Raw genomic sequence first — 115,343 nt, forward strand, 5'->3', positions numbered from 1 at the left:
AGATTTTAGATTTTAGATTTTCTAATAAAAAAACCGAAAATCAAAAATTTGATTTTCGGTTTTTTTTAATCTTTGTCCCTTTGAACCTCTGCTCCTTTGAACCTTTGTTCCTCTGAACCTTTGCACCTTAAAAACTAAGATCCTCTCTGTCTCCTTCCTCCTTTTTTGCTTTCAGCAAAATTTCCAATTTTATAAGCTAAAGAAAACATCACATATCGTTTTAAAACTGTATTCTCTTCATCTCGAATAGAAGTTGGCGAAATGGTTCTTGTTGCACTTTGGTTTTGATTTAAAACATCGTACACTTTCACTTTAGCATAAAGTTTTTTATCTAAAAATCCGTAAGACAAACTTGTATTCCAAAGGAAGAAATCCTTTTTAAAATCGTCTGAAATATTCGAATTATAAGTATATCCAAAGTCATTCCCAAAAATTAAATTAGCAGGCCAATACGATGTTGTCTGCATATTAATTCTGTGAATTACGTTTGAAGTCGCGTCTCTTGAAAAATTTTCATATCGCGTTTCGTTGTATGATAAACTGTAAGATGGCGCAATAGAAAGCACTTCGCCATAATCATAAGAAGCATAAACACTTGGCGTAACTACAACCGATTTTGCGTAATATAAAACCGCATTTGTAAATCCTTTATCAAAATTATAATTACCGCTTAAACGCAACCCGTATCTTAAAGTGTGTGCATCTTTTTTAATCTGCTGATTCCAGTTTCCTCCAACCGAAGCCGAGTAAGTTCCTGAAATATTTACGTAAGTTGTATTTCTTTTTCCGCTATCATCATAAATCGAAGTAGAAACAATATCATTATTATAATAATCTCCTTTAAGAAATAAACTATAGCCAGAACGCGTTCTAAAGTCAAAATTCTTAAAATCGATACCCGCAGTACTTTTTTCAATCGGATTAAGATTTGGGTTTCCGATTACGCTGTTTAACGGATTATTTAAATCTGCAACTGGCATTAATTGTGTTGCCGACGGAAGTGCATTAGAGTAATCATATTTGAAAGTTAAGTTTTTAGAACGGTTAAATTTGTATCGAAGCTGGGCTGTTCCGTACGGAAGCATATATCTTTTATTCAGATCTGTAGCCTGATTTAAATAAAAGGAATGATTATCAAACTCCACAATTGATGTTCTCGAATTTACATTCAGCGTAAATTTACTTTTTTGCCAAGTAATCCCCACTTTTGGCGTAATCGAATTTTGTTTTGATGTGGTATAATTGGTCAGTGATAAATTTAAATCTGAATATTCTTGCGAAGCATCATCAAAATTAAATGTCTTTTGATCGTTCATAGAACTCTGCCAATCAAAATCGGTTCCGAAACGCAATCTCAGCGAATCTGTCACAGGCTCTGTGTATTCTAAGTCAAGCGAATACGCATCGCTTTTTGATGTATTTTTTGCATTCTGATTTCTTTCATCATTTGGTTTATTATCTTGATAAAAAATAGTCTCAGAAATATTGATTCCGTTCGAATCATTTTTAGTGTTATTGTTATTAAAAACCACACTTAAATTTCGCGATTGCTTCTTAAAAGTTTTATTGAAGTTAATACTGTTAGCAAAACTTGTATTAGAACTTTCGGTATGCGATGTGGCTGTACTTTCGTTTAATGCATCGCCATTTTCATTTTGTGAGAAAGTTGAAGATTCAGCATTATTATTAGATTCTGATAAATTCAATTTAGGAGCAAAAACAATCTGCATAGTTGGATTGATTTTGTATTCTAACTCGAAATTGACTTTGTTTCCTGTATTTTCATTTCTGGTTTTAGAATCTGCTTCGGTTAAAATATTCCCTGTTGGCAACAGACTAAGCTGATTCGATTTGCTATCATTTTTAGTCACGGCATTTGTAAAATTATAACTGCTCATAAACTCCAAATCTTTGGTCCAATCATCAGAATAATTAATTCCGGCCAAAGTAGATTGCGTAATTCCTTTTCCTCCACTGCTAGCGCCTTGACTTCCGCCTTTAGCATTTCGTCCGCCTCCCATATTATCAAAAACCTCATCCATAGAGAATCCGGTTGAGTTGATATTGTTTGAAGAAGCCAATACGCTTATTTTTTGTTTATTTTTAAAAAAGTTCATCATTAAACTGCTTTCATAGCGTTCGTCTGAACCATATCCTCCAAGCACTTTACCGAAATAGCCTTTATTTTTCTTTTCGTCAATGGTAATGTTTATACTCGAATAATCTGAAGTCGATTCTTGTTTGGCCAGTTCTTCTTTTTTGGTTTTAAAATCAGAAACCTGAACTTTTTTAATAATATCAGCCGGGAGGTTTTTAATGGCAATAGCTCCATCTTTATCAAAAAATGCTTTTCCGTTGACTAAAACCTGATTGACTTCTCGCCCATTTACCGTAATTTTTCCGGTATTATCAACATCAAATCCTGGCAACTGTTTCAGTAATGTTTCCACATTTGCATCAGGACGCACTTTATAAGAGCCTGCATTAAATTCTAAAGTGTCTTTTTTAATGGTAATTGGCGGTGCTTCGCTTTTAATTACCACCTCATTTAAAACATTGGCGTTTTCAAGCATATACAGTTTTCCGAAATCTTTACTTTCTGTAAGCCCTTTTTGCTCTTCAAAATAGGCTTGGTATCCTGTATAATTTACTTTTAAGAAAACTGGCTTATCAAACTTTTTGGTATTGATAATAAAATTTCCGTTTTTATCGGTTGTAGCATATTCAATAATGGTTGAATCTTTTACTGCTGTGAAGTAAACCGTGGCGAGTTCAAGCGGAAGCTGCGAGTTAATATCGACTACGGTCCCTTTAATAACGATATTATTTTGGGCGTTTGCCGAATAAACAAAAGCTAAAAACAATAGAAATGAATAAATTCTGGTCATAAAATTAGGTTAGTTAGATCGGTAAGACTAAAAAAAACAGAAAAGGTTTAATTGTGTTTTTTACATTTAACCAAATATGATGCCAATACAAAAAGCGATCTTTTAATAATCAAGACACCAAACATAAAAAAATCCCCTATTCAAGGGGATTTTTTTTTTATTTTTCTCTGATGTAAATATCGATCGGAACTCCTGCAAAATCCCATTTCTCACGAATTTTATTTTCCAAGTATCGTTTATAAGGCTCTTTAACATATTGCGGTAAATTGGCAAAAAACACAAATTGCGGCGTTTGAGTTGGTAACTGCATGCAATATTTAATTTTTACATACTTCCCTTTCATTGCTGGTGGCGGATAAGATTCAATCACCTTCAGCATGTATTCGTTGAATTTTGAAGTCGGAATTCTTTGTTTTCTATTTTCGTAAACTTGAACCGTTGCTTCAAGCGCTTTCAATAAACGCTGTTTTGTTAAAGCCGAAACGAATAAGATTGGCACATCTGTAAATGGCATCAATTCTTTTTTGATTTTCTCTTCGTAATCACGAGTTGACATGGTATCTTTTTCGACCAAATCCCATTTGTTTACCAGGATTACAACACCTTTACGGTTTTTCTCTGCTAGCCAGAAAATACTTTGATCCTGACCTTCAAATCCGCGTGTAGCGTCGATTACCAAAATACAAATATCAGCATGTTCAATTGCTCTAACAGAACGCATTACAGAGTAAAACTCTAAATCTTCTTTTACTTTTGCTTTACGGCGAATTCCTGCAGTATCCACCAAATTAAATTCAAAACCAAAACGGTCAAATTTAGTATCAATAGCGTCACGAGTTGTTCCAGCAATATCGGTCACAATATAACGATCTTTACCAATCAAAGCATTGATAAAACTAGATTTTCCAGCATTCGGACGACCTACAACTGCAAAACGCGGCAATTCAACTTCTGGTGTAACTGGCTCTGGTTTTTCTGGGAAAGCTTCAATTAAGGCATCCAATAAATCTCCTGTTCCACTTCCAGAAATACTTGCAAAAGTATAATAATCGCCCAAACCAAGGTTATAAAACTCAACTGCGTCTTTCTCACGCATCGCGTTGTCAACCTTATTTACAGCCAATAAAACTGGTTTTGTAACTTTACGAAGCAATTTTGCAACGGTTTCATCCATTGGCGTAATCCCTTCTTCAACATCCACCACAAAAATAATAACATCGGCTTCGTCGATAGCAAGCTCTACCTGTTTACGGATTTCACCTTCGAAAATATCATCAGATCCTCGAACATATCCACCTGTATCAATGACAGAAAACTCTTTTCCGTTCCACTCGCTTTTACCATAGTTTCTATCACGGGTAACCCCAGATACTGAATCTACAATAGCTTCTCTTCTTTGTATCAGCCTATTAAAAAGGGTCGATTTCCCTACATTAGGTCTTCCTACTATCGCAACAATGTTATTACTCATTTTATTGAATTTTAGATTTTAGACTTTAGATTTCAGATTCTTAGCTTCCTAAAAACCTAATCACTTATAATCCAAAATGCTTTATTTAAATTTTTTGCAAAGGTAATCTTTTTTAGTTTGCAGTCACAGTTTTAAGTATTCAGTCAAAAAAACTGATCAAAATGGGACTCTAAACTAAAGCATACTACTTTTTTAGCAACTATTTTTTTGATATATTTTAGTTTACAATTCAGTTACAGTTTTCAGACTGAGACTGTAAACCGAGACTGAAAACTCTTTTTACTGGTTATAACCAAATCGTTTCAGCATATTTGCGTTGCTTCTCCAATTTTTGTTCACTTTTACGTAAAGCTCAATGTGAATTTGTTTTCCGAAGAATTTCTCTAAATCAGCACGGGCATCGGTTCCAACTTTTTTCAAAGCTGCGCCTTTATGTCCGATAATGATTCCTTTTTGTGTATCGCGCTCCACCATAATTACCGAACGGATTCTAATAATATTGTCTGTTTCATGAAATTCTTCTGTTACAATTTCAACTGCGTATGGAATTTCTTTAGCGTAGTTCAATAAGATTTTCTCACGGATAGTTTCATTTACGAAGAAACGTTCTGGTTTGTCCGTTAATTGATCTTTCGGGTAATAAGGTGGTGATTCTGGCAATAATTCGATAATTCTTCCAAAGACTTCTGGAACGTTGAAATTCTGCAAAGCCGAAATTGGGAAAATTTCTGCGTTTGGCACTTTTTCTTTCCAAAAAGCCACTTGCTGTTCTAATTGTTCTTGGTTTGAATTATCAATTTTATTTAAAAGCAATAAAACCGGAATCTTAGCATGAATGATTTTCTTGAAGAAGTCTTCGTCTTTCAAGTCCTGCTCCCCTATTTCGACCATGTAGATTAAAATGTCAGCATCTTCAAAAGCCGATTTTACAAAGTTCATCATCGATTCCTGCATTTCGTATGCTGGTTTGATGATTCCAGGCGTATCAGATAGAACCAATTGAAAGTCTTCTCCGTTTACGATTCCTAGAATTCTATGACGTGTAGTTTGTGCTTTTGATGTAATGATCGACAATCGTTCTCCAACGAAAGCGTTCATCAATGTTGATTTTCCAACATTTGGATTTCCGATAATATTTACGAAACCTGCTTTATGTGACATTTGCATGATATTTTAAGATGCAAAGGTAGTCATATCAACTCAATACAGAAAATAAAACATTTTTTAAAGTTTTCGTTGGATTTTTAAAAAATCGGCGTATCTTTGCACCCGAAACATCGCGGGATAGAGCAGTAGGCAGCTCGTCGGGCTCATAACCCGAAGGTCACAGGTTCGAGTCCTGTTCCCGCTACACAGACAAAAGCTTCAGAGAAATCTGAAGCTTTTTTGTTTTCTACCAAAAACGCATCCATGGCTTCTCCCGATTTAACAAAAAAAAGCTTATTTACAAAAGTGTTTTGATTTTAGAAATTAAATGCTAAATTAGCTATCTATCATCCTCTTATTTAAATATTTGCCTATTTATTCTCATTAGAAAATCCAAATATAATCTCGTTGTGTTTAATGGCAATAGACAAACAAAATAACACCTCGTTAATTACCTTTATAGATACCGAAATCGAATCGGCTAAAGGTAAAATCCTTGATATAGGTGCAATTAAAGAAGATGGTAATCGCTTTCATAGTGTTTCCCTAGGAAATTTTACCCAGTTTCTGAAAGGAAGCGAGTATATCTGTGGTCACAATATCTTAAATCATGATATTAAATTTATTGACCAAACTATCAATGAAGCTGGTGTTCCTCCTAGAAACATAATTGATACCTTACATTTATCTCCCCTACTATTTCCAACAAAACCTTACCATGCTTTATTAAAAGATGATAAACTTCAGACAGAAGAACTTAATAATCCATTAAACGATTCCATTAAGGCTCGTGATTTATTTAATGGTGAAGTTGCCGCTTTTTCACAAATTGATGAAGTACTTAAAGAAATTTTTTATTCTCTTTTACATCCCACAAAAGAATTTGGTGCTTTTTTTCGTTTTATAAATTATAAGAGTACTAGATCCAATTTGGAAGCGCAGATTAGATTAAAATTCCAAGGTGAAATTTGCGAACACTCAAATATTAGCAAAATAAAGGCTGAACATCCCATTGAATTGGCTTACTGCCTATCGCTTATTAATTCATTTATAGTTCACAGAAACGTTTACTCCATTACGCCTCCCTGGGTTCTAAAGAACTATCCTGAGGTAGAAAGCATAATGTTATTATTACGAAGCAAACCTTGCATAACTGGATGCAATTATTGCAATAATGCTCTGAACATCCACAAAGGGTTAAAAAAATTTTTTGGTTTTGATTCTTATCGCACTTATGGAGGCGAACCTCTTCAAGAAAAAGCTGTTAATGCAGCTGTAAATAATAAGTCGGTTCTGGCTGTTTTTCCAACTGGCGGAGGAAAATCAATTACTTTTCAAGTTCCAGCACTTATGAGTGCCGAAAACTCAAAAGGACTAACTATTATAATTTCTCCACTCCAGTCTTTAATGAAAGATCAAGTTGACAACCTTGAAAAAAATGGAATAACGCAAGCGGTAACTATTAATGGACTATTAGACCCAATTGAAAGAGCAAAATCATTTGAAAGAATTGAAGATGGCTCTGCTTCTATTCTATACATTTCACCTGAATCTCTTCGCTCAAAGACTATCGAGAAGTTAATTTTAGGAAGAAAAATAGCCCGTTTTGTAATTGATGAAGCTCATTGTTTTTCATCATGGGGACAAGATTTCAGGGTTGATTATCTATATATTGGCGATTTTATAAAATTAATTCAAGAAAAGAAAAATCTAGACGAAGGTATACCAGTATCCTGCTTTACCGCAACAGCCAAACAAAAGGTAATTGAAGACATAAGAGACTATTTTAGAGAAAAATTATCAATCGAACTTGAATTATTTACATCAAAAGCATCAAGAACTAATCTTCAGTATAGAGTTTTTGAAAAGCAAAATGAAGAAGAAAAATATTTGGCTACGAGAGACTTAATTGAAGAGAAAAACTGTCCAACAATTATTTATGTATCCAGAACACTTAAAGCCAATAAGTTAGCTGACCAGCTATTAAAAGATGGCTTTAATGCTAAACCATACCATGGGAAAATGGACAAAAAGGAGAAGAATGAAAACCAGAATTCCTTTTTAAATGGCGAAACTCAAATTATGGTAGCCACTTCTGCATTTGGTATGGGAGTAGACAAAAAAGATATAGGGTTAGTCATTCATTATGAAATCTCCGATTCGCTCGAAAATTATGTTCAAGAAGCTGGACGTGCAGGCAGGGATGAAAATATATCAGGCGATTGTTTTGTATTGTTTAATGAGGAAGACCTCAGCAAACATTTTATTCTTCTTAACCAAACCAAACTTTCTATAAAAGAAATCCAGCAGGTCTGGAAAGCAATAAAGGATATTACTAGATTTCGATCTAAGGTATCTAATTCTGCATTAGAAATTGCCCGAAAAGCAGGTTGGGATGATAATGTTGCAGAAATTGAAACACGTGTAACTACAGCAATAGCAGCCTTGGAAGATGCAGGTTATTTAAAGCGTGGACAGAACATGCCAAGGGTGTTTGCAAGCAGCATTTTATCTAAAAATGCACAGGAAGCTATTAACAAAATAGAAGCTTCGAAAAAATTTGAAGAAAAGCAAAAGGAACAAGGTGTACGCATTATGAAAAAACTCTTTTCTAGTAAAAGCAGAAAAGAAACTAACAGCGAAACTCCAGAATCGAGAGTAGACTATATTAGTGATCATTTAGGCATTGTACGAGAAGAAGTCATCAATATTATAAGCTTATTGCGAGAAGAAAATATTCTGGCCGATGCCAAAGATTTGACTGCATTTATAAAAAATACAGACAATAAAAATCGGTCTTTAGCCATTGTAGAGTCATACAGCAAAATTGAAAAGTTTTTATTGTCGATATTAAAAGAAGATGAGAGTATTTTTCATTTGAAAGAATTAAATGAGTTTGCTGAAAAAGAGGGCTGTGAAGGTGTAAACACCAATAAAATAAAAACGATAATTAACTTTTGGTCTATTAAAAACTGGATTAAAAGAAAAAACTTAGATCATTTTAAGAACCATATTGCAATACTCTGCCTTCAAAGCAAGAAGCAATTAACTGATAAACTTGAAATACGATACGAACTTGCAAAGTTTATTGTTGACTTCTTTTTTAACAAAACCAGTTCCGAAACTGCAAAAAATCAGACAGATAAAGATGAAATTTTGGTCGAGTTTTCAGTACACGAACTAAAAGTTGCTTATGATAACAGCTCCAATCTTTTCAAAAAAGAAATAACTATTTATGACATTGAAGATACATTATTCTATCTTTCGCGAATCGAAGCAATAAAGATCGAAGGCGGTTTTCTTGTAGTTTATAATGCTTTAACAATCGAGCGAACTGAACAGGATAATAAAAAACGATATACTAAAGACGATTATCAAAAACTCAATCAATTTTATGAAAGCAAAGTCCAGCAAATTCACATAGTGGGCGAATATGCTCAAAGAATGATTAATGATTACAAAAATGCACTTCAGTTTGTAGAAGATTATTTTCAGCTCAACTACAGTTCCTTTTTAAATAAATATTTTAAAGGAAGCGAAAGACAGAACGAGATTAAAAGAAATATTACTCCAGCAAAATTTAGACAGCTATTTGGAGAACTTTCTCCCGCACAATTAAAAATTATAAAAGACAATGAAACACAACATATCGTTGTTGCTGCGGGTCCAGGCAGTGGCAAAACGAAGGTATTGGTCCATAAATTGGCTTCGCTATTGTTAATGGAAGATGTAAAACATGAACAATTGCTCATGTTGACGTTCTCAAGAGCTGCCGTTATCGAATTTAAAAAGCGTTTATTAAAGCTTATAGGTAATGCAGCCAATTTTATCGAAATTAAGACATTTCATTCTTATTGTTTTGATCTTTTAGGCAAGGTTGGCACTTTAGAAAAATCTACCGATATTTTAAACACTACAGTCGAAAAAATTAAAAACGGTGATGTTGAAACTAATAAAATAACTAAAACTGTTTTGGTCATCGACGAAGCCCAAGATATGAATTCTGATGAGTTTGCACTAATAAACGCTTTGCTTGAGCAGAATGAGGATATGAGAGTTATTGCAGTTGGAGATGATGATCAAAATATTTATGAATTTAGAGGCGCGAGTTCTAAATATCTTGAACAGTTCATCTATCAAAATAAAGCAATAAAACATGAATTGGTCGAAAATTATCGCAGCAAAAACAATTTGGTTATGTTTACAAATCAATTTGTTCAACAAATCCAGCACCGTCTAAAAGAAACACAAATTATTGCAAATCAAATTGATAATGGAAAAATCAAGATTGTTACGCACCAAAATGGCAATTTGATAACACCTTTGGTACACGACGTATGCAACGCAGATCTTTCTGGAACTACTTGTGTAATTACGAAAACTAACGAAGAAGCTATAAAAGTTGCAGGATTGCTTTTAAAAAATGGCATAATGGCAAAATTAATACAATCTAATGATGGTTTTAATTTGTCCAATCTTGTTGAAGTTAGATTTTTATTGAATGAAATAGATTCAGAATCGGGTGTTTACACCATTAGTGATGAAATTTGGGATAAGGCAAAAATTGAGTTAAATAACACTTTCCGCAAAAGCAACAAACTGGAGATTTGTCAGAATATCATAAAAGATTTTGAAACTACTAATCCTAATAGAAAATACAAATCTGATTTGGAAGTTTTAATTAGGGAATCTAAATTGGAGGATTTTTATAGTGAAAATGGCGAAACAATTTTTGTATCAACCATTCATAAAGCTAAAGGAAAAGAGTTTGACAATGTATATCTCTTACTTGAAAACTTTAATGCAATTACAGATGAAGCTAAACGTCAATTGTACGTAGCCATGACTCGAGCCAAACGCAATCTAAATATCCATTTAAATGGAGATTATCTCAATTTTTTAACTGCTGAAAATCTTGAACATAAAAATGATCTTGAAATTTATATGCCTCCTGATAAAATTGCTGTTCATGCAACCTTAAAAGATATTTGGCTTGACTTCTTTATAGAAAGACAAACTTTAGTTTCCCAACTCACGTGTGGAGAAATACTTTTTGTTGAAAGTAACGAATGCTTAAACTCAAGTGGTCAATCTGTGTTGAAATTCTCAAAACATTTCATTGAGAAAATCGAAATAATGAAATCAAAACAGTACGAATTAAAAAGCGCGAAGATAAATTTCATATTGCATTGGTTTAAAGAAGAAACTGCACAGGATATCAAAGTTATATTACCTGAGCTTTATTTTGAAATTAATAGACATCATTAAAAATGAGATATTCCTTATTACAAGCCAACTAAAAATAAAAACAGCTTCAGTTTTTTTCTAGAGCTGCTTTATTGCAAAATACTAAATCTATTTGTTAACATTTCATCTATCAAAAGCAATCTTTCTAGTTTTAGGCGAATTATAAACACAGGCCAAAATAACGAAAAACAAGCTGCATAAGGAAGATAGCGATCTTATGTTATTCCAAAAATTCCAACGGTCTTCGAAGATATTTCTCATTTGTCTCGCACTTGTACTTGAAACATTTGAAAGTTCAAACAACTCCAGCTTATTATTTAGAGGAACGTTTACAAACGCCGTTACAGCAAACACACCAATTGAATAAAACAGTGTAGCTATAAAGAGCAACAGAAACGATTTCTTTTTGTAATGCAGAAAACTAGTAATTGGAAGCAAAAGTAAAGTGCCAAAAAAACAAATGAAAAATGGCATATTTTGAATCTCTCGATTAATATTCTGCATGGCATTTAGAAACTCCTTATCGTTTAGTTTTCCCAATCCTAAGCTCACCGAAATCGAGTACGAAAAGAAAAGCCCAGCCATTAATGCTGTTGTCGTTGCCGTAACAATTAGTAGAATATTTGATGCTCTCATTTTAATTGGAAATGCTAACGGTTCTTTTTAAATATTCATTGGTATTTAGTTGACGTATCATAAAATCTGCAACTTCTTTACGGGCAATTTTCAGATTGAGTTTTTTATAACTTCCGTCAAAACCTATGCGATACGTATTGGTAATTTGGCCATCCGTAAAGGCACTAGGTCGAACAATTGTATAATCCAAACTGCTGTCCAAAATATATTTCTCTTGCAACTTATGGTCTTTAAATGCTTTTTTTAGCAACATTCCGAACATAACGTGTTTCCAGATAAAATTAAGATTTCCATAGCTTTCGCCCAAGCCGAGCGTCGTTTGGCAAATCAGCCTATTTAATCCTTTTTTTCTCATGGCTTCAATAATGTTTTTTGTTCCTTCTGCACGTATTTTACCTTTTCTACCATCGCCTAAGGCACAAAAAACAGCTTCGTGATTCTGTAGCGCGTTCTCAACATCATTCAAACTCAAAACATCACCTACATGAATATGAAGGTTAGGATGAGAAATGCTTTGTAGTTTTTGAGGATCACGAACAAAAGCTGTTACTTCATCACCATTTTTTAATGCTTGTTTTACGATTTCAATGCCAACTGTACCTGTGGCTCCAAAGATTATAACTTTCATTGTATCAATATTTAAGATTAGTGATACAAAATTGCAATAGATAAATGTCCTAAAATAGAATAAAAGCGACAGTGATAATTATTTCTCAAATGATTTTGGAGTTTTACCAGTAAAAGCTTTAAAAACTTTTATAAAATGAGATTGATCTGAAAACCCATTCTGATATACAATGTCGGTATGTTTTTCATAATCTTTAACTGTCAATTGATCTAATGAGGCTTGAAATTGGATAATCTTGGCAAATTGCTTGGGAGTAAGCCCTGTTTCAGTTAGAAATCTTCGCTCAAAGGTGCGAATATTGAACTTTAATTTACCAGCAATCGAGCGGATACTTTCTTGACCTTTTGTTTGAAAAATGTATTCTATACCTTGCCGTATTTCAAAATCAAGGTTTTCTTTTTTCTTTTCAAAATACCGTAAAAGCAATTTTGATATAATTTCAATTTTATCTTTTACGCTTTCGCTCAATTCTAGTTGTTTTTTAAGCCAGCTTATATCTTCTTCAGTATCATCAAAGTAGTAACAATTGTCATTTATGCTCTGGGGCTGTATATCAAAAAATGTCTTCAAAACGTAGGGATACAACTGAAAAACGATAATAAGAAATGCGCCCGAAATCTCAAGCTCAATTGGCAAAATGGTTTGGCCATAAAGAAAAACTTCCGGCATCTTTTTATCGTGAGGTTTTACGATCAATCCGTGATCGGTTTGCTGAAACATTAAACCTGGACAACCATCTGCAAAAAAAGGCAATGTTGTATGTATATTTTTATCTTCATTTTCAAACACCCATATATTTTTCACAAAAAGAGAAATAGAGTCTTCGGGAACAATATTTTGATAGTTCATATTATTGTGATTACCGATTTTATATCTATCAAATATCTGAAAATTTTCCAAAACGCAAATTTCGAGACATTTATGAAGCTTTTCAACTGTCAACAACAGTAACACTAAAGCAATCTGATTATTCAGAACTAGCTATTTTGCAATAAACTAAAAAACACAGTCTTCAAAAATATTTTTTTTCTATCTTCCCAAAATAAAATCATATAAAATGAGCCAACTGTTTTCAATAAAAAAATCATTTTTATTCAGCTTCATTGTACTAACCAGCTATTTCTTGGTTTCTTTCCATATAAAAAATACAGAACAGAGCACTTCTTATAAAACCAAAAAAGTGCTGATTTTTTCTAAAACCAATGGCTTCAGACATGAAAGCATTCCCTCCGGAATTGCAGCGATAAAAAAACTGGGACAAGAAAATCATTTTATTGTAGACGCTACTGAAGACTCTCTGGCAATTAATTCAAAAAACTTGAAACAATATCAAGCCGTTATATTTTTAAGTGCCTCAGGTAATGTTTTAGGCGAAAATCAAAAATTGGCTTTACAAAAATTCATAGAAAACGGAAATGGTTTTGTCGGCATTCATTCGGCTACAAACTGCGAACCAAATTGGTCTTGGTATACGCAAATGATCGGCGGAATTTTTGAAGGACATCCTGAGCCGCAAAATGCCAAACTTATGATTGTAGATCACGAACATCCGTCTACAAAACATCTTCCTGCAATCTGGGAAAGAAAAGACGAATGGTACAATTTTAAATATTTAAACCCAAACGTAAACGTGCTTATAAAAATTGATGAATCTTCGTATAAAGGTGGTAAACATGGCGATAATCATCCTCTGGCATGGTATCATGAATATGATGGTGGCAGAGTATTTTACACTGCCTTAGGACACAGCTCTGAAAGTTATAGCGATCCTCTTTTTGTACAGCATTTACTCGGAGGAATTACCTATGCTTTAGGGAAATAGTTTATACAAAATTATACATCAAAAAAGATGAAATAATCAAATTTGTGTAAGGCATAATTTTCTAAACTAATAAAGAAAGCTTCAGACTTCTCTGAAGCTTTCTTTACTTGAATAAATACTGTCCAATTGTATGCAAGCATTTAGTTTATTAGAAAATTTTACAAAGATCTTTTACATGCATTTAATCGTCCCGCCATCTACCCTAATGGTAGCTCCACTAATGTAATTAGCATAAGTACTACAGAGATATGCAACTGTACCAGCAATTTCTTCAGGCTCTCCAAATCGTCCAGTATCATTTGGAATTAACTGTTCTACAGCCTTAGATTTTATTTCTTCTAAATTTGTCCCCCAATTAAACTTAGTTGCAGAATTTACAAGCCAATCTTCAACCATAGGATTTATAATTGCTCCAGGAGAAACAATATTTGAGGTTATTCCAGTTTCTTTCAATGATCTCGCAAGTGAAATAGAAAGATTATGTCTTGCAGCAAGGGTCGCATTATAATGTGGCTGCTCCTTAATAGGCTGTATGCCTAGCCCTCCACCGATATGAATAACTCGTCCCCAACCTAATGTTTTCATCTGCGGCACTATACGCTGAATCATTCTTACATATGAAACGACATTATTGTTATAAATTTCAGCCCAATCATCTGCTGTTGCTTCGCCCCAAGATTTATGGGATGTTGCCCCTGCGTTGTTAATTAAAATATCAATTTGACCATTTTTAAGAGCTGCAGAAGCAACCTCATCAGCTCCACTATCGGTACTAATATCTCCTAAAGCTATTTCAGCACTTCCTCCATTGCTAATAATTTCCTGACACACAACATTAGCACGATCTTTATTTCTACCATGAACTATAACAGTCGCTCCTTCATTTGCCAACATTTTAACTATTGATTCGCCAAGTCCCGAACTCGAACCCGTTACAAGCGCTCTTTTTCCTTTTAATTTTAAATCCATTTTATCTATAATTAATTATTCTTATTTTTTTGTAAAGGAGATATACCAAATTCTTTTTTGTATGCGTAAGAGAAATGAGACATATTAACAAAACCTATTTCTAAGTAAATGTCACTTGGGCTATGCTTGCAATTTTCTATTAAGTATCTTGCTTCAGAAAGCCGTTTTTTAGTAAGCCATCTGCTGGGAGTAATCTTAAACAATTTCGCAAAATCTCTTTTAAAGCCTGACAAACTGCGCCCAGTTAGAAAGGCAAATTTTTCCAATGGAACATTATATCTATAGTGGCCATTCATAAAACCTTCTAAATCCAGTTTTCCGGGCTCATTAAATTCAAACAGCATTTGCTTAATTTCAGGATCAATGTCAGCAAGTATTAAAACCAGTTCTTTAATTTTAATTCGTAAAGTTTCACTGTCAACCTCTTTTCTTTGGGTATATTCAATGAATAGAGCTACAGATTTTTTCAACATGCTATCTGCCCTGATAATCTTCACTCCTTCACCATGAAATCTTTCTGATTTAAAACCGATTTCTTTCGAAATTTCTTTAAGAGTATTTTGGTCAAAATGAATAGCTATTGAGTTGAAACCGTCAGCCTCTGTATGCTTAATCGATTTTGTTAATTGATTTCTTCTAAAGAAGCGGTAATCACCAGCCGTAAAAGTATATTTCTTATGTCCTATCCATACATCGTGTCTGCCACTTATGATATAACTAAAGATGTGATCGGACACAAAAGCTTCACTTTCGACATTATCTCCCAAATAGAAGTTATGCATAACCTTTGGCTCTGAAAGAGTTTGATCCTTTTTTGATTCCATTTTCTCCTCATTTTTATCTGATACAAATTTCTTAAATATATTAATCTGCTACTTTGTTCAAACGTCCAAATAATTTGTAGTGGCCAAAAAATATTTTCCCTAAATGATGCATAACAAGTAGGTTATATATTTGAGTTTCCTGCTACTAAATCAAAAAGCTTCAAATTTCTCTGAGGCTTTTTTATAAACATACTTTATCGAAATAAAACCCGTTATTGCTTTACAATAATTTAATATCACGTTTTCTCAAGAACTGATTTTAAATTATTAAATGTTTTATTAAATTTGCAATTCCGTAATGAAACCATTTTTTTTCATTCTAAAATTATGATTTTCATAGAAATACCACAAAAAGAAACTTTATAATCTCTAAAAAACAATTTACACTATAATTACAATTCAACACAATGCTTAAAAAACACAACCCCAAATTTTTATTTTTTACTCTTTTAACTTTATTTTTTTCTGTCACTGCATTTTCTCAAAAAAGTGTTTATGCTGGAATCGAAATTGGTCGTAGAGCCATAAAAGTTTCTATTATTGATGTAAACAACATCAGAAAAGCCGATTATAAAATCCTTTCTTTCTGGACTGAGAGAATTCCATTTGCCGATCATATTACTGCTAATGGCGAACTTACTCAAGAAGACATCACTAAGACTACCGTAACGGTTACCAACCAATTGCAAAAAATTAGAGCTGAAAATAAACTTCTTGAAGAAAACATTTTTATTGTAGCGGCTCCTGTTTTTGCATCTGCTCGTAATTTAGATGTGCTAAAAAACAAAATTGCTCTTTTAACTGGAAAACAATTAGAGGTTTTAGATGTTAATGAAGAAGCAAAAACGCTTGTTAAAGGTGCAATCCCACCTGTTGATTTCGCCAATGCTTTCCTTCTTGATATTGGTGCTCAAACTACCAAAGGCGGTTACATTGACGAACTAAAAGACAATAAATTAGAGTTTATTCCGCTAGAGCTAAATTTCGGAACCATGACCCTTACTGATGCTGTCGAAAAAACAGTGGTAAACAAAAGTCAGGTAAACGATATGTCTACATATCAGGAAAAGTCTTTTGATTATAATGTCATTCTACGTAAAAAGACTAAAGAATTATTTGATGCCAACCCTCCTTTAGCTAAAAAGGATAAATTATACTTATCTGGTGGAGCTGTTTGGGCGTTTTCAACTCTTTTTTATGACGAAAATGTTAATAAAGATCATTACGTTGCTTTAACGCTTCAAGATGTTATAGATTATGACGCTATTCTTAAAAACAACTTTAGTAAGTTTACCAACCTTGCAAAAACAAACAAAGAAGCCGCAAGAGTTTTAAGCACTTATGACCAAAAATATTTGATTTCTGCAAATAACATCCTTGTAACTTGTCTTGAAAGTATTCCAGACTACGCAACAAAGAAAATTTACTTTGTAAAAGAAGGGCAAGTAATCTGGTTGATTTCTTATATAGCTGATCGTTCGAAAAAAATAAATACTAACTTCTAGAAGTATTTTTTAAAATCTTATAAAGCCTCGGAGAAATCTGAGGCTTTTTTATTCCCTTCCATTTTAGTGCAATTTATTTCAAAATGGTTGCAACTTATAATTTGCAACCAGTTTTGCCATCCAAAGAGGCGGAGTTTTTCTTTTAAACTCTAATTTTAAAATCAAAGAAAATCTTACGTGAAATAAAACCACCGATTATGAAAAATTTAACCGCTTTTTTTATTATTGCACTTTTAGCATTAACGGCTTGCAAAAAAGAAAAATCAAAAAGTGATTCTGAAGCATTAAAAGATTCGACTGCTGTAAAAACAGATTCTTCAGCTCAGAAAAATAGCGTTGCTGTAACAGCAGCAAATTTTAACCGTGCAGAAACCGATCTTTACTTTACAACTTCGGTTAAACAAGCTGGAGGCGTTGGGAGTCTTTTTCATTATAGAACTTTAATGCCTATTGAACATCAAAGCGTAATTCGTGCCAATCGTGATGTTTTGTATTCTTCTGGAGTTTTTGATTTAGATGCTGGCCCCGTAACTGTTACTCTTCCAAATCCTGGAAAACGTTTTATGTCTATGCAGACAATCGACGAAGATCAATATTCTGAAACCTATTATGCCCCAGGCACTTTTACTTTCACAAAGGAAAAAATCGGTACTCGTTATTTAATGTTAGGAATAAGAACTTTTATTGATCCTAACAATCCTAAAGATCTTCCAATTGTAACCGCTTTACAAGATGCTATCAAAGTTAGTCAAAAGGATAAAGGCACTTTTAGTGTTCCAAATTGGAATCAAGCTAGTCAAAAGAAAGTTCGCGATTCTTTAATTGAAGTTTCTAAAAAATTGTCTGACACCAAAGGAATGTTTGGCCCAAGGGGAAAAGTCGACGAAACCCGTCATTTGCTTGGAAGCGCTACCGGTTGGGGCGGAAATCCTGAAAAAGATGCGCTGTATCTTTCTGTAAATCCGAAAAAAAATGACGGAAAAACAGTTTATAAACTTAAAATAAAAAATGTTCCTGTCGATGGTTTTTGGTCTGTGAGTGTATACAATAAAGCGGGATATTTTGAGAAAAACGATCTGAATATGTATACTTTAAACAATATTACGGCAAAAAAAGATGCTGACGGATCGATCACTATTCAATTTGGAGGCTGTGACGGAAAAACACCAAACTGTATTCCAGTTACTGATGGCTGGAATTATTGGGTGAGATTATATCGTCCGCATAAAGAAATACTTAACGGTACTTGGAAATTCCCTGAGGCTGTTGAGGTTAAATAAAAATAATATTATAAAAGGTGAAAGCTCTAGAGAAATCTGGAGCTTTCACTTATTATTTCACCTCATCGCAAAGTTCTTTAGTCCGCATTTCATTTATAATATCCAAAAGCTCCATTTCATCAGTTGGAAATAATTGAAGTGCTTGTTCTAAAAGCAATCCAACATCTATTAAAGGTTTTTTATAATTATCATTTTCTAATGCCAAAATACACAGCTTTAGCATGTTTGTTATCACACAGCCTAATTCGGAGTAATTTAAAACATTGATTTCTGCATTGTAACCTTTCTCAGCCGATTTTAAAATATTTAAATATTGAGCTGATTGTTTTTTTAGATAATTTACTTTCTCTATTTCTGCCGTTTCCATTCTTTCAATTTTATATCATTTTTCAACAATTCAAATATCAGAATATACCTTCAATAAAAGGTTATCTTATATGATAACAATTGTTAATATTCCGCTAGGAATATCTCGTCGGTAGAAAAAAAATATTGCATCACATTGTGTCCTGTAGGGACATCTGATTTGCGAAACATTTTAACCAATCAAACCTACGGAACCTGTATTCGGAATTCAAATTTCGTTTCTACCGACGAGAGATTCCTACGGAATGAATAGATGCAAAATCTCGTGTATATTATCAAATATAAAAACCCAAAATGCGTAAACCCAAAAGGACTTACGCATTTTTTTGATGAAACATTATAAAAAAACGCCGTTTACCAACCTAAGAATGAAACTCCAATATTGAGTGCAAAATAGGATGTTGGACAGGGAATTTCTCCCGATTCAAAACAGTAATAATATTTACCAGCAGCGGTTAAAGCTACTTTGGAATCTATTTTATATTCCAAACCAATTTCAGGTTGCAAAGCAAAATTCCAAGATTCTTCTTCTAGAGTATAAATATACATATCTGTATTTCTTCGGTTGTAAACCATACCAATTCCCATTCCTGCGTACGAATTTATTTTATCGCTTTTTTTGAAATAATAATTTGCATTGGCCAAAATCGGAATCGCATTATTGGTTCTCCACTGTTTTCCCGAAAGAGAAGAAGTTCCTTCTGTATAAGTATCATAAGCAAGACTGCTATGAAAAACATTCCAGCCCGTGCTGAAACCAACTGTTAGCTCTGGTTTTACAAATCTTGCATAACTTAAAGAAAATCCGCGTGCGCTTACATCACTTATATAATCTGAAAGATCGCCTGTGGAAAATCCTAATGACCATGCCACATTGACTACAGAATTCTGCGCGCTCAAACTAATTGTTCCTAATAACATTAGGCTTGCTATAATCTTTTTCATGGTTAATTAGTTTTAAGATAAGGTGATTGTGTAAAAGCCTGATCGATTCCTTTGGTTACTCTTGAAACATCATAATCCCAAGTTACCAGCCCCGCAGCCGAAGCTACCCAAACCGCTGGACTCACTCCGCCAGGCCCAACACTTGAAGGATCTGATATTGTCATCAATAAATTTCCTGTTGTATAAGAACTTACCGAAACATAGGGCGGATAGTACCAGCCCCAATATGGCGGATAATATCCACCATACCACCAGTCATACCAATATGAGTAGAATACTGTTGTAGATTTCATAAAAGCTGGTGTAAACAATACATCTGGATTGCCGCTAATGTCTACTTTAGTCCAACCTAATGCGGTCATATTTTTATCAATTTGATTAAATATCGGTGTCGCATATTGATCTTCCATATAAACAAAAGTGGTATCGCCTTGAGATATTTTAACATCGACAACAATTTTGTTAGGTCTTGCATAAGTGGCTTGGGCAGCAAAATCATATTCGGAGATATAATCAGTGTAGACCACATCTAAATCCGAATAACTGTCAGGTCCTTCAATCTGGCAGCTAATGAGCGAAATGAATGCTCCAAGACATAAAAATAGATTCTTTTTACTTTTCATTTTCATTAATAATTTAAGTTAGTTTAAACTGTTTGCAAAATCTTTCATTTAACGAGTAAACAATATACTTTTGACATATTCAAAATTGCTTTTAATAAGTGTCTATCTTCTTCTTCCGCCACCTCCGCCGAAGCCTCCGCCACCTCCGAAACTGCCACGAGAACCGCCTCCCATTTGTCCTGCACTTGGTCTTGACGAAGAACCTCCTCCTCTATTAAAATTAGATCCTGAAGAGCCTCCTCTATTAAGGTTTGAAGTTCCTGCGCTTGGCGACGCACTCTGGCGAGTTCTTCCAGATGCAGCAGTATTTCCTGCTGATGGACGCGTGCTTGCTGAAGGACGTGAATTGCCTCGATTGGTATTGTATCTATTATTGGCAGAATTATCGCGTACGGTATTAGAACGCATTTTATTATTGTTGTAATTATTAAAACTGTTTCTGTTATTAATATATACATTGTTTCCGCCATGATAATGTCCACCGTGATAACCATGATGATGGTAATAATGGTTGTGACGATAAATCCCTACAGCCATTACCGTAAAAGCGGCGAAATACGGCGGATAAAATCCGTAGTAATAAGGTGGGTAATATGGCACATAAGCCGGAGAATATACATATTGTACAATTGGCACCGTTTCTACCACAACTGCTGTTACGGCTGGCGAACTTTGCACAGGATCGTCTCCTGCATAGGCTGGATTTGCTGTTTTTGCTGGTGAGGACTTGCTTACTGGTTCAATAACATAATCTTTTCCATATAGCAGTTCATCGCCTACAATCTGCATTTTTACTTTGCCGTTTTTATCTTTGTCAACCAAAATAACTGCAACATCCTGATTCTCATTTTTGTTTACAGCAACTTGAAGAATAAAAGTAAATGAATTGCCATTTTTCTTTGTAATTACTTTTATAAAGTCAACTTTTTTATCCAGATTCAAATCCAGGTTATTGATTCCTGTTTTCTCCAAATTTAAGTTTTTCTCAAATTCCTCAATGGTTTTTGATTTCTGAAACAGGGTCATCACGGCATACAAATCAAGATTATCACCAGGCAGTCCAAGTTCTGGACCATCATTATCCGATTGGCAAAAAATCAACTGGGCAGACATGATTAATGCAACTGTCAAATATTTTGTAAATATCTTTATCATAGTAAGAGTATAAAATATTAATAAGAGGGAGTAGAAAATGATCTTTCTATACTTTCTACTCTGTACGCAGAAATCGTCTAGTGTTTTTTGGTTTTATCCAATTCTCCAATAAAAGGAATAACATCTTGAATTTCTGCTCGTATGGTCACTTGTAGATACTGCTCAAGCTGTACAAATTTTGCTGCATTAATTCCGCCAATAGCTTTTACCAATTTAGAATGTGTTTTGGCAAGGAGTTTTTCAGAGTCTTGATTGTATTTCAAATTTTTTGAAGTTAATTCTGTCGCTTTAGCATCGCTTAAGGTTGCATAATTCTTTCCGTAATCTTCTAAAATCAGAATCTTTTGCTGGCTCAAAGCTTTACGTTCCGTTTCGTATTTGTCATAAATAGGTTTAAATGCTGTAGCTTGCGCATCAGATAAGCTCAAGTATTCTTTGACCACATCGGCTTTTGATTTTCCATAAAGATCTTGGATTAAATTAATCTCATCAACAGAAGTTTGTGCTGTGGCATTCAATGCAAAAGCTAACGACAGTATAAATAGTATTTTTTTCATAATATTAATTTTATAGGGTTTTTAAAGTACAGAATGCTCTTTTGTAAAAGGCATTTACTCTACCAATCCATCAGAAGCGCTCATATCTCTTACGCATACATATTTGCCATCTCTTTTTTCAAAAAAGCTCATGTAGTTTCCTGTATTAATTGGCGTTTTGGTAGAATCTGTTACTTTATAATATCCTACTTCTACAACCATTTTCCCGTCATTAGAAACAAAAACTTCTTTGGTTTCAAATGATATAATATTGGTATTATTGGCCAAATCTGATTTTAAAAATTCATATCTGGCTTCTTTGCCAATAATCGGTGGTCTGTTCTGATAAAAAGTTATCGCATCATCTGCGTAATACCCTATTTCTTTGAGCTGGCCCGCATTGTATGTCGCAGCATATTCATTCTCTTTTGCCTGAATCTGTTTCTTGATTTCTTTTAGATCAACGACAGCATTTTCATCCTTTTTTGTATTGCAGGAAACCAATAAAGCAGAGAGCCCTGCGAGAACCGCTCTTATAACTATTTTATTTTTCATACACATTAAATTTTCAAGTTGATATTACATTATTCCCTTTTACTAATACACACAAAAGCAGCTGTTGCCTTTAGCAATGATTTTATCAGCATCAATAATAATATTAGGATCATAAGTTTAGATTTGCTTAAAAAATAAGATTAATATTCTTCAAATATTCTTTGGAGTTCTGCTAAACTTCTCTGTTTCAGCAATGCTACTGACAATAAGATTCTAGATTTCTGCGGATTCAAAGCGTATGACGCAATTAATCCAAGTTCATCATCATTACATTCTACATTTCGGCTTACAAGTCCAGTTGCAACGCGAGTGCTTCTAACTACGATAATTCCTTTTTTGCTGGCTCTTGCGCAAGCATCTAGAGAAGCTTTATTCATATTTCCATTTCCTACTCCAGCAATTACAATTCCTTTAGCACCGCGTTCTATCGAGGCATCAATCAAATCTGGTTTCATATCCGCATCGGCATAAATAATATCTACTCGTGGAAAAGAGCTAACGCCTTTAATATCAAATTCTGAGTTTTTCCCAAATTTTTGACTAGGGTAATTAAAGAAATCATTAGTTCCGTAGGAAGTAATACCTATAAGTCCACGAAGCGGGGACATAAAAGTCTGGACAGCCGTCGTGCTCACCTTTGTTAGAGATTGAGCTGAATGAATCCAGTCGTTCATCACCAAAAGCACTCCGCGTCCTTTTGCTTTAGGATCGCCAGCTACTGCAATCGCATTATAAAGATTTAAAGGTCCGTCTGCACTAATTGCTGTTGATGGACGCATTGACCCCACAAGCACTATTGGTTTATCTGTTTTGGTAGCTAGATTTAAAAAATAAGCCGTTTCCTCCATCGTATCGGTTCCGTGTGTAATTACAAAGCCGTCTACATCATTGCTATTGGCTAATTCATTAATTCGATTGGCTACTTTCAGCATAATTTCAAAGGACATATCCTGAGATCCGACATTAGCAATTTGCTCCCCTTTTATATCAGCTACTTTCAAAGCATCTGGAATTGCATTTACCATTGCATCAATGGTAACTTGACCCGAAGTATATCCTGACTGTACTCCCGTCTTAGCAGAACCGGCAATCGTTCCGCCTGTTGCCAATATTAGGACTTTAGGTTTTGTTTGTCCGAACATGCTTATGCTTAGTGACAACATCACAAGCAAAAGGATTTTATTGCAAAAGTTGATATTTAATTTCATGTTTTGTTTATTTAAGGTTGAGGTTATTTTTGGCCTGTTAAGGTTGCTGGATCAAGCAGTTTCTTAATTTGATCTTCTGTCAGCAATTTCTTTTCGCGTATAAGTTCTAGAATACCTTTATTGGTTGCCAATGCTTCTTTGGCTAGTTCAGTTGTTTTTTCGTAACCCAAAACAGGATTCAAAGCCGTTACAACGCCAACACTTCTGTCCATATAATGGGCTAAAATGTCTTTGTTTACGGTAATGCCATCAATACAATTTTTTCTAAACAATGGCATGGCTTTAAAAAACAATCCTTGCGATTCCATCATGGCAATGGCTTGAACAGGTTCAAAAGCATTTAACTGCAATAAACCAGATTGAGCGGCAATTGTTACCGTCAAATCATTTCCCATGACTTTAAAACACAATTGATTCATAAGTTCTGGCATAACGGGATTTACTTTCCCTGGCATAATGGAAGATCCTGGCTGAAGTGCAGGCAGATTAATTTCGAAGAAACCAGTACGAGGGCCAGAAGCCAAAATGATCAAATCGCTGCTTATTTTTGCCAATGCAACTGCCATACTCTTAAGCGTAGAAGAGTACATTACAAAACCTTGCTGGCTAGTTGTAGCGGCAATAAGATCTTTACTCATTACGATTGGTTTACCTGTAATTTTTGCAAGATGCGTGGCTACTTTTTCTGCATAACCTGGAGAGGCAGTAATTCCTGTACCTATAGCTGTCGCTCCCATATTTTGTTCGCATAGATAAACTTCAGATTTTTTTAAAGCGTTAATCTCCGCATCAAGCTGATTTCCGAAAGCATGAAACTCCTGTCCAACGGTCATTGGCACAGCATCCTGTCCTTCAGTTCGTCCCATTTTTATGATGTCTTTAAATTCATCTCCTTTTTTATGGAACGCTTTTGCCAAAAGATCGGCTTCTTTCAGCAGTTTATCGTTATGAAGCAATAATGCCACTTTTATTGCTGTTGGGTAGACATCGTTTGTTGATTGCCCCATATTCAGATCATCGTGAGGTTCAATGTATTGGTATTCGCCTTTTTTATGTCCGCTTAATTCCAATGCAATATTGGCCAGAACTTCGTTCACATTCATATTGGCCGAAGTACCAGCGCCACCTTGATACAAATCAACAAGAAATTGATCATGATATTTGCCGTCAATTACAGCTTGACAAGCTTTTTCAATAGCAGCAAGCCTATCTTTTTTGAGTCGGCCCACATCAGCATTCGCACGCGCCGCAGCAAGTTTTACCATTGCAAAAGCCTTAACATACTCAGGATAAAATTGCGTTGTCATCCCGCTTATCTGAAAGTTTTCTAACGCACGAGCTGTCTGCACGCCATAGTAAGCATTTGCAGGAATTTGTTTTTCTCCTAGAAGATCTTTTTCGGTTCGGGTCTGAGCATTAAGAGTGCCTAAAGACAATCCGAACAATAGCAGATATTGTACAGTTTTATACATATTTTTCTTTTTTATTGATTAAAAAACAAAAGGCTTTTACTGATTTCTTTTATAAAATGATTGTGAGAAATTATATCTAAAAGAAAACTGTATTTTATTTATTGAAGTACTCCAGCCATCGTTGAAATTTTCGCGGTTACCCCACTGAAATTCAACTCCGACCATACAATTTTTTACAGGAGTATACAAAAGGTTTCCTAGAACGTACTGCCCCTTTTTAAAAGCATCATCCGTCTGTCCGTCTGAGTTATCGATATCAATCATAGAATACCCTATTGCAGTGCTAAACTTATCGCTCCAGTTATGATCTAAAAAGGCTACAACTCCAACTAGAGGAAGGGCAACTCCTTTTACCGGAGTTACCGGATTGCCAAAATTGTTTTCGATACCTACATCGACAGGAGCATCGTTCATGTAGTTCTGAATTCCTTCGCCATAAACGACCTGCCCTCTAAAAACATCATTTTTACTAAAATTAATGTTGGTGCTTAAATTAAGCCCCCATCCTACAGCATCGCCAGACAAGTCATACTGGTCATTATTTTGGTCTTTCCATTCAATTTTTCGAACTATACCGGCTAACTCAATATATCCCCATTTTGTAGCATGATGGTATTCTGCTGAAAGATCTGGCAACGGAAATCTTGCTTTTACCCCCTGCAGTTCCACACGGTTGGCATAATCACCCTGATCGGCACTTGCTCCAGGTCTCTCTAATGCAATGGTTAAACGGGTATCACCTTGAATGGGCATGTAGCGAATTTGGATGTTTCTAAAGAAAACCATTCCGGTTGGCCCCCAATATTCAAGCGAATTTGGAAACACACCAATATCCATAAAAGGACTCCAAGTTTGTCCTGCTCCGAATTTTCCTAATTCGGCGTAAGCGTGACGCAGACGAAAAGTAGTCTGTCCAGCGTCTACACCCGTACCGAACAATTCAAACTCAAAGTGTGTTTTTAATTCTCCGATTCCAGTATCAAAATAATTTTTAAAACCTAATCTGGTTTGACGAACCGAAGCGTAGTAACTGCCATCTGGTCCATATTCATTTTTAAAAGAAGGCAGTTTAGTCGGCCTTACCACATCATACCAATCTGATTGTATCTGATTGAAATTGTAGCCGATATCGGTCATAATAAATCCGTAGATTTCCATACTTTTATTCCCTTCGTCTTGGGCCTGAGCAAAAGCTGAAATGAGAAAACAAATTATAATGGCCCGATGCTTCATCGTTACCATTTGTAAAAACCTTTTCTTCATAATGATTATAGTTTGTTTGTTGTGGGATACTATTTTTCATCTGCTTTTTACAATTCTGGCATAAAATAAATTACCTTTTATTTAAAAAAATCTGGGGTACTGGGTCTGAGTTCAATAACTAAACAATTCATTTTTTACAGATGTGCTTTTTTTGAAAAAGGGCAAAAAAACATTTTCAGCATAAAAAGTATCCGATTTTTTGTTAAAAAAGCAACAAAAATCATTTTTTATACTGATTATCAAACAAATATAAACAATACTAGCGCGCAATTGAGGTTATTAACCGTTACATTTAACCGTTAAAATATCAGATTAATAATACTAACATGTTAAAAATTTTCATAAATTTATGTCTTTATAAATATCTGGTCTTTAACATTTTATACGCCAAGTGACTTTTTTTACATTAATAATTTTCAAATAATTTATTATGGATATAAAAAAAATCCCCTCGGATAAAATATACGATGAGCTAGAAAATGTTTTAAAGTTTTATTCTTTTAAAAACTCAACGCTATTAACTAATTTTCTTCGTTATATTGTCACAGAAACTATAGACGAAAGACAGCAGTTCATCAAAGAATATTCTATAGCAGTAAATGCTTTAAGCAGACCCTCTCATTTTAACCCTCATGATGATGCGATGGTTCGCATACATGCCGGAAGATTAAGAAAATTACTTAGCGAATATTATTCTACTGACGGAAAAGACAATTCGGTTATTATTCATGTCCCTAAAGGCGGTTACGTTCCCGAATTTATTCATAACAGTAAGATTAGACGGATTGATTCGTTTAGCAACAATACTAAAACAAATCCTGTAATTTCAGTTTTTCCTTTTAAATCAATGGCTCTCAGACCTGATTTAGATGCCTTCTCGCAAATTCTTTCTGAAGAAATCAGTGCCGAACTCTCCCGTTTTCAGGATATATCTGTCATTGGCCATTTTCCTTCTGAAATTATTTCAAAAATTAATGAAAATATCCTTGAGGCTGCTCAACTGGTCGGAGCAGATTTTATCATTACTGGCCATATCCAAATTATCGATAACAAGCTGCAGATCAGGATAAATCTAATCAACTCCTCTTCTGGAAAATTTGTATTGACAAAATTGTTTACACCTGCTACAATAGATGATGGCATTAGAATTCAAAATGAAATTATAAAGGATATTGTGGCTTCTATGGGCGGTTATTATGGTATTATTTTTAAAGAAATAGTAAAAACTGCACCTTCTAAAATAGAAAACAACTCTAGTGTCTTAAAAGCAATCTGCAGTTATAACGAATATCAGTTATCTTATTCTATCGAAAATTATGCTAATGCCCTTTCCAATTTAAATGAGGCCGTAGAATTAGATCCAAACCACGCCATTGCTTGGGCAATGCTCGGCGAAATGCATCTAGCTTCTCTTGCCTTAGGATTAGACAATTGTAAAAAAACAATAGAAAAAAGCAGCCATTGCATTTCAAAAGCCTTAACAATTGATCCTAATTGCCAACAGGCATGGTATGCGCTGACACTTTTAAACTGTTTTAAAAAAGATCAGGATAACTGCCTTGCTGCAGCAGAACAATGCATAAAAATAAATCCCAATTCTTCTGGAATTGCTTCAGGAATTGGCTGTATGCTGATTTTTGTAGAATATTTTGAGAAAGGTTTTAATCTATTAGAAAATGCGATCCGCATGAATCCTTCGCATCCTTGGTGGATCAATATTGGGTATTGCTGCTATTACATTCATAAAAAAGATTATCATAAGTCTTTATATTGGGCCGATAAAATGGACTTTAGTGAAACCATCTGGGATTCTATACTTAAAGCCGTCTCTCTTTCGCTATTGAATGAAGATGCAAAAGCGAAAATCCAATTACACAACCTTCTGGAACTACAGCCTCAAACTGCAACAGAAATTAAAGAAATACTTTCTAGTTTTATACTTTCTGATGAAGTTGTTTTTAAAATGCTAAACAGCTTGAAAAGAATTGGATTAAAGGATGAGGTTTGATCCTTCTAGTGAAAACAAAAACGGCAAAAATTGGCTTTAAGCCACTTTCTTTGCTGTACGCTTTTTCTTTTCCAATAATTTAAGATGATTTTCAGCACATAAGATTTTTTCGGTCGTGCCGTTCTTTTGTATTTCGATGAGATAATGAAAATCTCTTTCTTTTGAAGTTGATTTTATTATAAGCCCCTTTTTAAAATCCATTTTTCTTTCGATAATGGTTCCCTTGTAAGATCTCCCACTCAATGCTGTGTAGGAAACATCTTGTCCTTTTACAAATTTCATTGTTTTAGCCTTTTGTTCCTAATATTTGCTAATACTTCTAAATCTGAAAAACTAATGTTAAGGGGGGAAATCAGTTTTTCTATTTCGGCGAATGTATAAAGTTTTTACAATCTACAAACCCGTATTTATACCTGTTTTTTGAATCTTAAATATAGTAATTTTTTCAATGTAAAAATAACCTTGCAAAAAAAATTGATACAATTTAGAACAGCTTCTTTTACTTCTTTTTTAGCATGAATTCCTAGTTTTGAGAGAATTAATTTTCATTTTCAAAAACAACTAAAAAAAGAGCAAAATGGTACAGGAAAGAGTGATGGAAAAGCTGGCAATTTTAGCAGATGCGGCAAAATATGATGTTTCTTGCTCATCGGGACAAAGCACACGCAAAAATAAAAACAAAGGATTGGGTGACACGGGAGGCGGAATCTGCCATGCCTTTACAGAAGACGGCCGATGTGTGTCTCTACTAAAAATTCTGCTTACCAATCACTGTATTTTTGACTGTGCCTATTGTGTCAGCCGAAAAAGCAATGATATCAAACGTGCCGCATTTACGGTACAAGAAGTGGTTGACTTGACGATTGGTTTTTACCGAAGAAATTACATCGAAGGATTATTTCTGAGTTCTGGAATTTTTGACAATGCCGATTATACAATGGAACGTTTGGTTCGAATTGTAAAGAAATTACGTTTAGAAGAAAATTTTAATGGTTACATTCATCTCAAAGCGATTCCTGGCGCTAGCGAAGAATTACTGAAAGAAGCTGGATTATATGCCGACCGTCTGAGTGTAAATGTCGAGATGCCTACAGAACAAAGCCTTAAACTGCTGGCTCCCGATAAAAATCACAAAGACGTCATAAAACCAATGCAATATCTTAAAAACGAAATCATTGGTTATCAAGAAGAGAAAAAATCCAATTACAAAACACCGCTTTTTGCTCCAGCAGGACAAAGCACGCAAATGGTAATTGGCGCAACAAAAGAAAATGATCTGGAAATTCTCGGGATGGCCAATTATTTTTACGAACAAATGAAAATGCGTCGGGTGTATTATTCTGGTTATGTGCCTATAAGTTATGACAACAGACTTCCCGCTATTGGAACTCCAGTTCCGATGATTCGCGAAAACCGTTTGTATCAGGCCGATTGGCTAATTCGCTATTACGGATTTAATGTAAATGAAATTGTGGGATTTGACCAGCCGAATCTTGACTTAGATATTGATCCAAAATTAGGTTGGGCCTTGCGAAATCTGCATCAGTTTCCAGTTGATATTAATTCAGCCGATTTAGAATTGATTCAGCGCATTCCTGGAATCGGATTTTTGAGCGCAAAAAAAATTGTCGCTGCCAGAAGGTTTAAAAAATTACAACCCGAAGATTTAAAGAAATTAGGAATTGCCTACAGCCGTTCAAAATTCTTTTTGACTTTTTCGTCGCCTTTCTATATGCAGAAAGACCTGACGCCTATTCAAATAAAAAGTCAGATTTTGAATTTACAGAACAGTAAATACAAAAACAATTTTTCGAACCAGCTCGCATTATTTTAATTCTGATGACACAATTGCTTTATGATGGAAGTTATGAAGGCTGGCTTACAGCTGTTTTTGAAATCTACGAATACAAACTCAAAGATGTTGTTTTTGCCAAAGAGGAGATTTCAAATACTTTGCTTTTTTCAGAAACTCATTTTGTGATAACTGATAATATTAAAGCAAACCGAGTTTTAAATGGTTTGGAGCAACGCCTCTCTCATCATAGTTTCAATAACCTATATTTTGCTTTTTTATCTGAGATGGATCAGATTGAAGAAATCTTGTTTCGGTTTGTCGAATATGTTTTTTCAAGCCCAATGAATATCGAAGGAGATTTAAGCCGAAACGAAGTATTGAACGTAAAAAAAGCAGCACATTTAACGGGGAAGGAAAGCCATAGAATGAAAGCTTTTGTCCGTTTTAAACTAACAAAAGACGGATTATATTATGCCATCATAGAACCCGATTGTGATGTTTTACCACTTATCGAACAGCATTTTAAAAACCGCTACGCAGACCAGCGCTGGCTCATTTACGACGCTAAACGCAAATACGGAATTTATTATGATCTTGAAAATGTCTCTACGGTCGAAATGCAGTTTGAGTCAAATCCTTCTTCCAGTTCTTTGGCTGAAATAAATGATGAAAACGAAGAATTTTTCGAGAATTTATGGCGCAATTATTTTAAAAGTGTCAATATCGAATCGAGAAAAAACACCAAACTTCATATCAAACACATGCCAAAACGATATTGGAAAAACCTAACAGAGAAAATTCCAAACCTCAACAAAAGATGATATTATCAAATCCGATAGATTCAAATCAAGAATATGCTTTTAACACATAGAAACATAGATTTTTTTACACTAAAAAAGAAGACAAAAGAAATAAGTTTCAACACATAGATAAGCTATGTGCATTAAAATTAGTGAAACGCTTTTTTTAAAGACTTCAAAAACTATATCTCTATGTGTTAAAATACTTTAGACAAAGAGATATTACTTGCTTTTCTTAAGCGCATCCAGCAATTCAACCATATCAACTACAGCATAAGTTGAGCAATAATCAGATACAGCATAAGGCAGAATTAAACTGTTATTATGAATAATCGCTCCGCAAGAATACACCACATTTGGCACATATCCTTCTCGTTCATCTTCTAATGGAGAAAGCAAAGGTTCTGTCAATCTTCCTATTTCTTTTGAAGGATCGTCGAGATCAAACAATGAGGCACCAATGCAATAGCGTCTCATAGCTCCAACTCCATGCGTAATTACAAGCCATCCTTCTTCTGTCCAAAGCGGAGATCCGCAGTTTCCAATCTGTGTCAGCTCCCATGTATAGCGTGGTTCTTGCAGTAAAATTGGAGTATTCCATTGCGTAACTCGATCAGAATACATAATATAATTGTTTACACCGTCAATTCTGGCTAGCATAGCATATTTGCCTTTTATTTTTCGAGGAAATAAAGCCAGATTTTTATTCTGCGCTCCTTCTCCATGAAGCGGCATAACTCTAAAACTATAAAAATCTTCGGTAGAAATTAATTTCGGCAGAATTGTATGTCCGTTATAAGCCGTATACGTTGCCATAACACGCGAAGAACCATTATCATCTGTAAAACGTACAAAACGAGCATCTTCTATTCCACGACTCTCCGAATCAGAAATCGGAAAAATGACACGTTCTGTAATATCAGAATCATGTTTGAATTGCAGATCGTAAAAAGAATTCGCCAACCACAGTATTTCTTCAAGCGCTACTTTTCTTTCTTCGCGAATTAAAGGATCTTTTAAAGACTCAATCAGCAAATTTTTAAGAACCGCAAATTCAAACTCATCTGGAAGATCCTGCATAATCTGAGCAATATATTTATCTGCTGTGTGCATTTCGTACAGCTTAGTAAGAAATCGCTCTTTATTAAATAAGGTTTTATGTTCGATTTCTGCCTTATCAATATGATTTCCTATTTTCATGATATGCAGATTGTTATCTCGGTCTAAAATGGCTCTTCTAAAAACAATTGACGAAATATGACCTTCGCCAGTAGCTCGAAAAGAAATTATAACGCGTTTTTCTCCTGCTTCCAATCCGGTCTGATCAAAATCTTCTACAATTGACGGATTAAAAATCGCCGCCGATTCTATAGCGTACTCCATCGTACAATAAGAGCCAATAAGCATTTTACGATCTAGAGACATGGCTTCGTAATCAATCTGCATGCCTTCTATTATAGGACGAATTCTTTCACAGTGTCTAAAAAAGACTGCCGAAATATTTCGGTGTCTTCTCGCAAATTCACGAAGAGTCTGCTCTAAAGTCTGCAATACCTGTTTCTCGTCCAGCATCATTATCCGAAGTACCATTTGCTGGGTTCTTTCTTGCCCATTCATAAAATATCGGGCAACAACTCTTTTTGAATCTGGTAATAGTTTTATATTTTTTCGGACAACGGATACTCGCATAACTGGAAAATTTTATAACAATAACATTTAAGGAATCTTTTATTACACAACAAGTTAATAATTTTTGTTAAAGAAAAAAACTTAATTTTTTATTAAAACTTTGAATTGGTCTAATAATCCAAGTCTTTTTTATGCCAGTTTCATCAAAAGTTTTTTCTTAATTTCGTCTCTACATCAGCAGCTTAAAACCAATGAAAAATAAAGTTAAATTTTTGAGAGAAGAACAGAATATGACTCAAAATGAACTTGCCGAAAAATCAGGTCTTTCATTGCGAACCATTCAACGAATCGAAGCGGGAAGCATTCTCAAAGGCTTTACCTTAAAAACCATTGCCGAAGCTCTGGAAACTAATCCCGAAAACCTCATTTTAAAAAATGAAAATATTCAGATAGAAAGAGCCAAACTCATTAATCTTTCTGTTTTATCAGGACTTATTATTCCGTTTGGGAGCATTATTTTTCCTTTAGTGTTAACTTACAAAACGCAAGATCCAAAAAATAAAGAATTAGGAAAACAAATTGTAAGCATTCAAATTATTTTAAGTCTTATCCTTTCGGTTTTAATGATTGCATGTCCGTTCATCCAAAATTCATTTCCTGTAAAATTTCCGCTTTTCATTATTCCTTTAATTGCAATTTTAAGCTTAAAACTCATTATCGTTATTCTAAACGGAATCAGTTTAAATGAAAAACAAGAGCTAGCTATAAAACTGAAAAACAATTTCTTATAACACAAGTCATGAAAATGACGTAAAACTGTCGTATTGTTTTTGCACAAAAATCGGAAACGAAATCCGAATCTTGCAGAAAAAACAGACCATGAAAGTATTTAAGAAAATTGCATTCGTATTTTTAGTTATTATAGTTTTATTCTTCTTAGGAGGATATTTTTATTTTCAAAAGAAATTCACTCCATCAGAAAACTATTTGAAGATTTCAGGAATTGCCGAAAATATTCCGATAAAATGGATTTCTAGCAACGAAAACTCCCATTCAGCTTTGCTTTTGCCTATAGAAATAAAAGGAATCAACCGAACATTCTATATGCAGTTTGACTCAGGTTCTCCTGTAACTGTTTTCTACAAAAAATCATTAGAATCGATTGTTGAAAAATTCCAAAATCAGGTTAAAATTGATAACGAAAACAATACCATTTCTACTGTTTTTAGAATCGGAAAAATGAATGTAACTTCAAATGATTTTGAAATTTTAGATTATGGCGAAAAAATCAGCTTCGATAATCCAGATGCCGAAAATATAATTGGTACAATAGGAACCGATTTATTAGAAAAGCGAATCACCATTTTAGATTTTAAAAACAATCAATGTTCGTTTAATGAAAAAATTAAAGAAGATTCTTTTACCGATTTTGAGTTTAAAAAACGTAAAATTCTTATTCCTTCAGTTATCGAAAATGAGAATCTAAAACTACTGTACGATACCGGAACAAGTGGTTATGAACTCATTACAACAAAAGAAATTTGGCAACAATACCGCAATAAAAACAGTGCGATAAAAACCGAAAAAGGAAATTCATGGGGAAACACTCTGAGCGTTTATTCCGCTTCCGCGAAAAAGAAAATACAATTTAAAAATACAACATTGAATTTATCTGAAGTGACTTACATTGAAGGCACGTCAAGCCTTCAAAAATTCTTAATGAAACGTTCTGGAATGCAAGGAATGATTGGCAACAAACTTTTCCTGAATCATAAAATGATTTTGGATTGCAGAAACGAAAAATTCAAATTGGAGTAAAAAGTAAATTCTATAATACTAAACTGTTTTATGAATTGATTTTGATGATATTTTTGACGTTTTCGATAAAAGTTTCGGTGTCTTTGATTTCTTGTTTAATCAACTGATGATGATCATCTAAAGTGTGCTGTTCCATCATGTCTTTTTTTAAATATTTAATCATCGATTCCAGGCTTCTAGTGTCATTTTGATTTTGTCTTTTTAATTCTCGCTGTTTACTTTCCAGATATTTTAAAGTCTCTTTTAACTTTTGTACGTCTAATTTTCCCAATCCTTCTTTTTTAACATTTATAAAAACAATAGCTGGAAATGTAATACTATTCAATATGCTCCAAAAACCAATACCATTTGAATTTGCCCCATTTCCAGCCATTTTTATTGATACTTACGTACAAATTGACTTTTTGGATTTAAGAAAACTCATAATTTCCCTTTGCGCTTTCACTTTAAAAAACAACTAATTGTTTTACAATATTTTACAGAAAAAAGATACAAAGTGAAGCTAAGGCATCTAGTAAAACATACAACTTTCAGACTCTCAAAACATTAGCTAAAATCATCTAAAATTGTGAATATCTATTTGAAGATTTAACTATTATTTCTGCTGTAAAATTTATCTTTGGCATCCTTAAAATTTTAAAAGAGATGAGCGCAGTTTGGTACGAATGCAAAGTAAAATATAGAAAAACAGATGAAACTGGAGGACAAAAAGTTTTAACCGAGCCTTATTTGGTCGATGCTTTGTCTTATACAGAAGCTGAAAAAAGAATGACTGAGGAAATGGCCACTTATACTAGTGAAGAATTTAAAATCACGGCTATTAAAGTGGCAAATTATGCCGAAATTCATCCTTTTGAAAATGCAGACAGATGGTTTAAATCTAAAATCACTTTAATCGCTTATGATGAAGAAAGCGGTAAAGAAAGAAAAACTAGCATGTATATACTGGTTCAGGCCAATGATGTTCGCGAAGCTTATGACAATACACTTCACATAATGAAAAATACAATGGGCGAATATTCTATTCCGGCTATTTCGGAAACTGCAATTATGGATGTTTTCCCTTATTTCAGCGGTGAAGAAGGCGAAACAGAAATGTTGGAAAGATTTAATGCCCTAAAAGCTTCTAAACCAGAAAAGCCAGAAGCAGAAATAATTGACCACAGGGAATTTGAGACTGTCGACGAATAAATCCATGAAAAATTGGAATAAAAAAAGCAAAATAGAATTCTATTTTGCTTTTTTTATTTTAAACTATTTTAATACAACATTTTTGCCAGTGGTGTTACTGCAGAAGCAGATTTTGGCAATAAAGCGGTAAGTGCATCAAATTGTGTTGGACTGATATTTTTTTTCATTTTAGATATAAAAGACTCTCTAGTAGTCGTCATTTTAGAAGTATAACCTGCCTTGTCGGTGGCCATTGTGGGCAAAATGTTCTTCTTTTTATTTAAAGTTTCATTTACCAAGGAATTTACAATCGGCTTTTGAGCATCGGTTAATTTTAATTTTGGAGATAAAACTCCCATAACCTGATTTGCAATACTAGCAACATCAAAAGCGGGCACAGCCGTTGTTGACGCCTTACTGGCCGCCTTTGTTGCGTCTCCTATACTTTGTGCATTTGCAAATGAAATTGTCCCCAAAAAGACAACTAAAATAAATAATTTCTTTTTCATGGTATTTTCTTTTAAAGTTATTTGCTTGATACTAAAGGTAATAAAAATGTAAATTCAATTGACATTCCAAAACCATAAATATCTAATAATCTGCATTTTACACAGTTCCAACAAGAAACATTCATACTATTCAAAAATCAAAATAAGTTCTATCTTAGCTACAGCATTATGTGTTGACTTGAAACCAATTACAACACAAAAGCCAAAACCTACCTAACCAAAATCTGCATGAACAAAAAAACATTTATTTTAATTGGGTTTATTATTTTAAAATTCATTCTACAATATGTTTTAATTAGTCCAGAATACGATTTGCAGCGTGATGAATATTTGCATCTCGATCAGGCAAATCATTTGGCTTGGGGCTATTTATCGGTTCCGCCTGTCACTTCTTGGTTTTCGTATCTTATTCTGCTGCTTGGAAATTCGGTTTTCTGGGTAAAGTTCTTCCCTGCCCTATTTGGCGCCTTGACGCTTTTGATAGTCTGGAAAACAATAGAACTTTTAAAAGGTAATCTTTATGCGCTAATTCTTGGTGCTTTATGTGTATTGTTTTCGTGTTTGCTTCGTTTAAATACTCTGTATCAGCCAAACTCTTTTGACGTTTTATGCTGGACTGCATTTTATTATGCTTTAATACAATACATTACTGCCGAAAATACAAAATGGCTCTTTATAGGAGGCGTCGTTTTCGCCTTTGGCTTCTTGAACAAGTACAATATTGTGTTTTTATTCCTCGGATTAGTTCCAGCCATTTTACTTTCACAACAGAGAAAAATACTCGCAAAAAAAGAGTTTTATTTTGCCTTGATTTTAGGTTTAATATTAATTCTGCCAAATCTTTATTGGCAGTACAGCAATCATTTTCCGATTGTGCACCACATGAAAGAATTGGCAGAAACCCAATTGGTGAATGTCGATAGAGCCAATTTCCTAAAAGAACAGATTCTCTTTTTTATTGGTGGCTTATTGGTGATTTTAGCTGGGCTTTATGCGGTTTTGTTGTATCAGCCTTTCAAAAAGTACCAATTATTTTTTGCATCGTTTGTTTTCACGCTTTTGATTTTTATTTATTTCAAAGCAAAAGCCTATTACGCAATTGGATTATATCCAATTTACATTGCTTTTGGAGCTGTATTTTTATCTCAAATCTTAAACAACGGATGGAAACGTTTTCTAAAACCTGTTTTTATCTTGATTCCGATATTGTTTTTTATTCCGATGTATGATATTGCCTTTCCAAATAAAAGTCCTGAATATATTGTAGCGCATTCAGAGAAATACAAAAAAATGGGAATGCTTCGTTGGGAAGATGGTAAAGACCATCATTTGCCTCAAGATTTTGCCGATATGCTGGGTTGGAAAGAATTGGCCAGAAAAACAGATTCGCTTTATGCATTATTACCCAACCAAAAAGAAACTATTGTGCTCTGCGACAATTACGGACAAGCTGGAGCGATTAATTATTATACTAAAAAAGGAATAAAAGCTGTTTCTTTCAACGCTGATTATCTCAATTGGTTTAACCTCAGCATTAGATACAAAAACTTGATTCGTGTTAAGGATTTTGAAGAAAACGATAAAGAAATGAAAGAAACAAGTCCGTATTTTGAATCTTCAGTTATTGGTGGTGAAGTTACAAATCAATATGCTAGAGGATACCGCGCTACAATTTTTGTTTTTACGAATGCTAAAATTGACATCAATAAAAGATTAGAGCAGGAAATCAACGAAGAAAAAAATAAGATCATAAATGATTAATTTCAGAGACATATCGTATTTAAAAAGGGGAAATTCAAAACAGCAAGCGGCATTTCATATTTTGACCAAACATCATATTTTGGAAAATCTTGCCGAATTTGATCCTATTTTAGTTGGCACGATTCCGATAAATATTGATGTCAAAAACAGTGATTTGGATATTGTCTGTTATTGGAAAAATAAATCTGATTTTATTGAGAGAATTAAATATCTATTTGAAAAGGAAAAACGCTTTTCGATTCGGGAAATCGTAATTGATAATCAAGAATCAATAGTAGCAAACTTCTTTATTGAGGCTTTTGAAATCGAAATCTTCGGGCAAAATATCCCTACAGAACTTCAAAATGGCTACAGACACATGCTTATTGAAGACCAAATTCTACGTTCTAGAGACGAAAACTTTAGATTAGAGATTATAAAACTGAAAGAAAGCGGCATAAAAACCGAACCTGCATTTGGCTTGCTACTAGGCTTAAACGGAAACGTTTACCAAGAATTATTGGATTATAAAGTCTAAGAAAAGCCATCTCTTTTAGAAATTATAGAAAATAAAGTACAAAAATTATTTGCATAACCGTATTTAGTGTGTATCTTTGCACCCGAAACATCGCGGGATAGAGCAGTAGGCAGCTCGTCGGGCTCATAACCCGAAGGTCACAGGTTCGAGTCCTGTTCCCGCTACTAAGAAAAAAAGCTTCAGATTTCTCTGAAGCTTTTTTTTATTTTTACAAACTTTTATATTCGCTACGTTCACAAGCGTGACGCTCGCAATAGCAACGAAAACATATCAGGTACTATTATTTCTCCAATTCTGTTTCGGTATGCATCACACATGCCCATTGGTTATTTTCTTTCACCCAAGTCGAAGTGCAGACACACTTTATAGGCGCTTTTTGACTTTGATCTGCTATCTCAAAATCGAGACGATATCCTATTACGGCAGTATTTTCGGCAATTAGCTTTTCTTTTACATCATAGATGTTCAGCACTTTTATTTTATTGGTCTGTCCAGAGTCAAACATATTTTTGAACTCAGTCTCGCTGATGCTCTGAACACCATTTTTTCCGGCAACTATGCAAGGAAAAAATGTCAAATTTCTTACCGTTTCATAATCATTAGTCTCAACTCCTTGCCAGTATTTTTTTTCCAATTCTATAATTTGTCCTTCCATATTATCTCGTTGTTAATTAGACATTTCATAAATTTCAGCTTAATATTGAAACAAATCCTTTCTTTTTAACCTAGATTAATTCAACTTTTTAATTTATAAATCAGGCTTTGAACCTTTTGAAATTATAAATCTCATCACTCCAGGAAACCATCTCTGCAACCAGACAGCCAGTTTACCATGACCTGTAAAAATGTAATTTCTCTTTCGTTTCAAAATAGCACTTATCATCACCTTCGCCGCTTTATCTGTCGGCCACATTAAATTTGACGGTCGTGGATCTGACTGTTCTGGATGCCAAATTCCGTCATTGTCAATTCTCGCAATTTCAGAAACCACAAATCCGGGATGCAACGTAGTGCAACTCACACCTGTTCCCATTAATTCAACCTGCAAAGTCAGACCAATAGAATTTACAGCAGCTTTTGAAGCGCCGTACACGCCCACATTAGGATTAGGAAGATAGGCAGCAACACTTCCAACCAAACCAATTCGTCCTTTGTTTTTCTTTAAATGTGGCAATGCATATTTTACCGTTAAGGCTAATCCTGTAACATTGCCTTGCAATTGCCTATTCCAATCTTTGGCTATTAGATTTTCGATACTTCCAGAAATGCCAAAACCAGCATTAGCTACAACCACATCCAAACGCCCCCAATCTTTGATAATTTGTTGGACTGCATTTTCAATAGAAGCTTCTTCCATTATGTCACAAGGAATTACCAATGCTTCTCCACCAGAATCTCTAATTGTGTCGGCAACTTTATCCAACAGCTCTTCACGTCTTGAAGAAAGAACTACTTTATATCCTAATCTTGCGCATTCAAAAGCCATTGATTTTCCAATGCCAGATGAAGCGCCAGTTATCCAAATTACTTCTTCTTGTGCTTTTGTCATTATTACAACTTCAAACCTCTAATTTATTCATTATAAACTAGATAACCAAAACTAAAAATTTATACTCGTATGTTTACGATCGGACTCTTCGCTAGCAAAGGAAATTGATATCTAAAAATAAAAATTGCTCAAAGTCAAATACATTTGCTTTTCAATTGAGCACTTCGAAGAGTCTAGGCAAGCTACTAAACCATTCTCCACTTTCAGTTCAGAGTTTTTTTTACTAACTTATAACTTTCAGGTTCAAACAATATGAAAAATGAGAAAGACTGAAATTCCAGAAAACACAATTACCCCTTCAATTAGAACATAAACCACGAGAAAAACCTATAAAAATATTCTTTCAAATACAAAAATCATCAATATTTCTAAAAATTATTTTTCTCTAACAAATACAATAATTCCTTCACATACACGCAAAACAACCATTTATTAATCAATAAAATACAAGTTCATTAACTAAGTTAACAAGCAAACATTGATGTTCAAAATAATTTTCCGTCAAAAAAAATCAAAAAGTTTTTTCAAAAATGCTTTGGATATCTCAAAAATAATCGCACTTTTGCACCCGCAATAGCAAAGCAGGTCCGTTCGTCTATCGGTTAGGACGCCAGGTTTTCATCCTGGTAAGGGGGGTTCGATTCCCCCACGGACTACTTACTAAGACAAAAGCTTCAGAGAAATCTGGAGCTTTTTTTGTTTATATTTACTCCGTTAAATGTTTTAAAAGAAGACAGTCAAAAAACTCAACCCAAATCTTAAAATGAAACACAAATTAATAGCCCTTTTATTTGTATTCGCCTTTGCAAATATGTCTGGCCAAGCGCCCGCCAGCAAAACTAACTACACAAACAGCAATTTGCCAGCAGAAGAAGCTGTTACCAGCAAATCTTTAAAACCGCTTAAAAAGATTTCTCTAGACGACACTTCCCTTTTAATCTACGATTATGACGGTTCACTTTTTTCATGGGACTTAGAAGTTGAAAGCATTGTCTGGACTGTAAAAGCTTCAGATGCTCATACTGAAATGTGCGCCAATAAAATAACCCTACAGGACGGAGTTGTGTATATTCCGTTTATTAATGGAGAAATTTATGCGGTCGATAATGGGACGGGAACTATTTTCTGGAAATCTAGAATAGGAAACATCACAGACAAGATTGTCCTAAAAGACCAAACTCCAATTATAGCTAACGGAAAACTTTTTATAACAGCTCAAAATCAAAATCAGAGCAGTAATCTATATGCTTTGGACTTAAAAGATGGAAGTTTGGCTTGGAACTACAAATTTGACACTCTAAACAGCGATATTGAGCCATTATTTTTCGACAATAAGATCTTTACCCAAAGCGGAACAAATGTGTACTGTTTTGAAGCTAATACTGGAAAATTGCTTTACCAAAAAAGCTTTGATGAAACCATGACCGGAAAACCTGTCACAGATGGCGAAAGTGTTTTTATTGCTGGCGATAAAAATTGGCTATACGCTTTAAAACCAAATAGCTTAGATGTTTTATGGCAATTTAAAATAGAAGAAAACCAAAACAATGTAAAAGAACGCATCGTTTGCCACGACAAAAAGCTATATTTTGCGGCACAAGGCCCAGAAGTTTCATCTATTTATGCTGTTGATTCTAAAACAGGAACGCAGCTTTGGAAAACAGATTTTAAAGGTGATAATGTCCAATACATCGTTAAAGAAGTTGATAATCTTTGGGGGTATACTCTTAACAAAAAACTTTTTGAATTGGATTTATCAAACGGAGAAATTGCTTTTGAAGAAAAACTAACCACTTTGCCTATTTCAAACATTGAATTTCCTGCCGATGACAACTTGCTTTACTATTATTGCGATGCCGGTTTAATTCAATTTGATTTAAAGGAAAAAGACGAAAACGTATATTATATGCGCACTTCTCTTACAGACAACCCATACAGTGCTTTTATCAAGATAATTAGATAATAGCTTCTCGCTTTTCAAAATAAAAAAAGACCATTTTTTCAAATGGTCTTTTTTATGCTCTTTTGAGAAAAATTTATGCTCTAAACAAAGCATATTTATTGTAGTTGTACAAAACTTTATCATAAGGAACATAAAGCGAAACTATTTTCTCTGATGATTCATTGAACGTAATTCCGTTATGTTTTCTAAACAAATAAATTTCTTTCAGACAATTAGAAAGACTCTGGTGAATTTCACTTGTAAAAGTTGGCAGTTTTTTGTCACCTACCAAAAGATCAATTTGGTAGTTTGAACTACTTTTTGATAAGTTGTTACCAATAATTCTAAGTGTAAAAGTTGTTGGTTTTCCGTATTGTTCTCCCTGATATTGCAATGTCATGATTTCTTCTTATTAAGTGATTAGTAATACCGCTGATTAATCGGTTTTTGGTTCTCTGGATACTTTTATTAAAATTATAAAATTTTGGACAAACTTAAAAAATTCAATTCTAAATTAAATGTTATTTTTTGTGATAAAGTAACCTCTAAAAACCATAAAACCGTAACAAGGTTACGGTTTTGGCAATTAACTAAATATATTTAATCAACTTGTTTAACGAGTGTAAAATTCATTCATAAGCATCGATTAATTTTTGGGTAAACTATTGTAATTTATTTTCTTGGTTTATTTCTAATAAAAACGGATTTCCGTTTTCGTCTATCATGGTCATATTTAAAGCATCTAATAATGCTGTCTTTTTTGAAACTTCGCCTGTAAATTTATTGTACGAAAGATTCAATTCTTGCAACTTGCTAAGCTTTTCAATTTCTTGCGGAATTGTGCCTGTAAAATCATTGTCAAATAAACTAAAATTTTGCAATACATTCCAATTAATAATTTCATTTGTCAAATTTCCTGACAATTTATTATTATTCAGCAGCAATACTTTTAGTCCTGAAATTTTATAAATCGAAACAGGCAGTTTTCCATTAATTTCGTTGTTAAAAACAGCTAAAATTTCCAACTGATTCAACTTTCCAATTTCTGACGGAAGCTCTCCTGAAATATTATTCATAAAAAGCTCTAAATCTTTCAATTTTACCAATTGGCAAATGGAAGACGGAATTACGCCAGATAATCTATTCTCACCAAGATTGAGCAATTCTAATTCCTTCAAATTAAAAATTGACGAAGACAAACTTCCTTCAATTTTATTCTTTTCCAGATTCAGCGATTCTAAATTTGTAAGATCGTAAAGAGCTTCAGGCAATTCTCCCTGCAGATTATTATCTGCCAGATTCAGCGCCACAACTTTTCCGTTTTCTGCTTTAACACCGTACCAGGTAGAAACAGACAGACTTAAGTCCCATTTGTTTTTCCATCGCAAACCATTTGTTGCCTGATACAATTTTATAAGCGCCTCTTTTTCTTTATCCGAAACGGTATCTGCCAAAACGTTTAGCGAAAAAGCAAATAACAAAGAAAGGGTTACTAAAATTTTCATAACAGATTTGGGGATTTGTTATTAGCGTAAAATTATGCAATTCAAAACTATAATACACTAAATATCGACAAACTGTTGAAAAAAATTTTATCCGTAAGACTTATATTACTTTTAATTATTTTCTAAAACCTGCATTTTTTTTGATTACATTTGACTAACTAATTCTAAAAACCTCATATCATGCAAATTAACTTCGTTGCTTTGTTTATAGCAGCCATCGTCACACTCGTAACCGGTTTTATCTGGTACAGCCCAAAAGTATTCGGAACTATCTGGATGAAGGAAAATAATTTTACTCAAGAAGAGCTAAGAAAAGGAAATATGCTTAAAATCTTCGGACTTACGTATATTTTCTCATTAATGATTACCATGACTTTAATGTCGCTTACCATCCATCAGTCTGGCGCAGTCGGAATGGTTGGCGGACCACCGTTGATTGATAGCGCAAAACCTTCATTTGCCGCTTTTATGGCAGATTACGGAATGGCATACAGAACTTTTAAACATGGTGCGCTTCACGGTTTTATGTCAGGGTTATTTTTTGCTTTTCCTTTAATTGGAATCAATGGTTTGTTTGAAAGAAAGTCTTGGAAATATATTTTTATCCACAGCGGCTATTGGATTCTTACCTTAACGCTTATGGGCGGAATCATCTGCGGATTTGCCTAACATCAATTATAAAAAACCCGTTTGAAAAATTCTCAAACGGGTTTTCTTAATAATAACTTAAAGCAGTTTAGTTATTACAAATATTATCTAATTTTGAAGAAATTAGCTCACTCTTTTGAATACAACATATTCTTTCCAGATTTACAAAAGCGCATCATTACTGCCTTTAGAATGGAACTCGCTCGCAGCAAATAATATTTTTTTGACACGAGAATATCTCGAAGTACTCGAAAATTCATGTCCAGTAAATATGACTTGTCATTTTATTGGTCTTTTTGAAGAGAAAAAACTAATCGGAATTGCATTAACACAGTTCTTATTTGCAGAAAAACTCGAATCTTTTGGAGAACGCGACAAATGCTTAAAAACTTCGGTGCGTAATTTTGCTTTAAAGAATTTTGCTTCTCACGTTTTATTCGTTGGCAATAATATGCTTACAGGACAAAATGCCTTTATTTTTGACAAAAGCATCAAGGAATCAAAAGCCATTAAAACACTTCACAAAGCAATTAATCAGCTTAAAAAAGATTTAAAAGAAAGCGGAAAAAAGGTGCACATCACCAGCATAAAAGATTTTACGGCAAAAGAAATTGAACCGCTTCAGACTGAATTCAAAAATAATTATACGTTTTCCACTCAACCTAATATGATTTTTGAAATCAGTAAAAACTGGAAGACAGAACAAGATTATATTGATGCTTTATCCAAAAAATATCGCGATCAATACAAACGAGCACGCAAAAAATCGGAAGGAATTGTAAAACAGCAAATGTCGCTTTCAGATATTAAACAATATGAAGATGTTATTTATGATCTTTATTTTCATGTTGCTAAAAATGCACCTTTCAACACTTTTTTTCTAGCTCGTGACCATTTTAGCTTTTTTAAAGAAATAATGGGCGATAACTTTCTTCTCTATGGCTATTTTTTAGAAGGAAAATTAATAGGCTTCAATACTTTGATCAAAAATGGCGAAGTAATGGATACTTATTTTTTGGGTTATGACGAAAGCATTCAGCGCGAAAAAATGCTGTATTTAAATATGCTTTACGACATGATTGGATATTCTATCAAAAAAGGTTTCCGTGAAATCGTCTTTGCCAGAACTGCTCTTGAAATTAAAAGTTCTGTTGGAGCAAAACCTGTTAAAATGTACGGTTTAATCACACACAGCAATTCTTTGATTAATCACAACATTTCAAGATTTTTCAATTATTTGGAACCCAAAACAGAATGGCAGGAACGCAATCCGTTTAAATAAATCTACGGAACTGCAATTTTCATCTGCTTGTGCAAAATATCAATTTCTAACGAAGTCTGCGCTCCGCAATATTCTCCATCAATTTGAAAATTAACAGGATAATCCGTTTTTATAGTTGCTTTATTGGTTGAAATAATTACAATGTCATCAGAGTCAATCGGCATATTTCCGGTAATTATTTTTCCAATTAAAAGCAGATCAAGACTTTTTAAAATCACCAGTTCAAACTTTCCATCATTCATCGCGCCATTCGGATTAATGATAACTCCTGTTCCGTATTTTTGAGAATTGGCAATTACAATCATTCGCGCTACATGCTCAACGGTTTTATTATTTGCTGAAATTGTTGCCACAAATGGCTCTTCAGATTCTTTAAGCGTAGTAAAAGCTTGGAGCGCGTAACCCCAAAATCCGCGAACATCACTTTGCTCATAATTTTTAACCAGATTGGCATTCAAGCCAAGATCACTCAGATGAATACTTTTTTTTCCGTTGATGCAAATCATATCCATTTCGATATAATGGTGCAAAAAGGCTATTTTAAGGTTTTCCTCTATTCCTGCAGGAAGATTCAAGTCCACCGAAAGTCCGTTTGCAGAACCTGCTGGTAAAATTCCGATTATCACATCATGCTCTTCCACAGCTTCGGCGACCATTTTTATCGTTCCGTCGCCTCCAGCAACAATAATTCGTTCTGGAACAGATTCATCATATAAAGATTGTATTGTTCTTAAATCATTTTTTCCAGTTGTTTCATACACTTCCAAATCAAAATAATTAGTTGCCGCAAACTCTTCAACAGCATCAATCAAATCAGATTTATCCAAATCTCCAGAAATCGGATTTACAACAAACAGAATATTCTTTTTCAAAATTTTAGCTTTAAAATCAATTAAATTAAGTAAATTACAGTTACATAAATATACGTAATTAATGAAACCAATTCTACAATTATATCGCGGTTATGCAAATGAACAAGAGCTAATTGTAATGGGACACGTTTTAAAAAGAGAAAACAAATACAATTTTGAGAAAAGGAAATTAAAAAATGCCACTTCTATTCTCCGATTGTTCCGAATAAAAACCATTAAAAATTTTGATGTTTATCTTCATTACAATAACGAAGTAATTCATACCAAAACATTAGATGATGGTTATTTTAATTTCTGCATTCCGTTAGAAAAAGAAACTCATTTTGGATGGATGTCTTACGAAGTCAGCTTAAAATACAAAAACGAAATTATATCTTGCAAAGGCAGTTTTATACGACCTCATAAAGGAAAACTAGGGATTATATCGGATATTGATGATACATTCTTGATTTCGCACACCAATAATTTCTTTCGAAAACTTTACATTCTATTGTTCAAAAATGTAAATGACCGAAAAGTTTTCAAAGATGTCGTACCGCATTATCAAGCTTTAAGTTCTGCGGGAAGAGACAATGTGGAAGAAGTAAATGCCTTTTTTTACATTTCTAGCAGTGAATGGAATTTATACCGATTTATTGCCAAATTTACACGAATTAACAAATTGCCCAAAGCGGTTTTTCTTCTAAAAGACATCAAAAGAGGAATCACCGATTTCTTCATGAGCGGAAGAGGAAATCACGATCATAAATTTGAAAAAATCAAACATGTTGTAGAATTTTATCCAACCTTAAAATATGTTTTAATGGGCGATGATTCTCAGCACGATCCTATTTTATACGAACGCATTTGCAAAATATTTCCAGTTACTGTGATTGCCGTTTACATAAGACAGACGGGAAAATCTCAAAAAAATGAGGTAAAAAAAATCTTGAAGAATTTAGAAAACCTGAATGTGTCAGTTTGCTATTTTAAAGAAAGCAGTAAAGCCATTGAACATTCTAGATCGATTGGAATTATTAAATAGTTTGTTCCATGTTTCATGTTTTAAGCTGAACTGAATAAATATTTAACCGCAAAGCACGCTAAGTTCTTTGATCTTTGAGGTTTTTAAAAACGCAAAGTTCGCAAAGCTATTATTAATAAAGCTTTGCGAACTTTGTACATTATAAAGTGGAATCTATAAAAAACTTAGCGTGCTTTGCGGTAAAAATTACTCGTCAAGATAAAAACTTGAAACAAAAAAACTAAGCATTAAAACTATCAATCTCTTCCGAAACCACTTCCCAGTCAATTAATAATTGCTCTAAATCTTGTTTCTTTTTATTGTATGCTGTAAAAAACGATGCATCTTCGATATGTTTATCGTAATTGGTTTCCAACATTTTATCGTCGTGCTGGATTTGTTTTTCTAACTGCTGAATCTGGCTTTCAATTTTACTTAATTTGTTCTGAAGTGCTTTTCCTTTCTTCTGATCTTCGTAAGACAATTTACTCGCTTCTTTTTCTTTTGGAGCTGCTGTTGGTTTTACAACATCTTTTTTCTCCACTTCACGCATATTTTCCAAATTGCGTTGCTCTAAGAAAAAGTTGATATCTCCTAAATATTCTTTAATCTTTTGATCTTTAAATTCGTAAACGATGTTCGACATTCCTTGAAGGAAATCCCTGTCGTGTGAAACCAATAATAAAGTTCCGCCGAATTTTTGAAGCGCTGCTTTTAAAACGTTTTTAGATTTAATATCCAAGTGGTTCGTAGGCTCATCCATCAGCAAAACGTTAATTGGCTGCAACAACAATTTACAAAGAGCCAAACGGTTACGTTCTCCTCCAGAAAGCACTTTTACTTTTTTCTCAACATCATCTCCACGGAATAAAAATGAACCTAACATATCACGAACTTTCATTCGGTTTGTGTCGGTCGCAGCATCTTCCATGGTTTGAAGCAAGGTGATTTCTCCGTCTAAATATTCAGCCTGATTTTGAGCAAAATATCCTAACTGCACATTGTGTCCTAATTTGATATTTCCTTCGTATTCAAATTCGTTTACTAATGCTTTTATAAAAGTAGATTTCCCCTGTCCGTTTTGTCCAACAAAGGCAATTTTACTTCCTCTTTCAACCAATAAGCTAATATCTTTTAGAATCGTTTTGTCTCCGTAAGCTTTTGTTACATGTTCTGCCTCAATAACTACTTTTCCTGGCTCTTTAGAAACTGGAAAAGAGATATTCATTACCGAATTATCATCTTCGTCAACTTCGATTCTTTCTACTTTATCTAGTTTTTTAATCAGCGATTGCGCCATTGAAGCTTTTGAAGCTTTTGCACGGAATTTCTCGATTAATTTTTCAGTTTCTTCAATCTTCTTCTGCTGATTTTTTTGCGTCGCCAATTGCTTTTCGCGAATCTCATGACGAAGCTCTAAATACTGAGAATATGGTTTATTGAAATCGTATGCTTTTCCTAACGAAATTTCGATTGTTCTATTCGTCACATTATCCAAAAACATTTTATCGTGCGATACAATTACCACAACTCCAGGATAATTTCGAAGGAAATTCTCCAACCAAATAATACTCTCAATATCTAAGTGGTTGGTTGGCTCATCCAGAAGCAATACATCATTAGACTGCAATAAAAGTTTTGCCAATTCGATACGCATTCTCCATCCTCCAGAAAAAGTCTCGGTTTGGTTATTAAAAACTTCTCTTTTAAAACCTAGACCTAAAAGAATTTTTTCTGTATCTCCGACATAATTATATCCACCAAGAAGATCAAAACGGTGCGTATAGTCAGATAGATCTTCTATAATCTTAGCATACTCTTCGCTTTCATAATCGGTTCTAGTCACCAACTGGTGATTGATTTCTTCTAGTTTTTTCTCAACAACTTTAATTTCTGTAAAAGCTTCATACGCTTCTTCCAAAACGGTTCTTCCTTGTTCAAAATCAATATCCTGACGCAAGAAACCCATTTTAATATCTTTCTCCTGAGAAATTACTCCTGAGTCAGGTTTAAAATCGCCTGCTAGCATTTTTAGCATTGTAGATTTACCTGCTCCGTTTTTACCAACAAGACCTACGCGGTCGCCGGCCCCCAAACGAAAAGTAACTTCTTCAAATAAATAGGTTCCTCCAAAAGAAACAGAAAGATTGTGTATATTAAGCATAATATATTGCTGTAAATGTAAAGGCTAGAAAACCTTTTTATTCATTAAATAAATAGATTGCAAACAAGCGAATTATCCTGTTACAATTTTGAAAGTGCAAAAGTATAACTTTTAATTGAAGTTTATACTGAAAAACAATAGCTTTTAGAAAATTCAAAAACTAAAAGTCTTGTTTAATTCTAGACTTTTCTTCTTTAAATAGTTCGAAAATCATTGAATTGAAAATATATTTTTAAATGAATTTTAGAAAAAAGAAACATCTAATAGTAAACATTATACTCAAATCAAACCAAAATAAGATGTAAGTTTTTATCCTAATTAAATAGCTTAAAGCCTTAAAATACCTTATATTTGCTTTAAATAATTACTCCAAATTCACACTTGTATCCAAATACAATCGAGGTGAATTAAAGACTATAAAAATTTACTTAAAATGTTCAAAAGAGGCTCCAAACTAAACAGCATAATAACAGGAAGTTGTCCAAAATGCCAAAAAGAAAGCATGTATGAAGACAAAAATCCGCTTCATTTAAGTAAAATTCTCAAAATGAATGACCATTGCAGCCACTGCGGATTCAAATACCAAATTGAACCTTCATTTTTTTATGGCGCGATGTATGTCAGTTATGCTTTAAACGTAGCCGTAGGTGTTGCTGCTTTTATAGTTTCTTTTGTATTTTTTAATACCACAATAGAGCAATCATTTTTGGCAATCATTATAACGCTAGTTATATTATTTCCGTTCGTTTTGCGTCTCTCAAGAAACTTATACATCAATATGTTTGTTTCTTACGATCCTAAGGCTGGCCAAAAGTAAGACCTTTCAAATATCTTTTATGAAATCGCTTAATGTCTGCTTCTCTATCTAGCGGAACATTATTTTCTATATGATCGTATAACGCTTTTGCCATTGCAGGACCAAGCATTACACCACGTGTTCCTAATCCGTTAAGAATGTGCAGAGACTTATGTTCTTCATGAGTTCCAAGCAAAGGCCTTCGGTCCGCAACTGTTGGGCGGACTCCAGCAAAGTGCTTTACTATTTCAAAATCGCAGTTAATGATTTCTCTTATACGCTCCAAAAGCTCTTGTTTACCTTCTTCTGTAGGCTCAGCAGTTTTATCATGCCAATTGTAAGTTGCTCCTACTTTGAACAGATTGTCGCCTAGAGGCAAGATAAAAATGCTTGTATTTACAATTATATCAAGATTTAAATCTGGCGCTTTTATAATAAACAATTCACCCTTTGTTCCATCTAATGGGAGATAGTTAAAAAATGGATTTTTATGCATTCCGAAACCTTCAGCAAAAATAATATGACGAGCCTGAATATTTTTATATTGAATTCCTGAGTCTACAAATTCTATAGCACTAAAATCAAAAGATTCTTCTCTTAATAAATCATTCTGAAGTAAATATTTTTGGTAATTATCTAACAACAAAGCTGTGTCAACATATCCTGTATGCAAAACTTCTCCATAATCGTATGGAGAATCAATGCTACTATATTTTTTTGAAATTAATTTAGTAGACAAAAAAGGAGCTAAATTGATTTTATCTGAAGCTGCAAACCAATTGTTTTGTTCTTCAATTGAAAAGAACTTTCTTAAAACTGGCATTTTAAAATTGAACTTCTCTTTTAGTTTTTCTTCAACTTTATCATAAAACTCGTTCATCAATACAAGCTGTTCTTTTGCATTCCAAACTTCGCTAAAGCGCTTTAAGATTACAGGATTATACAAACCGCCAGCAACTCTAGAAGAATTCTGAGATTTGTCATCTAAAAGTAAAATTGATTTGTTATTCTTAAGGGCGACTTCGGCAAAAGAAATTCCGGCCAACCCAGATCCGACAATTAAATAATCAAGCATTGTGAAGTTATATGATAAAATAAAAAAACTCTTACTACAAAGGTAGCGAGAGTTTTTCTTATAACGAGTTTATAAACTTAGTAATTCCACATATCTTCTTCAAAATTACGAATCTTCTCTTTTACTCTTTCCGATTCTAGCAATTGGCTTTGCGCATTGTCTTTAATGTAATCTTTGATTTCGCGATCGCCATACACATTTTCTTCCTTATATATTACAGAATTGAAACGTCTGGAATTCAGAATCTGATCAAAAGAAATTGGCATCGCCGAATTTTTATCATTAAAAGCTTTTCCTTCATGCAATACCTCGCGCGCATTAGGAAAAAAAACCCAAAATAGTTCGATATAATCTTTTTCATCACTATTCATGGTATAAACATCAGGTGTAACTGGACAAATTCCAAGTAGACGATATTTTAAATCACTTTGCCTTTTGTCAAAATACCAAAAACCTTTAATCTTATATTGGCTCACATCGGCAGCCGTAAGATCTTGTTTCAAAATATATTCAGCAGGAACTGTTCTTGTTGGCCCAACAGTTTGATCAACATACGTTACCTTTTTATTCTTCCCCGTCCCTGTAACCACTTTTTTCTTTACAACACGAGTTCTATAATCATCAGGGTATTGATTAATAAGCTCACGGCCTGCATCTGTTGTATCAACGCGAGATAACGCACCTTGAATGTCTTTTAATGTCTTTTTTGTATTAAAATAACTATCTGTATAAACTTCTGTTATTCTGCCACTTCTGATCCCTTTCGTTAAAATATCATAAAGCGACCTTCTATCAGGCCCAATATTAGCAGTATCTACAGGAAAATATAATGGAAAATTGATTTTTTCATTCAAATCAATTATTTCCCAAACCATCTTTCCCATCAAAACATCTCTGTCATCAACATAACCATACGCTAAAGGTTTATCGTTATCCGATATCATTTGAGCAGGCGTCTTAATTCCGATTTGGTCGGCTGTTTTGGCATTAAGTAAATTAGACTGAGCATTAGAAGATAAGCTTCCGAGAACAGCAACAATAGCAACTAATAAATTTCTTACTTTCATCATGATAATTTTTACAGAACATTAAACGAAATTTTATTACAAATATTGTTATTTTTCTTACATAATCAAAAAGAAATCAAATATAAATCTACATCATATCGTTTTTAACTTTTTGACATAAAAAAAACTCTTACTACAAATGTAGTAAGAGTTTTTTAATTATTGTACTATGTATCAACTTAGTAGTTCCACATATCTTGTTCGAAATTGCGAATTTTCTCTTTCACTCTTTCAGATTCCAACAACTGATTTTGAGCGTTGTCTTTCATGTAATCACTAATTGCTCTGTCTCCGTAAAGGTTTTCCTCTTTGTATACAACAGCATTAAAGCGTCTTGAATTTAAAATCTGATCAAATGAGATTGGAAGAGCTGAATTGTTGTCATTGAAAGCTTTTGCTTCATGCAGCGCTTCTCTGGCATTTGGGAAGAATACCCAAAACAATTCTATATAATCCTTTTCATCACTATTCATTGTATAAACGTCTGGAGTTACTGGGCAAATTCCTAGTAAACGATATTTCAATTCACTTTGACGTTTATCAAAATACCAGTATCCTTTAATTTTATACTGACTAACATCAGCGGCAGTAAGATCTTGTTTCAAGATGTATTCAGCAGGAACCGTTCTTGTTGGCCCAACTGTTTCTTCAACGTAAGAAACCGATTTGTTTTTACCTTTACCAGAAACTACTTTTTTCTTCACAACGCGTGATTTGTAGTCATCAGGGTATTGGTTAATTAACTCTCTACCTGCATCAGTTGTATCAATACGAGATAAAGATCCTTCGATGTCCTTCATAGATTTTTTAGTGTTAAAATAACTGTCAGTATAAACCTCAGTAATTTTTCCACCTTTAATAGCTTTAGTTAAAACGTCATAAAGAGAACGTCTGTTAGGACCAATATTAGCTGTATCTACTGGAAAATATAATGGAAAGTTGATTTTTTCATTCAAATCAATGATTTCCCATGTTGTTTTCCCCATCAAGATATCTCTATCATCTACATAACCATAAGCCAAAGGCTTATCATTGTCAGATATCAATTGAGCAGGAGTTTTAAGTCCAATCTGAGCAGGAGTCTTTGCGTTTAGCAAATTAGATTGCGCATTAGAAGCAAAACCTCCAGCGATAGAAACAATAGCTATTAAAAAATTTCTTACTTTCATCGTGGTATCGTTATAAGATATTGAATGTAGTTTACACTACTTTATTATTGTATTTCGTAAATTACAGGAGCAGTTCTTGGCAATAAATAACTACCAGCTCCAACAAGTTTAGTTTTAATTTCAGAAATAGTAACTTGGTCTCCTTTACCTGCTCTTGAAAGTACTTGTTTACATTGTGCATTCATTTTGTTTCCTGTAACAACAACTGTAGGCTGTCCAGCAATTTTCATATTGAATCCAACAACGTCTAAACCAACTTCAAAATCAAAATCAAGAAGTTTAGCTCCAATAGTAGCAATCTCTAAGTTAGATTTAGGACCTTTAACAACTCCCATCTCACCTCTAATTGTTCCTGTTGGACCAGGAATACCTTTAATTCTGAATGTTTTCTTATCAGTTACTTTGTCACCGTTTGGCAAAGTACCAGTTACAGAAATTGTAGTTTCAGTACCTTGACCTGGGCTCATGTTATATTTTCCTGGTTTTCCAGCAGAAGATAAACCTGGAGCACTTGCAACAATTTTGTTAGCATCAACACCAGCGAAAGATACAGAGATTGGGTTAACAACACCTCTATATACTACGTTCATTTTGTCTGCAGAAATTGTAGCTGCGTTTGGTCTTGGAACAACAACATATTTACCAGAGAATTTTAATGGAATATTTTTTCCATCCTCTAAGAAAGTAAATTGTCCATTAATGTCTTGTTCTCCAACTCCACCTGCAGTTAAAGAGATAACAGCTTGTCCGTTAACAATTTGTCCAGGACCTTGGAAAGAAGTTGGTTTAGTGTTTTCGTCATAACGACCTAAAACAACTTTACCTGTAACTTTTTCTCCTTGAAAATAAGCATTTTTATCTAAAACAACGATTGCTTGGTAGTTGCTGTAAGAAGCAGCAGCAACTGCAGCTTTACCTAAAGCACTGTTGTAAACGTCAGTTTCTACTTTTTTAACGTCATTTTGCCAAGCTGAAAGTTTTGCAGCTGTAGCAATTGCAGGGAATCCTTTAAAGTGGTACGCTAGGTATTTCTCTTTAATTCCCTCTTTGTTTTTAACATCAGAAACATCAAATTTCTTTTCAACCTCAGCGATAATTGCTGCGTATTTTTTGTCTGTTCCTAAAGCAGCTTTAATATCAGCTTTATATTTTTCGATTTTAGAAATAATTTCGTTACCTTTTTTAGTGTAACCGTCTCCTGTAAACCAGTCGTCGATATTATCTCCTCTATCCATAGACTCATAAGGCATTTTTCCTGTTTCCTTATCAACTTCGAAACCTTTAACTGCCTGAGCTTTTAGAGTAGCTATATAATCATAAAAATCTTTTGTAATTGTTTCAACTTTGTGAGCTGTAACTGCAGCAATAGCAAATTCTCCTTTTGCCTCAGCAGCTTTTTGATCTAAAGAGCTTAATAAACTAGCATTTGACTCTGTAGAACTAGTGTTTGCACCTTCGAATTTTTCATTCATCAAACCAAAAGCAGAAATAACTTCTTTTGATACGTTCATTGCTAACATTGCGATGAAAACCAGGTACATCAGGTTAATCATCTTCTGTCTAGGGGTTAATTTTCCTCCTGCCATTTTTCTTTAATTAGTTCTTATTAATAAATTTAATATTTAGTTAAAAACTAATTATCCTTTGTTACTCATTGCAGAAAGCATACCACCGTAAACGCTGTTTAAAGAAGCGATGTTTGCAGTCATAGAAGCCATTTGCTCTTTTAATTTAGAAGCATTTTCAGCGATTTCTTTGTTAGCTTCAGCGTTTCTAGAAGCACTTTCTAATTGTACTTTATATAAACTGTTTAATGATTCCATTTGAGCAGCAGCAACAGATAATTCTTCTGAATATTTCTTTTGTCCCGCGATTGAATCTACAGTTGGAGCAATTCCTTTAGCAGCAGATTCGAAGTTTTTGATGCTGTTTCCTAAACTTGACATTAATTCACCGTCAATTTTAGCTTCTTTTAATAATGTGTCTAATTTTTGAGATAATAATCCTTGAGCGTCAGTTGGAGTTTCAGCTTTAGCTTTTTTCTCTCTAGCTTGTCCGTTAGCTAATTCTGGGTAAACTAGAGTCCAATCTAGTTCTTCTTCAACTGGTTCGAAAGCAGAAAGCGCAAAAATTAACGCCTCAGTCACCAATCCTACTGAAAGCATAACTGTACCTGTTAATGGTCCAATTTCAAAGTGAGTAATTTTGAATAAAGCTCCAACGATTACCACTGCCGCTCCCATACCATAAGCGAAATTCATTGCTTTTTTACTTAATAATGCCATAATACTTTTTTTTTAGGTTTAAAATAGATTTGTTGGATATTGAATTAATTTAAATTTACTTTTTTCTGTTTCCTGTAACTTGAGTACCCATGTAATCTTGTACAGTTCTGAATCCGATGTAGCTTCTTGCTGAATCAGCATATTCGTGGTCACGAGTACTTACCTGTAGGAAATAAGCAACGTCTTTCCAAGAACCTCCACGAACCACTTTTCTTTGGTTTTTACCGTCTATAACGTTTGGATTCATTGTTGATACATATTCGTAAGCGTTTGGATTGTATGCAGAGTCTGTCCACTCAGAAACGTTTCCTGCCATGTTGTATAATCCGTAACCGTTTACATCGTATGATTTAGCTTCAACTGTATAAAGCGCTTCGTCAGCAGCATAATCTCCTCTACTTGGTTTGAAGTTTGCTAAGAAACAACCTCTATCACTCTTAGTATAAGGACCTCCCCATGGGTAAGTTGCAGACTCCAGACCTCCTCTAGCTGCATACTCCCATTCTGCTTCAGTAGGTAATCTGAAAGCATTTACTAAGTCACGTCCTTTTTTCTTAGATTTAATGTAGCTGTTTTTGTTTAAAGTTCTCCAAGCACAGAATGCTTTAGCTTGTTTCCAAGTTACACCCACTACTGGATAATCTCCATAAGCCTTGTGCCAGAAGTAATCATTATGCATTGGCTCATTATATGAATAAGCGAAATCTTTAATCCAAACTGCAGTATCAGGGTAAACATTTACCTGCTCAGTTTTTACGAAGTCACTTCTTTTTCCAACTTTTGCTTTTGCAGCAGCTTGAATATCCATCCAAGAATAACGGAATTTCAATTTATTTACGTCAATTGTTCTTAAACCATTGTATGATTCTTCAATTGGCAAATACATAGAATCCATTACTTCAGCGTAATACTCATCTGGATATGCTTTTGTATCTTTAATTAACTTAACTTTTCTGTTTAATTTTCTTCCAGCATATGGATCATCTTTTGTACCAACACTATAATAGTTGTCGTACATGTATTTGTCATAAGCTGTCATTTTTTCTGGATCAGAATCATTAAAAGCGTAGTCAGCAATGCTTCCGCCTTTTTTACCTTTTCCATCAGTAGCTTTTTGCCCGGTTTCGTCAGCTAAAATTGCTAAACGAACTCTCATTGTAGAGTCTTTTACCCACTCCACAAATTGACGATACTCACTATTTGTAATCTCAGTTTCATCCATGTAAAACGAACGAACGGTTACAGTTTTAGTTGGAGCATCTTCTACGTTAGCTAAATCAGCATCTGATTTACCCATAATAAAAGATCCACCCGGAACTAATGTCATTCCATAAGGCTTCTCGGGATGCCATTTCCCTCCTGTAACACCAACTAATTCACCTTTGTCACCAGACTTACCACAGCCGATTACTAGTGTTAACATTGCTGCAAATGCAATAAACTTCTTCATATAAATTTGGGATTATCTATTCATTATTAAAAGTCCGTAAACGTATTTATTATTTATCTAAAAAACAATACTACTTGCGAATTTATTTTACCGTTCAAAAATAATGTTAAATAAAATAAAAAAAAAATATTTTATCGATAAACTGCTTTAAAAAATCGATGTAAAACGTTAATTTTTATGTATTATACATATTTTCTTACTAATTAATTTTAACTTTTTTTTACAAGTTTTAAAAATTTAAGATTTCACTTAAATTTTTGATCTATAAAGCATTTTTTCTTTGCGCTTTCCACCATCTTTCTGGCAATTCTTGATTGCAAGCCGACAAATATTCCTCGTAAGAACAAGGTAATAACGTATTTCTTTTCAATTTATTGCTGCCATTTGATTCATATGGAATTTCGATCCACCAACGGTCTGTTTTATCACTTTTATAGAATATTAATTCTTCATCATCCAACGGAACAATATACTTTAAATAGTTTGCTCTGCTTCCAAATGGATATTCTTTTGATCGATAGTGATAGCCTTCAATAAAATACCATACAATCTGAGCAATAATAACCGATTCAGCAAGTGTACTATTGTGATTAAATACTCCAAAAGCAGAAACTTTATCACTAATTCCTGCATATCTAGACAAAGCACAAATTTCTTTTCCGTTAAATCCGTTTGGCTCAAAAGTCACCATATTTCCTGAGGCAGAAGACTTTACAGAATTTAAATCTATACTTACTAGGTCTGCATCTCTGAAAACCGGCTCAGCCAATGTAATTTTATTTGAAATCTCTCCTAAACGATAAGCATCAAAAAACAGCTTCTCGATCAGATCGATTTCTTCCTGCGAATTATAATAGGTTTGATATCCTATATTACAGTAATTGAAAAGATTATTTGGCTCATCAATAATAATTTTTGTAAGATACGAATTAGCCGAAACTGACTCATTTTCTTTACCAAAATCAAATTTATTATCAACTGCAACCAAATTTACCATCTGCTCTAAGTCATCGTAAGCGCGATATAAAGCATAGGTCAAATCCTGAGAACCTCCTAGAACTATAGGAATGACTTTATTCTTGATTAATGTAGAAGTAACTTTCTTTAATGCAAAATAAGTATCCTCTACAGAATCGCCCGCAAGTATATCTCCCAAGTCTGCAATTGACGCATCCCAATTTCCTGGAAACATACTATAAAACTTTTTACGTACAGCAGAAAGATTAACTTCATTAATCATATTGATGTTTGTACGGTCTTCCAACACACCAATTATAGCAATACTAATCTGCGCAATATCAGGAAACTGATCTTGGGTATGAAAAACAACTTTACTTCCAAGCTCTTGTGAAGACAGTCCTCCGACGAATCTTATAATTCCATCATTAACTGGTTCTAGAAAATCAAATTCCATTTATATACTTATTTCTTTTTAGCAGCTGTTTTTTTAGCTGGAGCTTTTTTAGCCGTTGTTGTTTTAGCTGCAGTTTTCTTTGCAGGTGCTTTTTTAGCAGGCGTTTTAGCCGCAATCATTTCTTGAACTTGTGCCAATGTTAATTTTGTCGCATCAACATCTTTTCCTAATTCAATTTTGATTTTTCCTTTTAGAATTACAGAGCGTCCCCAACGGGCTTTTTCTACTACAATTCCTTCTTCTTCCCAGTTATGAATAACTTTATCGATGTTTTTCTGAAGTTTTTCTTCAATTAACTCCTCAACATCTGCTTGAGAAAGATTATCAAAATTGTATTTTTTGTTTACGTTTACAAAAAGACCGTTCCATTTAATAAATGGTCCAAAACGCCCCACTCCTTTTTGAACAGCTTCTCCTTTATAAACTGCAATTGGCGCATCAGCAAGTGCTTTTTCGTCAATCAATTCTTGAGCTCTTTCTTTCGAAACATTAAGCGGATCTTCACCTTTAGGCAACGAAATAAAAACATTTCCATGACGAACATAAGGTCCGTAACGGCCATTGTTCACTTCAACTTCTTCTCCTTTATATTCTCCTAAACTTTTTGGAAGCAAGAATAAATTTAATGCTTCTTCAAGCGTAATGTTTCCAATATTTTGATCTGCCATCAAGCTAGCAAACTTTTTATCCTCATCATCTGCTTCTCCAATTTGAGCCATTGGTCCAAATTTTCCTAAACGAACAGAAACTTGTCTTCCGTCTGCATCTTTTCCTAAGATTCTTTCACCGCTTTCGCGCTCAGCATTTGCCTCAACTTCTTTTACATTTGGATGAAACTGATTGTAAAAGTCCTGCATCATTTTTGCCCAGTCAATATTCCCTTCGGCAATTTCGTCGAAATCCTGTTCTACTTTTGCAGTGAAATTATAATCTAAAATGTTTCCGAAATTCTTTACCAAGAAATCAGTCACAATGGTTCCGATATCTGTTGGAACCAATTTCCCTTTATCAGAACCTGTATTTTCTTTTAGAACTTTCTCTCCTACTTTATTATTCTGTAAAGTAAGCTGTGTATAATTACGCTCAACACCTTCAAGAGTTCCTTTTTCAACATAATTTCTATTGATAATTGTTGAAATGGTTGGCGCATAAGTAGAAGGACGGCCAATTCCAAGTTCCTCAAGTTTTTTAACCAAAGATGCTTCGGTATAACGTGCAGGCGGTCTTGAATATCGTTCTGTAGCTGTAATATAATTGTTAGCCAGTTTTTCGTTCACTTTTAAAGCTGGAAGCATTCCTTCTTGCTCTTCCTCATCATCATCATGGCCTTCTAAGTACACTTTTAAGAAACCTTCAAAAAGTAATACTTCTCCAGAAGCTGTAAAAACTTCATCATGATTATCAGCTTCAATCTTCACATTTGTTCTTTCAAGCTGTGCATCGCTCATTTGCGAAGCCAAAGTTCTTTTCCAGATCAAATCGTATAAACGAGCTTGGTCACGGTCAATATTTACTGTATGACGAGACATATCTGTTGGACGAATTGCTTCGTGCGCTTCTTGAGCTCCTTTGTTTTTATTGGCAAAAACTCTCGGTTTAGAAAATTCTTTTCCGTAAGATTTGATGATTTCTGCTTGTGCGGCGTCCATTGCTTCCTTAGAAAGATTCACAGAATCGGTTCTCATATAAGTAATAAGCCCCGCTTCGTAAAGACGCTGTGCCAACTGCATGGTAATTCCAACCGGCAAATACAATTTTCTCGCAGCTTCCTGTTGAAGTGTCGAAGTTGTAAAAGGTGCTGTTGGAGATTTTTTGGTAGGTTTAGTTTCTAAATCGGCTACCTTATATTTAGAACCGATGTTTTGATTTAAGAAATCTTCGGCCTCTTTTTTAGTATTAAAGTTTTTTGGAAGTCTTGCTTTGAAAGCTTTTCCTGCTTCGTTTACAAATTCTGCAACAATTGAATAGGTTGCAACTGCATTAAAGCTCTGTATTTCGCGTTCTCTTTCAACAATCAAACGTACAGAAACTGATTGTACACGACCTGCTGAAAGTCCGCCTTTGATTTTTCTCCATAAAACTGGAGATAATTCGTAACCTACTAAACGATCCAAAACACGGCGTGCTTGCTGTGCATTTACTAAGTTATAATCAATTTCTCTAGGATTATCGATTGCTTTAAGAATCGCAGATTTTGTTATCTCATGAAAAACAATACGTTTAGTCTTTTTTGTATCCAACTTTAGTTCTTCCGCCAAGTGCCATGAAATAGCCTCTCCCTCGCGGTCCTCATCGGATGCTAACCAAACCGTTTCGGCATTCTTAGAAAGTGATTTTAGTTTCGTTACCAAGGCTTTTTTATCGGGAGAAACTTCATATTTAGGTTTAAAACCATTTTCTACATCTACTCCTATTTCCTTTGATGGTAAGTCGGCTATGTGACCATAACTTGACTCCACCTGAAAATCACTCCCAAGAAATTTCTCGATCGTTTTCGCCTTTGCAGGTGACTCCACTATTACTAAATTCTTTGCCATTGCTCTATTTTTCTGCAACAAAAGTATTTATTTTTTTTAAATATTAACCTTACGATTGAATTTTTGAAGTATTTTGATATTATGAAACTTAAAATTGCAGATTTATCTGTAATAATCTCGATTATATATATAGGTATAACTTTTAGTGATTTCTGACCGAGAAATTCCTTTATTTAATATTGAAAATTTTAGATTTCAGTTTTTTTCCATAGAAATTAAATTAATAAAACACCTCACAATCTAAATCTAAAATCTGTAATCTAAATTTTTTAAAACATTGTTAATTCTTTATCTGACATCTTGTCACATTCGTTTCAATTACCCTATCTTTGCACTTTGAATTTTTACAATGGAAAAGATTATTGAAGAAAGCAAACAGGGTGAAAGTCTTGTTCTGGAAAATAAACCTGAGAATACTAAAAAACTTTTTATAGAAAGTTACGGCTGTGCGATGAATTTTTCGGACAGCGAAGTCGTAGCTTCCATTTTGTCTGACGGAGGATATAACACAACTTCAGTTCTTGAAGAAGCCGATTTGGTTTTGGTGAACACATGTTCTATTCGTGACAAAGCAGAGCAGACTATTCGTAAGCGTCTTGAAAAATATAATGCCGTAAAACGAACCAATCCGAAAATGAAAGTGGGGGTTTTAGGCTGTATGGCCGAGCGTTTGAAAAGTCAGTTTTTAGAAGAAGAGAAAATAGTTGATCTTGTTGTTGGTCCTGATGCTTACAAAGATCTTCCAAATTTATTGGCAGAAGTTGAAGAAGGACGTGACGCCATAAATGTAATCTTATCAAAAGAAGAAACTTACGGAGATATTTCGCCTGTTCGTTTAATGAGCAACGGAATTACTGCTTTGGTTTCGATTACTCGCGGTTGCGATAATATGTGCACGTTTTGTGTTGTGCCTTTTACGCGCGGTCGCGAACGTAGCCGTGAGCCGCAAAGTATTATGGCTGAAATTCAGGATTTGTGGAACAAAGGCTATAAAGAAGTTACGCTTCTTGGCCAAAACGTTGACAGTTACCTCTGGTACGGCGGCGGATTGAAAAAAGATTTTGTAAATGCTTCTGAAATGCAAAAAGCAACTGCAGTAGATTTTGAGCAATTGCTTGAAATGGTGGCGGCTGGTTTTCCTAAAATGCGTATTCGATTTTCGACTTCAAATCCGCAGGATATGCATGAGAGCATTTTGCATGTTATTGCGAAATATCCGAATATCTGCAAACATATTCACTTGCCAGTTCAGTCTGGAAGTAACAGAATTTTGAAGGAGATGAATCGTCTTCACAGCCGTGAAGAATATATGGCTCTGATTGATAAAATTAGGGCGATTGTTCCTGATGCTTCGATTTCGCAGGACATGATTGCTGGTTTCCCAACAGAGACAGAAGAAGATCATCAAGATACGTTAAGCTTAATGGAATATGTAAAATATAATTTCGGTTATATGTATTCGTATTCTGAGCGCCCTGGAACTTTGGCTGGAAGAAAAATGAAAGATGATGTTGAAGAGGAAACCAAAGCAAGAAGATTGCAAGAAATTGTTGATTTACAACAAAAACACGCTTGGTTTAGAAGCGAGGAATTTGTTGGAAAAACAGTTGAAGTTTTAGTTGAAAAAGTTTCTAAAAAATCTAAAGACGAATTCTCAGGGAGAAACTCTCAGAGCATTACGGTTGTTTTCCCAAAAGAAAATTACAAAATTGGAGATTTCGTAAACGTAAAAATTACAAGCTGTACTTCTGGAACACTGAAAGGTGAAGCTGTAGGATATTCTGAAATGAATTAATTTTTAACTGCAAATTACACAAATTTCCGCAAATTATTTTTTTTATGATTGATGGTAACGAATATTACTACAAGAAAGATCAAAATTATCAAATTGTAGGCATATGCATGGAAGTACATAGATTATTGGGGCCTGGATTACTTGAGATTGTATATAAAGATGCATTAGAAATTGAATTTAAAAATAACAACATTCCGTATCATCGAGAAAAAGAATTTGCAATTGAATATAAGGGAACTATTTTGCCTCATAAATTTTATGCCGATTTTGTTGTTTATGATGACATAATATTAAAATCTGTAAAAGAAATCTGTAATGATCATCTTGCACAGGTTTTAAATTATATGAAACTAGCAGATACCCCTGTTGGAATAATTGCAAATTTTCAAAACAAATCATTAGTGCACAAAAGATTAATAAATTCATAAATAAAATTTGCGCTAATTTGTGTAATTTGTGGTTAATTAGTAATAAAGATTTCTAACGATTTTAAAAAAGATCCGTATTACTCATTTTAATCTGTGGCAAAAGATAAAAAAATTATAGGCCAAAAGTTTAAACGTTAAAGGTCAAATCAAAAACTTGAAACCTGAAACAAAAAAACTTGAAACAAAAAACTATATGGAAACAGTTCAAGCAATAAAACAGCGATTTGAGATTATTGGTAATGATCCAAAATTAAATCGTGCTATCGAAAAAGCCATTCAGGTTGCTCCAACTGATATTTCGGTTATGGTAACTGGGGAAAGTGGTGTTGGTAAAGAAAATATTCCAAGAATTATACATTCGCTTTCACATAGAAAGCATGGTAAATATATTGCCGTAAACTGCGGTGCAATTCCAGAAGGAACTATTGACAGTGAACTTTTTGGACACGAAAAAGGTGCTTTTACGGGTGCAACAAGCACACGTGAAGGTTATTTTGAAGTGGCAGACGGCGGAACAATTTTCCTTGACGAAGTTGGTGAATTACCACTGACTACTCAGGTAAGATTACTTCGTGTTTTAGAAAACGGTGAATTTATAAAAGTAGGTTCATCTCAGGTTCAAAAAACCAATGTCCGCATTGTTGCTGCAACCAATGTGAATTTATTTAATGCTATAGAAAAAGGTAAATTCCGTGAAGATTTGTATTATCGTTTAAGTACAGTCGAAATTACTTTGCCGCCTTTGCGCGAAAGAAATGATGACATTCATTTGTTATTCAGGAAGTTTGTGGCAGATTTTGCTCATAAATATAAAATGCCGCCTTTAAGACTTGACGACGATGCTGTTCAGCTTTTGCAAAAATTCAGATGGAGCGGGAATATTCGTCAGCTTCGAAATGTGGCTGAACAGATTTCTGTTTTAGAAACCAATCGCGATATCAATCTTGCGACTTTACAATCTTATTTGCCAGCTGAAGGAAGCAATTTGCCTTCTGTTATCAGCGACAGCAAAAAAGAAAGCGATTTTAGTACAGAAAGAGACATATTATATAAGGTGCTTTTTGATATGAGAAGCGATCTGAACGATTTGAAAAAACTCACTTTGGAATTGATGAAAAACGGATCTTCTAAAGTGCAAGATATTAATCCAAATCTAATTCAGAAAATATACGGAAATCAGCAGAACGACAGCGAAATTGATTTTGAAGAAGAACCTAGAACTGCTGTTATGACAACACCTACTGTTCGCGAAGATAACTATCAGATACAGGATGATAATTATTTATTTGCTGAAACTATCGAGGAAGAAGAGGTTTTACGTTTGGAACAAAAAGAAATCGAAATGATCAAAAAATCATTAGAGAAAAACAAAGGAAAACGCAAAGCGGCAGCAGATGAATTGGGTATTTCCGAAAGAACTTTATACCGCAAAATCAAGCAATTCGATTTATAAAAATAATTAAATTACAATTTCGAATTCCAAATTCCAATTACCTATATTTGGCTCAATTGGAATTTGGAATTTAAAAATTGGGATTCCCTCTTAAATATTATGAAAAAAATATATTCTCTTTTCGCATTATTAAGCCTTTTTATGTTAAGTGGCTGTTCTGTTTACAACTTTACAGGAACTGGAAAAATCGATGCCAAAACATTTCAAGTCAACTTTTTTCAAAATAATGCCGATTTAATTGAACCTGGAATCGATAGGACTTTCACCTTGGCTTTACAGGATTTGATTATGAACCAAACGAACTTAAACTTGGTTAGCAATGGCGGTGATTTGGTCTATGAAGGAGAAATTACTGATTACAGAATAACGCCCATGACGGCAACTGCTGTAGATGCAAATGGCCAAGCGGGAGCAGCTCAAAACCGTTTATCGATTCGTGTCAATGTAAGATTTATGAATAAAAAGAAAGAAACAGATGATTTTGAAAAGTCTTTTGAATTCTATTATGATTTCCCTGGAAGAGACTTACCGACAGGTTCTGTTTTAACTGAAGCAATTAGAGTTATTTTTGAAAGAATCACACAAGACATCTTTAATGAGTCATTGGCAAAATGGTAGTTTTTACTTGTTTGTTGAATCGTTTAATCGATTAAACAGCTAAAAACAAATCAACGATAAACAATTAACCAATTAAACCAAAAAATAAAGAATGAACGTTAGCGATTATACCTACTTAATGAACAAACCCGATGCTATTACAGAAAAGCAAGCGGATGCATTAGGCAGTGTTTTGAATGAATTTCCGTATTTTCAAAGTGCACGCGCATTGCGATTAAAAGGACTTTACAATCAAAATAGTTTTAAGTATAATTATGCTTTAAAGGTAACTGCTGCATATACTGCAGATCGTTCTGTTTTATTTGATTTTATTACTTCTGAAGCTTTTACTTCTATTCAGAATGATTTCTATGAACAAAAATTGAGAGATCTTCTCGAAATTACCGTTTTTGACAGTGAAATTATTTCGCCTGAGCAAATCCAGAAAGCTATTGAAATAAAGACAGAACTTGAGGAACAGCCTGTTCAAGATACAGTTAAAGAAACTGCAATTTCTTCAATTGAAAACCCTTCGGTTATAAAAATCGAAGAACCAATAAAAACTCAGGAGACAATAAAAGCTGAAGAACCCATAATTACTGAAGAACCTAAAAAAGTTCCTGAAATTGACCCTTCTATTTTCCTTGCCATAAAAGAAGCACATTCGGTTACCTTTGAGAAACCAGTAATAGCAGAAGAGCCTAAAAAACTTCCAGAAATAGATCCGTCTATTTTTCTTGCAATCAAAGAAGCCCATTCGGTTACTTTTGAAAAACCGGTAATCGAAACCGAAAATAAGGTTGATTCTGCAGATTCAATTTCAAATATTGAAAAAGAGGAAGAAGAAACTAAAGCTTTAGTTGAAGAAATAGAAGAAGAAACAATAATAAAGGAAGAACCTAAAATTGATCGTGTTGAAAATTCTATTTTAAGCTCGATAAAAGTTTCTGAAACTCCTTCTGTGACCGAGCCTGAATCTATAATTGCAGTTGAAGAACATAAATTTGATCGTATTGAAAATTCTATTTTAAGTTCGATTAAGGAATCAGAAGCTGCAACTGCTGAACAACAGTCTGCAAAAACCGAGGAAATAAAAGTTGATCGTATTATAGAAGAACCTGTTTTAAATTCGGTCGAAGAAGATGAAGATGACAGCGTTATCGAAGAAATGATCATTCCGGAATTTAAAATGAATACCATTGAACGATCTATACTTTCTTCGATTAAAGAAGCTGAAACAAAAACACCTGAAGAACCAAAAGAAGAAATTCTAGAAGTTCTGCAATCTGAGGATAAAGACGAAGAGGAAATTCAGGAAGAAAATGAGGAACCAATTGAAGAAATAATCGAAGAAGAAGAACCTAATGAACCTGCAAAAACCGCAGCAGAGCATTTAGAAATCGGAAAACCTTTAGATTTTTCTCTTAACGAAAAACATTCATTCCAAGAATGGCTTCAATTATCTCGTACAGAACCAATTGACCGCTCAAACGAAATTTCTCCAGAAGAAAAAGCTAAAATTGAAGCGGCAAAAGAAGAAGAAAGACAGAAAAAGGCTGAAATTATCGATAAATTTATCGAAAACAATCCAAAAATTTCTCCAATAAAACCTGGCAACAGTGCTCCAGCAGTTCAAATTGAGACCAATATAGAGGACAATTCGTATTTAATGACAGAGACTTTGGCTAGAGTTTATCTGGAACAAAAGAAATATACAAAAGCAATTCAGGCATATGAAATATTAATTTTGAAATATCCAGAAAAAATTACTTTCTTTGCAGACCGCATATCGGATATTAAGATTTTACAACAAAATAACAATAACAATAATTAAGTAATGAGCACATTTTCAATTTTTTTAGTTTTAATCACAATAGTTTGTTTTCTATTGATCGTAGTTATCATGGTACAAAACCCTAAAGGAGGCGGATTGTCTTCTACTATCAGCGGAACGCAGATGTTAGGTGGAGTACAAAAAACAACTGACTTTTTAGATAAAAGTACCTGGACTTTGGCTACTGTTTTAATTGTGCTAATTTTACTTTCAAGCTTAAGCTTCTCTGGATCTTTAAGCGATACTGAATCTAAAATCATTGACAAAACTGAAGCTCCTGTAAATGCACCTGCAACTCCAGCACAAGGAACTACTTCTGCTCCTGCAACACCAGCACCTGCAGCGAAATAATTGTAGCTCGATATAAAAATCTAATGCCAGCCTGTCAAAGCTGGCATTTTTTTTAAGAAAAAATGTCAGTTTTTCTAGCGTGGCACAATTTCTGAAAGTTTATAGAACAGAAAAAAAAGTATAACTTATTAATAAATATAAAAATCATGGCTTTAAACATTAAACCGCTTTCAGACCGCGTACTTATTGAGCCTGTTGCAGCTGAAACCAAAACTGCCTCAGGTATTTTTATTCCAGATACTGCCAAAGAAAAACCTCAAAAAGGTACTGTTGTAGCAGTAGGAAACGGAACTAAAGATCATACTATGACTGTAAAAGTTGGAGACACTGTTCTTTATGGTAAATATGCAGGAACAGAGTTAAAACTAGAAGGCACTGATTACCTAATCATGCGTGAGGATGATATTTTAGCGATTATCTAAAAATATTGTATTAAGTACGGAGTATTACAAATTAAGAACTTCATTTAACTTGAAACAAATCAAACTTTAAACAAAAATTAAAATGGCAAAAGACATAAAATTTGATATTGAAGCACGTGACGGTTTAAAACGTGGTGTTGATGCATTAGCAAATGCTGTAAAAGTAACTCTTGGACCAAAAGGTCGTAACGTAATCATCGGAAAATCATTTGGTGGACCGACTGTTACTAAAGATGGTGTTTCTGTTGCAAAAGAAATCGAATTAAAAGACGCATTAGAAAATATGGGTGCGCAAATGGTGAAAGAAGTGGCTTCTAAAACCAATGATTTAGCTGGAGACGGAACTACAACTGCTACAGTTTTAGCTCAAGCGATCGTAAAAGAAGGTCTTAAAAACGTTGCTGCAGGTGCAAATCCAATGGATTTGAAACGCGGTATCGACAAAGCTGTTGAAACTATCGTGGCTGACTTAGCAAAACAAGCTAAAGTGGTTGGAAGCGATTCTGACAAAATTCAGCAAATTGCTTCTATCTCTGCTAACAATGATGAAGTTATTGGTGAATTAATCGCTACAGCTTTCGCTAAAGTTGGAAAAGAAGGTGTTATCACTGTAGAAGAAGCTAAAGGAACTGATACTTTCGTTGACGTTGTTGAAGGTATGCAGTTTGACAGAGGATACCTTTCTCCTTACTTCGTAACAAATCCGGAGAAAATGGAAGTTGAATTAGACTCTCCATACATCTTATTATATGACAAAAAAGTTTCTTCTTTAAAAGAATTACTTCCAGTTTTAGAGCCAGTTGCACAATCAGGAAAACCATTATTGATTATCGCTGAAGATGTTGACGGAGAAGCTCTTTCTACTTTAGTAGTAAACAAATTAAGAGGTGCTCTTAAAATTGCTGCTGTAAAAGCTCCAGGTTTTGGAGACAGAAGAAAAGCAATGTTAGAAGATATCGCAATCTTAACTGGAGGTACTGTTATCTCTGAAGAAAGAGGATATACTCTTGAAAATACAACTATCGAAATGTTAGGAAACGCAAAAAGAGTTTCTATCGATAAAGACAATACAACTATCGTAAGCGGTGCTGGTGAGGCTGATATCATCAAAAATCGTGTAAACCAAATTAAAGGTCAGATGGAAACTACTACATCTGATTACGATAAAGAAAAATTACAAGAGCGTTTGGCTAAATTAGCTGGCGGTGTTGCAGTTCTTTATGTTGGTGCAGCTTCTGAAGTTGAAATGAAAGAGAAAAAAGACAGAGTAGACGACGCTTTACACGCAACTCGTGCTGCTGTAGAAGAAGGAATCGTTGCTGGTGGTGGTGTAGCTTTATTAAGAGCGAAAATTGCTTTGGCTGACTTAAAAGCTGACAACGCTGACGAAGCTACAGGAATTCAAATCGTTTCTCGCGCTGTTGAAGCTCCATTAAGAACTATCGTTGAAAACGCTGGTCTTGAAGGATCTGTTGTTGTAGCAAAAGTTTCTGAAGGAAAAGGTGATTTCGGATACAACGCAAAAACCGACGAATATGTAGATATGCTTACTGCAGGAATTATCGATCCTAAAAAAGTAACTCGTGTGGCTCTTGAAAACGCTGCATCTGTTTCTGGAATGATTTTAACTACAGAATGTGCATTAATTGATATTAAAGAAGAAAATGCTGGAGGCGGAATGCCAATGGGAGGCGGAATGCCAGGAATGATGTAATTCATTCTTTTCTTAAAACTTAAAACGCCAGATGAATGTCTGGCGTTTTTTTTTTGATAGCCACGAATTCACGTATTATTTTTTCTAATCTTTGCATATACTTTTATCTGCCACAGATTACACAGATTAAAAGAATTATAAATCTGTTCTAAACTTACTTTACACAAAGCATTCGTGTAATTAATTACAACTATTTTTTAAACACAAAGATTTGAAGAAATAATTCTTGAATCCGTGGCAAATTTTTTCACACAAAGCATTCCCATAATTAATGATAACTATTTTCAAACGCAAAGATTAGAAAAAAATAATACGTGAATTCGTGGCTATCACCTTTATTTAACATTCTCTTTTTCTTTAAAAAAGCTGTTATCTATACCTTTGCAGTTCTATTTAAAATTGCAAAATGAGAAAATTTACAACTCGCCTTTTATCTTTTACATTTTTACTTCTTACAACTTTTTTACAAGCCCAAAACAGCAAAGACAATTATGTAGTCTTAGTTTCTATGGATGGATTTCGTTGGGATTATGGCAAAATGTATAATCTTCCAAATCTGAAGCAAATTGAAAAAGAGGGTGTTCATGCAAAATCAATGAAACCGTCTTATCCTAGTAAAACTTTCCCAAATCATTATTCTATCGTTACGGGACTTTATCCAGATCATCACGGAATTATCAATAATGTTTTCTACGATTCTTCTCTAAATCAGTCTTTTTCATTATCAAGCAATGCTAAAAACGATTCTCGTTTCTATGGCGGAAATCCGATTTGGAATTTGGCTGAACAGCAAGGTGTAAAAAGTGCTTCTTTCTTTTGGCCAGGTTCTGACATTGACAAAAGGAATCCGAGCTATTTCAAAAATTACGATGGTAAAGTCCCATATGGAGCCAGAATAGATACGGTTATGAAATGGCTACAGCTACCAGAAAAACAGCGCCCACATCTAGTGACTTTGTATTTCGACGAACCAGATCATACAGGTCATAATTTTGGGCCGCTTTCGCCAAAAACTGAAAAAACAGTAATCAAAATGGATTCCATTATTGGAGAAATATCTAAAAAACTAGATCAGTTGCCTATTGGAAAACAAATCAATTTGATTATCGTTTCAGACCACGGAATGGCCACTATCAGCAATGATAAAAAAGTAGCAGTGTTAGATTACCTAAAACCAGAATGGTTGGGTTATAAAGACGTAATTAATCCAATTATGAGTATACAGGCAAAAGCTGGTTATCAAGATTCAATTGCCAATGCTTTGAAAAAAGTTCCTCATATTAAATTCTGGAAATCGACCGAAGTCCCAAAAAGATTACACTACGGAACAAATCCGCGCGTGCACGATTTTGTAATTGAAGCCGATAAAGGCTGGAGTTTAGTAAGCAAAGAAAGCACTCATATAAATGGCGGAACGCATGGCTATGACAATAATGAAAAAGATATGCATGCCATTTTCTATGCAAAAGGTCCTGCTTTTAAAGTCAATAAAAAAATAAAAACGTTTCAGAATGTTTCGGTTTATCCTTTGATTGCTCATATTCTCAGTTTACAAATTGGAGAAATTGATGGAAAATTGAGCGATGTTGAGAGTGCGCTGCGCTAAAATTAGATAATGTGTCAATTTGATAATTAGATAATTAGATAATTTTTGAATTGGAATAATTTAACAAACTGAATTGCCTCCAGCTAAAGCTGGGGGGCAACTCAATTTATCTATTCCATAATCGAATGTAATCCTGAGCGGAGTCGAAAGTCGCTCCAATTAGTATGTAGGCTTCGACTTCGCTTAGCCTGACAAAACTGAATTAATTATAGAAAACCAAACCCGACAGGTTTTAAAACATGTCGGGTTTATTGCAATATTAGAGTTTCCTATTTGGAATTTTCTAATTGTCAATTACCACATTCTCTAATTAAAAAGCTGTTGAAACAGAAACTGATTTCCAGCTTTCCAATTCTGCTTGAACACTTGCTATTTTTTGATTCGCCATATTATAAGCATCTTCGCCCAAAAATAAGTGTAATGGCGGATTCTGGTCGTTACTCACTTTGATTAAAGCTTCCGCTAATTTTACAGGATCGCCCGGCTGATTTTGATTGATGTCTTCTTTGTGCGCACTTTCAGATTGTCTCACTTCTTTGTACTCTGCAATTGGATTTTCAGGCAACAATAATGAACTATCTTTTAAGAAATCGGTTCTAAAATAACCCGGATAAACGATTGTTGCATGAACTCCAAATGGTTTTATTTCTGCCGCTAAAGATTCTGTCAAGCCTGCAACTGCAAATTTTGTAGAACAGTAAATTCCCCAACCCGGAAATTCTCCATAATAACCGCCAACAGAAGAAATATTGAAGATATGCCCCTTTTCATTGGCACGAAAAACTGGCATTGCATTTCTAATTACATTTAATAATCCGAAAACATTTACTTCGTAGTTTTTTCTAGATTCTGCGTCGCTTAATTCTTCTAATGCGCCTAATAAGCCATAACCAGCATTATTGACCAAAACATCAATTGTTTTAAAATGGTTTACTGTTTTGTCAATTGCATTTTTAACGCTTTTTTCGTCTACCAAGTCCATTTCTAAAGGAAGAAAACTTTCCGACAAACCGCCCAATTCTTTAACTAAAGAAGCTTCACTTCTTGATGTTGCCGCTACTTTATAACCTTCTGCTAATAATTTTTTAGCCAATTCCAATCCAAGTCCTTTTGAAGCACCTGTGATAAACCAAACTTTTTTATTGTCCATGATTTTAATTTTTTACTTTATAATTATAGGACAAAGTTACAAGTGAAGTACTTCTCAAATATTGAAGCAATCAAACAAGAAGTTGCAAAAATCAAACAATTTCTGCTAAACGATAGTTTTTTGGCGAAACTCGAACATTTTTCTTGAAAAAATTAATAAAATGAGATAATTCTTCGAAGCCCAAACACCACGCAATTTCATTAATATTCCAATTAGTTTGCTTCAATAAAATCATGGCTTCTTGAACAATTCTCTCTCCAATAATCTGAGAAGTTGTTTTTCCAGTTGTTTCTTTTAAAGCTTTGTTCAAATGGTTTACATGCACATTTAACTGATTTGCATATTCCGAAGGTGAGCGAAAATTAATCTGCTGAGAAATCGATTCAACAGGGAATTGTCGTTCTAACAATTCTAAAAATAAAGAAGAAACACGAATTGTAGCGTTCGATTTACTGTATAATGAAGCAGTTACAGTTTGCGTTTTTAAAGCTAGGTGAATAATCTCAAAAACAAGATTTCTAAGCACATCATATTTAAAAGCATAATCAGAATTGATTTCATCAAACATTTTTAAATAAATCGTTTTTAAAGATTCTGCCAATTCAACAGAAACCGGAACAACAGGATTACCGCCTGGCTGGAACAACGGATATTCTTTTAAATTCCCAAACTGGCTAAAAAAAGCATCAGTAAAAATGCAGAAAAACCCAGTCTGGTTTTCATCGATATGTTCCCAACTATATGGAATTTGGGGATTAGCAAAGAATAAAGCCTGATTTTCTATCGAAACAACTTTATCAGCATAATGCACTTTATTTTTTCCAATAATTAAACTGATTTTATAAAAGTCTTTTCGCGTATAAGGCAAAGGATTACAAGTACTTCCAATGTAATCATCCAGCTTAAAAACATTAAAATGTCCGATCTCTTTTTTTAGATTTTCGGGCATTCCTTTTATTTTTACTGTATAAAAATCCTCTAAAGTTTCTGTTAGTTTCATTTTACAAAGTTACAAAAATCAAACATTATATAATTAGATAATTTGTCAATTAGAAAATACGATAATTCTGGATAATGTTTTAATTGTCACCCTGAGCGATCCCGAGGCTTTGGGAAGGACGCTCCAATTGGCATGTGGGCTTCGACTCCGATCCGCCCGACAAACCTATAAACATAAGAAACCCGACAGGTTTCTAAAATCTGTCGGGTTTGCTTTTTGAGATACTTTGCGTAGAAGCACTGCAGTGCGTCTCTACAGAATATTAGGATGTGTGAATTAATTCACAATTAATAATTTACAATTAACCATTATTAAGACACTACTTTATAAGTAGGATCGTCAATAACATTCACCTTAATAACGGCATCAGCATTTTTTAGCAATTGTCTGCAGTCGGCGCTTAAATGCTCCAACTCTACAGTTTTGTTGAGCTGATTGTATTTCTTAGTAATATTGTTCAAAGCTTCAATCGCCGACATATCTGAAACACGGCTTTCTTTAAAATCGATTATAATATGATTCGGATCATTCTGAATATCAAATTTCTCTAAAAAAGCAGTAGTAGAACCAAAGAATAACGGCCCAAAAATTTCGTAATGCTTTATTCCGTTTTCGTCAATATACTGTCTTGCGCGAATTCTTTTAGCACTTTCCCAAGCAAAAACCAAAGCCGAAATAATCACACCAATTAAAACCGCCAATGCCAAATTATGCAATACAATTGTAATTAAAGCCACTAGAATTCCAACAAAAATATCATGTTTGGGCATTTTATTAACAATCTTGAAACTTGCCCATTCAAAAGTAGTAATCGCCACCATCATCATAACTCCCACTAAAGCTGCCATTGGTAATTTTCCGATTACGGGAGCTCCAAAAAGTATAATCATTAAAATAGTCAAAGCGCCAATAATTCCCGCAAGTCTGGCTCTTGATCCAGCTCCAAGATTTACCAAAGTCTGCGCAATCATTGGGCAGCCGCCCATTCCGTAGAAAAAACCATTTAGAATATTCGAACTTCCCTGCGCTATACATTCTCTGTTGCTATTTCCTCGTGTCCCGGTAATTTCGTCGACTAAATTTAGCGTAAGCAAACCTTCCGTCAAACCAACCGCTGCAACAATTACCGAATACGGAAATATTACTTTTAAAGTTTCGAAAGAAAACGGAATATTCGGAATATGAAACGGAGGAAATCCGCCTTGAACCGAAGCGATATCTTCTACAGTTTTGGTTTCGATATTAAAAATAATTACGATTGCAAAAACGACCATAATGGCCACTAAAGATGCTGGAACTGCTTTTGTAATCTTCGGAAAAACCAAAACAATCGTAATTGTCAAAGCAACCAGACCTAACATAATATATAAAGGAGTTCCCTGAAGCCAAGCAACCTGACCATTAACAACCGTTTTAAACTGCTCCAACTGCGACATAAATATCACAACAGCCAAACCATTTACAAAACCAAACATAACGGGCTGTGGAACTAATCGAATAAATTTTCCTAGTTTAAAAAGTCCGATGCAGATCTGGACAACACCGCCGAGGGCAACGGCGGCAAAAACATATTCTATTCCGTGCGACTTCATCAAGGCAATCAAAACAATTACTGTTGCTCCTGCTCCGCCCGAAATCATTCCTGGTCGTCCTCCAAAAATAGCCGTCACCAATCCGGCAATAAAAGCAGCGTATAAACCAACCAATGGCGGAAATCCAGCCAAAATAGCAAACGACAATGATTCTGGAATCATAGTCATGGCAACAGTCAAACCTGCTAAAATTTCGTTTTTATAATTGACTTTCTGGCTAAAATCGAAGAGTTGGAACGTTTTTTTCATGGGCACAAAATTAGGGAATTGAAGAATTAAAAGAGTCTATTTTAGAGATTAAAAAAGCAAGTAATAATAAATCAGAATCCCATCTAAAATATCAAAAAATTAAACAATTCTTAAAAAATAAACTTCCTACATTATCTCTCTTTAAAAACAAACCAACACAAAACACTAAAAAACAAGTGATTAACAAAAAAACCGTATAATTACGTATTAAACTCTAATTAATTACCTTTAATTTTGTTTAACTCTTTAACTTATTATAGTCTATTTTTTTAAAATTATCAAACCTTAAACATTTACAAACTAAATGAAAAATACAACGATATTAATAATGTATCAAAATCTTATAATGATAATTAACACAATTTGCAAAACGATAATAGTTGCTACATTTTTATTCAATTGTAAAAGTTTGTATTCACAATCAATTCTAAATTTAAGATGCCCATTTTATGAAAGTTTTGAAATTGACACAACATTTAAAGAAGTAAATTCTTGGAGATTTTTACCAATCAAAAAGGACAGCCTATTCCTTTATGAAGAAATAATTATTACAAAATCATCTAAGGATATTACACGTAAAAAATTTGATAAAATAATGAGGAAAAAACAAACAAAATATAATAATGACATGGGAATGTATTTTTATGAGTCATTAAATACAGGAAATTCAAATCACAATATTTTTTTTGACTGCATTTTTTTTTATTCCCTTTCATCACGTATCGACATGATATACAGTCGAAATTTGTACAGCAATATTTGGAAGAAAGAAAATCCTTTTTATTCCATTGAATATCATGTAACAATTCCGCGAAACTCATTTAATAAAAAATGGAATCTTAGTGAAAAACATTTTCTTGAAAAATATAAGGATATAAAATTAATGTCTAACAAATGTACATCCTATTAACTAATTTATTATTAAATATTATAACGAAAAACTTTTCAAACAAAACAAAAACAACTATGGAAAAAACAGAACTAAAGCTTCTTAATAACAAAAAGCTAATTACTGAAATTGAAACAGACATTTCAAAAGGAACGCAAAGCATAAAGACATTTATAATTAACGATTCCGGAGAAGTTGACCCTGATAGCGCAACAATAACTTGCATCTGTAATGGAATGTCAGTAACGAGAATATGTTCAAGAGATGGCTATTGCGATTGCACATCGGGTTCTCCAAGAGTCGTTTGCGTATAGAAAATTGCATCCTTTCAATTATTACAATTAACAAGTTCATCAAAAATATTAATTTAAATTATACAAAATGAAAAATAAAACAGAAGACAGTCCAATTGTAAATTTAGATGAAGTTAATAATGAATCTTCTTCAACAGAAGGAGCACAATGTAGCTTTGCAGGGAGTTGGTATAATGATGGTGAAACTACCTGCATAAATGGCAGGGACCATAGATGTAGAGATGGAAGATGGACTGCTCTAGGAACCAGTGAATATTGCAGGAAAAAAGAAGAAATTTTTGAATTCAGGAACTTCTCTAACGAAGAACTCCTAACCCCTAATAATTGTTCTGGAAATGCTTGTGGAAACTACAGTATACGTCCAAATTATAACCCTGGACAGAATACTATTAGATCTTTAACAATTAGAAACAATAGTAATCGTTCTATTAATTTTTCAATTACCTGGGGAGATTTTCTAGGTAGCTGTGGAGTTTCAAGTTCTGATGTAATCTTTCCAAATGAAACATTTGAAATGTTTGCTCCCCATCAATATATATTGGGATATTGCAACATACGAGCAAATTTTCAATAAATATTATTTAAAATAAACTTTATTTAGCGCAAAACTTCTAAAGATTTTGCGCTTTTTTATATTCTTAAGCTTAGATTTTGTAGATTGTCTTTGATTTAAACTTATTAGAAATCACAAACCGAAGCCTACATGCAATTAAACTTGCAGATATCAACTTCAAAAGACAAAACATTAGAATATTACACAAAATACTTACAAAAATCAGAAATATATTAGCGTATTTACACCTGTTTTTACAAATGCAAAACTATTCCAATCGCACGCAGGCATAACCTAAATCGCATACATGATTCACAATAGTATCATATTGCAAATCAACACCTTCAATTCTTAAAATTTTATCACAATCTTCCAAATCAAAATTAATTTTATAATCTGGAAACTGATTTTTTATAGAGGCTAGGATATAATCTCGATCAGATTCTTTCTGGACATTTGTTTTAAAAATTTCCACAACCCCATCAGTATCTTTTAATTCTTTAAACTGGTACATTTTATTTTTATTAAAAAGATTTATAGAAACTCAGATCAAAAATAATGGAGAAGCCTTTATTTTAACAGCAATTTTATACCAATGGCGTATGATTTATACGAATGGCGTTGGTATAAATTATTCCTGATAAATGCTTACAAACTATACGATTATATTATTTTTGCCGCTATGACAATTGCAAAAATCTACCAAAATTTTTTTCTACGAAACTTAATCGTAAATACACTTGTTTATTTGGTCATTCTGGCCTGCATTTACGACGAAATAAGACTCAACGGACATAGCTGGTCTTATATTCTCAGCAAAATTGCCATGGGATATTTCCCTTGCATTGTCTGGATTACGGTTTTTAACATCTGCATCATCAATCCTTTTTTATTTCACAAAAGATTTAAAATCTTTTTTACGCTTCTTGCGGTCTATTGGACTGGTTTTTACTTTTTTATGAATTGGTTTTTTCCGCTTGTCGGATTAGGAAATTTAAAAGCGCTTCAGATTGTATCATTGATCATAAACGGCTGTTTCTTCTATTTTCTGCATATTGTGATTACCAAAAAAATGAGTCAGGCCGATAAAGACATTATGAATTTCAAATCGGAACTTTCGTTTTTAAAACAGCAATTGAATCCGCATTTTTTATTGAATGCCATGAATAATCTTTACGGAGAAGCATTAGCAGAACCAGAAAAAGTTCCAGACCGAATACTGAATCTTTCAGATTTGCTGCGCTATCAAATCGAAGCTTCTAAGAAAGATTTTGTCTTAATGCAGGAAGAAATTGCGTTTATTAAAAAGTATATTGAATATTATACCTTTAGAAACGAAAGACTGGCTGTAACGCAAAACATTGAAGGCGTGCATGATCAAATCGAGATTCCGCCTTTGTTTTTTCTGCCTTTGGTAGAAAATGCGGTGAAGTTTTCGGCCGAAACTGCAGAGCCCTTTATCAATCTGGATTTGAAAGTAGATTGCCGGAATGTATCTTTCACTTTAAAAAACAACTGTCTGGATACTGAATCAAGGCTTTCGAGCACGGGAATCGGAATTGAAAACCTAAAAAGACGTTTGGAAGTTTATGGTTTAAAACATACTTTAAGCTGCAAAAAAGACAAAAATATGTTTATCGTAAAATTAAATATATGGCACTTACCTACCGCTGTCTAATAGTTGATGACGAATCGCCGGCGCACAAAGCCTTGATTTCGCACATCTCCAAATTTGACGAACTGGAACATTCCGGAAGCGCTTTTAATGGTATGGAAGCCATAAAACTGCTCAACGAAAACCAATACGATATTATTTTTCTTGACATTAATATGCCTGTAATTTCAGGCGTAGAATTGATGGAACTGCAGCCCAAACGCCCAATTACGATTGTAACAACGGCTTATTCTGACTTTGCGCTTTCGGCCTACCAAAATGATGCGATTGATTATTTAATGAAACCCATTTCGTTTGATAAATTCTCAAAAGCTATAGAAAAAGCCAAAACCTACCATTCGGGAAATAATCTTAAAAAAGAAAACAACGACGACGAAAAAGTACTTTCGTACCGCTCTAACGGACAAGTAATTGAAACACCTCTTTCGGATATTTTATATATTGAAAGTTTGGGCAATTATATGAAATTATACAACTGCAAACTAAAATCTCCAATTGTCATTTACGGTTCGCTCGCGAGTATAAGTGCCGAAATTGATTGCGCGCACTTTCTACAAGTGCATCGATCTTATATTGTAAATACCAATAAAATTTCTGCTGTTACGACTAAAAACCTTACGATGTCAAATGGCGATATTATTCCTGTGGGAAGAAAGTATCAAATTTTATTGAACAATCTTCCAATTAGATAATTTGTCAATTTAGATAATTAGATAATTTTTGAAAAGCTCAACTTTTTTTTAGTTGGGCTTTTTTGTTTTTTATGGTTTTTTGTAGAATGCGTAAAAGTACTTGGTGTTGAGTTTTTATTTATTGGTATAATTGTTTGAAAATAAATTTGTTGGATTATGGATTTCCGTAAAACATTGAAATTATAAATTATCACATTTGCCTCAAAATAATTTTAACCAAAGCCTATAAACTAAAAAAAGAATTAACTATGAAAATTACTAAAAAAAGAATTATGAATATAGAAAACAGCATTGCAGTTATACGCAATGATGAAGAATTTCATATAGCTTTTAAAGGATTTAATGATAATCTTGCTAGAATACAAGAAATTGGTTTCTCACAAAATCCACAAATTGGTGAACAAATTTTACCTTTAGGTGTAGGTCCAATTAGTAGATTTAATGCAAATGGCAAGTTTTTAATTAAAAGAAATGAAGAAAAAGAAACTTACTACATTGAACGATTATGGAAATGGAAAGACTTCCAAGGAAATGAATATGAAAAATTCATCTACATTCCAAGACAAAGATACCCTCGCGAATTGATTCCTCCACCAAGTGAAGAATTATTAATTGATAGTTTAGGCGATAGTAATATAATAGTTTCTAGAGCCTTTGTTAAAAGGACTCAAAATTTTGAAATAATAAAACATACTATAAATTTATTTTTAGAATTATTCGGAGAATGCGACTTAATCAGAGAAGACTATCAGCCATTTGTATTTGAAAATATTACAAGGCTAAATTGGAGAATTTTACCACAAGGAAATTATCCGTGGAATGTTGTTAGAGACATTGTGCAAGATCGAATAGAGAGACAGCCTAGAGGCAACAGACCTGTCATTGCAAATCGATTAGAAAAAATCACTTCTCACAATCCTAATTTTGTAGCAGTTGGTCAAGGAGGATTTTCAGATTATATCGTTTTTGGATTTCCAAATAAGAATACTTTTATTTTAGAAAGTATAAGAAGTGGGAATGCTACTTATATTTTTGGAAATGATTGGGTAGAATTATCAAAACTGACCAAAGCCCAAATACTAAATAATCAACTACAAATTGATAGAGTGCTACATAGCCCAGCATGGGAAACTAGGATAAATAATATTCTACAATAACCAAAAATATTTCTTTATGAATGATTTAGAATTTTACAAATATATTTATGACAGAGAATTAAATAGGCGGTCAAAATTAGATGAATCGATTAATGTTGTTATTGGAACTATTTCTCTGTTAATTGGATTAATCTCTTATTTTTTTTCAAATGATAAGTTTAAATTAATTGAATGCGATGTATTCATCTGGGCTATTATTTCAGTTGCTGCTTGCTGTATTGGATTGAGTATAGTATATCTAATAAAATCATACAATAATTATCTAAAAGGGTTTGATTATCCAAATATTTCTTACTTGAAATCGGTTAGAGAATATCAGAAAATCGTAATTCCAAATTTTAATAATACTGTTAGTGACTCCGAGAAAATAAATTTTGAAGATGAGTTAATTGATAGACTAATTAGAATTACGGATGAGAATACCAAAATAAATGACAAGAGAGCATACGATTTATACATTTCAAAAACATTTATCATACTTACATTAATTTTTGCATTTATTATATCAATTATTTTAATAACCAAAAACACTCAATTATGTTAGACGAAGAAGAACCAAGAACCCAGCCAGCAGAAAGACCTTCTTTTCCAGAAGATCGTAGAGAAAAATCAGGTGATGAAACTCCATCTCCAAAAAATTAATTCCAAATTCAAAACAAAAAAGAGACTTTCTAACAAAAGTCTCTTTTCCATTTATATAATATCCTATAAAATCTATTTCTCCTTCAACAATTTCTCCAAATACTCCACTTTCTCCTTCTCTGCCTGAACCAAACGTTCATAAAGTTCTACTACTTTATCTAAAGGATTAAATGAACAAGTATTATTTTGACCAAATGCACCATTACTATTTGCAAAATTAGGTTCGTTAAAAGTATTAAAGTAATTGAATACTCCTTCATCACTAAAATTCTTAATAGTTTCTACAGAAACGCCTAAAGCTTCGGCAATTTTATTTAGTCTTTCGTCGTCAATGGTTTCGCTTCCTTCAAGAGTAGAAACATATTGCTGGCTCATGCCAAGGGCAATCGCTAGCGCTTCTTGTTTCATACCTCTAAACTCTCTAATTCGGCTGATATTTCTGCCAATATGTTTTGGTTTTGTTGCTGTGCTCATAATTCAAAGATATTTAAAATTCTTCAAAGTTTTTTATTTCGATACAATACCTTTCTATCCAACAAAAGTATCATTTTTCGCACAACTAAAAAAGCTTCACCACTTCGTTTTTGCACTAAATTCACTACAACACCAAAATCTCGCAACGCAAGCAATTATTGGGATTTCAAATTTCGGTAATGATTATTTTTATCTGTTTTAAAACCTACAACAATTGCCCTAATTCTTGATTTTGTGAATTATTTTCTTAAAAAAATATCAAACTAAGAAACTTTTCTTACTTAATTCTTTAAATTCGCGCCAACCAAACCACTAAGCTACTTACGAACCAATGAACATTTTTAATTTTTTTAGAAGATCAGATATAAAATGTCCGAGATGTCTTGGAAAAAGATTTGTTGATTGGGATGATATCCGCCGTTTAAACCGACAATTGAAATGGGTTCCTGCGCCATGCGCCTATTGCGATGCAACGGGAAGAGTTCCCAAAGAAATGCTTTCTAAAGTAGCCGTAGATTGCATGTACCTCACAATCGATTTACCAGAATCTGTAATAGAAAAAATAAAAGAAGGCGATCTTGAAACAATCGAAAAAGGAAAACAACGCGAACTTTTTGTAGATCATCTTATACAATACGCAGAGCATCATTACCATACTCAAAATCTCGATGCAGAAAACATTGCTAATTTGTACTTAGAATTCGAGGCAGAAAAAGCTCCTTTTGCTGTAACCAAAGAAGAATTAATAAAATATATTCAGGGTGTAATCGAACTCAAAAAAACGGTATTACAATAATCTTTGCACCACAACTACTCAAAATCTTTGACCGTTTACAAAAACAGGTAAAAATACCTATAGCCACCCTATTATTTTATTCTAATATTGTATCGAATAATTTTTAGTTAGACAGGTTTTCTAATAGAGAGCTTTTTAATTTTTTGTCACTTTTTTTTTGGAACAGAAAGTGGGATTTCAAATCGCTGGTACCGATTGGAAATTTCACTTTTTTTATTTACCTATTCAGCCGTTTATTTTACCGCAAAGTTCGCAAAGGATTACGCAAAGTTCGCTAAGTTTTTCTCTCGCAGATTTAGCAGATCTAAGAGATTTTATTTTATCTGTCTAATCTGCAAAATCTGCAAAATCTGCGCGAAGACTATGATGCCACAAAGCTTTGCGAACTTTGCGGTTTATTAAGTCTCGTATTAAAAATTCTTAGCGCTCTTTGCGGTAAAAAAAATTAACCGCAAAGAGCGCAAAGGGTCGCGCAAAGTTCGCTAAGTTTTTCTCTCGCAGATTTAGCAGATCTAAGAGATTTTGTTTTATCTGCCTAATCTGCAAAATCTGCGGGAAAACTATGCTACCACAAAGCTTTGCGAACTTTGCGGTTTTATTAAGTCTCGCATTAAAAATTCTTAGCGTACTTTGCGGTAAAAAAAATTAACCGCAAAGAGCGCAAAGGGTCACGCAAAGTTCGCTAAGTTTTTCTCTCGCAGATTAGCAGATCTAAGAGATTTTGTTTTACCTGCCTAATCTCCAAATCTGCGGGAAAATTATGCTGCCACAAAGCTTTGCGAACTTTGCGGTTTATTAAGTCTCGCATTAAAAATTCTTAGCGTACTTTGCGTTAAAAAAATTAACCGCAAAGAGCGCAAAGGGTCACGCAAAGTTCGCTAAGTTTTTCTCTCGCAGATTAGCAGATCTAAGAGATTTTGTTTTATCTGCCTAATCTGCAAAATCTGCGGGAAAATTATGCCGCCACAAAGCTTTGCGAACTTTGCGGTTTTTATTAAGTCTCGCATTAAAAATTCTTAGCGCTCTTTACGTTAAAAAAAAATTAACCGCAAAGAGCGCAAAGGGTCACGCAAGTTCGCTAAGTTTTTCTCTCGCAGATTTAGCAGATCTAAGAGATTTTGTTTTATCTGCCTAATCTGCAGAATCTGCGGGAAAACTATGTTGCCACAAAGCTTTGCGAACTTTACGGTTTTATTAAGTCTCGCATTAAAAATTCTTAGCGTACTTTGCGGTAAAAAACATCACTCTTAGAAACCTCTGTTGCTTTGTACCTCTGCACCTTTGCACCTAAGAAAAAAGCCTTATTTTTGCAATCTGTAAAAGCCACGAAATAAGTCCGCATGACTAGAGAACATTATATTCCGTTTAATAAAGAATTTTTACTGGAACAGCAAATTGCTGCTTTTGCTGAAAATCCGCAAAAGGTCGATGATTTTAAGAAGCTGTTCGAAATTATCGAACACTATTATCATTACGAATCTTTTAATCTTAACCGAAATCTAAAACAGCATTATGCACTCTACGATCCAGATTTAAGCGAAAAGGAACGCGAACAGTTCATCAATAAAAGCAGTTTTCCCGTTTTTAAAGAAACCCTCTTAAAAGTTCTCGAACGCGGCAATTACTACAGAATTAATCAGGAAGCTTTAAACGACGCCTTTCATGAATCTGATTTGATCGGACTGAATCTTTCTATCGATTTTAATGCTTTTAAAGATTTCGAACTTTATGCGCGTGGGCATCACAAGGCAAAAGAAAAAGTCAAAAAATACTTTTTCTGGACCAAAGAAGTCGAAATTGAATATTATGACCGAGTGCTGATTTACCTCAATTACAGCGAAGCAGATTATTTCAAGAAAAAGAAGGTCAAATTAGGCAAAATGCCAATCGATCCAGGGTCTATTGCATTGAAAATCTTTAAACGTGTTCCTAAAAATGATCTTGAAACCATTTTCCCGAATGCCATTCCGAAAATGTCTCTTAAGGACAAATTACTGCTTTGGGTTCCAGGTGTTTTTGGTGGACTTTCGTTATTAAGCGCCAAGGTAATTCCTGCTTTGATTAACATGTATGATGCTTATCAGACTGGCGAAACCATCGATTTGTTAAACAGTAAAACCTCTTTAAATCAAGGTTTAATTGCTCTTGGGATTTTAGGAGCCTATTGTTTCCGTCAATACAACAACTTCATAAATAAGAAAATCAGGTATTCTAAAACACTTTCTGACAGTTTGTATTTCAAAAATGTCGGGAACAATAGCGGTGCGTTTTATTCTTTATTAAATTCTTCGGAAGAAGAAGCTTTAAAAGAAACGATTCTGGCTTATACATTTTTACACGAAAGCGAAGATTCTTTAACAGCCGAAGAACTAGACCATCAAATTGAATCTTGGTTTAAAACCAAACTAAATACTGATTTGGATTTTGACGTAAACGACGCTTTATTAAAATTAAAAAGCATCGGTTTAGGAATAGAAAATAATGGAAAATGGAATGTGATTCCGATTAATGAAGCGCTTATTGCAATTGATGAACTTTGGGATAATGTTTTTCAGTACAACCAGAAAGTTGATTCTCAAACAACCTAAAAGAAATTTCATTAGATTTACGCATCTAACCTTAAAACCACAAAAATGAGAACATTAGACCAATGGTTTGCAGAATATGCCGTAAGTCATCAGAACCCAACCAACAAAGCGATACATTACATTTGCGTACCTGCCATTTTCTTTTCTATCGTAGGTTTACTTATGAGTATCCCGAGTACGATTATCGCAAATACTTTACAATTAAATGCGCCAATTATTGAAAACTGGGCTTTTGTGGTTCTGCTTCTTGTTCTGGTTTTCTATATCAGATTATCGATTTCTATGGCGTTAAAAATCGCTGTATTCTCTGGAATCTGTTTGGTTATCAATTATTATATCGGGCAAATTGTTCCGTTGTGGGCATTCTCAATAGGTGTTTTTGTTATTGCTTGGATTGGGCAATTTTACGGACATAATATTGAAGGCAAAAAGCCTTCTTTCTTAAAAGATCTTCAGTTTTTATTAATTGGCCCTGCTTGGGTTGTTGAGAATTTGTTTTCTAGGAAATAGAGATTTTTGGGAACTGACAAATTAGAACTAGGAGCAAACATTAGAAATTTAGATAGAAGGACAAAATAAAATTTGTCCTTCTTTATGAATAAAATATACTTTGAATATTTTTCTATATTAGCTGAATAAACTAAACTGAAAAATGAGAAAATTCTTCATAGTAATTACTTGCGTAATTTTACTTTCTTCATGTAAACAAACAGATAATAAAAGCGTTCAAAACAAAGAGACAACAAAGAAAGACAGCACCAAAGTCGAAAGTTCTACACAAACTGCACAATCAAATTCTGATTTATTAGAGCAATTTTCTAAAAACAAAAATGAAATTGTTCTAAAATTAAAAACATTATCCAATAAAGAAGCTGGAAACGCACTATACGAAAAGTATATTGAAGAAAACAATACTTTGTTGGGACAGATAGCCGAAAAAGAATCTGGAATATTGGATAAATTTTACAATGAAGATGAAGCTGATAAAAAAGCTGTAAAGCTTTTAGGTGAAAAACTTAATAAGCATCAATTAGAGTTTTGGGAAATTGGAGAAGGATATGTCGAAATAGAGCCTGTACATGATTTTTATTATAGAATTTTCAAAGATTACGTAACGAGCGATTACAAAGAGTATCTGTACTTGAAAAGTGAAGAAAACAAAACGCTTTATTCCGCAGATGCTGGACTTGTTATTTCATTTAAAGATCTAGGCGACAGAGTAATTTCTTGGGAAAATTTCACGACCAAATATCCTGATTCAAAATTAATTTCATCTGTAAAAGACGAATACAAAAATTACCAAATGGATTATTTAGTTGGTCAAGACAATACTCCAACTGCCGAAAGAGCGACAGATGAAAAATATATTTATCCAGAAAACATTCAAGAATTTAACCGATTCATGAAAAAATATCCCAAAAGCCCAACTGTACCCCTAATTAATTTATTTATGGAGAACTTTAAGAGCGAGAGTATTTTCGATTTATTAAGAGCTGAACAAGATAAACTATAGATCTGAACCAGAAACACATTTAACAACCAATAATCTAAATATGGAAAATAAAAACCAACCTATTACATTCGTCTTTTGGATAGTAGCCATCATTTTAGGCGTAACTTTATATAAGCAATTTGATTTTAAGAGTTTAAAATTTGAGAATCCAGCAATGGCAGTTATTTACGGTATTGTCTTTCTGTTTTCGGTTTATTATATCATTAGAAATTCTAAAAAAAAGGCTAAGTAATTGTGTGTTTGTGGGAAAACTGCAGGAATATAATAATTTAAAAAGCGCATTCTTTTAATAATCAAAAGAATGCGCTTTTATAGTGACCCCGGAGGGGTTCGAACCCCCAACCCTCAGAGCCGAAATCTGATATTCTATCCAGTTGAACTACGAGGTCATTTTATTTCTGATTTCAGATTATAGATTTTAGATTTTAGATTGCTGATTGGAATCTAAAATCTACAGTCTAAAATCTAAAATTATATTTACGAAAGTAATTTTTTCACAATTGTAGAAATGGTTTTTCCTTCAGCAGTTCCGCCTAATTGAGCAGATGCTAATCCCATTACTTTTCCCATTGAAGCAATTCCAGAAGCTCCTGTTTCAGCAATGATTTTTGCCACTACAGCTTCTACTTCTTCTTCACTTAATTGCGCTGGTAAAAACTTCTCGATTACAGCAACTTGAGCCAATTCTGGTTCAGCTAAATCTGGACGATTTTGCTCTGTAAAGATTCTTGCGCTTTCTTTACGAGTTTTAACCAATCTTTGAAGTAATTTAATCTCTTCATCTTCAGATAAATCTTCTTTAGATCCTGAAGCTGTTGAAGCCAATAATAATTCAGATTTAACAGCTCTTAAAGCTTCTAAAGCTACCGTATCTTTTGCTTTCATGGCCGTTTTGATTTCGTCCATGATTTGTGTTTGTAAACTCATGTTTATATTTTATTAGAATAAGCTAACGCTTATTAATTGATGTATTAATTTGACCCTTCGACTTCGCTCAGGGTGAAAATAAGATTCACTTTAAAAACCTATTTAGGAAGTCAAATTTTGAAATTCTGTGCGAAGATAAAAAAAATAACCCGAAAATTAAATCCAATTTTCGGGTTACCCTATATTATGATTCTAAAAATTAATCTACGTTATCGTGCAAAAATGAATTGTTTGAACGTAATTGCAAATCGTTATTACTGTCTGTTCCAACAGAGATTCTAGAATTTGTATTATTAGACTGAGAATTAGATAAATCTATTCCTAATCTTTTATAAGCAGGCTCTTTTTCCAACTCATCAATTCTAGAAACATTGTTATGGAATTTATAGTTAAATTCTTTTAGTTTCTTTCTTCTTTCTTCTGCTCTTAAACGCAATGTTTCTTCAATAGTCAATTCTAAAGGAGAAACTTCAGAAGTTGTTGTAATATCTGGTTGACTTGCAAAATCTGGTCTTGCTTTCAACGTGATGTTTAATTCCTCTGGAATTGTAGGCTCAACTACTTTTTCAACTGGTTTAGAAGCCAATAAATCATTTTCAACTTCCATATATTCTTCTAGAGAATATTTAATAATTCCGTTGTCTGAAACTTCAGTTACAGGAACAAATTGTACTGGATCGTTTACTTTAATGTCACGAGTTTCATTTGTCAATTCAAACAAAACTCTGTTATCCTCAACAACTGGCTCTCTTTTTACAGGCTCTTGCTTAAACAAAGGAAGATCAAAAGAAAAAGTTGTTTGTTCTTCTCTTTCAAAAACTCTTTGCTGCTGCACTGGCTGTTGTTGTACTTGCTGAACAACTGGCGCTTCTGCAGATGAAATTGTAAAATCGATATCTGTAATTGGAGAAACGATTTCGAAAGTCACATCTAGATTTTTGATAAACTCAGACATTACCACTAACTCTTCCTGATTGATAGCTGGAGCAACAGCCTGTGCAGTTGGAGTAAAAGTTTCATCATCGTCAATTAAATCAAAAACAACTTTATCTTCTACTTTTGCTGTCGGTGTATCAACAGTTAAATCGAAAGATGCAAGCGGTTTATTCGTTAAATTATGAACACTTCTTTGCTCATCTTCTAACGTATGAATGATTTTCTTTGGTTCTGTATTTACAATTTCATTTTGTTGTTCTACATCAAATCCTGTAGCGATAATAGTTACAGCAATGGCTTCACCAAGAGTTTCGTCTTCACCAACTCCCATGATAATATTGGCATTGTAACCCGCTTCAGCTTGAATGTGGTCGTTGATTTCTCCAATTTCGTCAAGAGTAATCTCGTTAGTTCCAGAAACGATAAGCAACAATACGTTTTTGGCACCCGTAATTTTATTGTCATTTAACAACGGAGAATCTAACGCTGAAACAATAGCATCTTTCGCTCTGTTGTCGCCTTCAGCCACAGAAGATCCCATGATCGCAGTACCACTGTTAGCCAAAACAGTTTTCGCGTCACGTAAATCGATATTTTGAGTATAGTGGTGCGTAATTACTTCAGCAATACCTCTAGAGGCTGTTGCCAAAACTTCATCCGCTTTAGAGAATCCTGCTTTAAAACCAAGATTTCCATATACTTCTCTTAATTTATTATTGTTGATTACAATTAAAGAATCTACTTGCTTACGCAATTTCTCAATTCCAATAATTGCCTGCTCCTGACGCACTTTCCCTTCAAACTGAAAAGGAATTGTCACAATACCAACTGTTAATATTTCTCTTTCTTTTGCTAATTGAGCAATCACGGGAGCTGCACCAGTTCCAGTTCCTCCACCCATACCAGCAGTGATAAATACCATCTTAGTATTTTTATCCAACATTTTTTCAATATCCGAAATACTTTCGATAGCCGACTGCTGTCCAACGTCTGGGTTTGCTCCTGCTCCTAACCCTTCAGTCAAATTAACTCCTAACTGAATCTTATTGGGTACTGAACTATTTTGAAGCGCTTGCGAATCGGTATTACAAACGATAAAATCTACGCCTTTAATACCTTGTTTGAACATGTGGTTAATTGCGTTACTTCCGCCCCCACCTACACCTATTACTTTGATTACATTTGATTGATTTTTTGGTAAATCAAATGAAATACTTCCAAATTCTGAGTTGCTCATCATCTTTTTGGTTTTTTGAAATTCTTATTAAGTACATTTTTTACTTCTTGACTTGGGGCAAGAAATAATCCTTCTCTTTTTATTATTCTGCGTTGTCTAAAAATTCTTTGATTTTATCGACATATCGATCAAAAAATGATCTTCTTATTTTGGTTTCAGTAGATTCATTTTTAGGCACCTTTTGACTTACGGTTTCTCTAGGCTCTTCAATGGTTTCTACTTTCTCAACGTAGTTTTCTTCAACTTCGTATCGCTGTACTGGAGGAGCAGTTCTGTAAACAACTTTTGGCTGTTCTTTAACCAGTTCCATTCTAACAGCACTTTGCGAACTGTTTTCTATACTGTTCATTACTAATCCTACTGCCGTTGCAAATAATGGGCTAGAGATTTCTTCACTAGAGTTTCCTGCCAAATGCTCGTTCGGATAACCAATTCTAGTATCCATTCCTGTAATGTATTCTACCAGCTGTTTGATATGCTTTAATTGTGCACCTCCACCTGTTAATACAATTCCAGCGATTAATTTTTTACGAGGATCTTCATGTCCATAAGCTTTAATCTCTGCAAAAACCTGTTCTACAATTTCCACAACTCTTGCATGGATGATTTTAGATAAGTTTTTAAGCGAAATCTCTTTTGGTTCTCTTCCTCTTAAACCTGGGATAGAAACGATCTCATTGTCTTTATTTTCTCCTGGCCAAGCAGATCCGAATTTTATTTTTAAAAGCTCAGCTTGTTTTTCAATAATTGAACAGCCTTCTTTGATATCATCTGTAATTACATTTCCTCCAAAAGGGATTACTGCAGTATGACGAATGATGCCATCTTTGAAAATAGCCAAATCTGTTGTTCCGCCCCCGATATCGATAAGCGCAACACCAGCTTCTTTTTCTTCTTGGCTTAAAACAGCATCAGCTGAAGCTAATGGTTCTAATGTCAATCCAGATAATTCAATTCCTGAACTCTGGATACATCTTCCAACGTTTCTGATTGAAGAAGCCTGACCAACTACAACGTGAAAACTAGATTCTAATCTTCCACCATACATTCCGATTGGTTCTTTTATTTCAGATTGCCCATCGATTTTGAATTCTTGCGGTAAAACGTGAATAATTTCTTCTCCCGGTAACATCGCCAGTTTATTCACCTGATCGATTAGGAGCTGAATATCTTTTTCGCCAATTACTTCTTCTGGATTGTTTCTGCTGATGTAATCGGTATGTTGGATACTTCTGATGTGCTGTCCGGCAATACCCACAACCACATCTTTTATTTTATATCCTGAATTATTTTCTGCTTCGAGAATCGCTTGCTGTATCGATTGTATCGTCTGCGTAATGTTGTTTACTACTCCTCTGGCAACACCCAAGCTTTTGGATTTGCCAATGCCCAAAATCTCCAACTTACCATATTCATTTTTTTTGCCAATCATGGCAACGATTTTGGTTGTTCCAATATCTAGACCTACTGCAATGTTATCTTTTTCCATTTTCTATTATTTAGTGCAAACTACTTGTTCCGTAAACCTAAGGTCAATTTTTTTGTATTTGTATAACGAACTATCTAAAACTGCTTTTTGAAAGAAGGCTTTATAGTTTCTAAATTTCTTATCAACATTCATCGTTCTGCCAAAATCTATGAAGTAATCATAGTTACGATTAAACATTTTTAAGCTTCCATTCGGCATAATCTCTATAGCAATGATGTTTTTTTTCAAAAACGCATCGTCATAAATTGTGCGAAATAAAGCTGCTAAATCTTCGTTATTTTTTTCATTTATTGCCCCTGAAACAAGAGGAACTCGCGCAGTGAAATTGTCCGACAAGGGCATTTTATTACCCTCATAGTCAATATAAAAAGAAGCGCCGCCATCATAAACTCTTGCTATGGGCGTCTTCTGTTTTACTACTGCTTTTAGAACTCCATCAATACTTACAAAAACATTTGACTTCTCAATCATGTCTTGCGTATCGAGGGTTTTCTCTATCTTATTCAAATCTAGTTCATCTTTTCTAATACTGGAAGCGTCTCTTTTATTTTCTATCAACAATTTATTAACCGTTTCTGGCTTCACAAAAAGCGTATTTTCTCCTACAAAAACGACCATCGATTTTTTCAATTTTCTATCGCCATTTCGATGCTGTGCGAAGGAATATAAAAACAAAACCAGTCCGAAAATAAGTACTAATCTTATATTTGTCCAATTAAATATTTTCATTTAAAATCTTTTTAATTGAAGGAACCATTTCTCCCAGATCACCAGCTCCAATTGTTACAATAATAGGTGAATCACTGGCTTTGATTTCACCTAATAAATCTTCTTTTGCAACAATTTTTTTGTTCGAATTTGTCATTTTACACAAAAGCCACTCAGAAGTCACTCCTTCCATCGGAAGCTCTCTAGCAGGGTAAATATCCATCAGAAACACTTCATCAAACTGCGATAAGCTTTCTGCAAATCCGTCAACAAAATCTCTTGTTCTGCTGAATAAATGCGGTTGGAAAATTGCCAAAACTTTGCGTCCTGGATACAATTCTCTAACTGCCTGATGAACAGCATTTATTTCTGTCGGATGATGCGCATAATCATCAATATATACTAAATTTTCGCTCTTAATCTGATACGAAAAACGTCTTCTAATTCCGTTGAATGAAGCAATGGCTTTTGCAATAGAATCGGTCGGGGTGCCGTAAGTTTTAGCCATCGCAATAGCCATCAATCCATTCATTAAATTGTGTTTTCCAGGCAGTCCGAAACGTAAATCCTTCATGATTTCTGACGGCGTTTGCACGTCAAAAACATAAGCCCCATCTTCAATACGAACATTATAAGCCTTATATACAGCATCTTCATTTATAGCACATTGAACACCGTCTAAAGGCAATTCTTTGGTTATAAAGAGATTATTTTTATCTTCAACTTTGGCGGCAAATTCTCTAAACGAAGCCTGAATAGCATCGCTAGTTCCATAGATATCCAAATGATCAGCATCCATAGAAGTAACACAAGCAATATTGGGATGCAAATGCAGGAATGATCTATCAAATTCATCTGCTTCTACAACTGTCACAGTTTTTCCGCTTCCTATTAGATTTGAATTATAGTTTTCTACAATTCCTCCAATAAAAGCTGTTACATCTGCACCGCTTTGAAATAAAATATGCCCAAGAATACTTGATGTTGTTGTTTTTCCGTGTGTTCCCGCAACTGCAAAGCAGAAAGTATCTTTAGTAATGATTCCTAAAACTTCAGCACGTTTTTTAACCTCGTAATTTCTTTCAATAAAATAATTCCACTCAGAATGTGTTTTTGGAACAGCTGGCGTATAAATCACCAATGTGTTCTCTACATAATAATCTTTTGGAATTAAGTTTATATCATCTTCAAAATGAATATCAATACCACTTTCAATCAATTCATTAGTCAGCATAGAAGGTGTTTTATCGTAGCCTGAAACTTTCTTTCCAATAAACTTGAAATAACGAGCCAGGGCACTCATTCCGATACCGCCGATACCAATAAAATAAACGTTTTGTATTTGATTTAAATTCATTTTTATTTGCTTTAAGCATTAAGCTATAGGCTTTAAGCCCTCGCCTATATTTTACTTTTTAATTAACTTCACAATCTCCGCTACAATATCTTGTGTAGCTTTTGGTTTGGCCAGTTTTTTAATATTATCACTTAGCTGTTTTTGTTTTCCGTGATCTTTCAGCAGCGCTTCAAAAACAATGCTAAACTGGCTGTCAAGCTCAGATTCTTTCAACAAAATCGCACCTTTTGCATCTACAATCGCCTGCGCATTTTTAGTTTGGTGATCCTCAGCTACATTAGGTGACGGAATAAAAATCACTGGTTTTCCAACAATGCATAATTCTGACACCGACGAAGCGCCTGCACGTGAAATTATGACATCTGATGCTGCGTAAACGAAATCCATTCTTTCAATAAAATCAACCACTTTTACACTTGGCTGATTGTATTTTTTATATTCTTCAAAATATAATTTCCCGCATTGCCAGATTACCTGTACATCTCGAGAAAGAAAATTTTGCAATTCTTTTTCGATTAACTGATTAATTCTTCTTGCCCCTAAACTTCCACCTAAAACCAGCAATGTTTTCTTATTCGGATCTAAACCATAAAAAGCGATTGCTTCGTCACGTTTGCTTTCGATATCAATTAAATCCTGACGAACTGGATTTCCAGTTAAAACAATTTTCTCTTTTGGGAAAAAACGCTCCAAATTTTGATACGCTACACAAATTGCATTTGCTTTTTTGCTCAACAATTTGTTTGTAATTCCCGGATAAGAATTTTGCTCTTGAACAACCGTTGGTATTCCTGCCGAACCTGCCGCTTGCAATAAAGGTCCGCTGGCGAAACCTCCCGTACCAATTACTACATTTGGCTTGAACTTTTTAATTATTCTTTTTGACTCCAATAAACTGCTTGCCAATTTTAGCGGAAACATTAAGTTTTGTAAAGTCAATTTTCGTTGTAATCCTGCGATCCACAGACCTTTTATTTCGTAACCTGCCTGAGGCACCTTTTGCATTTCCATTTTATCTTTGGCACCTACAAAAAGAAATTCTGCATCAGGAAATTGTAATTTTAATTCATTTGCAATCGCAATTGCAGGATAGATATGCCCTCCTGTTCCTCCTCCGCTAAGTATGAATTTATACTTTGTCATCTTTCTAAAAATTACAACTTTTTAAAAACTTTTTATATTCTAATCTTATTTGTTTAAAACCGCATTCATCGGATTTCTTGAATTATCTTCAATGGAATACAAAGCTTCTTCTTCGTAAATCTCTTCTTTTTCATCAACTGGCAAATCATCTTCTGCCAATTCTTTATCTATTAATCTTTGAAGCGCTTCTTTTCTTCTTGCTTTTTCTTCTTGTTCTTCAGCAATTTCTTCTTCTTTTTTGGTTACGCTAATGATAATTCCGAGAGAGAAACAAGTCATCCAAATTGAACTACCTCCAGAACTTATTAGCGGAAGCGTCTGCCCTGTTACCGGCAATAATTCTACTGCAACCGCCATATTAATCATCGCCTGAAATATCATCGGAAATCCGAGACCGACGACGACTAGTTTTCCAAATAACGTATTGGCTTTATGCGAAGCGATAACAAATCGGAACAACAATAACAAGTAAAGAACCAATATTGCAACTCCGCCAACTAAACCGTATTCTTCTACTACAATTGCATAAATAAAATCTGAAGATGATTGTGGCAAGAAATTTTTCTGAACACTTTTCCCTGGCCCTAATCCGCCTAATCTTCCTGATGCAATTGCAATTTTTGCCTTTTCAATCTGATAATCATCTTCATCTGGCTTATCTGTTGTAAAGTTCATAATACGACTTTCCCACGTTGAAACCCTGCTGAAGAATCTTGAATCTGGAAATGCTTTTGCTACCAAAAGGAAAAAAGCCAACATTGCAATTCCCGATCCGATGATAAAAGCAATATATTTTAAAGGATATTTACCAATGAACGTAAGCATCATTACCATTGAAAATATCAACGCTGTGGTTGAAAAATTGGCTGGTAATATTAATGCCAAAGTGATAAATACAGGAATCCAAAGCTGAATAAACGAGGTTTGGAACGGCTCATTTTCTTCTTTGGTTTTCGACAAATAACGTGCAACGTAAATAAACAATACGCTTGCCGCTAAAGTCGAAGTCTGAAACGTAATTCCAATGAACGGCACCTGAATCCAACGGCTTGCATTTGCTCCCGCAATTACTGTCCCTTTCAACAAAGTGTACAGTAATAATAACCAAACCACTGGAAGCGCAATTTTTGAAATTGCTCTGAAATAATGATACGGCACTTTATGAACCCAATAAATAATCAAGAAACCGATACAAACGTGAGCTAAATGTTTTATCAAATACCCCAATGTATTTCCTGTTCCATGACCTATATAGGCTAAATTACTACTCGCACTAAAAACAGGCATAAACGAAAACAACGCCAATAGGGCCACGAATGACCATATTACTCTATCTCCTTTTAGTTTATTTACCAGTTCCTTCATTGTAGATTTCTGATTTTAGATTTTAGATTATTTTCCAAAATCTTCGATTTTATTTGTTGATTCTTTTATTTACTGTTTTTAAACTGCTGACAAAAATGGCTGTTAATTCATTTGCTTCCTTTAGCATTGTCTCCAATTCTTCTTTTGCAATCCACATTTTTTCTTTAATAATCTCCAACCAAAACAAAGTTTCATCTGCTTCTTCTAAGACTATATTCATTTTAGCAATAAATTCTCTATCGCTTCTGGCTCGACAAACTGCTCTATAATTTGCTCCAACAGATGTCCCACTTCTTACTATTTGATTAGTTATTGATCTAATCACATTTGTACTTGGCATTTTTTCAGCCAATTCAATTATCATTAAAGAGAACTTTTTGGTCCTCATTTTCATTTCATCTGTCGTTATAATCAAAAAGAACTTATTTTAATTCAAAGATTAGGAACAATCTAAAATCTGAACTCTAAAATCTAAAATTATAAATTGTGTACCGCTTGTTTGAATTGTTTTCCACGGTCTTCGTAGTTTTCGAATAAATCGAAACTTGCGCAGGCTGGAGACAATAAAACAACATCGCCTTTTTCTGTTAATCTTTGAGCCGTTTTTACGGCATCGTTCATATTGTTTACTTCAACCATAATATCAACAACGTTTCCAAAAGCATCGATAATTTTGCGGTTATCGATTCCAAGACAAATAATAGCTTTTACTTTTTCACGCACTAATGACATTAATTCGTTGTAGTCATTTCCTTTATCAACACCTCCAACAATCCATACTGTTGGCGCATTCATACTATCCAAAGCAAAGAAAGTAGCATTTACGTTTGTTGCTTTTGAATCGTTGATATATTGAACGTTCTGTATTTTTAATACTTTTTCTAAACGGTGCTCAACACCTTGGAAATTAGATAGACTTTCACGAATCGTTGCATTTCTAATTTGCATCAATTTAGCTACAGAGCTTGCTGCCATGGCGTTTTTCATATTATGTTTTCCTTCTAACGCAATGTGTTCTGTATCCATTGTAAACTCTTCTTGGTTGATCTTTATTTCCATTTTGTTGTTATTTATAGAAGCCCCTTCATCAAATTTTTTCGTCAATGAAAAAGGAATTAATTTTGCTTTTGTTTTGTTCTTTTTTAACCATTCTGTACTTGCTTCATCATCTGCATCGTAAATGAGATAATCGTTTTCAGTCTGGTTCATCGTTATTCGGAACTTCGAATTGATATAATTTTCATATTTATACTCATATCGATCTAAATGGTCTGGACTAATATTGGTTATTATCGCAATATCGGGTCTGTAATTTATTATTCCGTCTAACTGAAAACTGCTTAATTCAAGAACGTATGCGTCATATTTGTTTTCTGCAACCTGCCACGCGAAACTTTTTCCAATATTTCCGCCCAATCCTACATTCAATCCTGCATATTTAAGCAAGTGATGCGTGAGCATTGTGGTGGTCGTTTTACCATTACTTCCCGTAATCCCGATGGTCATTGCTTCTGTGTAAGGTATTGCAAATTCGATTTCCGAAATCACCTTTACTCCCGCTGCAACCAGCTTTTTTACTATCGGAGATTTATCTGGAATTCCTGGGCTTTTCATCACCACATCTGCATTTAGAATTAAATCTTCTGTATGCTGTTCCTCTTCCCAGGCTATTTTATTAATGATAAGAACTTCTTTATAACTCTCTTTTATTTTTCCAAAATCGGATACAAAAACATCATATCCTTGTTTCTTACCGAGGATCGCGGTTCCTACTCCGCTTTCTCCTCCTCCAAGTACTACTAGCCTCATCTATCTTAATTTTAAAGTAATGATTGATAAAATGGCTAACATTACGGCAACAATCCAAAAACGGGTTACGATTTTACTTTCGTGATATCCCTTTTTCTGATAATGATGATGAAGCGGAGACATCAGGAAAATTCTTCGTCCTTCGCCAAAACGCTTCTTCGTATATTTAAAATAAGTTACCTGAATAATTACTGAAGCACTTTCTGCCAAGAAAATTCCACAGAATAAAACAATCAATATTTCTTTACGAACTGCAATTGCCAAGACTGCGATGATTCCCCCAATAGTTAAACTTCCTGTATCTCCCATAAAAACCGATGCTGGGAATGAGTTGTACCAAAGAAATCCAATCAATGCTCCTACAAAGGCCGATATAAAGACTGTCATTTCTCCCGAATTGGGGATATACATAATATTCAGATAATTTGAGAATATGATATTACCTGAGACGAATGTGAATATCCCGAGCGCGAGGACGGAAATTGCCGAGGTCCCTGCGGCGAGTCCATCGATTCCATCTGTTAAATTTGCTCCGTTTGAAACTGCGGTGATAATAAAAATTACCACTGGAATAAATACTAACCAAGCCCATTTCTCATAGCCATCACCCATGAAAGACAATACTTCGGCATAGTCAAATTCGTTATTTTTCACGAAAGGAATTGTAGTTGCTGTAGACTTTTCTTCAACTCCAGCAGGCACAATAACTGTCGAATTTGCTGCAGTTTTAAATACATCTGTACGGCCTGTATCTGTTCTTACTGTAACGGCAGGATTAAAATAAAGAACTGCACCAACAATGATCCCAAGACCAACTTGACCAATAACTTTAAAAATTCCTTTTAAACCTTGCTTATCTTTTTTGAATATTTTGATATAATCATCAACAAAACCAATTGTTCCCATCCACAATGTTGTTACAATCAGCAAAACAATGTAGATGTTGTGCAGTCTTGCAAATAACAAAACAGGAACTAGTGTCGCGAAAATGATAATCAGTCCACCCATTGTTGGAGTACCTGCTTTCTCATTCTGACCTGCAAGACCTAGCTCTCGAACTGTTTCACCTACTTGCTGGCGACGCAAAAAGTTAATTACTCTTTTACCGTAAATGGTAGACAGAAGCAACGAAAGCATAAATGCCAAAGCTGACCTAAATGTGATATACTGGAAAACTCCTGTTCCAGGAAGATCCAATGTTTTATCAAAATATTCAAATAAATAGTACAGCATATTTTCTTATTTTTTTAAATTCCAATCTCGAATTAAATTCCAATTTTTTAAAACCCAAAATCCAAAGTTTATTGGGATTTGGAATTTCCTTTTTCTTATTTATTTAGTTGTTCTAAAATTTCTTTTACCGTTTCCATATCATCAAAATGATGACGAACACCGCTTATTTCCTGATAAGTTTCGTGTCCTTTTCCTGCGATTAGAATGATATCTTTTGCTTGAGCCAATTGACAAGCTGTTTTAATTGCCTGTTTTCTATCTGTAATTCTCAGCATTTTTTTATAGTTGTGTGCCTCAACTCCCTGTTCCATTTCATCCAGAATAACTTCTGGATCTTCATTTCTTGGATTATCCGAAGTCAAAACCGCTTTATCACTCAAATCTGAAGCAATTTTTGCCATAATCGGACGTTTTGTTTTATCGCGATTTCCTCCGCAGCCTACAACAGTAATTAACTGTTCGTTTTTAGTGCGAATATCATTTATCGTTTTCAAAACATTTTCCAATGCATCTGGCGTATGTGCATAATCTACAACAGCCGTAATCCCACCATCTGAAACAATGTATTGAAAACGACCCGAAACACTCTCTAAATCAGACAGTAATCGTAACGCTTCTAAACTATCAATCCCTAACTCTACCGCAGTTCCGTAAATAGCTAAAACATTATATGCGTTGAAAGTACCAATCAGTTTTACCCAAACTTCATTGTCATTAATTTTTAATAATAATCCAGACAATTGGCTTTCTAAAATCTGAGCTCTATAATCTGCATATGATTTTAAAGCATAAGTCAATTTTTTAGCGACGGTATTCTGAAGCATTACCGAACCATTTTTATCATCAATGTTTGACAATACAAATGCTGATTTTGGAAGTGAGTCAAAAAATGATTTTTTAACATCTCTATATTCAGCAAACGTTGGGTGGTAATCTAAATGATCATGCGAAAGATTCGTGAAAATTCCACCTACAAAATGCAACGCTTCTGTACGTTTCTGGTGAATTCCGTGCGAACTTACCTCCATAAAACAATGTGTAACTCCAGCTTCAACCATTTCATTTAAATAATGGTTAATAGTCAGAGAATCTGGCGTTGTATGCGTTGCAGGATATTCAGTTTTATCAACTACAATTTTTACAGTAGACAACAAGCCAACTTTAAAACCCGCTTTCTCAAACAATTGAAATAACAATGACGCAATTGTCGTTTTTCCGTTTGTACCTGTTACGCCAACTAATTTTAGTTTTGCAGAAGGATCTCCAAAATAATTAGCCGCCATAAAAGCCAAAGCCGCATTGGTATCTTTTACCTGAATATACGTTACATCATTAGTCGTATTTGCAGGAAGCGTGTCGCAAATAATTGCTTTTGCTCCAAGCTCAATTGCTTTCTCTATATAATTATGTCCATCAGAAAGCGAACCTCTGATTGCCACAAAAACATCATTTGTTTCAACTTTACGTGAATCAAATTCAATTTTCTGAATAGCCACATCTGTTGACCCTTTTACAGATTCAATAGCTACTTTATATAATATGTCTTTTAATACTTTCACGATAATTCTAATACAATTGTTGTGTTTTTGCTTATACTAGTTCCAGCTTGAATCGATTGATTTTTTACTTTCCCTATTCCATTTACTTTTACTTTCAAACCTAAATTCTCCAGCAAAGCAATCGCGTCCATTCCTGGCATTCCTTTTAAATTCGGAATCTGGTTAAGCTTTTTATTAGCCTCAGCCGTATATTTATCATAACTAGCATCCTGTTTTGGAATTCTAGTATCTAATTTTTTAATCTTATTTGTCGAAGGTGCATCTGTAAAAATCTTTTGAGCGATTCTTTTAAAAACTGGTCCTGCAACGTCAGCTCCATAATAATTATTCTTAGCTGTATTCGGCTTATGAACTACCACAATACAAGAATATTTCGGGTGATCAGCCGGAAAATATCCAACAAAGGAAGAAGCATAATACAAGGCTGATTTTCCTTCTTTCCCTCCATAATTCATTTGAGCTGTTCCTGTCTTTCCTGCCATCGAAAAATCTTTCGAATACAATTTAGAACCTGTACCTTTCTTTACCACATTAAGCAGTACAGCTTTCACTTTTTTTAATGTTTCTGGCGAACAAACTCTCGGATTTATAACTTCAACATCAAATTTCTTGATGGTTTTGTTCCATTCCTTAATTTCAGATACAAACTGCGGTTTTACCATCACACCATCATTTGCAATTGAATTATACAATGCCAAAGTTTGCATTGGTGTAACCGAAACGTTATAACCAAATGCCATCCATGGAAGCGTAGTTCCTGACCAATGTTTGTCTCCTGGCTGAGGAATATATGGCCTTCCTTCTCCTTTAAAATGCAATCCCAATGTCTTGTTTAATCCATAACTGTTTATATGGTTAACAAACTTTGAAGGGTTATTTTTGTAATTATCATAAACCGCTTGAACCATTACAGTGTTTGACGAAAGTTCAAATCCACGCGCTAATGAAACTTTTCCATAACCTCCATTATGCGAGTCACGAACCGATCTTCCATAATATTTGACTACACCGTTATGGCTGTCATAAACCGTACTTGTATCTGCCACTTTATCTTCTAAAATCGCCATTAAGTCAACTAGCTTGAAAGTTGATCCAGGTTCATGAGATTCGGCAATAGCATAATTTGTCGTTTCATAATACGATCCGTCTTCTGCTCTTCCTAAATTTGAAATTGCTTTTACATGACCTGTTTGCGTTTCCATTACTACCACACAACCATGATCTGCTTCGTAATCTTCTAATTGTTTCAACAAAGCATGATGTGCAATATCCTGAATGAAAACATCTATAGTTGAGATCACATCGTAACCATCAATTGGATCTACTTCATTAACATCACGAATTGGTTTCCACTGCCCTTTTGCAATCTTCTGCTTTAGAATTTTGCCGTCTTTTCCGTTCAGATAACTTTTGAAAGCCCACTCAATTCCTTTTCCTACTTCTACTCCAGTCGCAGGATCAATTCGATCATAACCAATCGTTCTTTCAGCAATTTTCCCTATCGGATGCTTTCTAACTGTTTCTTGCTCAACAATAATCCCTCCTTTAAAAGCTCCTAGATTGAATAATGGAAAACTTTTTATTTTTACATATTCGGTATAGCTCAGCTTACGAGCGATCAAATAATAACGGTTTTTATTTTCACGCGCTTTTCGCAGTTCTTTCTGAAAATAACTGCTTGGCTTATCTAAAACTGTTGCCAAAGAATCTGACAATGGTTTTACATACTTTTCGAAAGTTTCTGTTTTTGGCGCTTTGGCATCAAAACGAATTTCATAATTCGGGATCGATGTTGCCAGCAAACTTCCGTCAGCAGAATAGATATTTCCTTTATTGGCAGGAATCACAAAGTTTCTCACCGTACGCTGTTTAGCCAGTTTTCTGTAATAATCTCCTTCAACCCATTGAATATTGGTTAATTTAACAACAATAGCAATTGCCATCAAAAAGATGAAAACTGCTACGAGGTAAATTCTGTAGGATATATGTTTATCGTCTACTGCCATATTCTTTTAAAGAAACTTTTTTCTTCTTCTTTTTTAACTTCTATTTTTACTGGAGGAACCGTCGACGGAAAAATTTGTTTTTCTAACATTTTATCCGAAATGGTTGACTCCATTTTTAACTTCATCAATTCTGAACGTCGATCAACAAATTCAGATCTCAATTCTTTTACTTCATTATTTAATTTTGCGATTTCAAAAACCTTTTGTTCGTAACGCTGTGTATTGGCAATCATCAAAATGGCCAGCAAAATTATAAAGACAATAAATCGCCAATTTTTTACTGCATCTTCATGGATCAGGAATCTTGCTTTTAATATGCTAAATACGCCACTTTTCATTATTTCCTACCTTAATATATATTATAGCTTTTCTGCGACTCTTAATTTGGCACTTCTTGCTCTATTATTAATCTTGATTTCTTCATCATCTGGAACAATCAGTTTTCCGATAGTTTTAAATGGAACTGAAAAGTTTCCGTAAAAATCTCTTTCTGGTTCTCCTTCAAACATTCCGTTTTTAATAAATCTTTTTACCAAACGATCTTCTAAAGAATGATACGAGATTACCGAAAATCTTCCTCCTGGCTTTAAAATCTCCAATGACTGCTCTATAAATTCTTTTAGAACATCCATTTCTTGGTTAACTTCGATTCTGATTGCCTGATAAATCTGAGCCAATACTTTATTTCGAACTTTTTCTGGCAAGAATCTTTTCAAAACTTCTTTCAATTCTTCAGTTGTTTTGATTGGATAATCTTTTCTTGCCTCAACGATTGTTCTTGCTAAAACCGGTGCATTTTTCAACTCCCCATAATCAAAAAAAACACGACGTAAATCCTGTTCTTCATATTCGTTAACCACTCGATAAGCATTTAAATCATTTCTTTGACTCATCCGCATATCTAACTCGGCATCAAATCTTGTTGAAAAACCTCTTTCAGGAACATCAAACTGATGTGATGAAACCCCCAAATCTGCCAAGATTCCGTCTACCGCTTTTACTCCGTGAAAACGCAAAAATCTTTTTATGAATCTAAAATTCTCATTTATCAAAGTAAACCTTTCGTCCGGCAATGCATTTGCAAGCGCGTCTTCGTCTTGATCAAATGCAAACAGCCTTCCGTTTGGCCCCAATCTTCTTAAAATCTCTTTTGAATGACCACCGCCTCCAAACGTAACATCTACATACACACCATCAGGTTTAATATTTAAACCATCTACTGTTGGATGAAGCAAAACCGGATTATGATATTCCATCTTCGTCGTCATTAATATTTCCCATTACTTCTTCGGCTAAATCTGCAAAATCCATATCTTCGCCGCTTATTGATTTTTCGTATAAATCTTTATCCCAAATCTCAACTATATTAACTGCAGATGAAAAAACCACATCTTTAGAAATGCTTGCAAAAGTCACTAAGTCTTTTGGCACAAGTAATCTTCCCAATGCATCAACCTCAACCACTTTAACACCAGCAGTAAACCTTCTAATGAAATCGTTGTTCTTTTTTACAAAGCGATTAAGCTTGTTGATTTTTTTCATCATCGCATCCCATTCTACCATAGGATACAACTCTAAACACGGCTGAAAAACAGAGCGCTTCAAAACAAATCCGTCTTGAAGAGAAGCAGTCAATTGCTTTTTTAAAGGAGCAGGCATCATTAGCCTTCCTTTAGCATCGACTTTACACTCATATGTTCCAACAATTGTGTTCAAAAAAACTAGTTAACATGTTATACAGCAAAAATATAAAAAATATTACCACATTTTACCACTTTATACCACTTTGTTAATAAGTTTAACCACTTTGCTACCACTTTTCATAATCAACAATCAATCAATACCTTAACTATTAATTAACGGATTCTCAAATACGCTAATCATTCAAAAAAATAATGCGCTAATTTTCTTAAAAAATTGATTATAATGCATGTTTCTTAACATTTGAATATTTTGCGAAATATGCATTTAATTACTGATTTTTAACCATTTACAAATTCTACTCAAATTATCTAGTTAAAAAATGGCATCAAAAATTCATTTTTGTTGAATTAACCCTATATTTGTCGAAATTGAAATTGGCATTAGATTAGATGGACAAACACTATAAAAAAGAAGGCAAATACAGCTATTTCGAAGCTGGAGAAGGAACTCCGATCGTTATTCTGCATGGTTTAATGGGAGGTCTTAGTAACTTTGATGGTGTAGCACAATATTTCCCAACGAAAGGATATAAAGTTGTTATCCCAGATTTGCCAATATACACCCAAAGCATTTTAAAAACGAACGTAAAAAGTTTTGCGAAATACGTAAAAGACTTTATCACTTTTAAAGGGTTTGATAAAGTTATTCTTCTAGGAAATTCTCTTGGAGGACACATTGCTTTGTACCATACAAAGCTTTATCCTGAGAAAGTTGCCGGACTTGTAATTACCGGAAGTTCTGGACTTTACGAAAGCGCAATGGGAGACAGTTATCCAAGAAGAGGCGATTACGAATACATCAAAACAAAAGCTGAAGCTGTATTTTATGACCCAAAAATCGCAACTCCTGAATTGATTGATGAAGTTTACGCTACGGCTAACGATCGCATCAAATTAATTAAAACTTTAACCATTGCAAAAAGTGCAATCCGCCATAATATGGCTAAAGATTTGCCAAAAATGGACGTTGAAACTTGCATTATTTGGGGAAGAAATGATTCTGTAACACCTCCAAATGTGGCAGAAGAATTTGACAAATTACTACCCAATTCAACTTTATACTGGATTGACAAATGCGGTCACGCAGCAATGATGGAGCATCCTCAGGAATTTAATGAAATTCTTGAAAAATGGCTTATTGAAAAGAAATTATAGCCGTTAAAATTTATTTTTTAGGAGGTTTTAAAACAAAGGAATATGAAAATTAATACCGCCGAATTTATTGTCAGCAATTCTGACGCATCAAAATGTCCGAAGGATTTTTTGCCAGAATATGCCTTTATAGGAAGATCAAACGTAGGTAAGTCATCTTTAATCAATATGCTTACCAACAATAAAAACTTAGCAAAAACTTCTGCAAGACCAGGAAAAACACAATTAATCAACCACTTCAAAATCAACAACAATTGGTTTTTGGTCGATTTACCAGGTTACGGATACGCTAAGGTTTCAAAAAAAACAAAATCAGTTTTCCAGAAGTTCATTACAGATTATTTCGAAAACAGAGAACAATTAGTATGTGCTTTTGTTTTAATTGACATTCGTCACGAAGCACAGAATATTGACATTGAATTTATGTCTTATATGGGCGAAAGCGAAATTCCATTCTGCATTATTTTTACGAAAGCGGATAAAATTGGCAAGACTAAAATAGATTCGCATATTGCAGCTTACAAAAAACAAATGTTTGCCAACAACTGGGCCGAAATGCCACAATATTTTGTAACCTCATCTGCAGAATCAATCGGTAAAGAAGAGCTTTTATCTTATATTGACCAAGTGAATCAGGAAGTTTTTAAAAACAACTCTGGATTTTAAAATTTAAATTCCAAATTAAAAACAAACTCATAATAAGAAATCCCAAATTCCAAGCTTACAATTGGAATTTGGGATTTCTTATATTTGAAAATTAACTATTTCGTAAGTTCAAGTTTCTCTGCAAAGTAATCGCAGAAATCTTTCATGGTATCAGACATTTTTTCATCATCTGTTGCACGCTTGAAAGTGTCAGACATAGCCACTAAAGTCTGGTGGAAGAAAATTTTCATTTCGTCTACCGGCATATCTTTTGTCCACAAATCGATACGCATGGTTTCTTTTGCTTTGCTATCCCAAATTGACAGCATTATTGCTTTTGCTTCTTCAGCTTGAACTCCACCGTCCTGCGCACTCCATGTTAGTTTTTCTGGAACGCGGTTTTCGTCCAATTCTATATTGAATTTAATCTCTGAGTTTATATTTGCCATCATTTCTTAGGTTTATATTTTGATTTTTCGAAGATTTCTTTTGGCTCAAGCTTAAACAATTCAGCCAAAGAAACATCACTATTATTTTTCATGTAAGAACGTACCATCTGCCAGCCAATCCAAGCTCCCACTCGTCCTGGAGAATCGTTATCTATTTCTAAAAAGAATTTAGAAAAAGGTGCTGGAGCTATAAATCGAGCTCTCAACTTTGGGTCTTCGCTATATAGCATTTCATTTTCTATAAAATAACGCCACATATAAGCTTCGTTTTCTTCGCACCATTTTATCTGCTCTGGAGTATACCCCATTTTTTCAGCATCAGTATATTCAGGAATCAATAAATCTTTAGCGTAAAGCTGTTTTCCTTCAAAAATCATTTGCACTACAAAACTCTTATCTATAGAATTTGGAATATTCCTATAAGAAAAACTAGAAACTACGTCTGGCATAATTTGTCTTTCTTCAAAGTTCTCTTTTAAGTAATTTGGAAACTCATAAAATTTATGGTTTTTCCCTAAATATAATTCCAAAGCTACAACTACGAGACTGTCTGCATAAATTGATTTCGCATTATAATCCATTTCTCCTATAACAGTAATTACCTTCGGAATTCTCGTTTTAGGAAAATAATATTTTACATGTTTAAAAAGCTCATTAAACTCTTGGCGAACAGGTTCAAAATTGCTGTATTTTTTCTGAACTTCTTCGTAAACTTCTCTCCAGATCGGATCATTCATTTTCTGAATCCAAACATTATCGTCATTACCAGGAAAGAAATACGGATATTCTTTTTTTATTTTTGGAAGATCTTGCGGTTTGGTTTCAAAAAACACCTTATCAAATCGTTCTACTTTAATATCAACAGGAATTTCTTCTACTTCTTTTTCAACCTTACTTTTTTGGTTGCAAGACAAAAAAAACAGGCACAGAACCACTGCAAAGCGATAAATTTTCATTTTATTTTAATTAGATTTGTGTTATCAGAATTTTAAGCAGTTGCATACTCAAAATAATTCTGCAAATATACATCCCTGCATCTTAAAACTTAAACTATTATGGCTAAAAAAAGCACAATTCAGACAGAAAAGGTAAATACGCACATTGTAGAGTGGTTAAAAAATTACGCTACTAATGCAAAAGTAAACGGTTTTGTAATTGGAATCTCGGGAGGTGTAGATTCTGCAGTAACTTCAACTTTATGCGCACAGACAGGACTGAAAGTTTTATGCGTCGAAATGCCAATTCATCAGGCAGAAAGTCAAGTTAATAGAGCGAAAGAGCATATTGAACAGCTTAAGAGACGTTTCCCGAATGTTTCTGAGGTTCAAACTGATTTGACAGGAGTTTTTGAATCTTTCAAAAGCGCTGTTCCATCAACAGAAGATACTGCAAAAGTAAATTTAGCTTTAGCCAATACTCGTGCTCGCCTTAGAATGACATCTTTATATTATTTAGCGGGACTTCATGGTTTATTGGTTGCTGGAACCGGAAACAAAGTAGAAGATTTTGGCGTTGGTTTTTACACAAAATATGGAGATGGCGGCGTAGATTTGAGTCCGATTGCTGATTTAATGAAATCTGATGTATACGCTTTAGGAGAATTTTTGCAAATTCCGCAATCAATTTTAACAGCTGCACCTACTGATGGATTATTTGGCGATAATCGTACCGATGAAGACCAATTGGGAGCAAGTTATGATGAACTAGAATGGGCAATGTTGGCCGCGGAGTCAGGAAAGACGGCATCTGACTTTGAAGGGAGAGAAAAATCTGTCTTTGAAATTTATAAACGATTAAACACCAGCAACAAGCATAAAATGGATCCAATTCCAGTTTGTTTGATACCAAAAACGTTAAAATAACACATTTTAACATTCTCTGCGAGTTATTACAGAATTTATTTATTAATTTTACCGTTCCAAAAACATGAACAATTCTAAAAAAGGTAAAAATTATGATTAAAGTATGTCTAGCAGACAATCATCCTGTGACGCACTTTGGCGTTAAGTCTTATTTCAAAGACCACGATCAAATTTCAATTGTTGCCAACGTAGGCAATTTTTCAATGGTTAGAGATATTCTTCAAACGAAGGAAATCGACATTCTAATCTTAGATTTAGAATTAGAAGGTCTTTCAAGTATCTTCGAAATTAAATCAATCCTGAAAAATTTCCCAAAAACAAAAATTGTTATTTTCAGTGATCTTGCTGAGCAAATGTATGCTCCAAATGCAATTAAAGCAGGAGTTTCTGGGTATGTACACAAAACAGAAAAACTTGAAACATTAGGTCATTCTATTATTAAAGTACACGAAGGAAAAATTATCATCAACGAAACAGTACGCAAAAACATGGCACTTATCGCTAAACAAAGTAAAAGCGAGCGTCTGTACAGAAAACTTTCTAACCGAGAAATCGAGGTTTTACGTTACTTAAGTGATGGTAAGAAAAACAATGAAATCTCTAAAATCTTAAATCTGAACGAAAAAACGATCAGTACTTACAAACTAAGATTATTAACAAAATTAAATGTTACTAATTTAGTTGACTTAGTAAACAAAGCTAAGACTTTAGAAATTATTTAATTACAAAATCGATTAGCTTAAAATTTAAACTAATCAAAACTTTATAAAAACTCTATCTTTTTTGATTAATCAGATTAGATAGAGTTTTTCTCTTTTTAGTGATAAGGCACCACTACTCGGCCTAATTTTTTCGAAAAATTATTCAGCAGTTTAGAATAATCGATCACCATACTTAAAATTTCTGAATTATCTTCTTGCGGATTGGTCAAAAGAGAATTCTTTAATTCTGCGATAATTCCAGACACCAAATACCATCTCATAGAAAATATAGTATCAGAAACATTCTGTTCTATGGTTTCGCTTTTATGTTTTGGAAAAATATTCTGCCCTTCCCAATTATGAATGGTCAGCCTTTCATCTTCCATTAAAATATTGGTCACCTCTTGTGCAAATTCAGGCTCAAGATGCATCAAATATTTATCTAAACTAAAAGTCTCATTCTGATTGTAAAAAGCAATAATGTTATTGTAAATATTCTGAAACAAGGTATTCGACAGTTCTACCTCATCTTCTTGAAGACTCAAATATATTTTTTCAAAAACTTTATATTGTCTCTTCTCCGAAACTTCTTTTACATTCCCTTCTTCGTCTGCCTTTAAGTACACATCCTCAAAACTCTCTACAACACTGCCATATAATAGTAAAATCTCAATGATTTTCCTTTCAAAACCATATAAAATATCTACTTTTTGAGTTTGCCCTTGCGGATAATATCCTGGATCTCCTGGATAATCATAACCTTCTGGCGGACCTGTTCTAGGATCTTCTGGATCTCCTCCTGAAAATGTCCCCGCTTGCGGAGGCTGATTTCTAACCACCTCAAAAGGTCTTTGTTCCTGCTTCTGCTTTTTATTGGCGTCAGCTATATCTTTCTGAATCAGCTGTGCTAAAGTACTCGTCAAGACCTGCTCCGAAATATCCATAATTCGGGCACATTCCTGAATATAAACTTCACGCTGAATACGGTCTGGTATTTTTGAAATACTTCCAACCATATCACGAATCAGCTCAGCCTTTTTTATTGGGTCGTTTTTAGCTTCGCCCATCAGAATCGAAGCCTTAAACTGTATAAAATCTTTACTATTGCTTTCTAAGTAGGCAACCAAATCGTCATGCGAATTTTTACGGGCAAAACTGTCTGGGTCTTCTCCGTCAGGAAAAGAACAAACTCGTACGTTCATTCCTTCTTCCAAAATCAAATCGATTCCTCTGATAGAAGCTCTTAAACCAGCTGCATCTCCATCAAAAAGAACTGTAATATTTCGCGTCAGACGATTAATCAAGCGAATCTGATCTGGAGTTAATGCTGTTCCAGAGGATGCCACAACGTTTTCGATTCCAGCCTGATTAAACTGAATTACATCAGTATAACCTTCAACCAAATAACAATTGTTCTGTTTGGCTATAGATTGTTTTGCATGATAAATTCCGTAAAGCACTTTACTCTTATGGTAAATGTCACTTTCTGGCGAATTGAGATATTTTGCTGCTTTCTTATCATTGGTTAAAATACGCCCTCCAAAACCTAGAACACGTCCCGACATACTTTGAATCGGGAACATTACACGCCCTTTAAATCGGTCAAAAGGACGGTCTTCTCTTGGAATGGTTAAACCTGTACTTTCTAAAAATTCTAATTTATAGCCTTTTCCTAACGCTTCTTTGGTAAAAGCATCCCAAGTTTCTGGAGAATATCCCAGATTAAACTTTTTAATAGTCTCGTTGGTAAATCCTCTTTCTTTGAAATACGACAAACCAATGGCTTTTCCTTCTTCAGAATTCAACAAAACATCCTGAAAATACTTTGCCGCAAATTCAGAAACCAAATACATACTTTCTCGAATATCCGTATTGGCTTTTTCTGCTTCTGTCTGTTCGGTTTCTTCAATTTCGATATTGTACTTTTTAGCTAAATAACGAATGGCTTCTGGATAAGTAAAATGAGAATGCTCCATCAAGAAGGCAACAGAATTTCCTCCTTTTCCAGAACTAAAATCTTTCCAAATTCCTTTTGCGGGCGAAACCATGAACGAAGGCGAACGCTCATCTGAGAATGGACTTAAACCTTTAAAATTACTTCCTGCGCGTTTTAAATTGACAAAATCGCCAATAACCTCCTCTACTCGAGCAGTTTCAAAAACAGCGTCAATGGTGCTTTGTGAAATCAAAGTATATTAAAAGTTTAAAAGTTTAGAGCTAGCAAAAATACGCAAATCTTGTTGGAATTTTAGTCATTTTAAATCAAAAAAGCATCTTAAATAAGATGCTTTTTTCACTAACTAAACGACCAGTAATTTTAGTTTAAATCTACACGAAGTCCTAACGAAACGTTATTCTCTTTTACTAGATTATTCTGAAATAATGGGTTTAAATCGTATTTAAAGTACAAACTCAATTCTCGGTAACCGATATACGAGCTCAGACCGTAAATAAAATTATTTACATTATAATCGCCCTTTATAGTAGTTTTGTATTTTAAATCTTCTTCTTCAAATTTTAAAATCTGTTTTGATTTTACATTAATTCCCGCATAACCTCCAATACCGAAACGGAAACTTTTATGAGTTTTAAAATACGTTTTCCCTTCGCGTTCTATTGGTCTTGTAAAATCAAATTCTAAGTGCACAGGAGCAACCAGATACACATTTCTAAAACGAGACTCAGTTAAATGAACTGGATTTTCAACCAGATTTGTCTGTTCGTCATCTACCACAAAACTTTTGTTATTTGTTGGACGTATATTGTTGTACATTAACGAAAGTCCGTATTTAGCATGAAGCAAATTATCATTTTTCATCAGTCTTGAATTATATGTAAATCCCCATTCGTAAAAATGCGATCCCATAAATTTATAATTTGAGTCCTGAAGTTTTCCGTCGACCATCATATTATTTAATCCCATTGCAAATACGAATTGAGATGTTGTTCTCTTTTCACTGCGAATAGAATCTTTATGATGGCTATATGACTTCCAGCGAATCATGTACATCTTTGCGGAATCTTCTTTTATTTTTCCGTCTACTTTTTTCTGAACAAGATCATTTAACTCGTTCTGAGCCAGAGTAATTTTTTCTTCCATAATTACAGCTCTTGCCTCTGCCAATTCTTTTTTACGCTTTTCAGCCTGTTCCTGAGTAATTTTTCCTTCAGATAACTGAACGTTTACTGCTTCAACTTCTTCTTTTAAAGCTTCTTTTTCTTCTTTTGTAATTTTCTCGATTTTATTAGCGATTCTTTTTGTTTCAGATTCAAATGTCTCTTGCCCTACTACTTTACTTACTATTAAAAAGAAGAAAAGTATAAGATAAATGGTAAAATTTCTCATGATTGATTGTTTTAAATTGATTAAATATTTGATTGATGATGATTTTTTAATTATTAATGGTGAATTGTGAATTCTCACTCTTGTTGATTTCTATTAGACAAAGCGACTTTAACTTCTTGAAGATTTTTGTTCACTTTGGTGATTACTTTTTCTCTAAAAGAAAGTTCTAGTTCTCCATCTACTTGATTCAGCAAATCGTTGGCATTTATTTTTACTTTTGCTTTTTTGGTCTGATTTTGAGCTATAACTTTATTTTCGGCTGTTTCTAATAGCTGATCAACATTTTCTTTTTTTGAAGTTTCCGCAATTTGAGTTTGATTGTTAACTGATTGTTTTTCTTGATTGTTTTTGATGATGATTGAAGACTCCCCTACTTGATTTGATGCATTTTTAATGGTTTTATTTGAGATTTGTCCCGAAGCTTTGGGATTAGTTCTTTCTTCTTTATTTACTATTTCTTCTGAAGCTTTTTCAGCAATTACAGTTTCTGTTTTTACTGAATCAGTATTTTTTACAATAGGCTCTGCAATTCGTTCGTTTTTGGATTCCGTTTCTTTTTCTACAATTACTGTTTCTGGCGTTGCAACTGATTTTTTATTTTGATTGAAAAACAAAGTCCCAACCAATAAAAACCCCACAACACTTGCTGCGATATACAGCCATTTCCTGTTTTTCTTTGGCTTTTTCTCTTCTGCTACACTCAACATCGCATCCAATCGATCCCAGGCGTTGTTGCTTGGTTCAATTTCGCGTTGATTTAGTTTTTCACGGAAATCCTTTTCAAATTTATTCGGTTCCATTATCTTGTCTTTTTAAAATAGTAATTTGTGTTTGCAGCATTTTTCTAGCATGCGATAATTGCGATTTTGATGTTCCTTCATTAATTCCTAACATCTTAGCAATTTCATTGTGTTTGTATCCTTCAATTGCATATAAATTGAAAACCATTTTGTACCCATCTGGCAAAGCATCAATTAAATACTGAATCTGTTCTACTGTAAATTGACTATCGATTTCATTAAAGCTTTCTTCAACAAAAAATTCATCTTCAGCAAATTTTACTTTTTTCTGAACTCTTAAATACGAAATGCATTCGTTAACCATAATCCTTCGAATCCAGCCTTCAAAACTTCCTTTGTGCTCAAAGTTTTTCAAATTTGTAAACACTTTCATGAAAGCCGTTATCATTACATCTTCTGCCAATTGAATGTCCTTTATATATTGACGACATACACTTAACATTTTCGAAGAATACTTACCATAAATCTGCTGTTGTGCCTGACGATTATTTTCGACAGCCAACTTTATGATTTTGGTTTCTTCTTGATGTAACGAAATAATTTTCATTAATAAGCTTTTCGGTTTGGTTTTGGTTTTAGAAACAGACTTCTATTAGCATAGACGATTGTCGATTTGAAATGGTTGCATGAGGTCTAAATTTTTTTTAAAAAAATAAATTCCAAATTCCAACCAATAGCATATTTAACTGATTTACAACAAGTAAACCAATTATCTAATTGACATTTTTTTTGATTATCTAATTAAAAAGTTATTTTTTTCTTTCAATAACATAATTTACCATTAAGGTAAGTGCCGCTTTGAACTCAGAATCTGGATAATTTTCTAGAAGAGAAAGTGCTTCCTGTTGGAATTGCACCATTTTGTTTTCGGCATAAGCCAAACCATTATTGTTTTTTACAAAGGCAATAACTTCTTTTACGCGTTTTTTGTCTTTGTTGTGGTTTTTGATGGAGTTTATTAGCCACTTTTTTTCTTGCGGAGTGCAAGTATTCAAAACATGAATTAAAGGCAAAGTCATTTTTTGCTCTTTAATATCGATTCCTGTTGGTTTTCCTATGGCTTCTTCGCTGTAATCAAATAAATCGTCTTTGATTTGAAATGCCATTCCGATCAGCTCACCGAATTTGCGCATGTTTTCAACCTGAATATCATCTTCTATCACGGCTTTCGCACCAAGCGCACAACAAGCTGCAATAAGTGTTGCGGTTTTCTTTCTTATGATTTCGTAGTAAACATCTTCAGTAATATCAAGTCGTCTGGCTTTTTCTATTTGAAGCAATTCTCCTTCGCTCATTTCACGAACGGCAACAGAAATGATTCTCAACAAATCGAAATCGCCATTATCTATAGAAAGCAGTAAACCTTTAGACAATAAATAATCTCCAACCAAAACAGCGATTTTGTTTTTCCAAAGCGCATTGATTGAGAAAAATCCGCGACGGCGATTACTGTCGTCAACCACGTCATCGTGTACTAAAGTCGCTGTGTGAATGAGCTCAATTACCGAAGCACCGCGATAGGTTCTTTCGTTTACAGTACCGCCAGAAACCATTTTTGCAGTAAGAAAAACAAACATCGGACGCATTTGTTTTCCCTTGCGGTTTACGATATAATAAGTGATTCGGTTTAATAATGCCACCTTCGAAGTCATCGATTCATGGAACTTTTTCTCGAAAAGTTCCATCTCGTTAAAAATAGGCTGCTTTATTTGAGACGTAATATTCATTTAGGTTTCAAATATACTATTTTAAATAAAAATACGTTGTGTATTTTAGGTTAGGATTTTAATATTTTACATCATAATCTAAAAACACCCTCCAAAAATAGCTCTAACTAATACTGATTTGAATTCATTAACTAAAAAAGAACCCAAAACTATTTATTTATGAAAACAAAATTTTTATTAATTGGAACATGTATAATTACATTGTCTTTTTTCATTAGTTGTAATTCTGATGAAAAAACAAATGACGGATCATCAGCTGCGATTACAAATGACGAAATTATAGCTAATGCTAAAATTGATGCCTCTGTAGAAGACGTTACGAATATTGCTGAAGATCAATTTAGTGCTCAGCTTAACATAAATTCAAAACCTAGTGGACCAATAAAAAGTTTCCTTCCAAG

Annotated in this window: 105 protein-coding genes and 4 tRNA genes (1 of these 109 running past the window's edge); 46 read left to right on the forward strand and 63 right to left on the reverse strand. The window is 33.9% G+C overall.

Annotated elements, in window-relative coordinates:
- Nucleotides 1-134: 134 nt before the first annotated feature.
- From FF52_RS15660 to era, 3 genes are all read right to left on the reverse strand, one after another.
- Complete coding sequence (locus tag FF52_RS15660) at nucleotides 135-2,888, reverse strand: outer membrane beta-barrel protein (protein WP_008467013.1); 2,754 nt, start codon at nucleotides 2,886-2,888, stop codon at nucleotides 135-137.
- 157 nt (nucleotides 2,889-3,045) lie between these two features.
- Nucleotides 3,046-4,359, reverse strand: a complete 1,314-nt coding sequence (gene der, locus FF52_RS15665; protein WP_008467015.1) for a ribosome biogenesis GTPase Der — start codon at nucleotides 4,357-4,359, stop codon at nucleotides 3,046-3,048.
- A 279-nt stretch (nucleotides 4,360-4,638) separates the two neighbouring features.
- Nucleotides 4,639-5,520, reverse strand: coding sequence for a GTPase Era (era, locus tag FF52_RS15670; protein ID WP_008467016.1), 882 nt, complete (start codon nucleotides 5,518-5,520; stop codon nucleotides 4,639-4,641).
- Nucleotides 5,521-5,637: 117 nt separating this feature from the next.
- Between era and FF52_RS15675 the strand changes: the two genes are divergently transcribed.
- Nucleotides 5,638-5,710, forward strand: a tRNA-Met gene (locus FF52_RS15675).
- A 212-nt stretch (nucleotides 5,711-5,922) separates the two neighbouring features.
- Nucleotides 5,923-10,773: a RecQ family ATP-dependent DNA helicase gene (locus tag FF52_RS15680; protein WP_008467017.1), complete on the forward strand. Its 4,851-nt coding sequence runs from the start codon at nucleotides 5,923-5,925 to the stop codon at nucleotides 10,771-10,773.
- A 102-nt stretch (nucleotides 10,774-10,875) separates the two neighbouring features.
- Here the strand turns inward: FF52_RS15680 and FF52_RS15685 are convergent, their stop codons facing one another.
- From FF52_RS15685 to FF52_RS15695, 3 genes are all read right to left on the reverse strand, one after another.
- The gene (locus FF52_RS15685) at nucleotides 10,876-11,388 is read right to left on the reverse strand and encodes a DUF1772 domain-containing protein (RefSeq protein WP_008467018.1); all 513 of its coding nucleotides are present in this window, start codon (nucleotides 11,386-11,388) and stop codon (nucleotides 10,876-10,878) included.
- 1 nt (nucleotide 11,389) lies between these two features.
- Nucleotides 11,390-12,016 carry an NAD(P)-dependent oxidoreductase gene (locus tag FF52_RS15690; protein ID WP_008467019.1) on the reverse strand — a complete coding sequence of 209 codons (627 nt, stop codon included), beginning with the start codon at nucleotides 12,014-12,016 and terminating at the stop codon, nucleotides 11,390-11,392.
- Between the two features lie 78 nt (nucleotides 12,017-12,094).
- Nucleotides 12,095-12,865 carry a helix-turn-helix domain-containing protein gene (locus tag FF52_RS15695; protein WP_008467020.1) on the reverse strand — a complete coding sequence of 257 codons (771 nt, stop codon included), beginning with the start codon at nucleotides 12,863-12,865 and terminating at the stop codon, nucleotides 12,095-12,097.
- Nucleotides 12,866-13,073: 208 nt separating this feature from the next.
- On the opposite strand from FF52_RS15695, the gene FF52_RS15700 reads away from it, so the two are divergent.
- A complete protein-coding gene (locus FF52_RS15700) occupies nucleotides 13,074-13,838 on the forward strand; it encodes a ThuA domain-containing protein (protein ID WP_008467021.1) in 765 nt (254 codons plus the stop codon).
- 171 nt (nucleotides 13,839-14,009) lie between these two features.
- Here FF52_RS15700 and FF52_RS15705 read toward each other — a convergent pair whose 3' ends face one another.
- On the reverse strand, nucleotides 14,010-14,807 hold the full coding sequence (locus FF52_RS15705; protein WP_008467022.1) for an SDR family NAD(P)-dependent oxidoreductase: 798 nt from the start codon (nucleotides 14,805-14,807) through the stop codon (nucleotides 14,010-14,012).
- Nucleotides 14,808-14,818: 11 nt separating this feature from the next.
- Nucleotides 14,819-15,631 carry an AraC family transcriptional regulator gene (locus FF52_RS15710; RefSeq protein ID WP_008467023.1) on the reverse strand — a complete coding sequence of 271 codons (813 nt, stop codon included), beginning with the start codon at nucleotides 15,629-15,631 and terminating at the stop codon, nucleotides 14,819-14,821.
- 407 nt (nucleotides 15,632-16,038) lie between these two features.
- Here FF52_RS15710 and FF52_RS15715 point away from each other — a divergent pair, with 407 nt between their 5' ends.
- Entirely contained in the window at nucleotides 16,039-17,136 is a 1,098-nt protein-coding gene (locus FF52_RS15715) for an exopolyphosphatase (RefSeq protein ID WP_008467025.1), read from the forward strand.
- 197 nt (nucleotides 17,137-17,333) lie between these two features.
- Complete coding sequence (locus tag FF52_RS15720; RefSeq protein ID WP_008467027.1) at nucleotides 17,334-18,416, forward strand: DUF1214 domain-containing protein; 1,083 nt, start codon at nucleotides 17,334-17,336, stop codon at nucleotides 18,414-18,416.
- A gap of 52 nt (nucleotides 18,417-18,468) precedes the next feature.
- Here FF52_RS15720 and FF52_RS15725 read toward each other — a convergent pair whose 3' ends face one another.
- The 9 genes from FF52_RS15725 to FF52_RS15765 all read right to left on the reverse strand — a co-directional run bounded on the left by FF52_RS15725 (nucleotide 18,469) and on the right by FF52_RS15765 (nucleotide 26,539).
- Nucleotides 18,469-18,783: a hypothetical protein gene (locus FF52_RS15725; protein ID WP_008467028.1), complete on the reverse strand. Its 315-nt coding sequence runs from the start codon at nucleotides 18,781-18,783 to the stop codon at nucleotides 18,469-18,471.
- A 353-nt stretch (nucleotides 18,784-19,136) separates the two neighbouring features.
- Nucleotides 19,137-19,727, reverse strand: coding sequence for an outer membrane beta-barrel protein (locus FF52_RS15730; RefSeq protein ID WP_008467030.1), 591 nt, complete (start codon nucleotides 19,725-19,727; stop codon nucleotides 19,137-19,139).
- 2 nt (nucleotides 19,728-19,729) lie between these two features.
- Entirely contained in the window at nucleotides 19,730-20,350 is a 621-nt protein-coding gene (locus FF52_RS15735; RefSeq protein ID WP_202802109.1) for a DUF4136 domain-containing protein, read from the reverse strand.
- A gap of 102 nt (nucleotides 20,351-20,452) precedes the next feature.
- Nucleotides 20,453-21,505 (reverse strand): hypothetical protein, encoded by a 1,053-nt coding sequence (locus tag FF52_RS15740; protein ID WP_035691725.1) that lies wholly within the window; start codon nucleotides 21,503-21,505, stop codon nucleotides 20,453-20,455.
- Between the two features lie 77 nt (nucleotides 21,506-21,582).
- A complete protein-coding gene (locus tag FF52_RS15745) occupies nucleotides 21,583-22,062 on the reverse strand; it encodes a hypothetical protein (RefSeq protein ID WP_008467033.1) in 480 nt (159 codons plus the stop codon).
- A gap of 54 nt (nucleotides 22,063-22,116) precedes the next feature.
- Complete coding sequence (locus tag FF52_RS15750) at nucleotides 22,117-22,596, reverse strand: YybH family protein (protein ID WP_008467034.1); 480 nt, start codon at nucleotides 22,594-22,596, stop codon at nucleotides 22,117-22,119.
- Between the two features lie 140 nt (nucleotides 22,597-22,736).
- Nucleotides 22,737-23,804, reverse strand: a complete 1,068-nt coding sequence (locus FF52_RS15755) for a type II asparaginase (protein ID WP_008467035.1) — start codon at nucleotides 23,802-23,804, stop codon at nucleotides 22,737-22,739.
- Nucleotides 23,805-23,827: 23 nt separating this feature from the next.
- Nucleotides 23,828-25,276 carry an aspartate ammonia-lyase gene (locus tag FF52_RS15760; protein ID WP_008467036.1) on the reverse strand — a complete coding sequence of 483 codons (1,449 nt, stop codon included), beginning with the start codon at nucleotides 25,274-25,276 and terminating at the stop codon, nucleotides 23,828-23,830.
- Between the two features lie 36 nt (nucleotides 25,277-25,312).
- Complete coding sequence (locus FF52_RS15765; protein WP_123906986.1) at nucleotides 25,313-26,539, reverse strand: DcaP family trimeric outer membrane transporter; 1,227 nt, start codon at nucleotides 26,537-26,539, stop codon at nucleotides 25,313-25,315.
- 430 nt (nucleotides 26,540-26,969) lie between these two features.
- Between FF52_RS15765 and FF52_RS15770 the strand changes: the two genes are divergently transcribed.
- Nucleotides 26,970-28,547 carry a tetratricopeptide repeat protein gene (locus FF52_RS15770; protein ID WP_008467038.1) on the forward strand — a complete coding sequence of 526 codons (1,578 nt, stop codon included), beginning with the start codon at nucleotides 26,970-26,972 and terminating at the stop codon, nucleotides 28,545-28,547.
- Between the two features lie 36 nt (nucleotides 28,548-28,583).
- Here the strand turns inward: FF52_RS15770 and FF52_RS15775 are convergent, their stop codons facing one another.
- A complete protein-coding gene (locus tag FF52_RS15775; protein WP_008467040.1) occupies nucleotides 28,584-28,829 on the reverse strand; it encodes a hypothetical protein in 246 nt (81 codons plus the stop codon).
- A gap of 295 nt (nucleotides 28,830-29,124) precedes the next feature.
- Here FF52_RS15775 and FF52_RS15780 point away from each other — a divergent pair, with 295 nt between their 5' ends.
- Together FF52_RS15780 and FF52_RS15785 are read left to right on the forward strand one after the other, a co-directional pair.
- On the forward strand, nucleotides 29,125-30,381 hold the full coding sequence (locus FF52_RS15780; RefSeq protein ID WP_008467043.1) for a putative DNA modification/repair radical SAM protein: 1,257 nt from the start codon (nucleotides 29,125-29,127) through the stop codon (nucleotides 30,379-30,381).
- A gap of 5 nt (nucleotides 30,382-30,386) precedes the next feature.
- Nucleotides 30,387-31,163, forward strand: a complete 777-nt coding sequence (locus tag FF52_RS15785; RefSeq protein ID WP_008467045.1) for a TIGR03915 family putative DNA repair protein — start codon at nucleotides 30,387-30,389, stop codon at nucleotides 31,161-31,163.
- 201 nt (nucleotides 31,164-31,364) lie between these two features.
- Here the strand turns inward: FF52_RS15785 and FF52_RS15790 are convergent, their stop codons facing one another.
- A complete protein-coding gene (locus tag FF52_RS15790) occupies nucleotides 31,365-32,831 on the reverse strand; it encodes a glycoside hydrolase family 130 protein (RefSeq protein ID WP_035691729.1) in 1,467 nt (488 codons plus the stop codon).
- 191 nt (nucleotides 32,832-33,022) lie between these two features.
- Here FF52_RS15790 and FF52_RS15795 point away from each other — a divergent pair, with 191 nt between their 5' ends.
- Complete coding sequence (locus tag FF52_RS15795; protein WP_008467049.1) at nucleotides 33,023-33,562, forward strand: helix-turn-helix domain-containing protein; 540 nt, start codon at nucleotides 33,023-33,025, stop codon at nucleotides 33,560-33,562.
- 88 nt (nucleotides 33,563-33,650) lie between these two features.
- Entirely contained in the window at nucleotides 33,651-34,589 is a 939-nt protein-coding gene (locus FF52_RS15800; RefSeq protein WP_008467051.1) for a hypothetical protein, read from the forward strand.
- A gap of 28 nt (nucleotides 34,590-34,617) precedes the next feature.
- Here the strand turns inward: FF52_RS15800 and FF52_RS15805 are convergent, their stop codons facing one another.
- Nucleotides 34,618-34,962, reverse strand: coding sequence for a hypothetical protein (locus FF52_RS15805; protein WP_008467052.1), 345 nt, complete (start codon nucleotides 34,960-34,962; stop codon nucleotides 34,618-34,620).
- A gap of 272 nt (nucleotides 34,963-35,234) precedes the next feature.
- Between FF52_RS15805 and FF52_RS15810 the strand changes: the two genes are divergently transcribed.
- Nucleotides 35,235-35,780: a DUF4494 domain-containing protein gene (locus FF52_RS15810; protein WP_008467054.1), complete on the forward strand. Its 546-nt coding sequence runs from the start codon at nucleotides 35,235-35,237 to the stop codon at nucleotides 35,778-35,780.
- Nucleotides 35,781-35,848: 68 nt separating this feature from the next.
- Here FF52_RS15810 and FF52_RS15815 read toward each other — a convergent pair whose 3' ends face one another.
- Nucleotides 35,849-36,268 (reverse strand): hypothetical protein, encoded by a 420-nt coding sequence (locus FF52_RS15815; RefSeq protein ID WP_008467056.1) that lies wholly within the window; start codon nucleotides 36,266-36,268, stop codon nucleotides 35,849-35,851.
- 228 nt (nucleotides 36,269-36,496) lie between these two features.
- On the opposite strand from FF52_RS15815, the gene FF52_RS15820 reads away from it, so the two are divergent.
- From FF52_RS15820 to FF52_RS15830, 3 genes are all read left to right on the forward strand, one after another.
- Nucleotides 36,497-38,029: a glycosyltransferase family 39 protein gene (locus FF52_RS15820; protein WP_008467057.1), complete on the forward strand. Its 1,533-nt coding sequence runs from the start codon at nucleotides 36,497-36,499 to the stop codon at nucleotides 38,027-38,029.
- Nucleotides 38,022-38,546, forward strand: coding sequence for a DUF4269 domain-containing protein (locus tag FF52_RS15825; protein WP_008467059.1), 525 nt, complete (start codon nucleotides 38,022-38,024; stop codon nucleotides 38,544-38,546). Before FF52_RS15820 ends, FF52_RS15825 begins: the two co-directional genes overlap by 8 nt.
- Before the next feature lie 91 nt (nucleotides 38,547-38,637).
- A tRNA-Met gene (locus tag FF52_RS15830) sits at nucleotides 38,638-38,710 on the forward strand.
- 116 nt (nucleotides 38,711-38,826) lie between these two features.
- Here the strand turns inward: FF52_RS15830 and FF52_RS15835 are convergent.
- A complete protein-coding gene (locus FF52_RS15835) occupies nucleotides 38,827-39,201 on the reverse strand; it encodes a nuclear transport factor 2 family protein (RefSeq protein WP_008467061.1) in 375 nt (124 codons plus the stop codon).
- A 93-nt stretch (nucleotides 39,202-39,294) separates the two neighbouring features.
- On the reverse strand, nucleotides 39,295-40,095 hold the full coding sequence (locus FF52_RS15840; protein ID WP_008467063.1) for an SDR family NAD(P)-dependent oxidoreductase: 801 nt from the start codon (nucleotides 40,093-40,095) through the stop codon (nucleotides 39,295-39,297).
- A 584-nt stretch (nucleotides 40,096-40,679) separates the two neighbouring features.
- Here FF52_RS15840 and FF52_RS15845 point away from each other — a divergent pair.
- Nucleotides 40,680-40,751 (forward strand) — tRNA-Glu (locus FF52_RS15845).
- A gap of 107 nt (nucleotides 40,752-40,858) precedes the next feature.
- Nucleotides 40,859-42,058 (forward strand): PQQ-binding-like beta-propeller repeat protein, encoded by a 1,200-nt coding sequence (locus FF52_RS15850; protein ID WP_008467064.1) that lies wholly within the window; start codon nucleotides 40,859-40,861, stop codon nucleotides 42,056-42,058.
- Between the two features lie 73 nt (nucleotides 42,059-42,131).
- Here FF52_RS15850 and FF52_RS15855 read toward each other — a convergent pair whose 3' ends face one another.
- Nucleotides 42,132-42,437 (reverse strand): hypothetical protein, encoded by a 306-nt coding sequence (locus FF52_RS15855; RefSeq protein ID WP_008467067.1) that lies wholly within the window; start codon nucleotides 42,435-42,437, stop codon nucleotides 42,132-42,134.
- A 262-nt stretch (nucleotides 42,438-42,699) separates the two neighbouring features.
- A complete protein-coding gene (locus FF52_RS15860) occupies nucleotides 42,700-43,542 on the reverse strand; it encodes a hypothetical protein (RefSeq protein WP_008467069.1) in 843 nt (280 codons plus the stop codon).
- A gap of 180 nt (nucleotides 43,543-43,722) precedes the next feature.
- Between FF52_RS15860 and FF52_RS15865 the strand changes: the two genes are divergently transcribed.
- Together FF52_RS15865 and FF52_RS15870 are read left to right on the forward strand one after the other, a co-directional pair.
- Complete coding sequence (locus FF52_RS15865) at nucleotides 43,723-44,211, forward strand: DUF1761 domain-containing protein (protein ID WP_008467071.1); 489 nt, start codon at nucleotides 43,723-43,725, stop codon at nucleotides 44,209-44,211.
- 115 nt (nucleotides 44,212-44,326) lie between these two features.
- Nucleotides 44,327-45,472, forward strand: a complete 1,146-nt coding sequence (locus FF52_RS15870) for a GNAT family N-acetyltransferase (RefSeq protein WP_035691732.1) — start codon at nucleotides 44,327-44,329, stop codon at nucleotides 45,470-45,472.
- Between the two features lie 2 nt (nucleotides 45,473-45,474).
- On the opposite strand, the gene FF52_RS15875 is transcribed toward FF52_RS15870, so the two are convergent.
- A complete protein-coding gene (locus FF52_RS15875; RefSeq protein ID WP_008467076.1) occupies nucleotides 45,475-46,344 on the reverse strand; it encodes a diacylglycerol/lipid kinase family protein in 870 nt (289 codons plus the stop codon).
- A 61-nt stretch (nucleotides 46,345-46,405) separates the two neighbouring features.
- Between FF52_RS15875 and FF52_RS15880 the strand changes: the two genes are divergently transcribed.
- Nucleotides 46,406-47,368, forward strand: coding sequence for an App1 family protein (locus FF52_RS15880; protein ID WP_008467079.1), 963 nt, complete (start codon nucleotides 46,406-46,408; stop codon nucleotides 47,366-47,368).
- Between the two features lie 220 nt (nucleotides 47,369-47,588).
- Here FF52_RS15880 and FF52_RS15885 read toward each other — a convergent pair whose 3' ends face one another.
- Nucleotides 47,589-49,511, reverse strand: coding sequence for an ABC-F family ATP-binding cassette domain-containing protein (locus FF52_RS15885; protein ID WP_008467080.1), 1,923 nt, complete (start codon nucleotides 49,509-49,511; stop codon nucleotides 47,589-47,591).
- Between the two features lie 433 nt (nucleotides 49,512-49,944).
- On the opposite strand from FF52_RS15885, the gene FF52_RS15890 reads away from it, so the two are divergent.
- Nucleotides 49,945-50,328: a DUF983 domain-containing protein gene (locus FF52_RS15890; protein ID WP_008467082.1), complete on the forward strand. Its 384-nt coding sequence runs from the start codon at nucleotides 49,945-49,947 to the stop codon at nucleotides 50,326-50,328.
- Here FF52_RS15890 and FF52_RS15895 read toward each other — a convergent pair.
- The 8 genes from FF52_RS15895 to topA form a co-directional block, all read right to left on the reverse strand.
- Nucleotides 50,309-51,382, reverse strand: coding sequence for an NAD(P)/FAD-dependent oxidoreductase (locus tag FF52_RS15895; protein WP_008467084.1), 1,074 nt, complete (start codon nucleotides 51,380-51,382; stop codon nucleotides 50,309-50,311). The two genes, FF52_RS15890 and FF52_RS15895, sit on opposite strands and share 20 nt — an antisense overlap.
- A 77-nt stretch (nucleotides 51,383-51,459) precedes the next feature.
- Nucleotides 51,460-52,449, reverse strand: a complete 990-nt coding sequence (gldN, locus tag FF52_RS15900) for a gliding motility protein GldN (RefSeq protein WP_008467086.1) — start codon at nucleotides 52,447-52,449, stop codon at nucleotides 51,460-51,462.
- A gap of 179 nt (nucleotides 52,450-52,628) precedes the next feature.
- Nucleotides 52,629-53,618: a gliding motility protein GldN gene (gene gldN / locus FF52_RS15905; protein ID WP_008467088.1), complete on the reverse strand. Its 990-nt coding sequence runs from the start codon at nucleotides 53,616-53,618 to the stop codon at nucleotides 52,629-52,631.
- A gap of 44 nt (nucleotides 53,619-53,662) precedes the next feature.
- Complete coding sequence (gldM, locus tag FF52_RS15910) at nucleotides 53,663-55,204, reverse strand: gliding motility protein GldM (RefSeq protein WP_008467090.1); 1,542 nt, start codon at nucleotides 55,202-55,204, stop codon at nucleotides 53,663-53,665.
- Between the two features lie 51 nt (nucleotides 55,205-55,255).
- The gene (gene gldL, locus FF52_RS15915) at nucleotides 55,256-55,903 is read right to left on the reverse strand and encodes a gliding motility protein GldL (protein WP_008467092.1); all 648 of its coding nucleotides are present in this window, start codon (nucleotides 55,901-55,903) and stop codon (nucleotides 55,256-55,258) included.
- A 55-nt stretch (nucleotides 55,904-55,958) separates the two neighbouring features.
- On the reverse strand, nucleotides 55,959-57,353 hold the full coding sequence (gene gldK / locus FF52_RS15920; RefSeq protein ID WP_008467094.1) for a gliding motility lipoprotein GldK: 1,395 nt from the start codon (nucleotides 57,351-57,353) through the stop codon (nucleotides 55,959-55,961).
- A gap of 262 nt (nucleotides 57,354-57,615) precedes the next feature.
- Nucleotides 57,616-58,767, reverse strand: coding sequence for a formimidoylglutamase (locus FF52_RS15925; protein WP_008467095.1), 1,152 nt, complete (start codon nucleotides 58,765-58,767; stop codon nucleotides 57,616-57,618).
- Nucleotides 58,768-58,775: 8 nt separating this feature from the next.
- Nucleotides 58,776-61,304, reverse strand: coding sequence for a type I DNA topoisomerase (gene topA / locus FF52_RS15930; RefSeq protein ID WP_035691735.1), 2,529 nt, complete (start codon nucleotides 61,302-61,304; stop codon nucleotides 58,776-58,778).
- Nucleotides 61,305-61,653: 349 nt separating this feature from the next.
- On the opposite strand from topA, the gene miaB reads away from it, so the two are divergent.
- The 9 genes from miaB to FF52_RS15975 all read left to right on the forward strand — a co-directional run bounded on the left by miaB (nucleotide 61,654) and on the right by FF52_RS15975 (nucleotide 71,504).
- Nucleotides 61,654-63,099, forward strand: coding sequence for a tRNA (N6-isopentenyl adenosine(37)-C2)-methylthiotransferase MiaB (gene miaB / locus FF52_RS15935; RefSeq protein ID WP_008467098.1), 1,446 nt, complete (start codon nucleotides 61,654-61,656; stop codon nucleotides 63,097-63,099).
- A 44-nt stretch (nucleotides 63,100-63,143) separates the two neighbouring features.
- On the forward strand, nucleotides 63,144-63,527 hold the full coding sequence (locus FF52_RS15940; RefSeq protein ID WP_008467099.1) for a GxxExxY protein: 384 nt from the start codon (nucleotides 63,144-63,146) through the stop codon (nucleotides 63,525-63,527).
- Nucleotides 63,528-63,720: 193 nt separating this feature from the next.
- Nucleotides 63,721-64,980, forward strand: coding sequence for a sigma-54 interaction domain-containing protein (locus FF52_RS15945; RefSeq protein WP_008467100.1), 1,260 nt, complete (start codon nucleotides 63,721-63,723; stop codon nucleotides 64,978-64,980).
- Nucleotides 64,981-65,079: 99 nt separating this feature from the next.
- Nucleotides 65,080-65,598: an LptE family protein gene (locus FF52_RS15950; RefSeq protein ID WP_008467101.1), complete on the forward strand. Its 519-nt coding sequence runs from the start codon at nucleotides 65,080-65,082 to the stop codon at nucleotides 65,596-65,598.
- 91 nt (nucleotides 65,599-65,689) lie between these two features.
- Entirely contained in the window at nucleotides 65,690-67,411 is a 1,722-nt protein-coding gene (locus FF52_RS23780) for a tetratricopeptide repeat protein (protein WP_008467102.1), read from the forward strand.
- Between the two features lie 3 nt (nucleotides 67,412-67,414).
- A complete protein-coding gene (gene secG, locus FF52_RS15960) occupies nucleotides 67,415-67,762 on the forward strand; it encodes a preprotein translocase subunit SecG (protein ID WP_008467103.1) in 348 nt (115 codons plus the stop codon).
- A 146-nt stretch (nucleotides 67,763-67,908) separates the two neighbouring features.
- Complete coding sequence (locus FF52_RS15965) at nucleotides 67,909-68,184, forward strand: co-chaperone GroES (RefSeq protein WP_008467105.1); 276 nt, start codon at nucleotides 67,909-67,911, stop codon at nucleotides 68,182-68,184.
- 82 nt (nucleotides 68,185-68,266) lie between these two features.
- Nucleotides 68,267-69,898 (forward strand): chaperonin GroEL, encoded by a 1,632-nt coding sequence (gene groL / locus FF52_RS15970; protein WP_008467106.1) that lies wholly within the window; start codon nucleotides 68,267-68,269, stop codon nucleotides 69,896-69,898.
- 406 nt (nucleotides 69,899-70,304) lie between these two features.
- Nucleotides 70,305-71,504 carry an ectonucleotide pyrophosphatase/phosphodiesterase gene (locus FF52_RS15975; RefSeq protein WP_008467107.1) on the forward strand — a complete coding sequence of 400 codons (1,200 nt, stop codon included), beginning with the start codon at nucleotides 70,305-70,307 and terminating at the stop codon, nucleotides 71,502-71,504.
- A gap of 310 nt (nucleotides 71,505-71,814) precedes the next feature.
- On the opposite strand, the gene FF52_RS15980 is transcribed toward FF52_RS15975, so the two are convergent.
- The 3 genes from FF52_RS15980 to FF52_RS15990 all read right to left on the reverse strand — a co-directional run bounded on the left by FF52_RS15980 (nucleotide 71,815) and on the right by FF52_RS15990 (nucleotide 75,495).
- Nucleotides 71,815-72,654, reverse strand: coding sequence for an oxidoreductase (locus FF52_RS15980; RefSeq protein WP_008467108.1), 840 nt, complete (start codon nucleotides 72,652-72,654; stop codon nucleotides 71,815-71,817).
- Between the two features lie 91 nt (nucleotides 72,655-72,745).
- The gene (locus FF52_RS15985) at nucleotides 72,746-73,654 is read right to left on the reverse strand and encodes a helix-turn-helix domain-containing protein (protein ID WP_008467109.1); all 909 of its coding nucleotides are present in this window, start codon (nucleotides 73,652-73,654) and stop codon (nucleotides 72,746-72,748) included.
- A 311-nt stretch (nucleotides 73,655-73,965) separates the two neighbouring features.
- Nucleotides 73,966-75,495, reverse strand: a complete 1,530-nt coding sequence (locus FF52_RS15990; RefSeq protein WP_008467110.1) for a SulP family inorganic anion transporter — start codon at nucleotides 75,493-75,495, stop codon at nucleotides 73,966-73,968.
- A gap of 304 nt (nucleotides 75,496-75,799) precedes the next feature.
- On the opposite strand from FF52_RS15990, the gene FF52_RS15995 reads away from it, so the two are divergent.
- From FF52_RS15995 to FF52_RS16005, 3 genes are all read left to right on the forward strand, one after another.
- Nucleotides 75,800-76,405 carry a hypothetical protein gene (locus tag FF52_RS15995; RefSeq protein WP_008467111.1) on the forward strand — a complete coding sequence of 202 codons (606 nt, stop codon included), beginning with the start codon at nucleotides 75,800-75,802 and terminating at the stop codon, nucleotides 76,403-76,405.
- A gap of 56 nt (nucleotides 76,406-76,461) precedes the next feature.
- The gene (locus FF52_RS16000) at nucleotides 76,462-76,698 is read left to right on the forward strand and encodes a hypothetical protein (protein ID WP_157498629.1); all 237 of its coding nucleotides are present in this window, start codon (nucleotides 76,462-76,464) and stop codon (nucleotides 76,696-76,698) included.
- Nucleotides 76,699-76,765: 67 nt separating this feature from the next.
- A complete protein-coding gene (locus FF52_RS16005; protein ID WP_008467113.1) occupies nucleotides 76,766-77,272 on the forward strand; it encodes a hypothetical protein in 507 nt (168 codons plus the stop codon).
- A 247-nt stretch (nucleotides 77,273-77,519) separates the two neighbouring features.
- Here the strand turns inward: FF52_RS16005 and FF52_RS16010 are convergent, their stop codons facing one another.
- The gene (locus FF52_RS16010; RefSeq protein ID WP_008467114.1) at nucleotides 77,520-77,765 is read right to left on the reverse strand and encodes a hypothetical protein; all 246 of its coding nucleotides are present in this window, start codon (nucleotides 77,763-77,765) and stop codon (nucleotides 77,520-77,522) included.
- 81 nt (nucleotides 77,766-77,846) lie between these two features.
- Between FF52_RS16010 and FF52_RS16015 the strand changes: the two genes are divergently transcribed.
- The 4 genes from FF52_RS16015 to FF52_RS16030 all read left to right on the forward strand — a co-directional run bounded on the left by FF52_RS16015 (nucleotide 77,847) and on the right by FF52_RS16030 (nucleotide 81,319).
- Complete coding sequence (locus tag FF52_RS16015; RefSeq protein WP_008467116.1) at nucleotides 77,847-78,929, forward strand: sensor histidine kinase; 1,083 nt, start codon at nucleotides 77,847-77,849, stop codon at nucleotides 78,927-78,929.
- Nucleotides 78,905-79,618, forward strand: coding sequence for a LytR/AlgR family response regulator transcription factor (locus FF52_RS16020; protein WP_008467118.1), 714 nt, complete (start codon nucleotides 78,905-78,907; stop codon nucleotides 79,616-79,618). The genes FF52_RS16015 and FF52_RS16020 overlap by 25 nt, the downstream gene beginning before the upstream one ends.
- Before the next feature lie 248 nt (nucleotides 79,619-79,866).
- Nucleotides 79,867-80,775, forward strand: a complete 909-nt coding sequence (locus tag FF52_RS16025; protein ID WP_008467120.1) for a hypothetical protein — start codon at nucleotides 79,867-79,869, stop codon at nucleotides 80,773-80,775.
- A 16-nt stretch (nucleotides 80,776-80,791) separates the two neighbouring features.
- Nucleotides 80,792-81,319, forward strand: a complete 528-nt coding sequence (locus FF52_RS16030; RefSeq protein ID WP_008467124.1) for a hypothetical protein — start codon at nucleotides 80,792-80,794, stop codon at nucleotides 81,317-81,319.
- A 170-nt stretch (nucleotides 81,320-81,489) separates the two neighbouring features.
- On the opposite strand, the gene FF52_RS16035 is transcribed toward FF52_RS16030, so the two are convergent.
- Entirely contained in the window at nucleotides 81,490-81,891 is a 402-nt protein-coding gene (locus FF52_RS16035; protein ID WP_008467125.1) for a helix-turn-helix domain-containing protein, read from the reverse strand.
- Nucleotides 81,892-82,222: 331 nt separating this feature from the next.
- Here FF52_RS16035 and FF52_RS16040 point away from each other — a divergent pair, with 331 nt between their 5' ends.
- From FF52_RS16040 to FF52_RS16060, 5 genes are all read left to right on the forward strand, one after another.
- Nucleotides 82,223-82,687 (forward strand): hypothetical protein, encoded by a 465-nt coding sequence (locus FF52_RS16040; protein WP_008467127.1) that lies wholly within the window; start codon nucleotides 82,223-82,225, stop codon nucleotides 82,685-82,687.
- A 1,340-nt stretch (nucleotides 82,688-84,027) separates the two neighbouring features.
- Entirely contained in the window at nucleotides 84,028-85,275 is a 1,248-nt protein-coding gene (locus FF52_RS16045; protein ID WP_008467128.1) for a TMEM143 family protein, read from the forward strand.
- Nucleotides 85,276-85,320: 45 nt separating this feature from the next.
- Nucleotides 85,321-85,785 carry a DUF962 domain-containing protein gene (locus FF52_RS16050; protein ID WP_008467130.1) on the forward strand — a complete coding sequence of 155 codons (465 nt, stop codon included), beginning with the start codon at nucleotides 85,321-85,323 and terminating at the stop codon, nucleotides 85,783-85,785.
- Between the two features lie 142 nt (nucleotides 85,786-85,927).
- Complete coding sequence (locus FF52_RS16055; protein WP_008467132.1) at nucleotides 85,928-86,788, forward strand: hypothetical protein; 861 nt, start codon at nucleotides 85,928-85,930, stop codon at nucleotides 86,786-86,788.
- 40 nt (nucleotides 86,789-86,828) lie between these two features.
- On the forward strand, nucleotides 86,829-87,020 hold the full coding sequence (locus tag FF52_RS16060; protein ID WP_008467135.1) for a hypothetical protein: 192 nt from the start codon (nucleotides 86,829-86,831) through the stop codon (nucleotides 87,018-87,020).
- Between the two features lie 83 nt (nucleotides 87,021-87,103).
- Here FF52_RS16060 and FF52_RS16065 read toward each other — a convergent pair.
- From FF52_RS16065 to FF52_RS16140, 16 genes are all read right to left on the reverse strand, one after another.
- Nucleotides 87,104-87,177 (reverse strand) — tRNA-Arg (locus tag FF52_RS16065).
- Nucleotides 87,178-87,265: 88 nt separating this feature from the next.
- On the reverse strand, nucleotides 87,266-87,715 hold the full coding sequence (locus FF52_RS16070) for a GatB/YqeY domain-containing protein (protein WP_008467137.1): 450 nt from the start codon (nucleotides 87,713-87,715) through the stop codon (nucleotides 87,266-87,268).
- A gap of 199 nt (nucleotides 87,716-87,914) precedes the next feature.
- On the reverse strand, nucleotides 87,915-89,891 hold the full coding sequence (ftsZ, locus tag FF52_RS16075; protein WP_035691740.1) for a cell division protein FtsZ: 1,977 nt from the start codon (nucleotides 89,889-89,891) through the stop codon (nucleotides 87,915-87,917).
- A 79-nt stretch (nucleotides 89,892-89,970) separates the two neighbouring features.
- A complete protein-coding gene (ftsA, locus tag FF52_RS16080; protein WP_008467141.1) occupies nucleotides 89,971-91,377 on the reverse strand; it encodes a cell division protein FtsA in 1,407 nt (468 codons plus the stop codon).
- Between the two features lie 6 nt (nucleotides 91,378-91,383).
- Nucleotides 91,384-92,106, reverse strand: a complete 723-nt coding sequence (locus tag FF52_RS16085; RefSeq protein WP_008467144.1) for a cell division protein FtsQ/DivIB — start codon at nucleotides 92,104-92,106, stop codon at nucleotides 91,384-91,386.
- Nucleotides 92,093-93,442: a UDP-N-acetylmuramate--L-alanine ligase gene (murC, locus tag FF52_RS16090; RefSeq protein ID WP_008467146.1), complete on the reverse strand. Its 1,350-nt coding sequence runs from the start codon at nucleotides 93,440-93,442 to the stop codon at nucleotides 92,093-92,095. Before murC ends, FF52_RS16085 begins: the two co-directional genes overlap by 14 nt.
- 51 nt (nucleotides 93,443-93,493) lie before the next feature.
- Nucleotides 93,494-94,585 carry an undecaprenyldiphospho-muramoylpentapeptide beta-N-acetylglucosaminyltransferase gene (gene murG / locus FF52_RS16095; protein WP_008467147.1) on the reverse strand — a complete coding sequence of 364 codons (1,092 nt, stop codon included), beginning with the start codon at nucleotides 94,583-94,585 and terminating at the stop codon, nucleotides 93,494-93,496.
- Between the two features lie 45 nt (nucleotides 94,586-94,630).
- Nucleotides 94,631-95,950 carry an FtsW/RodA/SpoVE family cell cycle protein gene (locus FF52_RS16100; RefSeq protein WP_008467149.1) on the reverse strand — a complete coding sequence of 440 codons (1,320 nt, stop codon included), beginning with the start codon at nucleotides 95,948-95,950 and terminating at the stop codon, nucleotides 94,631-94,633.
- A 49-nt stretch (nucleotides 95,951-95,999) separates the two neighbouring features.
- Entirely contained in the window at nucleotides 96,000-96,344 is a 345-nt protein-coding gene (locus FF52_RS16105; RefSeq protein WP_035691743.1) for a four helix bundle protein, read from the reverse strand.
- An 83-nt stretch (nucleotides 96,345-96,427) separates the two neighbouring features.
- Nucleotides 96,428-97,759 carry a UDP-N-acetylmuramoyl-L-alanine--D-glutamate ligase gene (gene murD / locus FF52_RS16110; protein WP_008467152.1) on the reverse strand — a complete coding sequence of 444 codons (1,332 nt, stop codon included), beginning with the start codon at nucleotides 97,757-97,759 and terminating at the stop codon, nucleotides 96,428-96,430.
- Complete coding sequence (mraY, locus tag FF52_RS16115) at nucleotides 97,760-98,992, reverse strand: phospho-N-acetylmuramoyl-pentapeptide-transferase (RefSeq protein ID WP_008467153.1); 1,233 nt, start codon at nucleotides 98,990-98,992, stop codon at nucleotides 97,760-97,762. It lies immediately after the preceding gene.
- 95 nt (nucleotides 98,993-99,087) lie between these two features.
- A complete protein-coding gene (locus FF52_RS16120; RefSeq protein WP_008467156.1) occupies nucleotides 99,088-100,551 on the reverse strand; it encodes a UDP-N-acetylmuramoyl-L-alanyl-D-glutamate--2,6-diaminopimelate ligase in 1,464 nt (487 codons plus the stop codon).
- On the reverse strand, nucleotides 100,548-102,557 hold the full coding sequence (locus tag FF52_RS16125; protein ID WP_008467158.1) for a penicillin-binding protein: 2,010 nt from the start codon (nucleotides 102,555-102,557) through the stop codon (nucleotides 100,548-100,550). The genes FF52_RS16120 and FF52_RS16125 overlap by 4 nt, the downstream gene beginning before the upstream one ends.
- Nucleotides 102,548-102,895, reverse strand: a complete 348-nt coding sequence (locus tag FF52_RS16130; protein WP_008467159.1) for an FtsL-like putative cell division protein — start codon at nucleotides 102,893-102,895, stop codon at nucleotides 102,548-102,550. Before FF52_RS16130 ends, FF52_RS16125 begins: the two co-directional genes overlap by 10 nt.
- Nucleotides 102,896-102,916: 21 nt before the next feature.
- A complete protein-coding gene (gene rsmH, locus FF52_RS16135) occupies nucleotides 102,917-103,825 on the reverse strand; it encodes a 16S rRNA (cytosine(1402)-N(4))-methyltransferase RsmH (protein ID WP_192811813.1) in 909 nt (302 codons plus the stop codon).
- On the reverse strand, nucleotides 103,800-104,273 hold the full coding sequence (locus tag FF52_RS16140; RefSeq protein WP_035691746.1) for a division/cell wall cluster transcriptional repressor MraZ: 474 nt from the start codon (nucleotides 104,271-104,273) through the stop codon (nucleotides 103,800-103,802). The genes rsmH and FF52_RS16140 overlap by 26 nt, the downstream gene beginning before the upstream one ends.
- A 377-nt stretch (nucleotides 104,274-104,650) precedes the next feature.
- On the opposite strand from FF52_RS16140, the gene FF52_RS16145 reads away from it, so the two are divergent.
- Both FF52_RS16145 and yihA read left to right on the forward strand, forming a co-directional pair.
- Nucleotides 104,651-105,415, forward strand: coding sequence for an alpha/beta fold hydrolase (locus FF52_RS16145; protein WP_008467162.1), 765 nt, complete (start codon nucleotides 104,651-104,653; stop codon nucleotides 105,413-105,415).
- Nucleotides 105,416-105,457: 42 nt separating this feature from the next.
- Nucleotides 105,458-106,078: a ribosome biogenesis GTP-binding protein YihA/YsxC gene (gene yihA / locus FF52_RS16150; RefSeq protein ID WP_008467163.1), complete on the forward strand. Its 621-nt coding sequence runs from the start codon at nucleotides 105,458-105,460 to the stop codon at nucleotides 106,076-106,078.
- 95 nt (nucleotides 106,079-106,173) lie between these two features.
- Here yihA and gldC read toward each other — a convergent pair whose 3' ends face one another.
- Nucleotides 106,174-106,509, reverse strand: a complete 336-nt coding sequence (gene gldC, locus FF52_RS16155; protein ID WP_035691749.1) for a gliding motility protein GldC — start codon at nucleotides 106,507-106,509, stop codon at nucleotides 106,174-106,176.
- A complete protein-coding gene (gene gldB / locus FF52_RS16160) occupies nucleotides 106,506-107,462 on the reverse strand; it encodes a gliding motility lipoprotein GldB (RefSeq protein ID WP_008467166.1) in 957 nt (318 codons plus the stop codon). The genes gldC and gldB overlap by 4 nt, the downstream gene beginning before the upstream one ends.
- 99 nt (nucleotides 107,463-107,561) lie before the next feature.
- On the opposite strand from gldB, the gene nadE reads away from it, so the two are divergent.
- Both nadE and FF52_RS16170 read left to right on the forward strand, forming a co-directional pair.
- On the forward strand, nucleotides 107,562-108,368 hold the full coding sequence (gene nadE / locus FF52_RS16165; protein WP_008467168.1) for an NAD(+) synthase: 807 nt from the start codon (nucleotides 107,562-107,564) through the stop codon (nucleotides 108,366-108,368).
- A 92-nt stretch (nucleotides 108,369-108,460) separates the two neighbouring features.
- On the forward strand, nucleotides 108,461-109,090 hold the full coding sequence (locus tag FF52_RS16170) for a response regulator transcription factor (RefSeq protein ID WP_008467169.1): 630 nt from the start codon (nucleotides 108,461-108,463) through the stop codon (nucleotides 109,088-109,090).
- Between the two features lie 95 nt (nucleotides 109,091-109,185).
- On the opposite strand, the gene dnaG is transcribed toward FF52_RS16170, so the two are convergent.
- The 5 genes from dnaG to FF52_RS16195 all read right to left on the reverse strand — a co-directional run bounded on the left by dnaG (nucleotide 109,186) and on the right by FF52_RS16195 (nucleotide 114,942).
- Entirely contained in the window at nucleotides 109,186-111,258 is a 2,073-nt protein-coding gene (dnaG, locus tag FF52_RS16175; RefSeq protein ID WP_008467170.1) for a DNA primase, read from the reverse strand.
- A 128-nt stretch (nucleotides 111,259-111,386) separates the two neighbouring features.
- Entirely contained in the window at nucleotides 111,387-112,415 is a 1,029-nt protein-coding gene (locus FF52_RS16180) for a hypothetical protein (protein ID WP_008467171.1), read from the reverse strand.
- A gap of 74 nt (nucleotides 112,416-112,489) precedes the next feature.
- Entirely contained in the window at nucleotides 112,490-113,215 is a 726-nt protein-coding gene (locus tag FF52_RS16185; protein WP_008467172.1) for a hypothetical protein, read from the reverse strand.
- Nucleotides 113,202-113,762 (reverse strand): RNA polymerase sigma factor, encoded by a 561-nt coding sequence (locus FF52_RS16190; RefSeq protein ID WP_008467173.1) that lies wholly within the window; start codon nucleotides 113,760-113,762, stop codon nucleotides 113,202-113,204. The genes FF52_RS16185 and FF52_RS16190 overlap by 14 nt, the downstream gene beginning before the upstream one ends.
- Nucleotides 113,763-113,964: 202 nt before the next feature.
- Nucleotides 113,965-114,942 carry a polyprenyl synthetase family protein gene (locus FF52_RS16195; protein WP_008467174.1) on the reverse strand — a complete coding sequence of 326 codons (978 nt, stop codon included), beginning with the start codon at nucleotides 114,940-114,942 and terminating at the stop codon, nucleotides 113,965-113,967.
- 159 nt (nucleotides 114,943-115,101) lie between these two features.
- Between FF52_RS16195 and FF52_RS16200 the strand changes: the two genes are divergently transcribed.
- Nucleotides 115,102-115,343, forward strand: partial view of a hypothetical protein gene (locus FF52_RS16200; protein WP_008467176.1) — the beginning only. 622 nt of this gene lie beyond the right edge of the window; the window shows 242 of its 864 coding nt (coding positions 1-242); it begins with the start codon at nucleotides 115,102-115,104; the stop codon falls past the right edge of the window.

The sequence above is a fragment of the Flavobacterium sp. F52 genome (assembly GCF_000278705.1).
GTDB classification, from domain to species: domain Bacteria; phylum Bacteroidota; class Bacteroidia; order Flavobacteriales; family Flavobacteriaceae; genus Flavobacterium; species Flavobacterium anhuiense.

Coding starts and splice junctions, on each gene's coding strand:
- FF52_RS15660 (WP_008467013.1), bottom strand. CDS start 2,888: ATGACCAGAATTTATTCATTTCTATTGTTTTTAGCTTTTGTTTATTCG.
- der (WP_008467015.1), bottom strand. CDS start 4,359: ATGAGTAATAACATTGTTGCGATAGTAGGAAGACCTAATGTAGGGAAA.
- era (WP_008467016.1), bottom strand. CDS start 5,520: ATGTCACATAAAGCAGGTTTCGTAAATATTATCGGAAATCCAAATGTT.
- FF52_RS15680 (WP_008467017.1), top strand. CDS start 5,923: ATGGCAATAGACAAACAAAATAACACCTCGTTAATTACCTTTATAGAT.
- FF52_RS15685 (WP_008467018.1), bottom strand. CDS start 11,388: ATGAGAGCATCAAATATTCTACTAATTGTTACGGCAACGACAACAGCA.
- FF52_RS15690 (WP_008467019.1), bottom strand. CDS start 12,016: ATGAAAGTTATAATCTTTGGAGCCACAGGTACAGTTGGCATTGAAATC.
- FF52_RS15695 (WP_008467020.1), bottom strand. CDS start 12,865: ATGAACTATCAAAATATTGTTCCCGAAGACTCTATTTCTCTTTTTGTG.
- FF52_RS15700 (WP_008467021.1), top strand. CDS start 13,074: ATGAGCCAACTGTTTTCAATAAAAAAATCATTTTTATTCAGCTTCATT.
- FF52_RS15705 (WP_008467022.1), bottom strand. CDS start 14,807: ATGGATTTAAAATTAAAAGGAAAAAGAGCGCTTGTAACGGGTTCGAGT.
- FF52_RS15710 (WP_008467023.1), bottom strand. CDS start 15,631: ATGGAATCAAAAAAGGATCAAACTCTTTCAGAGCCAAAGGTTATGCAT.
- FF52_RS15715 (WP_008467025.1), top strand. CDS start 16,039: ATGCTTAAAAAACACAACCCCAAATTTTTATTTTTTACTCTTTTAACT.
- FF52_RS15720 (WP_008467027.1), top strand. CDS start 17,334: ATGAAAAATTTAACCGCTTTTTTTATTATTGCACTTTTAGCATTAACG.
- FF52_RS15725 (WP_008467028.1), bottom strand. CDS start 18,783: ATGGAAACGGCAGAAATAGAGAAAGTAAATTATCTAAAAAAACAATCA.
- FF52_RS15730 (WP_008467030.1), bottom strand. CDS start 19,727: ATGAAAAAGATTATAGCAAGCCTAATGTTATTAGGAACAATTAGTTTG.
- FF52_RS15735 (WP_202802109.1), bottom strand. CDS start 20,350: ATGAAAAGTAAAAAGAATCTATTTTTATGTCTTGGAGCATTCATTTCG.
- FF52_RS15740 (WP_035691725.1), bottom strand. CDS start 21,505: ATGATAAAGATATTTACAAAATATTTGACAGTTGCATTAATCATGTCT.
- FF52_RS15745 (WP_008467033.1), bottom strand. CDS start 22,062: ATGAAAAAAATACTATTTATACTGTCGTTAGCTTTTGCATTGAATGCC.
- FF52_RS15750 (WP_008467034.1), bottom strand. CDS start 22,596: ATGAAAAATAAAATAGTTATAAGAGCGGTTCTCGCAGGGCTCTCTGCT.
- FF52_RS15755 (WP_008467035.1), bottom strand. CDS start 23,804: ATGAAATTAAATATCAACTTTTGCAATAAAATCCTTTTGCTTGTGATG.
- FF52_RS15760 (WP_008467036.1), bottom strand. CDS start 25,276: ATGTATAAAACTGTACAATATCTGCTATTGTTCGGATTGTCTTTAGGC.
- FF52_RS15765 (WP_123906986.1), bottom strand. CDS start 26,539: ATGAAGAAAAGGTTTTTACAAATGGTAACGATGAAGCATCGGGCCATT.
- FF52_RS15770 (WP_008467038.1), top strand. CDS start 26,970: ATGGATATAAAAAAAATCCCCTCGGATAAAATATACGATGAGCTAGAA.
- FF52_RS15775 (WP_008467040.1), bottom strand. CDS start 28,829: ATGAAATTTGTAAAAGGACAAGATGTTTCCTACACAGCATTGAGTGGG.
- FF52_RS15780 (WP_008467043.1), top strand. CDS start 29,125: ATGGTACAGGAAAGAGTGATGGAAAAGCTGGCAATTTTAGCAGATGCG.
- FF52_RS15785 (WP_008467045.1), top strand. CDS start 30,387: ATGACACAATTGCTTTATGATGGAAGTTATGAAGGCTGGCTTACAGCT.
- FF52_RS15790 (WP_035691729.1), bottom strand. CDS start 32,831: ATGCGAGTATCCGTTGTCCGAAAAAATATAAAACTATTACCAGATTCA.
- FF52_RS15795 (WP_008467049.1), top strand. CDS start 33,023: ATGAAAAATAAAGTTAAATTTTTGAGAGAAGAACAGAATATGACTCAA.
- FF52_RS15800 (WP_008467051.1), top strand. CDS start 33,651: ATGAAAGTATTTAAGAAAATTGCATTCGTATTTTTAGTTATTATAGTT.
- FF52_RS15805 (WP_008467052.1), bottom strand. CDS start 34,962: ATGGCTGGAAATGGGGCAAATTCAAATGGTATTGGTTTTTGGAGCATA.
- FF52_RS15810 (WP_008467054.1), top strand. CDS start 35,235: ATGAGCGCAGTTTGGTACGAATGCAAAGTAAAATATAGAAAAACAGAT.
- FF52_RS15815 (WP_008467056.1), bottom strand. CDS start 36,268: ATGAAAAAGAAATTATTTATTTTAGTTGTCTTTTTGGGGACAATTTCA.
- FF52_RS15820 (WP_008467057.1), top strand. CDS start 36,497: ATGAACAAAAAAACATTTATTTTAATTGGGTTTATTATTTTAAAATTC.
- FF52_RS15825 (WP_008467059.1), top strand. CDS start 38,022: ATGATTAATTTCAGAGACATATCGTATTTAAAAAGGGGAAATTCAAAA.
- FF52_RS15835 (WP_008467061.1), bottom strand. CDS start 39,201: ATGGAAGGACAAATTATAGAATTGGAAAAAAAATACTGGCAAGGAGTT.
- FF52_RS15840 (WP_008467063.1), bottom strand. CDS start 40,095: ATGACAAAAGCACAAGAAGAAGTAATTTGGATAACTGGCGCTTCATCT.
- FF52_RS15850 (WP_008467064.1), top strand. CDS start 40,859: ATGAAACACAAATTAATAGCCCTTTTATTTGTATTCGCCTTTGCAAAT.
- FF52_RS15855 (WP_008467067.1), bottom strand. CDS start 42,437: ATGACATTGCAATATCAGGGAGAACAATACGGAAAACCAACAACTTTT.
- FF52_RS15860 (WP_008467069.1), bottom strand. CDS start 43,542: ATGAAAATTTTAGTAACCCTTTCTTTGTTATTTGCTTTTTCGCTAAAC.
- FF52_RS15865 (WP_008467071.1), top strand. CDS start 43,723: ATGCAAATTAACTTCGTTGCTTTGTTTATAGCAGCCATCGTCACACTC.
- FF52_RS15880 (WP_008467079.1), top strand. CDS start 46,406: ATGAAACCAATTCTACAATTATATCGCGGTTATGCAAATGAACAAGAG.
- FF52_RS15885 (WP_008467080.1), bottom strand. CDS start 49,511: ATGCTTAATATACACAATCTTTCTGTTTCTTTTGGAGGAACCTATTTA.
- FF52_RS15890 (WP_008467082.1), top strand. CDS start 49,945: ATGTTCAAAAGAGGCTCCAAACTAAACAGCATAATAACAGGAAGTTGT.
- FF52_RS15895 (WP_008467084.1), bottom strand. CDS start 51,382: ATGCTTGATTATTTAATTGTCGGATCTGGGTTGGCCGGAATTTCTTTT.
- gldN (WP_008467086.1), bottom strand. CDS start 52,449: ATGAAAGTAAGAAATTTATTAGTTGCTATTGTTGCTGTTCTCGGAAGC.
- gldN (WP_008467088.1), bottom strand. CDS start 53,618: ATGAAAGTAAGAAATTTTTTAATAGCTATTGTTTCTATCGCTGGAGGT.
- gldM (WP_008467090.1), bottom strand. CDS start 55,204: ATGGCAGGAGGAAAATTAACCCCTAGACAGAAGATGATTAACCTGATG.
- gldL (WP_008467092.1), bottom strand. CDS start 55,903: ATGGCATTATTAAGTAAAAAAGCAATGAATTTCGCTTATGGTATGGGA.
- gldK (WP_008467094.1), bottom strand. CDS start 57,353: ATGAAGAAGTTTATTGCATTTGCAGCAATGTTAACACTAGTAATCGGC.
- FF52_RS15925 (WP_008467095.1), bottom strand. CDS start 58,767: ATGGAATTTGATTTTCTAGAACCAGTTAATGATGGAATTATAAGATTC.
- topA (WP_035691735.1), bottom strand. CDS start 61,304: ATGGCAAAGAATTTAGTAATAGTGGAGTCACCTGCAAAGGCGAAAACG.
- miaB (WP_008467098.1), top strand. CDS start 61,654: ATGGAAAAGATTATTGAAGAAAGCAAACAGGGTGAAAGTCTTGTTCTG.
- FF52_RS15940 (WP_008467099.1), top strand. CDS start 63,144: ATGATTGATGGTAACGAATATTACTACAAGAAAGATCAAAATTATCAA.
- FF52_RS15945 (WP_008467100.1), top strand. CDS start 63,721: ATGGAAACAGTTCAAGCAATAAAACAGCGATTTGAGATTATTGGTAAT.
- FF52_RS15950 (WP_008467101.1), top strand. CDS start 65,080: ATGAAAAAAATATATTCTCTTTTCGCATTATTAAGCCTTTTTATGTTA.
- FF52_RS23780 (WP_008467102.1), top strand. CDS start 65,690: ATGAACGTTAGCGATTATACCTACTTAATGAACAAACCCGATGCTATT.
- secG (WP_008467103.1), top strand. CDS start 67,415: ATGAGCACATTTTCAATTTTTTTAGTTTTAATCACAATAGTTTGTTTT.
- FF52_RS15965 (WP_008467105.1), top strand. CDS start 67,909: ATGGCTTTAAACATTAAACCGCTTTCAGACCGCGTACTTATTGAGCCT.
- groL (WP_008467106.1), top strand. CDS start 68,267: ATGGCAAAAGACATAAAATTTGATATTGAAGCACGTGACGGTTTAAAA.
- FF52_RS15975 (WP_008467107.1), top strand. CDS start 70,305: ATGAGAAAATTTACAACTCGCCTTTTATCTTTTACATTTTTACTTCTT.
- FF52_RS15980 (WP_008467108.1), bottom strand. CDS start 72,654: ATGGACAATAAAAAAGTTTGGTTTATCACAGGTGCTTCAAAAGGACTT.
- FF52_RS15985 (WP_008467109.1), bottom strand. CDS start 73,654: ATGAAACTAACAGAAACTTTAGAGGATTTTTATACAGTAAAAATAAAA.
- FF52_RS15990 (WP_008467110.1), bottom strand. CDS start 75,495: ATGAAAAAAACGTTCCAACTCTTCGATTTTAGCCAGAAAGTCAATTAT.
- FF52_RS15995 (WP_008467111.1), top strand. CDS start 75,800: ATGAAAAATACAACGATATTAATAATGTATCAAAATCTTATAATGATA.
- FF52_RS16000 (WP_157498629.1), top strand. CDS start 76,462: ATGGAAAAAACAGAACTAAAGCTTCTTAATAACAAAAAGCTAATTACT.
- FF52_RS16005 (WP_008467113.1), top strand. CDS start 76,766: ATGAAAAATAAAACAGAAGACAGTCCAATTGTAAATTTAGATGAAGTT.
- FF52_RS16010 (WP_008467114.1), bottom strand. CDS start 77,765: ATGTACCAGTTTAAAGAATTAAAAGATACTGATGGGGTTGTGGAAATT.
- FF52_RS16015 (WP_008467116.1), top strand. CDS start 77,847: ATGGCGTATGATTTATACGAATGGCGTTGGTATAAATTATTCCTGATA.
- FF52_RS16020 (WP_008467118.1), top strand. CDS start 78,905: ATGGCACTTACCTACCGCTGTCTAATAGTTGATGACGAATCGCCGGCG.
- FF52_RS16025 (WP_008467120.1), top strand. CDS start 79,867: ATGAAAATTACTAAAAAAAGAATTATGAATATAGAAAACAGCATTGCA.
- FF52_RS16030 (WP_008467124.1), top strand. CDS start 80,792: ATGAATGATTTAGAATTTTACAAATATATTTATGACAGAGAATTAAAT.
- FF52_RS16035 (WP_008467125.1), bottom strand. CDS start 81,891: ATGAGCACAGCAACAAAACCAAAACATATTGGCAGAAATATCAGCCGA.
- FF52_RS16040 (WP_008467127.1), top strand. CDS start 82,223: ATGAACATTTTTAATTTTTTTAGAAGATCAGATATAAAATGTCCGAGA.
- FF52_RS16045 (WP_008467128.1), top strand. CDS start 84,028: ATGACTAGAGAACATTATATTCCGTTTAATAAAGAATTTTTACTGGAA.
- FF52_RS16050 (WP_008467130.1), top strand. CDS start 85,321: ATGAGAACATTAGACCAATGGTTTGCAGAATATGCCGTAAGTCATCAG.
- FF52_RS16055 (WP_008467132.1), top strand. CDS start 85,928: ATGAGAAAATTCTTCATAGTAATTACTTGCGTAATTTTACTTTCTTCA.
- FF52_RS16060 (WP_008467135.1), top strand. CDS start 86,829: ATGGAAAATAAAAACCAACCTATTACATTCGTCTTTTGGATAGTAGCC.
- FF52_RS16070 (WP_008467137.1), bottom strand. CDS start 87,715: ATGAGTTTACAAACACAAATCATGGACGAAATCAAAACGGCCATGAAA.
- ftsZ (WP_035691740.1), bottom strand. CDS start 89,891: ATGATGAGCAACTCAGAATTTGGAAGTATTTCATTTGATTTACCAAAA.
- ftsA (WP_008467141.1), bottom strand. CDS start 91,377: ATGGAAAAAGATAACATTGCAGTAGGTCTAGATATTGGAACAACCAAA.
- FF52_RS16085 (WP_008467144.1), bottom strand. CDS start 92,106: ATGAAAATATTTAATTGGACAAATATAAGATTAGTACTTATTTTCGGA.
- murC (WP_008467146.1), bottom strand. CDS start 93,442: ATGAATTTAAATCAAATACAAAACGTTTATTTTATTGGTATCGGCGGT.
- murG (WP_008467147.1), bottom strand. CDS start 94,585: ATGACAAAGTATAAATTCATACTTAGCGGAGGAGGAACAGGAGGGCAT.
- FF52_RS16100 (WP_008467149.1), bottom strand. CDS start 95,950: ATGAAGGAACTGGTAAATAAACTAAAAGGAGATAGAGTAATATGGTCA.
- FF52_RS16105 (WP_035691743.1), bottom strand. CDS start 96,344: ATGAAAATGAGGACCAAAAAGTTCTCTTTAATGATAATTGAATTGGCT.
- murD (WP_008467152.1), bottom strand. CDS start 97,759: ATGAGGCTAGTAGTACTTGGAGGAGGAGAAAGCGGAGTAGGAACCGCG.
- mraY (WP_008467153.1), bottom strand. CDS start 98,992: ATGCTGTACTATTTATTTGAATATTTTGATAAAACATTGGATCTTCCT.
- FF52_RS16125 (WP_008467158.1), bottom strand. CDS start 102,557: ATGGCAGTAGACGATAAACATATATCCTACAGAATTTACCTCGTAGCA.
- FF52_RS16130 (WP_008467159.1), bottom strand. CDS start 102,895: ATGAAAAGTGGCGTATTTAGCATATTAAAAGCAAGATTCCTGATCCAT.
- rsmH (WP_192811813.1), bottom strand. CDS start 103,825: ATGACGACGAAGATGGAATATCATAATCCGGTTTTGCTTCATCCAACA.
- FF52_RS16145 (WP_008467162.1), top strand. CDS start 104,651: ATGGACAAACACTATAAAAAAGAAGGCAAATACAGCTATTTCGAAGCT.
- yihA (WP_008467163.1), top strand. CDS start 105,458: ATGAAAATTAATACCGCCGAATTTATTGTCAGCAATTCTGACGCATCA.
- gldC (WP_035691749.1), bottom strand. CDS start 106,509: ATGATGGCAAATATAAACTCAGAGATTAAATTCAATATAGAATTGGAC.
- gldB (WP_008467166.1), bottom strand. CDS start 107,462: ATGAAAATTTATCGCTTTGCAGTGGTTCTGTGCCTGTTTTTTTTGTCT.
- nadE (WP_008467168.1), top strand. CDS start 107,562: ATGGCTAAAAAAAGCACAATTCAGACAGAAAAGGTAAATACGCACATT.
- FF52_RS16170 (WP_008467169.1), top strand. CDS start 108,461: ATGATTAAAGTATGTCTAGCAGACAATCATCCTGTGACGCACTTTGGC.
- FF52_RS16180 (WP_008467171.1), bottom strand. CDS start 112,415: ATGAGAAATTTTACCATTTATCTTATACTTTTCTTCTTTTTAATAGTA.
- FF52_RS16185 (WP_008467172.1), bottom strand. CDS start 113,215: ATGGAACCGAATAAATTTGAAAAGGATTTCCGTGAAAAACTAAATCAA.
- FF52_RS16190 (WP_008467173.1), bottom strand. CDS start 113,762: ATGAAAATTATTTCGTTACATCAAGAAGAAACCAAAATCATAAAGTTG.
- FF52_RS16195 (WP_008467174.1), bottom strand. CDS start 114,942: ATGAATATTACGTCTCAAATAAAGCAGCCTATTTTTAACGAGATGGAA.